The 115074-nt window shown below is 63.5% G+C and carries 103 protein-coding genes, 3 tRNA genes and 3 pseudogenes (1 of these 109 only partly in view); 45 read left to right on the top strand and 64 right to left on the bottom strand.

The features are described 5' to 3' along the window. On the top strand, positions 1-1795 hold the 3' portion of the coding sequence (gene clpA, locus FNJ84_RS15135; protein ID WP_143794054.1) for an ATP-dependent Clp protease ATP-binding subunit ClpA. The gene continues 527 nt to the left of window position 1, outside the view; only the last 1795 of its 2322 coding nucleotides appear in the window; its start codon lies beyond the left edge, outside the window; its stop codon occupies positions 1793-1795. A gap of 99 nt (positions 1796-1894) precedes the next feature. On the opposite strand, the gene FNJ84_RS15130 is transcribed toward clpA, so the two are convergent. Continuing rightward, positions 1895-2509: a LysE family translocator gene (locus tag FNJ84_RS15130; protein WP_143794053.1), complete on the bottom strand. Its 615-nt coding sequence runs from the start codon at positions 2507-2509 to the stop codon at positions 1895-1897. Between the two features lie 182 nt (positions 2510-2691). Here FNJ84_RS15130 and FNJ84_RS15125 point away from each other — a divergent pair, with 182 nt between their 5' ends. From FNJ84_RS15125 to FNJ84_RS15115, 3 genes are all read left to right on the top strand, one after another. After that, positions 2692-3735 carry an endonuclease/exonuclease/phosphatase family protein gene (locus tag FNJ84_RS15125; RefSeq protein ID WP_143794052.1) on the top strand — a complete coding sequence of 348 codons (1044 nt, stop codon included), beginning with the start codon at positions 2692-2694 and terminating at the stop codon, positions 3733-3735. A 67-nt stretch (positions 3736-3802) separates the two neighbouring features. Continuing rightward, positions 3803-4897 (top strand): histidinol-phosphate transaminase, encoded by a 1095-nt coding sequence (gene hisC, locus FNJ84_RS15120; protein WP_143794050.1) that lies wholly within the window; start codon positions 3803-3805, stop codon positions 4895-4897. After that, positions 4894-5835, top strand: coding sequence for a prephenate/arogenate dehydrogenase family protein (locus FNJ84_RS15115; protein ID WP_143794049.1), 942 nt, complete (start codon positions 4894-4896; stop codon positions 5833-5835). The genes hisC and FNJ84_RS15115 overlap by 4 nt, the downstream gene beginning before the upstream one ends. Here FNJ84_RS15115 and FNJ84_RS15110 read toward each other — a convergent pair. After that, the gene (locus FNJ84_RS15110; RefSeq protein ID WP_185968553.1) at positions 5815-6957 is read right to left on the bottom strand and encodes a DUF2125 domain-containing protein; all 1143 of its coding nucleotides are present in this window, start codon (positions 6955-6957) and stop codon (positions 5815-5817) included. The two genes, FNJ84_RS15115 and FNJ84_RS15110, sit on opposite strands and share 21 nt — an antisense overlap. A gap of 107 nt (positions 6958-7064) precedes the next feature. Here FNJ84_RS15110 and FNJ84_RS15105 point away from each other — a divergent pair, with 107 nt between their 5' ends. From FNJ84_RS15105 to FNJ84_RS15085, 5 genes are all read left to right on the top strand, one after another. Further along, positions 7065-7631: a gamma-glutamylcyclotransferase gene (locus FNJ84_RS15105; protein WP_143794046.1), complete on the top strand. Its 567-nt coding sequence runs from the start codon at positions 7065-7067 to the stop codon at positions 7629-7631. An 87-nt stretch (positions 7632-7718) separates the two neighbouring features. Then, positions 7719-9137, top strand: coding sequence for a hypothetical protein (locus tag FNJ84_RS15100; RefSeq protein WP_255471228.1), 1419 nt, complete (start codon positions 7719-7721; stop codon positions 9135-9137). Between the two features lie 3 nt (positions 9138-9140). Continuing rightward, positions 9141-10901: a peptidoglycan -binding protein gene (locus FNJ84_RS15095; RefSeq protein WP_143794045.1), complete on the top strand. Its 1761-nt coding sequence runs from the start codon at positions 9141-9143 to the stop codon at positions 10899-10901. Between the two features lie 52 nt (positions 10902-10953). Beyond that, a complete protein-coding gene (locus FNJ84_RS15090) occupies positions 10954-11379 on the top strand; it encodes a DUF1489 family protein (RefSeq protein ID WP_143794043.1) in 426 nt (141 codons plus the stop codon). Between the two features lie 105 nt (positions 11380-11484). Next, positions 11485-12132, top strand: a complete 648-nt coding sequence (locus FNJ84_RS15085; protein ID WP_143794042.1) for an isochorismatase family protein — start codon at positions 11485-11487, stop codon at positions 12130-12132. Between the two features lie 17 nt (positions 12133-12149). On the opposite strand, the gene FNJ84_RS15080 is transcribed toward FNJ84_RS15085, so the two are convergent. Next, positions 12150-13244, bottom strand: a complete 1095-nt coding sequence (locus FNJ84_RS15080) for an AbrB family transcriptional regulator (protein WP_185968552.1) — start codon at positions 13242-13244, stop codon at positions 12150-12152. Between the two features lie 251 nt (positions 13245-13495). Between FNJ84_RS15080 and FNJ84_RS22040 the strand changes: the two genes are divergently transcribed. Next, on the top strand, positions 13496-13708 hold the full coding sequence (locus FNJ84_RS22040) for a hypothetical protein (protein ID WP_185968551.1): 213 nt from the start codon (positions 13496-13498) through the stop codon (positions 13706-13708). A gap of 12 nt (positions 13709-13720) precedes the next feature. Here FNJ84_RS22040 and FNJ84_RS22595 read toward each other — a convergent pair whose 3' ends face one another. From FNJ84_RS22595 to FNJ84_RS22230, 8 genes and pseudogenes are all read right to left on the bottom strand, one after another. Next, positions 13721-14254: an FAD-dependent oxidoreductase gene (locus FNJ84_RS22595; RefSeq protein WP_363323851.1), complete on the bottom strand. Its 534-nt coding sequence runs from the start codon at positions 14252-14254 to the stop codon at positions 13721-13723. Positions 14255-14329: 75 nt separating this feature from the next. Next, positions 14330-14841, bottom strand: a pseudogene (locus FNJ84_RS15065) (amino acid ABC transporter ATP-binding protein). Continuing rightward, positions 14828-15172 carry an ABC transporter permease subunit gene (locus FNJ84_RS15060; RefSeq protein WP_143794038.1) on the bottom strand — a complete coding sequence of 115 codons (345 nt, stop codon included), beginning with the start codon at positions 15170-15172 and terminating at the stop codon, positions 14828-14830. Before FNJ84_RS15060 ends, FNJ84_RS15065 begins: the two are co-directional and overlap by 14 nt. A gap of 274 nt (positions 15173-15446) precedes the next feature. Further along, positions 15447-15830 (bottom strand): hypothetical protein, encoded by a 384-nt coding sequence (locus tag FNJ84_RS15055; RefSeq protein WP_143794036.1) that lies wholly within the window; start codon positions 15828-15830, stop codon positions 15447-15449. Continuing rightward, positions 15823-16410, bottom strand: coding sequence for a hypothetical protein (locus FNJ84_RS15050; RefSeq protein WP_143794034.1), 588 nt, complete (start codon positions 16408-16410; stop codon positions 15823-15825). Before FNJ84_RS15050 ends, FNJ84_RS15055 begins: the two co-directional genes overlap by 8 nt. A gap of 192 nt (positions 16411-16602) precedes the next feature. Continuing rightward, complete coding sequence (locus tag FNJ84_RS15045) at positions 16603-17805, bottom strand: pyridoxal phosphate-dependent aminotransferase (RefSeq protein ID WP_221931991.1); 1203 nt, start codon at positions 17803-17805, stop codon at positions 16603-16605. Positions 17806-17907: 102 nt separating this feature from the next. Further along, positions 17908-18549, bottom strand: coding sequence for an RraA family protein (locus FNJ84_RS15040; RefSeq protein ID WP_143794032.1), 642 nt, complete (start codon positions 18547-18549; stop codon positions 17908-17910). After that, positions 18546-19007 (bottom strand): annotated as a pseudogene (locus FNJ84_RS22230) (RraA family protein). The gene FNJ84_RS15040 and the pseudogene FNJ84_RS22230 overlap by 4 nt, the downstream one beginning before the upstream one ends. A 494-nt stretch (positions 19008-19501) precedes the next feature. Between FNJ84_RS22230 and FNJ84_RS15030 the strand changes: the two are divergent. Then, positions 19502-19575, top strand: a tRNA-Gly gene (locus FNJ84_RS15030). Positions 19576-19594: 19 nt separating this feature from the next. Here the strand turns inward: FNJ84_RS15030 and FNJ84_RS15025 are convergent. Further along, positions 19595-20335: a FadR/GntR family transcriptional regulator gene (locus tag FNJ84_RS15025; protein ID WP_143794031.1), complete on the bottom strand. Its 741-nt coding sequence runs from the start codon at positions 20333-20335 to the stop codon at positions 19595-19597. Positions 20336-20689: 354 nt separating this feature from the next. Between FNJ84_RS15025 and kdgD the strand changes: the two genes are divergently transcribed. The 4 genes from kdgD to FNJ84_RS15005 all read left to right on the top strand — a co-directional run bounded on the left by kdgD (position 20690) and on the right by FNJ84_RS15005 (position 23433). Further along, the gene (kdgD, locus tag FNJ84_RS15020; RefSeq protein WP_143794029.1) at positions 20690-21595 is read left to right on the top strand and encodes a 5-dehydro-4-deoxyglucarate dehydratase; all 906 of its coding nucleotides are present in this window, start codon (positions 20690-20692) and stop codon (positions 21593-21595) included. A 194-nt stretch (positions 21596-21789) separates the two neighbouring features. Next, positions 21790-22545, top strand: a complete 756-nt coding sequence (locus FNJ84_RS15015) for a sulfite exporter TauE/SafE family protein (protein ID WP_143794027.1) — start codon at positions 21790-21792, stop codon at positions 22543-22545. A 3-nt stretch (positions 22546-22548) separates the two neighbouring features. Next, entirely contained in the window at positions 22549-22896 is a 348-nt protein-coding gene (locus tag FNJ84_RS15010) for a RidA family protein (RefSeq protein WP_143794026.1), read from the top strand. Positions 22897-22992: 96 nt separating this feature from the next. Further along, a complete protein-coding gene (locus FNJ84_RS15005) occupies positions 22993-23433 on the top strand; it encodes a DUF2059 domain-containing protein (RefSeq protein WP_185968550.1) in 441 nt (146 codons plus the stop codon). On the opposite strand, the gene lpxB is transcribed toward FNJ84_RS15005, so the two are convergent. From lpxB to FNJ84_RS14965, 8 genes are all read right to left on the bottom strand, one after another. After that, positions 23387-24568, bottom strand: coding sequence for a lipid-A-disaccharide synthase (lpxB, locus tag FNJ84_RS15000; RefSeq protein ID WP_143794022.1), 1182 nt, complete (start codon positions 24566-24568; stop codon positions 23387-23389). The two genes, FNJ84_RS15005 and lpxB, sit on opposite strands and share 47 nt — an antisense overlap. Before the next feature lie 79 nt (positions 24569-24647). Further along, positions 24648-25448 (bottom strand): LpxI family protein, encoded by an 801-nt coding sequence (locus tag FNJ84_RS14995; RefSeq protein ID WP_143794020.1) that lies wholly within the window; start codon positions 25446-25448, stop codon positions 24648-24650. Continuing rightward, entirely contained in the window at positions 25445-26233 is a 789-nt protein-coding gene (lpxA, locus tag FNJ84_RS14990) for an acyl-ACP--UDP-N-acetylglucosamine O-acyltransferase (RefSeq protein ID WP_143794018.1), read from the bottom strand. Before lpxA ends, FNJ84_RS14995 begins: the two co-directional genes overlap by 4 nt. After that, entirely contained in the window at positions 26226-26705 is a 480-nt protein-coding gene (fabZ, locus tag FNJ84_RS14985; RefSeq protein ID WP_143794016.1) for a 3-hydroxyacyl-ACP dehydratase FabZ, read from the bottom strand. Before fabZ ends, lpxA begins: the two co-directional genes overlap by 8 nt. A 57-nt stretch (positions 26706-26762) precedes the next feature. Beyond that, positions 26763-28862, bottom strand: coding sequence for a hypothetical protein (locus FNJ84_RS14980; protein ID WP_143794014.1), 2100 nt, complete (start codon positions 28860-28862; stop codon positions 26763-26765). Then, positions 28859-31678: a DUF4159 domain-containing protein gene (locus FNJ84_RS14975; protein WP_143794012.1), complete on the bottom strand. Its 2820-nt coding sequence runs from the start codon at positions 31676-31678 to the stop codon at positions 28859-28861. Before FNJ84_RS14975 ends, FNJ84_RS14980 begins: the two co-directional genes overlap by 4 nt. Continuing rightward, positions 31678-32547: a DUF58 domain-containing protein gene (locus tag FNJ84_RS14970; protein ID WP_255471226.1), complete on the bottom strand. Its 870-nt coding sequence runs from the start codon at positions 32545-32547 to the stop codon at positions 31678-31680. The genes FNJ84_RS14975 and FNJ84_RS14970 overlap by 1 nt, the downstream gene beginning before the upstream one ends. Beyond that, positions 32544-33566 carry a MoxR family ATPase gene (locus FNJ84_RS14965; RefSeq protein WP_143794011.1) on the bottom strand — a complete coding sequence of 341 codons (1023 nt, stop codon included), beginning with the start codon at positions 33564-33566 and terminating at the stop codon, positions 32544-32546. The genes FNJ84_RS14970 and FNJ84_RS14965 overlap by 4 nt, the downstream gene beginning before the upstream one ends. A gap of 63 nt (positions 33567-33629) precedes the next feature. Here FNJ84_RS14965 and FNJ84_RS14960 point away from each other — a divergent pair, with 63 nt between their 5' ends. Then, positions 33630-34175 (top strand): DUF1285 domain-containing protein, encoded by a 546-nt coding sequence (locus FNJ84_RS14960; RefSeq protein ID WP_143794009.1) that lies wholly within the window; start codon positions 33630-33632, stop codon positions 34173-34175. Positions 34176-34199: 24 nt separating this feature from the next. Further along, positions 34200-34955, top strand: a complete 756-nt coding sequence (locus FNJ84_RS14955) for a hydroxypyruvate isomerase family protein (protein WP_143794007.1) — start codon at positions 34200-34202, stop codon at positions 34953-34955. Positions 34956-35405: 450 nt separating this feature from the next. Here the strand turns inward: FNJ84_RS14955 and FNJ84_RS14950 are convergent, their stop codons facing one another. After that, positions 35406-36074 carry a calcium-binding protein gene (locus tag FNJ84_RS14950; protein ID WP_185968549.1) on the bottom strand — a complete coding sequence of 223 codons (669 nt, stop codon included), beginning with the start codon at positions 36072-36074 and terminating at the stop codon, positions 35406-35408. A gap of 131 nt (positions 36075-36205) precedes the next feature. On the opposite strand from FNJ84_RS14950, the gene typA reads away from it, so the two are divergent. Next, positions 36206-38026, top strand: a complete 1821-nt coding sequence (gene typA, locus FNJ84_RS14945; RefSeq protein WP_143794005.1) for a translational GTPase TypA — start codon at positions 36206-36208, stop codon at positions 38024-38026. Between the two features lie 224 nt (positions 38027-38250). Continuing rightward, positions 38251-38862 (top strand): TetR-like C-terminal domain-containing protein, encoded by a 612-nt coding sequence (locus FNJ84_RS14940; RefSeq protein WP_185968548.1) that lies wholly within the window; start codon positions 38251-38253, stop codon positions 38860-38862. 8 nt (positions 38863-38870) lie between these two features. Here FNJ84_RS14940 and purU read toward each other — a convergent pair whose 3' ends face one another. From purU to FNJ84_RS14910, 6 genes are all read right to left on the bottom strand, one after another. After that, positions 38871-39755, bottom strand: a complete 885-nt coding sequence (purU, locus tag FNJ84_RS14935) for a formyltetrahydrofolate deformylase (protein ID WP_143794003.1) — start codon at positions 39753-39755, stop codon at positions 38871-38873. An 89-nt stretch (positions 39756-39844) separates the two neighbouring features. Continuing rightward, positions 39845-40168: a 2Fe-2S iron-sulfur cluster-binding protein gene (locus FNJ84_RS14930; protein WP_143794214.1), complete on the bottom strand. Its 324-nt coding sequence runs from the start codon at positions 40166-40168 to the stop codon at positions 39845-39847. 123 nt (positions 40169-40291) lie between these two features. Next, positions 40292-41830: a Do family serine endopeptidase gene (locus FNJ84_RS14925; RefSeq protein ID WP_255471225.1), complete on the bottom strand. Its 1539-nt coding sequence runs from the start codon at positions 41828-41830 to the stop codon at positions 40292-40294. Between the two features lie 192 nt (positions 41831-42022). Continuing rightward, a complete protein-coding gene (hflC, locus tag FNJ84_RS14920; protein ID WP_185968547.1) occupies positions 42023-43213 on the bottom strand; it encodes a protease modulator HflC in 1191 nt (396 codons plus the stop codon). After that, on the bottom strand, positions 43213-44442 hold the full coding sequence (gene hflK / locus FNJ84_RS14915) for an FtsH protease activity modulator HflK (protein ID WP_143794001.1): 1230 nt from the start codon (positions 44440-44442) through the stop codon (positions 43213-43215). Before hflK ends, hflC begins: the two co-directional genes overlap by 1 nt. A 136-nt stretch (positions 44443-44578) precedes the next feature. Then, the gene (locus tag FNJ84_RS14910; RefSeq protein ID WP_143794000.1) at positions 44579-45838 is read right to left on the bottom strand and encodes a glutamate-5-semialdehyde dehydrogenase; all 1260 of its coding nucleotides are present in this window, start codon (positions 45836-45838) and stop codon (positions 44579-44581) included. A gap of 96 nt (positions 45839-45934) precedes the next feature. Here FNJ84_RS14910 and FNJ84_RS14905 point away from each other — a divergent pair, with 96 nt between their 5' ends. Next, the gene (locus FNJ84_RS14905) at positions 45935-46399 is read left to right on the top strand and encodes a DUF1203 domain-containing protein (RefSeq protein WP_143793999.1); all 465 of its coding nucleotides are present in this window, start codon (positions 45935-45937) and stop codon (positions 46397-46399) included. A gap of 66 nt (positions 46400-46465) precedes the next feature. Here FNJ84_RS14905 and FNJ84_RS14900 read toward each other — a convergent pair. The 4 genes from FNJ84_RS14900 to FNJ84_RS14885 form a co-directional block, all read right to left on the bottom strand. Then, positions 46466-46540, bottom strand: a tRNA-Val gene (locus FNJ84_RS14900). Positions 46541-46640: 100 nt separating this feature from the next. Beyond that, the gene (locus FNJ84_RS14895; protein WP_143793998.1) at positions 46641-46961 is read right to left on the bottom strand and encodes an HU family DNA-binding protein; all 321 of its coding nucleotides are present in this window, start codon (positions 46959-46961) and stop codon (positions 46641-46643) included. A gap of 171 nt (positions 46962-47132) precedes the next feature. Next, the gene (gene lon, locus FNJ84_RS14890; protein ID WP_143793997.1) at positions 47133-49553 is read right to left on the bottom strand and encodes an endopeptidase La; all 2421 of its coding nucleotides are present in this window, start codon (positions 49551-49553) and stop codon (positions 47133-47135) included. Positions 49554-49752: 199 nt separating this feature from the next. Continuing rightward, positions 49753-51108, bottom strand: a complete 1356-nt coding sequence (locus tag FNJ84_RS14885; RefSeq protein WP_143793996.1) for an ATP-binding protein — start codon at positions 51106-51108, stop codon at positions 49753-49755. A gap of 34 nt (positions 51109-51142) precedes the next feature. On the opposite strand from FNJ84_RS14885, the gene FNJ84_RS14880 reads away from it, so the two are divergent. From FNJ84_RS14880 to FNJ84_RS14855, 6 genes are all read left to right on the top strand, one after another. Continuing rightward, positions 51143-52069 (top strand): MBL fold metallo-hydrolase, encoded by a 927-nt coding sequence (locus FNJ84_RS14880; protein ID WP_255471224.1) that lies wholly within the window; start codon positions 51143-51145, stop codon positions 52067-52069. Between the two features lie 59 nt (positions 52070-52128). Further along, positions 52129-52203 (top strand) — tRNA-Asn (locus tag FNJ84_RS14875). Positions 52204-52337: 134 nt separating this feature from the next. Continuing rightward, positions 52338-54275, top strand: a complete 1938-nt coding sequence (locus FNJ84_RS14870; RefSeq protein ID WP_143793995.1) for a site-specific integrase — start codon at positions 52338-52340, stop codon at positions 54273-54275. Next, complete coding sequence (locus FNJ84_RS14865; RefSeq protein WP_143793994.1) at positions 54260-54529, top strand: hypothetical protein; 270 nt, start codon at positions 54260-54262, stop codon at positions 54527-54529. Before FNJ84_RS14870 ends, FNJ84_RS14865 begins: the two co-directional genes overlap by 16 nt. A gap of 396 nt (positions 54530-54925) precedes the next feature. Continuing rightward, on the top strand, positions 54926-55144 hold the full coding sequence (locus FNJ84_RS14860; RefSeq protein WP_143793993.1) for a hypothetical protein: 219 nt from the start codon (positions 54926-54928) through the stop codon (positions 55142-55144). After that, positions 55144-57084, top strand: coding sequence for a hypothetical protein (locus FNJ84_RS14855; protein WP_221931988.1), 1941 nt, complete (start codon positions 55144-55146; stop codon positions 57082-57084). The genes FNJ84_RS14860 and FNJ84_RS14855 overlap by 1 nt, the downstream gene beginning before the upstream one ends. A 6-nt stretch (positions 57085-57090) precedes the next feature. Here the strand turns inward: FNJ84_RS14855 and FNJ84_RS14850 are convergent, their stop codons facing one another. The 3 genes from FNJ84_RS14850 to FNJ84_RS14840 form a co-directional block, all read right to left on the bottom strand. Beyond that, on the bottom strand, positions 57091-58482 hold the full coding sequence (locus FNJ84_RS14850) for a hypothetical protein (RefSeq protein ID WP_143793991.1): 1392 nt from the start codon (positions 58480-58482) through the stop codon (positions 57091-57093). Positions 58483-58642: 160 nt separating this feature from the next. After that, complete coding sequence (locus FNJ84_RS14845; protein ID WP_143793990.1) at positions 58643-59122, bottom strand: hypothetical protein; 480 nt, start codon at positions 59120-59122, stop codon at positions 58643-58645. A gap of 54 nt (positions 59123-59176) precedes the next feature. Then, positions 59177-59482, bottom strand: a complete 306-nt coding sequence (locus tag FNJ84_RS14840; protein ID WP_143793989.1) for a hypothetical protein — start codon at positions 59480-59482, stop codon at positions 59177-59179. Between the two features lie 81 nt (positions 59483-59563). On the opposite strand from FNJ84_RS14840, the gene FNJ84_RS14835 reads away from it, so the two are divergent. Then, complete coding sequence (locus tag FNJ84_RS14835; protein ID WP_255471223.1) at positions 59564-59824, top strand: helix-turn-helix domain-containing protein; 261 nt, start codon at positions 59564-59566, stop codon at positions 59822-59824. Between the two features lie 122 nt (positions 59825-59946). Here the strand turns inward: FNJ84_RS14835 and FNJ84_RS14830 are convergent, their stop codons facing one another. Then, entirely contained in the window at positions 59947-60390 is a 444-nt protein-coding gene (locus tag FNJ84_RS14830; protein WP_143793988.1) for a hypothetical protein, read from the bottom strand. Between the two features lie 137 nt (positions 60391-60527). Here FNJ84_RS14830 and FNJ84_RS22035 point away from each other — a divergent pair, with 137 nt between their 5' ends. Both FNJ84_RS22035 and FNJ84_RS14820 read left to right on the top strand, forming a co-directional pair. Then, positions 60528-60728: a helix-turn-helix domain-containing protein gene (locus FNJ84_RS22035; RefSeq protein ID WP_185968546.1), complete on the top strand. Its 201-nt coding sequence runs from the start codon at positions 60528-60530 to the stop codon at positions 60726-60728. An 890-nt stretch (positions 60729-61618) separates the two neighbouring features. Then, complete coding sequence (locus FNJ84_RS14820) at positions 61619-62317, top strand: thermonuclease family protein (protein ID WP_114350990.1); 699 nt, start codon at positions 61619-61621, stop codon at positions 62315-62317. 76 nt (positions 62318-62393) lie between these two features. Here the strand turns inward: FNJ84_RS14820 and FNJ84_RS14815 are convergent, their stop codons facing one another. The 5 genes from FNJ84_RS14815 to FNJ84_RS22405 all read right to left on the bottom strand — a co-directional run bounded on the left by FNJ84_RS14815 (position 62394) and on the right by FNJ84_RS22405 (position 67487). Continuing rightward, positions 62394-63266: a helix-turn-helix transcriptional regulator gene (locus FNJ84_RS14815; RefSeq protein ID WP_221931987.1), complete on the bottom strand. Its 873-nt coding sequence runs from the start codon at positions 63264-63266 to the stop codon at positions 62394-62396. Between the two features lie 521 nt (positions 63267-63787). Further along, positions 63788-64327, bottom strand: coding sequence for a ferritin-like domain-containing protein (locus tag FNJ84_RS14810; protein WP_143793986.1), 540 nt, complete (start codon positions 64325-64327; stop codon positions 63788-63790). Between the two features lie 42 nt (positions 64328-64369). Then, the gene (locus FNJ84_RS14805) at positions 64370-66430 is read right to left on the bottom strand and encodes a catalase (RefSeq protein WP_143793985.1); all 2061 of its coding nucleotides are present in this window, start codon (positions 66428-66430) and stop codon (positions 64370-64372) included. Positions 66431-66529: 99 nt separating this feature from the next. Then, positions 66530-66946, bottom strand: coding sequence for an FAD-binding oxidoreductase (locus tag FNJ84_RS22410; RefSeq protein ID WP_143793984.1), 417 nt, complete (start codon positions 66944-66946; stop codon positions 66530-66532). Between the two features lie 34 nt (positions 66947-66980). Continuing rightward, positions 66981-67487, bottom strand: a complete 507-nt coding sequence (locus FNJ84_RS22405; RefSeq protein WP_143793983.1) for a DUF1772 domain-containing protein — start codon at positions 67485-67487, stop codon at positions 66981-66983. Positions 67488-67570: 83 nt separating this feature from the next. Between FNJ84_RS22405 and FNJ84_RS14790 the strand changes: the two genes are divergently transcribed. Further along, positions 67571-68188, top strand: coding sequence for a TetR/AcrR family transcriptional regulator (locus tag FNJ84_RS14790; protein ID WP_143793982.1), 618 nt, complete (start codon positions 67571-67573; stop codon positions 68186-68188). Between the two features lie 401 nt (positions 68189-68589). Here the strand turns inward: FNJ84_RS14790 and FNJ84_RS14785 are convergent, their stop codons facing one another. The 7 genes from FNJ84_RS14785 to FNJ84_RS14755 form a co-directional block, all read right to left on the bottom strand. After that, complete coding sequence (locus tag FNJ84_RS14785) at positions 68590-69789, bottom strand: IS91 family transposase (protein ID WP_143793981.1); 1200 nt, start codon at positions 69787-69789, stop codon at positions 68590-68592. A gap of 12 nt (positions 69790-69801) precedes the next feature. Further along, positions 69802-70689: a site-specific integrase gene (locus FNJ84_RS14780; protein ID WP_028720870.1), complete on the bottom strand. Its 888-nt coding sequence runs from the start codon at positions 70687-70689 to the stop codon at positions 69802-69804. A 129-nt stretch (positions 70690-70818) separates the two neighbouring features. Further along, the gene (locus FNJ84_RS14775) at positions 70819-71751 is read right to left on the bottom strand and encodes a hypothetical protein (protein ID WP_143793980.1); all 933 of its coding nucleotides are present in this window, start codon (positions 71749-71751) and stop codon (positions 70819-70821) included. 783 nt (positions 71752-72534) lie between these two features. Continuing rightward, positions 72535-75513 carry a CapA family protein gene (locus tag FNJ84_RS14770; RefSeq protein WP_143793979.1) on the bottom strand — a complete coding sequence of 993 codons (2979 nt, stop codon included), beginning with the start codon at positions 75511-75513 and terminating at the stop codon, positions 72535-72537. A 31-nt stretch (positions 75514-75544) separates the two neighbouring features. Beyond that, on the bottom strand, positions 75545-76882 hold the full coding sequence (locus FNJ84_RS14765) for an HlyD family type I secretion periplasmic adaptor subunit (protein ID WP_143793978.1): 1338 nt from the start codon (positions 76880-76882) through the stop codon (positions 75545-75547). Then, a complete protein-coding gene (locus FNJ84_RS14760) occupies positions 76879-78588 on the bottom strand; it encodes a type I secretion system permease/ATPase (RefSeq protein ID WP_143793977.1) in 1710 nt (569 codons plus the stop codon). Before FNJ84_RS14760 ends, FNJ84_RS14765 begins: the two co-directional genes overlap by 4 nt. A gap of 64 nt (positions 78589-78652) precedes the next feature. Further along, positions 78653-80284 carry a transposase gene (locus tag FNJ84_RS14755; RefSeq protein WP_143793976.1) on the bottom strand — a complete coding sequence of 544 codons (1632 nt, stop codon included), beginning with the start codon at positions 80282-80284 and terminating at the stop codon, positions 78653-78655. A 478-nt stretch (positions 80285-80762) separates the two neighbouring features. Between FNJ84_RS14755 and FNJ84_RS14750 the strand changes: the two genes are divergently transcribed. After that, on the top strand, positions 80763-82688 hold the full coding sequence (locus tag FNJ84_RS14750) for an ATP-grasp domain-containing protein (RefSeq protein WP_185968545.1): 1926 nt from the start codon (positions 80763-80765) through the stop codon (positions 82686-82688). A gap of 14 nt (positions 82689-82702) precedes the next feature. On the opposite strand, the gene FNJ84_RS14745 is transcribed toward FNJ84_RS14750, so the two are convergent. Both FNJ84_RS14745 and FNJ84_RS14740 read right to left on the bottom strand, forming a co-directional pair. After that, the gene (locus FNJ84_RS14745) at positions 82703-83557 is read right to left on the bottom strand and encodes an alpha/beta hydrolase (RefSeq protein WP_143793974.1); all 855 of its coding nucleotides are present in this window, start codon (positions 83555-83557) and stop codon (positions 82703-82705) included. 55 nt (positions 83558-83612) lie between these two features. Next, on the bottom strand, positions 83613-84407 hold the full coding sequence (locus FNJ84_RS14740; RefSeq protein ID WP_185968544.1) for an alpha/beta fold hydrolase: 795 nt from the start codon (positions 84405-84407) through the stop codon (positions 83613-83615). A gap of 508 nt (positions 84408-84915) precedes the next feature. Between FNJ84_RS14740 and FNJ84_RS14735 the strand changes: the two genes are divergently transcribed. From FNJ84_RS14735 to FNJ84_RS14725, 3 genes are all read left to right on the top strand, one after another. Then, complete coding sequence (locus FNJ84_RS14735; RefSeq protein ID WP_143793972.1) at positions 84916-85116, top strand: hypothetical protein; 201 nt, start codon at positions 84916-84918, stop codon at positions 85114-85116. Between the two features lie 95 nt (positions 85117-85211). Then, complete coding sequence (locus FNJ84_RS14730; protein ID WP_143793971.1) at positions 85212-86054, top strand: hypothetical protein; 843 nt, start codon at positions 85212-85214, stop codon at positions 86052-86054. A 130-nt stretch (positions 86055-86184) separates the two neighbouring features. Beyond that, positions 86185-87534 (top strand): LPD7 domain-containing protein, encoded by a 1350-nt coding sequence (locus FNJ84_RS14725; protein WP_143793970.1) that lies wholly within the window; start codon positions 86185-86187, stop codon positions 87532-87534. A gap of 34 nt (positions 87535-87568) precedes the next feature. Here FNJ84_RS14725 and FNJ84_RS14720 read toward each other — a convergent pair whose 3' ends face one another. The 3 genes from FNJ84_RS14720 to FNJ84_RS14710 all read right to left on the bottom strand — a co-directional run bounded on the left by FNJ84_RS14720 (position 87569) and on the right by FNJ84_RS14710 (position 94111). Then, a complete protein-coding gene (locus tag FNJ84_RS14720; protein WP_143793969.1) occupies positions 87569-88441 on the bottom strand; it encodes a helix-turn-helix transcriptional regulator in 873 nt (290 codons plus the stop codon). Positions 88442-88920: 479 nt separating this feature from the next. Next, entirely contained in the window at positions 88921-93273 is a 4353-nt protein-coding gene (locus FNJ84_RS14715) for a hypothetical protein (protein ID WP_221931986.1), read from the bottom strand. A 307-nt stretch (positions 93274-93580) separates the two neighbouring features. Beyond that, positions 93581-94111: a tyrosine-type recombinase/integrase gene (locus FNJ84_RS14710; RefSeq protein ID WP_143793967.1), complete on the bottom strand. Its 531-nt coding sequence runs from the start codon at positions 94109-94111 to the stop codon at positions 93581-93583. 34 nt (positions 94112-94145) lie between these two features. Here FNJ84_RS14710 and FNJ84_RS14705 point away from each other — a divergent pair, with 34 nt between their 5' ends. Genes FNJ84_RS14705 through FNJ84_RS14695 form a run of 3 tightly spaced genes read left to right on the top strand, consistent with a single transcriptional unit; the run spans position 94146 to position 96547 of the window. Then, positions 94146-94571 (top strand): transposase, encoded by a 426-nt coding sequence (locus tag FNJ84_RS14705; protein ID WP_255471222.1) that lies wholly within the window; start codon positions 94146-94148, stop codon positions 94569-94571. Then, the gene (gene tnpB / locus FNJ84_RS14700) at positions 94568-94921 is read left to right on the top strand and encodes an IS66 family insertion sequence element accessory protein TnpB (RefSeq protein ID WP_185968543.1); all 354 of its coding nucleotides are present in this window, start codon (positions 94568-94570) and stop codon (positions 94919-94921) included. Before FNJ84_RS14705 ends, tnpB begins: the two co-directional genes overlap by 4 nt. A 54-nt stretch (positions 94922-94975) precedes the next feature. Continuing rightward, the gene (locus FNJ84_RS14695; protein WP_143793965.1) at positions 94976-96547 is read left to right on the top strand and encodes an IS66 family transposase; all 1572 of its coding nucleotides are present in this window, start codon (positions 94976-94978) and stop codon (positions 96545-96547) included. Between the two features lie 30 nt (positions 96548-96577). Here FNJ84_RS14695 and FNJ84_RS14690 read toward each other — a convergent pair. The 5 genes and pseudogenes from FNJ84_RS14690 to FNJ84_RS14670 all read right to left on the bottom strand — a co-directional run. Beyond that, positions 96578-96736 (bottom strand): annotated as a pseudogene (locus FNJ84_RS14690) (integrase); the annotation flags it as partial. Positions 96737-96809: 73 nt separating this feature from the next. After that, positions 96810-97142 carry a type II toxin-antitoxin system RelE/ParE family toxin gene (locus FNJ84_RS14685; protein ID WP_143793964.1) on the bottom strand — a complete coding sequence of 111 codons (333 nt, stop codon included), beginning with the start codon at positions 97140-97142 and terminating at the stop codon, positions 96810-96812. Further along, positions 97142-97417, bottom strand: a complete 276-nt coding sequence (locus tag FNJ84_RS14680; RefSeq protein WP_143793963.1) for a hypothetical protein — start codon at positions 97415-97417, stop codon at positions 97142-97144. Before FNJ84_RS14680 ends, FNJ84_RS14685 begins: the two co-directional genes overlap by 1 nt. A 197-nt stretch (positions 97418-97614) precedes the next feature. Further along, on the bottom strand, positions 97615-98058 hold the full coding sequence (locus FNJ84_RS14675) for a hypothetical protein (RefSeq protein WP_143793962.1): 444 nt from the start codon (positions 98056-98058) through the stop codon (positions 97615-97617). Next, a complete protein-coding gene (locus FNJ84_RS14670; protein ID WP_143793961.1) occupies positions 98055-98420 on the bottom strand; it encodes a lysozyme inhibitor LprI family protein in 366 nt (121 codons plus the stop codon). Before FNJ84_RS14670 ends, FNJ84_RS14675 begins: the two co-directional genes overlap by 4 nt. 71 nt (positions 98421-98491) lie before the next feature. Here FNJ84_RS14670 and FNJ84_RS14665 point away from each other — a divergent pair. Further along, positions 98492-99639, top strand: a protein-coding gene (locus FNJ84_RS14665) for an IS3 family transposase (RefSeq protein WP_143793960.1) whose coding sequence is annotated in 2 segments (ribosomal slippage) — positions 98492-98750 and positions 98750-99639 — 1149 coding nt in all. Because the reading frame shifts where the segments join, the coding sequence is not laid out codon by codon here. A 125-nt stretch (positions 99640-99764) separates the two neighbouring features. Here the strand turns inward: FNJ84_RS14665 and FNJ84_RS14660 are convergent. From FNJ84_RS14660 to FNJ84_RS14645, 4 genes are read right to left on the bottom strand one after another with little or no spacing between them, the layout of a single operon-like run. Then, positions 99765-100220, bottom strand: a complete 456-nt coding sequence (locus FNJ84_RS14660) for a CYTH domain-containing protein (RefSeq protein ID WP_143793959.1) — start codon at positions 100218-100220, stop codon at positions 99765-99767. Continuing rightward, positions 100217-100966 (bottom strand): ParA family protein, encoded by a 750-nt coding sequence (locus FNJ84_RS14655; RefSeq protein ID WP_143793958.1) that lies wholly within the window; start codon positions 100964-100966, stop codon positions 100217-100219. Before FNJ84_RS14655 ends, FNJ84_RS14660 begins: the two co-directional genes overlap by 4 nt. Further along, entirely contained in the window at positions 100966-102483 is a 1518-nt protein-coding gene (locus tag FNJ84_RS14650; RefSeq protein WP_143793957.1) for a CHAD domain-containing protein, read from the bottom strand. The genes FNJ84_RS14655 and FNJ84_RS14650 overlap by 1 nt, the downstream gene beginning before the upstream one ends. Beyond that, on the bottom strand, positions 102480-102650 hold the full coding sequence (locus tag FNJ84_RS14645; protein WP_143793956.1) for a CopG family transcriptional regulator: 171 nt from the start codon (positions 102648-102650) through the stop codon (positions 102480-102482). Before FNJ84_RS14645 ends, FNJ84_RS14650 begins: the two co-directional genes overlap by 4 nt. A gap of 218 nt (positions 102651-102868) precedes the next feature. On the opposite strand from FNJ84_RS14645, the gene FNJ84_RS14640 reads away from it, so the two are divergent. Both FNJ84_RS14640 and FNJ84_RS14635 read left to right on the top strand, forming a co-directional pair. Continuing rightward, complete coding sequence (locus FNJ84_RS14640) at positions 102869-103129, top strand: CYTH domain-containing protein (RefSeq protein WP_143793955.1); 261 nt, start codon at positions 102869-102871, stop codon at positions 103127-103129. After that, complete coding sequence (locus FNJ84_RS14635; RefSeq protein WP_143793954.1) at positions 103126-103479, top strand: hypothetical protein; 354 nt, start codon at positions 103126-103128, stop codon at positions 103477-103479. Before FNJ84_RS14640 ends, FNJ84_RS14635 begins: the two co-directional genes overlap by 4 nt. 212 nt (positions 103480-103691) lie before the next feature. Here FNJ84_RS14635 and FNJ84_RS14630 read toward each other — a convergent pair whose 3' ends face one another. The 3 genes from FNJ84_RS14630 to pstS all read right to left on the bottom strand — a co-directional run bounded on the left by FNJ84_RS14630 (position 103692) and on the right by pstS (position 107069). Next, a complete protein-coding gene (locus FNJ84_RS14630; protein ID WP_143793953.1) occupies positions 103692-103964 on the bottom strand; it encodes an amphi-Trp domain-containing protein in 273 nt (90 codons plus the stop codon). A gap of 209 nt (positions 103965-104173) precedes the next feature. Beyond that, positions 104174-105907 (bottom strand): Na/Pi cotransporter family protein, encoded by a 1734-nt coding sequence (locus FNJ84_RS14625; RefSeq protein ID WP_143793952.1) that lies wholly within the window; start codon positions 105905-105907, stop codon positions 104174-104176. A 34-nt stretch (positions 105908-105941) separates the two neighbouring features. Continuing rightward, positions 105942-107069 (bottom strand): phosphate ABC transporter substrate-binding protein PstS, encoded by a 1128-nt coding sequence (gene pstS / locus FNJ84_RS14620; RefSeq protein ID WP_143793951.1) that lies wholly within the window; start codon positions 107067-107069, stop codon positions 105942-105944. A 231-nt stretch (positions 107070-107300) separates the two neighbouring features. Between pstS and FNJ84_RS14615 the strand changes: the two genes are divergently transcribed. From FNJ84_RS14615 to FNJ84_RS22030, 5 genes are read left to right on the top strand one after another with little or no spacing between them, the layout of a single operon-like run. Continuing rightward, complete coding sequence (locus FNJ84_RS14615) at positions 107301-108320, top strand: magnesium and cobalt transport protein CorA (RefSeq protein ID WP_143793950.1); 1020 nt, start codon at positions 107301-107303, stop codon at positions 108318-108320. 20 nt (positions 108321-108340) lie between these two features. Then, positions 108341-110338 carry an SDR family oxidoreductase gene (locus FNJ84_RS14610; RefSeq protein ID WP_221931985.1) on the top strand — a complete coding sequence of 666 codons (1998 nt, stop codon included), beginning with the start codon at positions 108341-108343 and terminating at the stop codon, positions 110336-110338. Position 110339: 1 nt separating this feature from the next. Beyond that, the gene (locus tag FNJ84_RS14605; protein WP_143793949.1) at positions 110340-111719 is read left to right on the top strand and encodes a bifunctional enoyl-CoA hydratase/phosphate acetyltransferase; all 1380 of its coding nucleotides are present in this window, start codon (positions 110340-110342) and stop codon (positions 111717-111719) included. 8 nt (positions 111720-111727) lie between these two features. Beyond that, entirely contained in the window at positions 111728-112921 is a 1194-nt protein-coding gene (locus tag FNJ84_RS14600; RefSeq protein ID WP_143793948.1) for an acetate/propionate family kinase, read from the top strand. Continuing rightward, positions 112918-114948 carry a 3-oxoacid CoA-transferase subunit A gene (locus FNJ84_RS22030; protein ID WP_185968542.1) on the top strand — a complete coding sequence of 677 codons (2031 nt, stop codon included), beginning with the start codon at positions 112918-112920 and terminating at the stop codon, positions 114946-114948. The genes FNJ84_RS14600 and FNJ84_RS22030 overlap by 4 nt, the downstream gene beginning before the upstream one ends. The last annotated feature ends 126 nt before the right edge of the window (positions 114949-115074 follow it).

The following is a 115074-nucleotide window of genomic DNA, read 5'->3' as shown; positions in this document are numbered from 1 at the left end:
AACGGCGCTGGCCAAATACTGCGTCGACCTGAACGCAAAGTCGAAAAAGGGTGATGTCGACCCGCTGATCGGTCGCGAATCCGAGGTCGAGCGCTGTATCCAGGTGCTGTGCCGCCGCCGCAAGAACAACCCGCTGCTGGTGGGTGATCCCGGCGTGGGCAAGACCGCCATCGCCGAAGGACTGGCCAAGAAGATCGTCGAGGGTGACACCCCCGAGGTTCTGTCGGGCGCCACGATCTTTTCGCTGGATATGGGGGCGCTGCTGGCCGGCACCCGCTATCGCGGCGATTTCGAGGAACGGCTGAAGGCCGTGGTCAAGGAACTGGAAAACCACCCTGACGCGATTCTGTTCATCGACGAGATCCATACCGTGATCGGCGCCGGGGCGACTTCGGGCGGGGCGATGGATGCCAGCAACCTGCTGAAACCGGCGCTGGCCGGCGGCAAGCTGCGCTGCATGGGGTCGACCACCTATAAGGAATATCGCCAGCATTTCGAAAAGGACCGGGCGTTGTCGCGGCGGTTCCAGAAGATCGACGTGAACGAGCCTTCGGTGCCCGACAGCATCAAGATTCTGATGGGCCTGAAGCCGCATTTCGAACAGCACCACGAGCTGCGCTATACAAACGAGGCGATCAAGACCGCCGTTGAACTGGCACATCGCTATATCAACGACCGCAAGCTGCCCGACAGCGCCATCGACGTCATCGACGAGGCCGGTGCCGCGCAGCATCTGGTCGCCGAAAGCAAGCGTCGCAAGACCATCGGCCCCAAGGAGATCGAGGCCGTGGTGGCCAAGATCGCCCGCATCCCGCCGAAAAACGTCAGCAAGGACGATGCCGAGGTGCTGCGCGATCTGAACGTGTCGCTGAAGCGTGTGGTCTTTGGCCAGGACGACGCCATCGAGGCGCTGGCCAGCGCCATCAAGCTGGCCCGTGCCGGCCTGCGCGAACCTGAAAAGCCCATCGGCAACTATCTGTTCGCCGGCCCCACCGGCGTCGGCAAGACCGAGGTTGCCAAGCAGCTTGCCAATACGCTCGGCGTCGAGCTGCTGCGTTTCGACATGTCGGAATACATGGAGAAGCATGCGGTCAGCCGGCTGATCGGCGCGCCTCCGGGCTATGTCGGCTTTGATCAGGGCGGGCTGCTGACCGATGGTGTCGACCAGCATCCGCACAGCGTACTGCTGCTGGACGAGATCGAGAAGGCGCATCCGGATGTCTATAATATCCTGTTGCAGGTCATGGATCACGGCAAGCTGACCGACCATAACGGCCGGCAGGTGGATTTCCGCAACGTCATCCTGATCATGACCACGAATGCCGGCGCGTCCGATCAGGCCAAGGCCGCCATCGGCTTCGGCCGCGAACGGCGCGAGGGCGAGGATGTCGAGGCGATCGAACGCACCTTCACGCCGGAATTCCGCAACCGTCTGGATGCGGTGGTCAGCTTTGCGCCGCTGCCGCGCGAGGTCATCGTGCAGGTGGTCGAGAAGTTCGTGTTGCAGCTGGAAGCGCAGCTGATGGATCGCAACGTCCATATCGAACTGACCGATGACGCCGCGAACTGGCTGGCCGAAAAAGGCTATGACGACAAGATGGGCGCGCGTCCCCTGGGTCGCGTGATCCAGGAAAACATCAAGAAGCCGCTGGCCGAGGAACTGCTGTTCGGTCGGCTAACGAAAGGTGGCGTCGTCAAGGTCAAGCTGGGCGATGACAAGCTGGTCTTTGACATCACCGGCCCCGAGGCACCGCGCATCGGAAAATCCAAGCCGCCACTGCTGACGGCTGACTGAGAAGGCCCGGAAATCGAACGATTGCGCCCCTGCCAGAACCATCTGGCAGGGGCGTTTTACATCTGGCCATCATGATCGCCAGCCTTGCCACGCCGGCATTCAGCGGGTCGCCGCCATGACGACGCTGCCGCCCAACAGACATGAACCGGCGGCATATCCCATTCTTCTGCGCGCCCTCGGGCTTTGGACTCGGGCACTGATCTTCACCGCCAGCAATGCATAGGCGCCCAGCACCGTAGCGACCACGACGGTGGAACTTGCCATCAGGATCAGAAATTGCGGAAGCTGCGGTGCCGTCGGCTCGACGAACTGGGCGAGGAATGCCATGTAGAACATGATGGCCTTGGGGTTCAGCACGCCAGTCAGGAACCCCGCGCCGAAGCTGCCCCGCCGGGCATCTGAGGCCTGAACCTCGACCACCGTCAGCTTCCGGGCCGCGCTGATCTGCGCCATCCCCAGATAGGCCATATAGGCCACCCCGGCCCATTTCAGCACCATGAAGGCAAGGCTGGATGACGCCAGAACAAGGCCAAGCCCCAGATAAGACGCGCTCATGACGATCACACCACCGGCAAGATCGCCGGCGATGCAGGCAATGGCGGCCCTGGCGCCACGCGACAGCGTCTGCCCGACCACCATGAAAACACTCGGGCCGGGGATGACCGAAATCACGGCATAGGCGATCACATAGGCAATCCAATTTTCAAACGGCATTCATACCCCACTGCCTTGTTCTCTGCCAATCAAGGCGCGTTCATCCCCGAAAGGCAAGCATGCCGCAGAACATGGCCGGGGATTTGCACCGAACGGATGCACGGCCAATCGACAGCCCGCCCGGCATGGGTTATTCTGCGGATAACCGCGCCCGCCCTGCCCTGTATCAAGGATGATCTGTCATGGCCCGCCGCGATATCTCTTTTGCCTCGTTCAACCTGCTGAACCTGCAATTGCCCGGCCGCCCGGTCTATACCGACCGCGACGGCTGGCCCGAGGATGTCTATCTGCGAAAGATCGACTATACCGCGCGGATGCTGGCCCGGCTGGATGCCGATGTTCTGGGCTTTCAGGAACTTTGGGCGCCCGAGGCACTGCAACAGGCATTGGATCAGGCCGGCATGGGCGAAAGCCATGTGCTTGTTGCGCCACCCGGTCATGCCGGCGACAAAATCGTCTGTGCGGGCGCCGTGCGAGGCGAGATGCTGGTCGGTCTGCCGGAATGGATCACCGATTTCCCGCCCGAGCTGGTCTTGCGTTCGACCGGGGACGACCCGCAGCAGCCGACCATTGCCGTGGGTCTGCGCGGCTTTTCGCGCCCGGTCCTGCACATGCGGGTGCAACCCGATCCCTCGACCCCGGTGATCGAGGTCTTTGTCTGCCACTTCAAGTCCCGCCGCCCCACCGAGGTCTGGCGCGAGCGCGACTGGTATGACCGCGACACCCACAGCCCCCATGCCAATGCCATCGGCTATGCGTTGTCGACGATCCGCCGCACGGCCGAGGCCGCAGCCCTGCGTGTGCTGATCACCCGCATCACCAAAGGCAGCCATGTGCCGGTTGTGGTGATCGGGGACATGAATGACGGCAAGGATTCCAACACGCTGAACCTGCTGACGGAACAGCCGCGCTATCTGACGACACTGTCGCGCGGCGGCGGCGACAATGCGCTGTATACGGCGCAGGTCTTGCAGGAATACCGGTCCGTCCGCGATGTCTATTACACCCATATCTATCAGGACATGCATGACAGCCTGGACCACATCCTTGTCAGCGAACAGTTCTATGACAATTCGCGTGACCGGCTGTGGCGATTCGACGATATGCTGGTGCTGAACGACCACCTGAACTGGGACGATCACAAGATCAGCGGCAGCAATGACCACGGGCTGATCGTGGCGCGGTTCCGCTGGCAGCCACCCAGCCCGTCAATGCCCTTCGCCTGAGATCCGGCCCACCTTCCCTTGCCCCGCCACCCCGGCTATGAGGGCAGCAACACAAGGGGATACGGGCATGGCAGGGATAGAGGCGCAGCCGGGCATCATGGAGATCGCGCTGTACGTCAGTGGCGAAAGCAGGCTGGCGGGGCGCGACGACGTGCTGAAACTGTCGGCCAATGAAAATCCCTATGGATGCAGCCCGGCCGCGACGGCGGCCTTTCAGGCGGCGGCAGCCGATCTGCACCGCTATCCCGCGACCGATCATGCGCCGCTGCGCCGCGCCATCGGCGAGGTGCATGGGCTGGATCCCGACCGCATCATCTGTGGCGTCGGATCCGACGAGGTGCTGCAATTCGTGGCCCAGGCCTTTGCCGGGCCGGGTGATCAGGTCATCACCACGCGGCACGGGTTTGCCATGTATCCCATCCTCGCCCATGCGGTCGGCGCGACCCCCGTGACCGTGGATGAGAAGGACCGGCGCATCGACGTGGATGCCATCCTTGCGGCGGTGAATGACCGCACGCGGCTGGTCTTTCTGGCCAATCCCGCCAATCCCACCGGCACCATGCTGACCGACACCGAGCTGCGCCGCCTGATCGAGGGCCTGCCGCAGACCTGCCTGCTGGTCCATGACGGCGCCTATATGGAATTTGCCCGACCCGGCTACCGCGATGCGGGGCTGGTCGATGATTATCCGAATGTGGTGATGACGCGGACCTTCTCGAAGATCCACGGGCTTGGCGGGCTGCGCATTGGCTGGGGCTATGCCCGGCGTCAGGTGATCGACGTGCTGAACCGTATCCGCCAGCCCTTCAACCTGTCCAACGCGCAGATGGCCGCCGCCGAGGCCGCCATCCGTGACACCGATTTCACCGCCCGATGCGCGGCCGAAAACGACCGCTGGCGGCGCTGGATGCGCGACCAACTGGTGCAGATGGGGCTGGACTGCGACGAAAGCCACGCCAATTTTCTGCTGCTGCGCCTTGCCGGCAGCGAACAGGCGCGCGCCTGCGATGCGGCGCTGCGCGAGGCCGGTATTATCGTGCGTCCGGTCGCCAGCTATGATCTGCCCGAGGGGTTGCGGATCACCGTAGGCGACGAAGCCGGATGCCGCCGGGTCATCGCCGCCATCAGCGATTTCATGGCCACGCAAAGGGGATCGGAATGAGTGTGATCTACGACCGTGTCGCCCTGATCGGGCTGGGGCTGATCGCGGGTTCGATGGCCCATGCGATGCGCGCCTATGGTCTGGCCGGCCACGTCGCGGGCTATGCCCGCAGCGCCGAGACCCGTGATACGGCGCGCCGCATCAACCTGTGCGACAGCATCCATGACAGCCCCGCCGATGCGGTGGCCGGCGCCGATCTGGTCGTGCTGGCAGTGCCGGTCAGCGCCATGGGCGCGGTGGCCGAACAGATCGCGCCCTATCTGAAGCCCGGCGCCACGGTCACCGATGTCGGTTCGGTCAAACGATCGGTGATTCAGGCGGTTGCCCCGCATATTCCCGATGGCGTGCATTTCATTCCGGGTCACCCGCTGGCCGGAACCGAGCATTCAGGGCCTCTGTCGGGTTTCGCCAGCCTGTTTCAGAATCGCTGGTGGCTGCTGACCCCGACACCGGGAACCGACCCCGCCGCGCTGGACCGGTTGCAGCGGCTGATCCGGGGCATGGGTGCCAATACCGAGGATATGGAGGCCGGCCATCACGACCTTGTCCTGGCCGTGACCAGCCATGTGCCCCACCTGATCGCCTATACCATGGTGGGCGTGGCTGACCATTTGCGGCGGGTGACCGAAAGCGAGGTCATCAAATATTCCGCAGCCGGTTTTCGCGACTTCACCCGGATCGCGGCCAGCGACCCGACCATGTGGCGCGATGTCTTTCTGGAAAACACCGATGCGACGCTGGATATCCTCGGCCGCTTTACCGAGGAGCTGTTTGTACTGCAACGCGCCATCCGCATGGGCGACGGTCAGCATCTGCACGACTATTTCACCCGCACCCGCGCCATTCGTCGCGGCATTATCCAGGCCGGCCAGGATACCGAGGCCCCCGATTTCGGCCGCAGCAGTCCGGCCCCGGTTTCACCCTCTGCCAAGGATTGATGCCGTGGCCCGATCCGGCCCGCGTCGCTGTGCCTGGTCGCCCAGCAACTGCGGCGCTGACCCGATAGGAATATTGCCCAGAAAGACCTGACCGTCGCGCAGGATGATCGGCAGGCGCATTTCATCGGCAGCCGGCTCTGGAAAGAGAAAGCCGGTGGCCAGCCGCATCGTCGTGCCGTTCGCCGCCCGGTTGCTTGTTTCAGCCGGGGCTTCGGGATTCAGCGGCATCTGCGACAGATTGCGCAGCACCGCCCCGCCCAGCATCACGCCGGAAGGCGGGATCATCCCCGCATCGGCCGCCGCTTGCAGCCAGCCATCGGCATCGGCCGTATACAATGCCAGCCGCCCGCTTGCCCGGCCCTGATCGTCGGGCCTGACCTCGCCCACAAGCCGGGCGCGCAAATCGCCCATGCTCAGGCTCAGCCCGCGTGTGTTGAACCCGATGGGCTGTGGCTGCCCCCCTTGGGGCGCCCCGGCCCGCGGCGGCGCGGTCAGCCACAGCCGCAGATCGCCCTGAACCGCCAGATCGCCCGGCAAAACCGGCGCGGGCAGGCCAAGCATCGCCAGCGCAGCCGGATCCAGGCGATCCAACCGCAGCACGACATCATAGGCGGCACCAGCCGCACGCGGCGCATCATGGCCCAACCCGACCAGATCGACCCTGCCCGACAGCCCCTCGACCGCCGGTTGCCCCGCCACCGTGATCTGCCCGGCCGCGATGGCGGCACGGCTGATCGCCATGTCATTGGCCGGCGACACGCGCATCATCACCTGCGCCCCCGCCAGTCCCAGATCAACCGGGGCGCCGTCATTCAACACCAGAACCGCCTGTTCGGGCAGGGTCGCGTGAACCGCGTTCGGCGCCATCGGAGGCACCCAAATATCGACCCATGGCAGCGACAGATCCGCCGGCATGCCGGACAGATGGCCGCTGTATTCGACCTGCTCGGCCCGCAGCCCGATCCGCCCCATCTCGCGCAGCGGCGCGATACTGCCCGCCGACATATCCTCGCGCTGCCCGATCAGCGCCGAGGCGCGGCCGGTCAGCCAGCTTTCCCCCCCCAGCCATACGCCGCCCAATATCCCGGCAACCAGCAGCACAAGCAGCAGCAGAAAACGCATCGAAACCCCTGTTTGCGCGCACGAATACGACATCGCAACCGCACGCCTCTTGAGAACCGCAGGCATGGTGGCCTAACTTGAGCGCAGAAGAAAGGACATCGCGAAGAATGTCATCACTTTGCTGGGTCTTCGGCTATGGCTCGCTGATGTGGGATCCCGGTTTCCATGTCGTCGAATCGGCCACCGCACGGCTGGAGGGCTTTGCCCGCAGCTTCTGCCTGCGCTCGACCCGGTATCGGGGCACGACCGAATCCCCCGGACTTGTGCTGGGGCTGGACGAGGATCCGCAGGCCCATTGCACCGGCATCGCCCTGCGCTTCCCCGAGACCGAGCGGGATCAGGTTCTGGCCTATCTGCGCCAAAGGGAACTGGTCACCCATGCCTATCGCGAGGCGGTGCTGCCGGTGACCCTGTCCGATGGGCGCCGCGTCGAGGCACTGACCTATGTGATGCGCCGCGATCATGCGCAATATGCGGGCGGGCTGCCACCCCGCGAACAGGCGCAGATCATCTCGGATGCGCATGGGCAGAACGGGCCGAATGCCGATTACCTGTTCAATACCACGCGCCACCTGGCCCAGATCGGGCTGCCCGATGCCATGCTGGACGCCCTGTCCGAGGATGTCCGCCGGCTGATCGAAGAACGCAACCGCAGCAGCGGCGATCAGTCCTGACCGGGTCGATTCAGCCCGCTTGGCAAGTCGAAAACCCGCCCCTACACTCGACCGAGATCACGACAGGAAAACAACGGGGCAAAGCAGTTGACCGAACCGACATCCGAGCCGTTGCAGCCCGATCGCAGCCCTGACGACCGCGAACCGGGGGGCGCGCGCCGGCGGATCACGGCGAATCGGGCACAGGCCCTTGGCCCGACGGTCAAACCGCAATTCTCGCAGCCGGTGCGCCAAAGCTTTCTGATGCTGGCCGTTCTGGCGCTGGTGATTGCGGGTGCCTGGTTCGCCTATGGCCGCATCCTGCCGATCTTTGCCGCAAACCGCTTTCTGAACGGGCTGATCCTGGGCGTCTTTGTGCTGGGCGTGCTGGCCTGTTTCTGGCAGGTGGCCCAATTGGTCAAATCGGTCAGCTGGATCGAGCGTTTTGCCGCCCATCGCCGGCAAAGCCTCAACCTGGGGCAGACGCTGGCCGATGATGCCCCGCCCGCCACCGCGGCATTGGACGAGGCCCCGCGCCTGCTGGCGCCGCTTGCCGGACTGCTGGGCACGCGTGATGCGACGGGGGGTGTCATCTCGACCAGTGCGGGACGCTCGATCCTGGATTCAGTCGCCACGCGGATCGACGAGGCCCGCGACATCACGCGCTATCTGGCCAATCTGCTGATCTTCCTTGGCCTTCTGGGCACCTTCTACGGATTGGCCACCACGGTTCCGGCCGTGGTCGACACCATCCGCGCCCTTGCCCCGCAAGAGGGCGAAACCGGTGTCGAAGTCTTTGACAAGCTGATGGGCGGGCTAGAGGCCCAACTGGGCGGCATGGGCATCGCCTTTTCATCCTCGCTGCTGGGTCTGGCCGGGTCGCTGGTCGTGGGTCTGCTGGAACTGTTCGTGACCCATGGTCAGAACCGCTTTTATCGCGAGCTGGAAGAATGGATGTCGGGCTTTACCCGCATCTCGCTGGCCGGCGGTGATGGCGAGGCCGTCGATCAGGCGGCCATCGCCGGCTTCCTTGACCAGATGGCGGGCCAGATGCACCGGCTACAACAGTTCCATGCCGAACGCGACATCCAGCGCGACCAGGCATCCGCCCATGCCGATGAACGCGTCGTGGTCATGGCCGAGGCGGTCGAGGCGCTGCTGCGCCAGGTCGAGGCGGAACGCGAATCCACCCTCGCCCGTGCCGCCTCGCTGACCAGCGGGCTGAACCGGCTGGTTGACGGGCAGGATCGGCTGGTGGCGCAGGGCGAGGCAATGGCGCGACTGCCCCAGACCCCACCGCCTGCCCCTGCCCCTGCCCCCGATCACGGCCCCGAACTGGCGCGGATCGAGTCCGCACTGCACCGCATCGCCGACGATCTGAATGCCGGGCGCGAGGAGATGCTGGTCGAGCTGCGCTCGGATCTGCTGGTCCTGACCCGTGCGGTCAGGGCCGCGCGCTTTGGCGACCCGTTCCGCGACGATCAATTGCCGTCGCTGCGCGGCCATCACACGCCGGATCAGGGCTAGGCCATGTCGCTGCATCGCGCATCGTCCAACCGGTTTTCCTCGACCATCTGGCCGGGATTCGTCGATGCGATGACGGCGCTGCTGATGGTGCTGATGTTCGTGCTGACGATCTTCATGATCGTGCAATCGGTGCTGCGCGAACAGATCACCGACAAGGACACGCTGATTGCCGATCAGAAACAGCAGCTTGGCACGCAGGGACAGCAGTTGTCGGCGCAGGAACAGCGGCTTGGCGATCTGGGTCAGCAGGTGGCGCAACTGGCCGGCGCATTGACGCAGGCCGATGACGAAAGCGCCGCAATGTCGCGCCAACTGGCCGAGGAACAGGCCCGGCGGCAGGCGCTGACCGCGGATCTGGCCGAAACTCAGGCCGAGGCGCGTGAACGGGCCGCGCGGATCACCCGGTTGAATGCGGATCTTGAGGCCCGGCAGCAGCAATTGCAGCAGCAGGCGCAGCAATTGGACCAGTCGGCCAGCCGCATCACCGATTTCGAGGCCGAGGTGGCGGCCCTGCTGGCTGCCCGCGAACGCGCCGATGCCGAGGCCACAAGCCGCGAGGCAGCCTTGCAGGACCAGCTTGCCACTGCGCAGCGACAGTCATCGGCGGCGGAACTGGCGGTGGCTGCGGCGCGCGCCGAAATCGACGCACAGGCCGAACAGGCAAGACTGGCGGCGGCCCGCCGGGATGCGCTTCAGGCACTGATCGCCGATCTGCGCAGCCGCAATTCGGGCAGCGAGGCCGGGCAGGCGCAGTTGCAATCCGACCTGACGGCGGCGCAATCCGCCCTGTCGCAGGCCGAGGCGGCGCAACTGGCCGAGGCCGAGGCGGCGCAGGCGCTGCGCGACCGGTTGCAGGGTGCCGACAGCGAATTGACCGCCATGACACTTGCGCTGGAGGAAAGCCGCAAGCAGGCCGAGAAAACACTGACCCTGCTCGCCGCGGCCGAGGCGGCGCGGGACCGCCTGACCGCCGAGGCCGGCGACACCGCCACCGAGGCGCAGCAACAGGCGGCGCTTCTGGCAACGGCGCGGCAGCAATTGGCCGATCAGGAAAGACTGTCCGACGAGGGCCAGCGCCGGGTGGCGCTGCTGAATGAACAGGTGGCCTCGCTGACAGGGCAGCTTGGGCGGCTGCAACTGGCGCTGGACAGCGCCGGCAGCGATCAGCAGGCGGCGGAATTGCGCGTGGCCGAACTGGGGCAACAGCTGAACGCGGCGCTGCTGCGCACGGCCGAGGAACGTCAGGCACGGCTGGCGCTGGAACAAGAGGCACGCGAAAAGGCCGAGGCCGAGGCCGCCGATCTGGCCCGCTATCGGTCGGAATTCTTCGGCCGGCTGTCACAGATCCTGCAAGGCCGCCAGGGGGTCGAGGTGGTGGGCGACCGCTTTGTCTTTTCCTCCGAGGTGCTGTTTCAGCCGGGCGAGGCCGTGCTGTCGCAGGCCGGTCGCGACCAGATCCGCAGCGTGGCCGAGATGCTGGAAGGCATCGCCGACGAGATCCCGCCCGAGATCGACTGGATCATCCGCGTCGACGGCCATACCGACAACCTGCCCCTGTCCGGCACCGGGCGCTATCGCGACAACTGGGAACTCAGCCAGGCACGGGCGCTGGCCGTGGTCCGCTATCTGATCGGCGATCTGGGCTTTCCGCAGGATCGCGTCGCCGCCACCGGCTTTGCCGATACCCGCCCGGTCGCAGCAGGCGACACGCCCGAGGCACGGGCGCTGAACCGCCGGATCGAGTTGAAGCTGACGGAACGCTAGACCGCCGCGTCGTGGCTTGCGGGCGGATGCGGCGGCTTTTATCTATCAGGGCATGAGTCCCGCACCCCTGAACCTGATGAAGCTATGCGTCGGCGCCGATGCACCAGAGGATCTGGTCGCATGGCAGAAGATGCGCTTTGGCGATCAGCCTGCCGTTCATGTCACCCGGATGTGGCCCAAGCGCGAACAGGAATTGCTGGATGGCGGGTCGCTTTACTGGGTGTTCAAGGGCGTGATGCAGGCGCGTCAACGGCTGATCGGGCTGGAAGAGCGGATCGGCGAGGACGGAATCCGCCGCTGCGCCCTGATGCTTGAGCCCGACCTGGTGCGCGTGGCGGCCGTTCCCCGCCGCCCCTTTCAAGGCTGGCGCTATCTGAAAGGCAGCGAGGCGCCGGTCGACCTGCCTCGCGGCAAGACCGATGAACAGCCGTTGCCGCCCGAACTGGCCGCCCGGCTGGCCGATATGGGGCTGTTGTAGACGGGCGGAACTTTGCCCGGATGCCGTCCGTTCAGGCTTAGTCGCCATCGCGGCGCAAGGCGCTACAAGTGCGATGTCACCGATCATCCCCGAAGGAGCAAACCGATGCCCAAGACCACCCCGGAACCGATCCGCGATCCCAAGACCGACCACCTGCTGACGCCGGAAAACTGTATCCTCGTGTTGATCGACTATCAGCCCGAGCAGTATCGCACGATCACCTCATCGACCCGCGACGAGATCGACCTGAACGTGGTTGCGCTGTGCCGGCTGGCCAAGGCTTATGAGGTGCCGGTCGTCGTCTCGACCGTTGGTGTCGACATGGGCGTGAATACCGGCACCGCAAAGGTGATCATGGATGAGTTGCCCGGCGTGGCCGAAATCGACCGCAGCGGCGTAAATGCCTGGGAGGACGAGGAATTTCGGCAGGCCATTCAGGCCAGCGGCCGGCGCAAGGTCGTCATTGCCGGATTGTGGACGGAAGTATGCCTGACCTTCCCGACACTGGACATGCTGGCCGAGGGCTTCGAGGTCTATCCGGTCGCCGATGCGGTGGGCGGCATCTCGCCCGTGGCACATGATCGGGCCTTCCAGCGGATGATTCAGGCCGGGGCCCATCCGGTGACCGCGATCCAGTTCGGGTCGGAACTGATGCGGAACTGGGCGCGCGATGGTTCGGACCGGTTCCGCAAGGTGCTGCAATGGTATTTCCCCACGCGGTTCCAGCTGCTGAAAGAGGGCAAGATCGGCTGATCCGTATCCCTTTCCTTTCAGTCCCGGCGCGGCGGGTTCAGCACCCGCCCCGCCACCAGCCGCGCGAAGGCCACCGACAACACGATCCGCAAGACGTGATGGGCGGTGACAAAGACCACACCGATTTCCAGTGACAAGGCGATCAGCGACATCTCGGCGATGCCGCCCGGTGCAAAGGCCAGAAACACCGCCTGCACCGGCTGCTGCTGCACCGCCTGCAAGCCCCAGGCAACCAGCGCCGCCGCGACCAGCACCAGCCCGGTATTCGTGACAGACAGATGCAGCGCCGCCTTCAACTCGGATCGTTGCATGCCGGCAAAGCGGACACCAAGCGACCCGCCCACGATCAGTTGCGTCAACGCCATCAGCCAGCCCGGTGGCGCACCCTGAACCAGCCCGGCCAGATGCAGCAGCCCCGATACAAGGATCGGCCCGGTGATCAGCGCGGCGGGCAGCCGGATCAGCAGCCCGGCCATCACACCCAGGGCCCCCGCACCCAGCAGCGACAGCAATTGCCAGGCTCCATGTGCCTGCCCGCCGCCGATGACCGCACCGCTGGCCGAGCCGACCGCATGACCGGTCAGCAGCGTGAAGCCAAGCGGGACAAAGACGATCACCAGTATCAGCCGCAGGAATTGCAGCATCGTCAGCACCCGCACATCGGCGCCGCGCTGCACGCCCATCTCGACCGCCTCGATCAGCCCGCCGGGTATGGTGCCGTAAAAGGCCGTCACCGGATCGACCCGGCCATCCCGCAGCGTCAGCCGATAGCACAGGAAATGCACCGCCGGGATGAACAGGCACAGCGCCAGCAGCGATGGCCACCAACCGGCCGCCTGATCCAGGATCTCGGGCGTGAAGCTGGCCCCGATCGACACGCCGATCACTGGAATGAACCCCGAGCGCAGCTTGGGCCAGATCTGCACCGGATGCCCCAAAGGGCGCCAGCCGATCAGCGCGGCCCCGGCGACAGCCAGCAGCGACCCCAGCAGCCAGCCAAGCGGCAAGCCGATCCGGCTGGCCAGCCAGCCGCCGACCGCAGCCAGCAGCAGCGTCAGCAGAATGGTCGGGTTATGAAAGCCCTGCGGCAGGGCGATGCGCGGGAATGACATGTCAACCGTTTGGCATCGTCGCAACGGCCCTGCAAGTCCGAGGGTCCAATCCCGATCCCGCTGGCCGTTCCGTCCCGGCCAGCTTTTGCGCTTATGTCCTGCCCTGGACCGATTGATGTCGCAGTCAAAAATATGGCCAACGACCAAAGCCTTGCGGACCATTATCCAGACGGATCTGCGTCACGCGCTTTGGCATCACCGATCTGCTACCGGTTTTCAGACGGCTCCATAACAGCCTGAAACTGGGTGTCGTGCATGACCTCGACCACGGATCGGCCCTGCCTGAAACCGGCGATCATGGCTGCTTTCCGCTTCATCAGGCGCTCGGCAATTTCCAGAACTTCCGCGATCCTGCCTGCGGGCGTCGCGACAACGCCATATCGGTCAGCGATGACATAGTCGCCGATGCACACCGTGAGGCCGCCGAACCTGACCGGTTCGCCGAAGCTTTTCTGGATCAGTAAAGCTGGCGAAGATCATGCGGAGCCTGGGGCCTGACAAGTGCGGCGCCTGTCGTCAGGCGCACGCCGCATGTCATGGGTGACAGAACGACGCCATGTTCGGCAAGCAGCATCGGACGGGCCGGAACGACTGGGGCATCGAAATGTGCATGATAGCCGCGCTTGGCCACCAGCGGCCGGGACCAGCGACAGCGCATCCCCGATCAGTATCCCCCCGCCCCGCGCCTGAAACAGCGCAGCATAGGCTTTCGTCAGTCCGCCGGGATCCGTCACGGTCCAGCTATCGGTCCGATGCACGGCACCGGCCGGTCGATTTGTCAGCGCAGGCTCTGCGGCCATGGTTTGCGCCCCGTCCAGGATCCAACTGCGAACACCAAAGGTTGCGGCCCGACGCTCGGCCTCGGCGATGGCGGCCTCGAACTTGCGGGGATCCTGAAACAGGTGAAAATATCCGTCTCGATGCACCAGCGCCGTCGCACCAGCCTGCTTAACAAGCGTGACGGAATGCCCGCGCGCCTGCAAAGCAAGTGCCGAGGCAACGCCAACCATTCCGGCACCCAAGACCATGATTTCACGCATGGGACCCCACCCCTTCAGGCGCCGTGCAAAGGCGGCTTTCTGGCATCAGTGTCCCAGGATCTGACTCAGAAACAGCTTTGTCCGCCCATGTTGCGGATTGCCGAAGAACTCGTCTGGCGCGTTCTGCTCGACGATCTGGCCCTGATCCATGAAGATCACCCGGTTTGCGACCTGACGCGCAAAGCCCATCTCGTGGGTAACGCAAACCATGATCATCCCATCCTCGGCCAGGCCGACCATCGTATCCAGAACCTCTTTGATCATCTCGGGTTCCAAAGCCGATGTCGGCTCGTCAAACAGCATGATCCTTGGCTGCATGCAAAGCGACCGGGCGATTGCGACGCGCTGTTGCTGGCCGCCTGACAGCTGAATCGGATCAGCGTCGATTTGCCCGATCCAGAAGGGCCTGCGACAACGATGCGTTCACCGCGAGCGACGGTCAGGTTGATGTCGCGCAGAACCCGAGAACTGCCATACCACCTGTCCACATGCTCTAGGCGGATTGCCGTTTCTTTCACTGTAAACTCCTGTGCCAGTCCGTGTTCAGCTACGTTCATAGAGGGTCGAGACCCGCGACAGCGAGAAGCACAGGGCCCACATCACCATTGCGACGAAAAGATATCCTTCCAATGCAAAGCGCCCCCATTCCGGGTTGTGCAGGCTTTGCTGGACGACCCCCAAAAGGTCGAACATGCCAACGATAAGAACCAGCGTCGTATCCTTCAGCACCGCGATCAGGATATTGACGATGTTGGGCAGTGCGATGCGAAGCGCCTGCGGGATCAGGATCAGGTCGCAGGTCCGCCATGTCGAGATACCCAGTGCCGTTGCGGCCTCGGCCTGTCCTTTCGGAAGCGCCTGGATGCCGGCCCGGATCGCTTCGGCCATATAGGCCAATAATACATCGAAAAGGCGACCAGCACCGAAACCAGTCTTTCGGGTTCGAAGCCGCAGGGCAAGAACAGCGGCATAAGCGAGATCGCGACGAACAGCACCATGACCAGGGGCACTGCCCGCCAGGACTCGATGTATCAACGCGCGACATATCGAAAGGCGCGACGTTGTGACATTCTGGCAAAAGCCAGGGGAATGCCGATGAGAAGCGAGAAGATGATGGCCGTGAAAGCGATCGTCGCCGTCAGCAGGGCGCCGCCCCAAGCCCTCAGCGGCACAGGTTCCAGGCCCAGGTCCCCCTCTTCAGGATCACGGCAGCGACCAGCCAGGCAAGGCTTGCCGCGACAAGCACGGTCCGATAGCCGAGCCTGTGGCGCAACGTCACCATCGCAGCGATCAGGACCAGCATGGCCACTGCCACGAATTTGGGCCGCCACAGTTCGCCTGCCGGATAGTCGCCGTAGACGAGACGTTGCCACCAGATCCCGATATAGGCCCAGCATGCGCCTGTTTCATCGCGGGCATTTGCGCTGGACGGCGACCAGATTGCACGGATGGTTGCCCAGATAATGGTGTCGTGAAACAGCCAGATGAGGAACAGGAAGAACCCCAGGCGCAGAACCGTCGATCTGGTCGGGGACAGGTTACCCATGGGATTTTCCAATCTGGTAGCGGCGCTCGATCAGTCCGAACAGTCCTACGATCAGCAGGTTCAGGCTGAAGAAGGCCGCGACCAGCACGATTGCGACTTCCAATGCCTGACCTGTTGCGTTCAGCGTGGTGTTGGCGATCTGAAGAAGTTCGGGATAGGCGATCGCAGAGCCAAGCGCGCTTGCCCTGACCAGCGTAAGGTAGACATTGGCAAGTGGTGGGCTGTTCCTGAAAAGCTCGACATACAAAGTTCCGATATCAGAGAATACGGGCAAGCGTGACCATCGGGCCACGCCCATGGCCATGCCGATCAGTGTCGCACCCCCGATCGCGATCAGGGATACCAGACAGGTGTTGATGAACGCCGTGAGAAATGCGTAGCCGTAGGTCGACGCCGCGTCGAAGCCGGTCAGCGAGAAACTGATATCGAATCCCGCCGGAGCCCCGAGAAACCCTATCCCCGAACCAATACCAAGCCGGTCGAGATTGGATCGCAGATTAGATCCAAGGAAGGCCACCAATACCGCGATGGCCAACACAAAGGCGCTTTGCACGAGAGTGTCACGTTTACACATTTTCATGTCGCTGTTCCGACCGCGTCAGTGCCAGGGCGCCGCAAGCAGAAGTCCGCCCTGGTTTTACAGCGCGTTTGGCCCGCGCGAGATGGCCAACGGGCTGTCCTTCCCCAGATTTCGGTCGAACAGTTCGGCATGGTTGCCCACAGCGACAATCGCCTTCAGTCCGAAATCGGCACCCAGACCCAGTTTTTCGCCTTAATTGGTCTCGGCACCCAGCAGGCGGCGGATCTTGGGATTATCGCTGGATGCGGCCATATCGGCGGCATTTTCGGACGTCACGCCAAGCTCTTCGGCATCCACAAGCGCCCAGAACGTCCAGCGGACGACACCTTCCCATCGACTGTCATTCTGACGAACGGCCAGCGCCAGCGGTGATTTGGCAATCACTTCATCCAGGATCACGTGCGCCTCTGGGTTCTTCAACTTCAACCGATCACCCGCCACGTCCTCATCCGTTTCCAGCCCCCGCCCCTTTCCACTGGTCCGCCCCAGCAGGCCGGCACAATTGACGAAGGCATAGAAGGCGCCTTCCGGCCTGGGACAGCTTAAACCGGGTATGGCGTTGATCCGGTCAACGATGAGGTTGCGCCGTCGCTCGAACACGGCACGCGACCGGTCGATGAAATCGCGCGGCCCCTGAAGGGCGGGAACCGCCGCGTGCTGCGACACTGAACATGCAGCCGAGGTCTGCTGTCCCTGAAGCTTGGACATCGCCGCCAGAAGCCATTTGGGACGGCTGCCAAAGCCGATGCGCCAGCCGGTCATCGCATATGCTTTCGACACGCCATTCATGGTCAGCGTTCGTTCTGCAAGATCGGGCGCGGCCTGCGCGAGCGTGGCGAAGGTCAGCCCGTCGAAGATCAGATGTTCGTAGATGTCGTCCGACAGGATCAGCACCCGTGGATGGCGGCGCAGCACCTCGGCAAGCGCGTCGAGATCCTGGCGGGCATAGACGGCGCACGTTGGGTTTGAAGGCGAATTCAGAATAAGCCATCGGGTCTTTGGGGTGATTGCCCGCTCCAGCAGATCGGGCATCAGCTTGAACCCTGCGGCCTCGTCACAGGGCAACACCACCGGTGTCGCGCCGCAAAGGGAAACGATCTCGGGATAGCTGACCCAATACGGGGCCGGCATGATGACCTCATCGCCCTCGTTCAAGGTGGCGGCCAGCGCGTTGAAGATCACCTGTTTGCCGCCGGTGCAGTTGATCGTATCCCCGGCCTCGACAGCCAGCCCATTCTCGCGGCGAAACTTGTCGGCGACCGCAAGGCGAAGCTGCTGCATCCCGGGCACGTGGGTATAGCGTGTATGCCCATCCCGGATCGCCCGAACAGCCGCATCGCAGATATGTTCCGGCGTGTCGAAATCGGGTTCGCCCGCGCCAAGCGAAATGATCAAAGCCCCCGGCAGCCAAAAGCTCTGCAACCCGGTCCATGACCCGATAGGTCGCCGACGGTTTTGCCGCGGCCAGAAACCGATTGAGAGTTTGCACGTCGCGGTTCAAATCTTGTCCCTCCGGGCGGCCAGGCCCAGCAGATCGACGGTGGTGGCGCCGGTGCGCGGCATCTCGATCATCTCAAGTTCCTTTTCGAAGCGGGCATGCGCCTTGCCGATGACATCTGCGACTGTCCCGGCAGGCAGTATCAGCACGCCGTCCTCGTCCCCCATCACAAGATCTCCGGCTGCCACAGGCACATCGCAAAAGATCATCGGCCGGCCAAGCGCCGGAACCCGAGCCTTGCCGGTGCCACGCATCGACACGCCGCGCGCGAAAACCGGGAAGCCGCGGTCACGCAAGGCCCCGTTGTCCCGCACGCTGCCGTTGATCACAAGGCCCATGATACCGCGCTGCGCGGCGGCGACAGTCAGGACCTCGCCCCAATAACCAGCGGGGAATCCGCCTGCCTCAACCACCAGGACGCTGCCTGCCGGCGCCTTTTCCAACGCCAGATGCAGGGCCAGATTGTCCTGCGGGGCGCAGGCCAGCCGATAGGCGGACGCAGCCACGGTGGCCCCTTGCCAGACGGGCCGGATGCCGGGATCTATCGAACAGGCGATGCCGCTGGCCTCATAGACTGTCGATGTCCCAAGCTTCGACGCCTGCGCAAGAAGCGCCTGCGGTAATGGTGCGGCAGCGGTCATTGAGACTTCCTTTGAAGCTTGTGATACCCCAGTTCGGCGCAGGCCTGGGTCAGGGTCTTGCCGGACTGGATCGCCTGTCGGAACTGGCTCTCGATATCATCAATGCCGCGGGCGATGCCGGCGATCTCTGCCGCACGGGCACGCGGCACGACAACCACGCCATTGGCATCGGCAACGATGATGTCACGGGGAACCACCCGCACGCGGCCCAATGAAACCACCCGGTTGACAGATACGATTTCGACCCGATCCTGGCCCGTGCGCATGAAGCGACCGCGCGTAAACATCGGATAGCCCTGGCCAAGCGCGACCGAGACATCGCGACAGCCCCCGTCGATCACCGTTGCCGCAAGTTTATTCTAGATCGCGTATTGGGTCATGATGTCGCCCCAGACCGTACAGTCCGTCCGCACGCCGTTGTCGATGACGACAACGTCACCTTCGGCGATCTCTTCCATGAAATCTCCGACCGTTCCGGGGGGGATTGGCTGCGGGGACATATTTCACCGTGAAGGCGGGCCCGACGACGGTGCCATCACAATTGTCCAGGGGCATCACCCCCTCGCTCTGGCCCGAGATACCCAATTTGTCCAAGGCGTCTGATACCGATGGTGTATCAAGGCCCTGGAAAAGGGCCACGAGATGTTGGTCTTCTTTGGTCACGGGGAATTTCCTTGTCTGTCGAACTATCGGCACATTGCGTTGGATCCGCCGGCAGGGCGGGTGCCAGGGCCAGGCTCGACGGCAAATGTGCAGGATTGTTGGCGGCAGAGAAAATTCAAAGTCGGGAAACTCGCGATATGGAAAAGGAATTGCGCAAGACGACCATCCGGCACGACACGGCGCGCCGGGCCGGGTTCGCTGTCGGACCGTGGCAAGCAGGCCGACGCGGCATTCTGGCGGCGGTTTGCGCTTGAAGTCACCGCACCGAATAGGTAATCAGGTCGACGTTGCGGGTGTATCTCAATGGTAGAGAAGCAGCTTCCCAAGCTGATGACGAGGGTTCGATTCCCTTCACCCGCTCCATCTTCTTCCCAGATTGCAGTCAGCGGCGCAAAGCGCGCAGATATTCACGATAACGCGCCTGGCTGTTTTTCAGATGCCGGCGCATGGCCTGCCGCGCGGCGGTTTCGTCGCCATCCTGGATCGCCTTCAGAATGGCCTCGTGTTCGGCATCCAGCACGCGGGCATATTCCGGCGCCACCAGCGGATCGGCGCCGGCATTGGCGGCGCGGCGCGGAATCAGCGTGGTGCCCAGAAGGCGCAGCAGCTCGCTGAAACGCGGATTGTTCGATGCGTCGGCAATGGCCAGGTGAAAGGCAAAATCGGCATCGGCGGTCGGCTGCCCCTCGGCCGCAAGCCGGCGCAGCCGGTCAAAGGCATCGACGATCACTTCCTCTTGCGCGGGCGATCGGCGCAGCGCGGCCAGACCCGCCGCATCGCCCTCGACCGCGGCGCGCAGCTCTAGCATCTCGATCAGCGACGACACCCGCGCCAGATCCAGATCGGCGAAGGGCAGCGCCGGCGTGACGGGCGGTTCCAGCACGAACACCCCTGCCCCCTGACGCGGCTCGACCAGACCATCCGATCGCAGTGCGGCAATTGCCTCGCGCACGACTGTCCGGCTGACCCCGAATTCACGGGTCAGCTGCGCCTCGGATGGCAGCCGGTCGCCGGGGGCAAACTGGCCATCCGCGATCCTAGCGCGCAGCGAATCCTGCACCCGCACCACCAGCGTCGGACGCTGTTGCGCCTGATCGGATATTTCCGTCGTCGGTCTCGCCATATCCTCGCCCTGCTGCATCCCACGGTAACGCGGCAGATATCGTCGGCCTCGGGTCATCTGACAAGCATATATCTCGTGATCGGCGGATATCGGCAAAGGCCGGCCCCTTTCCCTGCCGTGATCCGGAAACAGATCACGGCACAACATATCTCATGCGACAGGCACAAAGATCAGCCGGGACATGCCGGAAAGCCGCCACGCAGGCGTTGCCGCCTGATAGCAATGGTTGCGCCATCACCTGACCGGACAAGAAAGGTGATGGCAACATATATCACCACAACTTATATGACAAATATTGACATATTCGCAAAATTCATCATATATATTGCTGACCCCAACACCGAAGGATACCCGATGGACCCGATTCAGCTGAAAACCACCCTTGGCTCTGGCCTGCTGTCCTTCCCCGTTACCCCCTTTGACACCGAAGGTCGGTTTGCGCCCGAACCCTATCGCGCGCATGTCGAATGGCTGGCCAGCTATAAGGCGCCGGTGCTGTTTGCGGCCGGTGGCACGGGCGAGTTCTTTTCCCTGACACCCGCCGAGATCCCCGGCATCGTCGCCGCCGCGAAAGACGTGGCCGGCGACACCGCCATCGTCTCGGGCTGCGGCTATGGCACGGAAATGGCGGTCGAGATCGCACGCTCGGTCGAGAAGGTCGGTGCCGATGGCATTCTGCTGCTGCCCCATTATCTGATCGACGCACCACAGGAAGGGCTGTACCGCCACATCAAACAGGTCTGCCAATCGGTCGGCTTCGGCGTCATGGTCTATAACCGCGACAATGCGGTGTTGCAGGCCGATACACTGGCGCGGCTATGCGACGAATGCCCCAATCTGATCGGCTTCAAGGATGGGACCGGCGATATCGGCCTGGTGCGGCAGATCACCGCAAAGATGGGCGACCGGCTGACCTATCTGGGCGGGATGCCCACCGCGGAACTGTTCGCCGAGGCCTATCTGGGCGCGGGCTTCACCACCTATTCCTCGGCCGTGTTCAATTTCGTTCCCGGCCTCGCGACCGAATTCTACAACTCGTTGCGCGCCGGCGACCGCGCCAATTGCGAGCGCATCCTGCTGGAATTTTTCTATCCCTTCATGGCGATCCGCAACCGCGCCAAGGGCTATGCTGTCTCGGCCGTCAAGGCGGGTGTGCGATTGCAGGGCTTCGATGCGGGTGCGGTCCGCCCGCCGCTAAGCGATCTGACTGGCGTGGAACAGGAAATGCTGGCCGACCTGATCGCGCCTTATCGCCGCTAGACGCGGCGATTCCGCCCCGGCGCCCATGGCGCCGGCGGCACGGCACGGCTGTTCCTTGCCGGCGTTCGACGCAGCGGCCGCCGGGACTCGACACCCGATCCGATTTCGGCCAAGACAAGGCAAACCGGGCAGCGATCGCGCGGCCTAAGACCGCCACCGCCGGCCGCCGGCACCGCTCTGCCCGAAAGCTTAGCATGATCGAGCTTCTGATCCTTTTCACCGCCGGGCTGATCGGCGGCGTGATGAACGCAGTCGCGGGCGGGGGCACCTTCGTCACGTTTCCGGCGCTGGTCTTTGCCGGCATTCCGCCCGTTGCCGCCAATGCCACGGCGACGGTTGCCGCCCTGCCCGGCTATCTGGCCGCCGCGATCAGTTTCCGCCAAGAAATCCTGACGGTCGAGCGCCACCAGCTGATCCGCCTGACGCTGTGGACGATTCTCGGCTCGGCCATCGGGTCGGTGCTTTTGCTGGTCAGCTCGAATGCCGCGTTTTCGGTGCTTGTGCCGTTTCTGCTTCTGGCGGCCACGGTGATCTTTCTCAAGGGCGGGATGATCCGGGATTTCTGCGCCAAACATGCCCGCGACGTGGCGCCCTTCGGGCTGGGCACGCTGATGCCGGTCGCGATCTATGGCGGCTATTTCAACGGCGGGCTGGGGATCATCCTGCTGGCGCTGTTCGCGCTGTGGGGGATGACCAACCTGAACCAGATGAACGGGCTGAAAAGCTGGCTCAGCTTTGGCGTGTCACTGATCAGCTTTGCGATCTTTGCCATTGGTGGCAAAGTGGTCTGGGGTCCAGGGGCGATCATGGCGCTTGGCACCATCGCCGGCGGGCTGCTGGGCGCGCCTGTCTCGCGCCGCATTCCGATGAGCGGGCTGCGGGCACTGATTGCGGCGATCGGCTTTGGCATGACGGCAATCTTCTTTCTGCGCTTATTCAACGGAGACTAAGACATGAGCGATATCAAACGGATCGAAACCGGCCAACGGATGAGCCAGGCCGTCGTCCATGGCGGCGTGGCCTATCTGGCCGGCCAGGTCGGTGCGCCGGGCAAATCGGTGGCGGCCCAGACCCAGGCCATTCTGGCCCAGATCGACACGCTGCTGAAAAAGGCCGGCAGCGACAAGACGCGGGTGCTCTATGCACAGATCTGGCTGGCCGACATGGCCGATTTCGCCGAGATGAACGCCGTCTGGGATGAATGGGTGCCGGCCGGTCACGCCCCCGCCCGCGCCACGGGCGAGGCCAAGCTGGCCACCCCCGACTACAAGGTCGAGATCATCATCACCGCCGCCCAGTAAGGTCGGCATTCCAATGGTCGTCCCATCCGGGGCGACCTCATTCAAGCACAGAGGTTCAGCATGTTTAGCAAGTTCACCCTTACGACCGCCCTCGTCATGACGCTTTTTACCACCGGGATCGCCGCCGCCGAGACGCGCGAAGAACGCCTTGCCGTGGCAACCGAATACAACGATGCCGCGCTGGCCGACACGGATATGGACGCGATGATCCGCACCATGTGGGAACCCCTGGTCGCGCAGTTCGCACCCACCGCGACCGACGATCAGAAAACCCAGATCCACGCGCTGTATGTTGAAACCTTCGAACCGCGCATGACGGATCTGATGAAGAAACAGCCCGAGGTGATGGCCGACATCTTCACGCTGGACGAATTGCAGGACCTGAAGGACTTCTACGCCACGCCCTCGGGCCGGGCGGTGATGCAGAAACTGCCGCAGGTGATGCAGGCGATCCAGCCTGAAATCATGGTCATGGTCCAGGAAACCCTGCCTACGATCGTTCCGAAGGTTCAGGAAATTCTGGCGCCTGCCCAATAGCCCGCAGAACCGAGCGCGCCGCGCGAAGGCCCGGCGCCTCACCCCCCTTGCCCAGACGATCCATGGTCAGATCCATCGCATCGAACTGGGCCTTGCGGGCGGCCATATCCTCCAGCGCGGTCAGCAGGGCATCCGACAGCGGACCCGGCTGACAGCGTGATCCCAGAAATTCGGGCACCGCGCGCGTCTCGCTGACCAGATTGACCAGCGTGACCGTATCGGTGCGCAACAGCATCCCGACGATCAGCCGCGATAGCGGCGCCATGTCATAGCCGATCACCATCGGCACCCGATTGGCCGCCAATTCCAGACTGACTGTCCCCGAAGCCGCCAGCGCCAGATCGGCCGCGGCAAAGGCCGCCAGCTTTTCCTGCGGATCCTCGACCACCACCGGCGCCGAGGGCCAACGCCGCGCCATATCCCGCACCAGCGCGGCCACGCCCGGCACCGTCGGCACCACCACGCGAATCTCTGGCACGCGGTCGCGCAACCGCATCAGCGCCTCGTCAAAGCGCCCGCCAAGCCGCGTCACCTCGCCCTTGCGCGACCCCGGCAGGCACAACACCACCGGCGCATCGGCGCTGATGTCATGGGCCGCACGAAAGGCATTGGCCTCGTCGGCATTGGCAACAGGCTCGGACACGACAGGATGGCCGACGAAATCGCAGGTCATGCCCGCGGCCTGCATCAGCGGCGGCTCGAATGGCAGGATGGCCAGCACGTGATCAATCACCTCGGCCATCTTCAGGGCGCGACCGGGACGCCAGGCCCAGACCGAGGGCGCAACATAGTGGATCGTCCGCAGATCCGGGTTCAGCGCCCGAGCCTCGCGCGCGACGCGCAGGCAGAAATCCGGGCTGTCGATCCCGATCAGCGCATCGGGCGCCGCCTCGGCCACGGCCTGCGCCGTCTCGCTGATGCGGCGCTTCAGATGACGGTATTTCGGCAGCACCTCAAGAATGCCCATGACAGACAGCTCATCCATCGGAAAGCGGCTGTCCAGCCCCGCAGCCGTCATCCGCGGCCCACCAATGCCTTCAAACACGATGTCATCCCGCAAGTCGCGCAGACCGGCCATCAAAGCCCCGCCAAGCGCATCGCCCGATGCCTCGCCCGCGATCAGAAACAGCTTCATGCCACAACTCCACCTTCAACGGCCCAGATGGACATCTGCCTGAAGAAGACGCCCCTTTCTTCTTCATTTAAATATGCGATCAACCGGCGCGCGACCACAGAAACAGATTTGCCGCCCTTGCGCGACCAATGGTTTCCTCGCGATCCAGCAGGATCACACTGCCCGCTTCCCAGGCAATGCCCGCCAGACCGGCAGCCGCCGCCTGATCCACCGTATCGGGCCCGATCGTGGGCAGGTCGATGCGCCGATCCTGCCCCGGCTTCGGCGCCTTGTAGAACACCCCTTTTGCACCCCGAGGATTCGGCCGCAACCCCTTGTGAAGTGCAGAAAAATCCAGCATGGCGGCAGTTCCCGGCAAGGTCTCGACCGCAAGACAAAGCCCCTGCGCAACAACGCATCCCTGACCCAGATCCAGCGGACCAAGCGCCTTGACGATCTGCGCGGCGCGCGCCGTATCTGCCTGATCGGCCTCGGAGATCTGGCCGGTCAAAACCCCCTCACCTGGGATTAGATTTGGCGCTATTTCATTTACACTACAAATGGATAGGCCGGATTCCTCGAATATTTCAAGGACCGTTCGCAACGCCGCGTCATCGCCGGACTGCATCGCCGCCAGAATGCGCGGAACCATTCGGGCGGTCATCGGGTCGAACGCCTCGGGTTCCAGCCGGGGACGGCGGACGGCACCGGCAAAGATCACCCGCTGGACGCCCTCGTCGGACAGATGGTCCAGAAAGGGAACCAGCCGCTCCAGCCGGAAGGTCCGGGCCGGGATTGCGGGGGGAAAGCCCTCCAGCGCAAAGATCAGCGCATCGGGCAGATGGGCGGCAATGGCGGGGGCAAGCTCGCCCTCGCCGGCGATGATGGCGGTTTTGGTCATGCGTCTCGCGGGGTCAGGAAACTGCGATCCGAGGGGCCGAGGATGAAATCCAGCACCTCGCGCTCCATCGCCGAGACCTCGCCGGCGGCGCGAGCACGGGCGCCATCGCGGAACGATCCGTGGGACAAGCCGCCCAGCATCTCGCGCAGGGCGGCAATCTCGGCGCGGCTGGCGCCGCGGCGCTTAAGTCCGACGAGGTTCAGCCCGTCCAGATGGCCGCGCGGCCCCTGCACCAGGCCATAGGGAATCACATCGGCGGTCACCATGGTCACCGCACCGATCATCGCGCCTCGCCCGATGCGCACGAATTGATGCACGCCCGACAGCCCGCCGACGATCACGTCGTCGCCCAGCACGCAATGGCCGGCGACCGATGCGTTATTGACCAGGATGACACGATCCCCGATCTGGCAGTCATGGGCGACATGGCAACCGGCCATGAACAGCCCGTCATCACCCACGCGGGTCAGGCCACCGCCGCCCTCGGTTCCGGGGTTCATGGTCACATATTCGCGGATGCGGTTGCGGGCGCCGATATCCAGCCTGGCCCGTTCGCCCTTGAATTTCAGATCCTGCGGAATCTCTCCGATCGAGGCGAAGGGAAAGATCACGGTTCCCTCGCCGACCGAGGTTTCGCCGGTCACGACCACATGGGATTTCAGCGTGACACCATCGGCCAGCCGCACCTGAGGCCCGACCACGCAAAACGCGCCAATCTGGCAGCCAGCGCCAATCTGGGCGCCCGGCTCGATCACGGCCGAAGGGTGGATCTGCGCGTCAGCCATCCGTTTTCAGGTCCATCATGGCGGTAAATTCGGCCTGCGCGGCCACCTGGCCATCGACCATGCCCTTGCCTTCGAACTTCCAGATCTTGCCGCCGGCGCGCTTGACCGTGACATGCAATTCCAGCACATCGCCCGGCACCACCATGCGGCGGAACTTGCAAGCGTCGATGCCCATGAAATAGGTCAGCAGCGGCTTGTCGATGACGTCAAGGCTGATCCCCACCACCACGGCCGAGGTCTGGGCCATCGCCTCGACGATGGTCACGCCGGGCATGATGGGCTGTGACGGGAAATGGCCCTGAAAATGCGGCTCGTTGCTGGTCACGTTCTTGATGCCCACCGCACTTTCGAACGGCACGATATCGCGCACCTTGTCGATGAACAGAAAGGGATAGCGGTGCGGGATGATCCGCTTGATCAGGGCCAGATCGGCCTCGGTATGGGGGGCGGGGTTGCGGGGGGCATCAGCCATGATCTGTCCTTCCGACGTTTCTGATCGGGTTAGCAACGGGGGGCGGACTTGGCAAGCTTATCGCGCAGCCGCACGCCGGCCCTCGGACAGCCAGCCAGCAAGGATCAGCCCCGCAATCAGCCCCAGCCAGACCCAACCGGGCAGCAATGGCCTGCGAGAAAGCCCGGTCACGGTCGCCGCCTCGCGCGGGGTGATCGCGATCCATTCGCCGCTGACGCCACGGCCATTGGCGTTGCGCCCCGGCGCGACGGTCCGCAGATCGGGAATGCCATCCGACAGACGCAGAACAGCGCCTCCTGTCTCTTGCGACAGGGGGCCCAGACGCGCCTCGCTGGCCACGGTTTCCTCGAACTCTTTCGGCGCAGCCGGGCCCAGCACGATGACGCGCGTGATCTCGCCATCACTCAGCCGGTAAAGACCAAGCTGCGACGCCTGCCAGTCGGCCGAAAAGCGGCCGGGGCCGGTTTCGGCAAGCTCGATCCGGCTTTCGGTGCCATCGGGCGCGGTGATGGTGACGGGTCCTGTCTCGGCGGCCATGGTGCGGCGGGTGATGCGCAGCCCCTGACCCGGCAATTGTTCGGCCAGCAGCGCCTCTTCCTCAAGATCGGGTTCCTTCATCGACCAATGGGCGATGCGGCGCAGCAGTTCCAGCTGCGGCCCGCCCCCTTCGAAGCCACGCCCCCACAGCCAGACCTGATCGCTGGTCAGCATGGCCACGCGCCCCTCGTCGACCCGATCCATGATCAGCAGCGGGCGATCGCCCTCGCCGGTCATCACCACCTCGCCACGGTCAGGCAAGACCTCGGCCATGCGCAGCCAGCGGCCCCAGTCACCATCGGCCGGCTCGCCGGTATCGGCGGGCGCGCCGGGCAGGCCGGTCGTGACCGGATGGCGGCGGCCCGCATCGGTCAGCAGCGGGGTAAAGGGCTGGTCGATGATCCGCCCCGTGGGACGGGCCGGCAGGATCTCGCCCAGAGGTGACAAGTTCAGGCTTTCCACCGTCGCCATTTCCGGCCCGGCAGCGACCAGCACCGCGCCGCCCTCGCGCACATAGCGGACGATGTTGCGGAAATAATCGGGCGGCAGGATGCCCCGCACGCGATAGCGGTCAAAGATGATCAGGTCGAAATCGTCGATCCGTTCCAGAAACAGCTCGCGCGTGGGAAAGGCGATCAGCGCCAGCTGGTTCACCGGCACGCCATCGGATTTGTCGGGCGGGCGCAGGATGGTGAAATGGATCAGATCCACCGCCGCATCCGATTTCAGCAGGTTGCGCCAGGTCCGTTCGCCGGCATGCGGCTCGCCCGAGACCAGCAGCACCCGCAGCCGGTCACGCACGCCGGTGATGGTGACGGCGGCGGCATTGTTGCGGTCGGTCAGCTCGCCCTGGCCCGGTGTATCAAAGCCCAGCTGGATGACGTTCTGCCCTGCGTGATCGGGCAGGACCGGCAGTTCCAGCGACACCCCCGGCGGCACGGCATAAACCTGCTCAGGCCCGCCATCCAGACTGATGCGCAGATTGGCCGAGCTGCCGGCGACGGCGTCTGGCACCGCGCCCTGATCCTCGATCCGCAGGCGAATGCGGACCTCTTCGCCGATCAGGCCAAAGGCGGGCGCCTCTTCGATCACCAGCCGGCGATCCCAGTCATCGGGATTGCCGGTCAGCAGCGTGTGAACCGGCGCCGGCGCAGATGCGGGGATCATCGGCACATCATGGGTCTGGCCATCGGTGACGGTGATGATGCCGGCGATCCGGCCCTCGGGCTCGGCGGCGATGGCGCGGGTCAGCGCCGTGCCGATCAGCGTGCCGTCAGGATCGTCGCCGACGGTGACGCGGCGCAGTTCGGTGTCGGGCAGCGCCTCGATCTGGCGGGTCAGCGCGTCAATCGCCGCATCGGTCTGATCCGCACGGCCCGGCAGGTCCTGGCTGGCGCTGCGATCATCCAGCAGGATGACAATATCCGACAGCCCAGCCCTCGCGCCGATTTCCAATGCAGGCCCCGCCAGCGCCGCGGCGGCGGCCAGCCCGGCAAGCCCGCGCCACGCCCAGCCACGCAGGCCCCGCCACAACGCGAAACCGGCGACCAGCAGCGCCAGCCCGGCCAGCGCGGCAATCACCCACCAGGGCAGCATCGGATCAAAACGCAGCCCCGTCACGGCATCACCTCTTCGCTGCGCAGCCGTTCCAGCAGCGCCGGCACATGCACCTGATCGGATTTGTAATTCCCGGTCAGCACATACATGATCAGGTTGATGCCAAAGCGGAACGCCATCTCGCGCTGTTCCTCGCCCTCGTATCCACGGCCGACGGGAAAACGCGGCATGCCGCTGTCATCGACGGCCCAGGCCTCGGCCCAGCTGTTCGCCCCGATCACCACGGGCGTCACTCCGTCATTCAGGTTGCGGAAGGGCACGCCCTCGGTGGCCTCGGCCCCGGCGGGCGGGGCCTCGACCCAGACCGGGCGACCCTGCCAGCGGCCCGGAAAATCCTCCAGCAGATAGAAGGCGCGGGTCAGGACGTGATCTTCAGGCACCGGCGACAAGGGCGGGATTTCCAGCGGCGCGGCAAGCCCTTGCAGGCTTGCGCCCATATCCGGGCCGCCCAGCCCCGCCAGGTCGCCATCGCGGGTGTCAAACAGGATCAGCCCGCCCGAACGCAGAAAATGGTTCAGCCGCATATAGGCCAGGGGCGAAGGCACCGGCTGGCCATCGGTGACCGGCCAGTAAAGGAAGGTCAGCATCGACAGATCGTCGCTGTCCAGATCGACGGCCACGGGTTCGCCCGGCTCGACCGAGCTGCGATAGAACAGCGCCCGCGACAGGCCCTGAAGCCCCTGACGCGAGATCTCGTCGACCTCGGCATCGCCGGTGACGACATAGGCCAGCGCAACCTCGTTCGCGGCGCGCAGCAGTTCGGGGTTCAGCACTTCGGCGGCGTCCTGCGCGCGTGCACTGCCTGGCGACAGCGCAAACAGCAGCGCCACCAGCAGCCCGGCAGCAGCCGTCCCCCCCGCCGCCGTCCCCGCCGCCGCCGCCGCCCTGCCGGGCCGCGCCCTGCCCCTCATCAGCAGCGCGGAACACAGTGCATCCAGTGCCAGCAGCAGCGCCGCCACGGCGATCAGCCAGCCGGTCAGATCGCGGCCCGGCGCATCGGCGGCGCTTTCGACAAAGGCCCCTGGCCAATCGGCCCGGATCAGCGGCGTGCCAGCATTCAGCGCCAGCCGCCGTTCGCCCGCGGCATAGATGCCCGCAGGTTGGCCCGGCCCCGGACCAAGCGCCAGCTGATCGGCCGCAACCGGGGCCAGATCGCCCGCGCCCTCCGCCAGGCCAAAGCCGTCCAGCACCTGCTCGGGCATCCAGAAGGGCTGTTCGCGATCCTGTGCGGGCTGTTCGGTCGGGTTGCTGACGCGGGCGGATGCGACAAGCCGATCCAGCATCTGCACGAACAGACCCGAGATCGGCAGGTTCGACCAATCGGCATTGGCGGTGACATGGAACAGCACCACCTGCCCCTGACCGACAGGCGCGCGGGTGATCAGCGGCGTATTGTCAGACAGCGAGGCGATTGTGCGCGCCGCCAGATCTGGCGCGGGCTGCGCCATCAGTTGCGCGCGAATGGCGACCTCGTCAGGCGCGGTCAGGCCGGTAAACACCCCATCGGCAGCAAAGGCCGCCAGCCCGCGCGGATCGCCCCAGCTTAGCGCGCCGCCGATATCGCGCCCGCCGGGGCGCAGGCGCACCGGCAACAGCGGTTCATCCGGCAGGGTCTCATAGGCGGCCATTCGCGGGCCGGCAAAACGGATCAGCAGCCCACCTTCATCGACCCATTCGGCCAGTTCCGGGGTTTCATCCTGCAACAGTTGATCGGCCATGATGATGACATCGGGCGCGGTATCCAGCACATCGCCCAAGCCCCCTTCGACCAGGTCGGTGGTCGGCGCCAATGCCCGGCGCAGGTAATGCAGCGGAGACAGCAATTGCTGCCCCTCGGCCGCACTGTCGGCATCGCCGACCAGTCCGACCTTGCGCCGCCTGACGCGATCATCGGCCAGCACGACCGCACCGGCATGGTTCTGTCCCTCGATCTGGAAGCGGGTGATGCGGTTGCGCAGTTCCGGCGGCAGGTCGATGGCAACCGGACGGGTGCGGATACCGGCGTCGGCCGCGCCCTCGGTGGCATCGCCGGGCGTCAGCCGGGCCAGTTCGCGCGGGGTGCCCTGCGGGTCTGGACCGATCGCCAGAATGGCGGGCGCCTGATCGTCCAGCGTGTGCAAGGTCAATGAGGGGGTATCGTCAGAATGCAGGGTCAGCGCCATCAGGGGCTGGGCGGGCGGCACCACCGTCACCGGCCCGCGCGCGGTCAGCTGCGCCAGCCAATCGGCGCGGTTTTCGCTGTCCAGCCCATCGGCAATCCACAGCGTATTCAGCCGGCCCTCGGGCTGGTCGGCCAGCGTCTCGGCCAGGTCCTCGGGCAGGCGGCTGGACCAGGCAACCGGCGCGGCCGCCCGCAGCCGGGCCAGCAGGTCCGATGCCGGGCTGAAGACCAACGGCCCGGTCTGTCGCCCATCTGTCAGAAGCAGCGCGGCCGGGCGCCCATCGCCCGATGCGTCTTGCAGCGCGCGTTCGGCACGGGCCTGACGCCCGGCCCAGCCCGGCGCCGCCGCCCAGCCCGCATCCAGCACCACCAGCAAGGGGCCCGGCTCGGCCGCGCGCTGGACGGGTTTCCAGACCGGGCCGGCAAAGGCCAGGATCAGCAGCGCCATGGCCAGCAGCCGCAAAAGCAACAGCCACCAGGGCGTGCGCCGCGCCACCGGCACCGGATCGCGCAACCCCAGCAACAGCGCGACGCCCGGAAACTGCTGCAAGCGCGGCGCCGGCGGCATGGCCCGCAGGATGATCCACAGGATCGGCAGCGCGGCCAGCGCGGCAAGGATCCAGGGCGTGACAAAGCCCAGGGGGCCGAGTATCAGCATCAGCCCCCCAAGACCTGATAAAGCCACATCAGCGCATGCGAGGGCGCGGCGGCCGTGTCATGCGTGCCGAAATGCCAGCCCGCGCCCTGTGCCCCATGGCGCAACAGATCGCGCCGTTCGGCCAGCCGGGCCAGATAGGCCGCCCGCAGCCCGCCCGCATCGCGCGTATCATGGCTGACCCGCCCGCTGAGCGAACGAAACAGCACCGCGCCATCAAAGGGGAAAACCTCTTCGTCGGGATCCAGCACCTGCAACAGCGCCCCCTTGACCCCAAGGGCAGAGGCCCGCGCCAGATAATCCGTAACCCAGGCCGGATCGCCCAGAAAATCCGCGATCAGCACGACCCGCTGATTGGGGCGCAGCGCCTCTAGCGGGGGTTCGTCGGCATCAGCGCCGCTGTCGGCCTGCAAGGCCAGCGACTGCGCCAGCCGGTCGGCCTGCAACCGGCCCGAGCGTGGCGGCTGGCCCGCCAGCGCCACCCGTTCGCCCCCGCGCAGCAGGACCATGCCAAGCGCCATGGCCAGCAGCCGCGCGCGGTCACGTTTGGTCGGGCGGTCGGTTCCCCCGCGATAGGCCATACCCTGCCCCGCGCTGGCCCAGATCACCGCCGATTGCGCTGTCTGCGCCTCGCGGTCACGGACGAATTGCGCGTCCGAACGCGCGCTGCGCCGCCAGTCGATGCTGCGCGCCGTATCGCCTGATGCCGCCGGGCGATACTGCCAGAAATCCTCGCCCGGTCCGGCGCGGCGCAGCCCATGGGCGCCCGGCGCGATCATCGCCGCCAGACGTTCGGCCGACAGCACCAGCGCCGGCAGGCCGCCGGCCTCGGTCTCGGCCCTTGCGCGCAGATCGGCGGGGGAAAAGCTCACGCCGCCCTCGTCTGACCCATGCGCTCATCCAGCAGCCGCGCGATGGTGCCATCAACGGTTTCGCCACGGGCACGCGCGCCAAAGGACAGGGCCATCCGGTGCCGCATGACCGGGGCGGCCAGGGCCTCGACATCTTCCATCGTCGGCGCAAAGCGACCGTTCAGCACCGCCCGCGCCCGCGTCACCAGCATCAGCGCCTGCGCAGCGCGCGGTCCCGGCCCCCAGATCAGGCTGTCACCGACCCAGGGCGAGGCCTCGGGCGCGCCGGGGCGGGCGGCGCGGACCAGCGACAGAATCGCCTCGACCACGCTTTCGCCCACTGGCATCTGCCGGACCAGCCGCTGCGCCGCAATCAGCCCCTCGGCGTCAAAGGTGGCATGGGCCGTCCCAAGTTCCACCCCGGTCGTGGCCAGCAGAATGTCGCGTTCGGTGTCGCGGTCGGGATAATCGACGTCGATCTGCAACAGGAAACGGTCCAGCTGCGCCTCGGGCAGCGGATAGGTGCCTTCCTGTTCGATCGGGTTCTGGGTGGCCAGAACGTGGAATGGCCGGCCAAGCGGGCGGTGCTGGCCGCCAATGGTGACCTCATGTTCCTGCATCGCCTGAAGCAGCGCCGATTGCGTGCGCGGGCTGGCGCGGTTGATCTCATCTGCCATCAGAAGCTGGGTAAAGACCGGCCCCTCGATAAAGCGGAACTCGCGCCGGCCATCGGCGGTCATGTCCAGCACCTCGGATCCCAGAATATCGGCCGGCATCAGATCGGGCGTGAACTGGATGCGCTGCGTATCCAGCCCCAGAACCGTGCCGAGCGTTTCGACCAGCATGGTCTTGCCCAGCCCCGGCTGCCCCACCAGCAGCGCATGGCCGCCTGACAGGATCGCGGCCAGCACCTGCTCGACCACGGCATGCTGGCCGACGAATCGCCTTTCGATGCTGGCGCGGGCGCGTTCCAGCGAGGAACCAAGTGCCTCGACCTGCGCCACCAGCCTGTCAGTGACCTGATTTTCGTCCGAACCCATGACAACGCCCCGTTTCTGCTTTAGACCAACCATAGATACTTGAAGCTGGGGCGACCATATCGAATGGCTGACACGACTGACAATCGCGTGAGTGCGGAAGGCATTGCCGAAGCCGCAAGCAAGGCCGGCAAGAAGGGCCTGCCGCCCGTGCACCTGTGGAACCCGCCCTTTTGCGGCGATCTGGACATGCGCATCGCCGCCGATGGCACCTGGTTCTATCAGGGCACGCCCATCGGCCGGCCCGCCATGGCGCGGCTTTTCTCGACCGTGCTGAAGCGCGAAGGCGACAAGCATTTCCTTGTCACCCCGGTCGAAAAGGTCGGCATTCAGGTGGATGACGCGCCTTTCGTGGCCGTCGATGCCGAAATCCTGCCTGACCGGATCACCTTCACCACCAATGTCGGCGATCAGGTCATTGCCGATGCGGACAATCCGATCATCCTGCGCGGCGACGGCACCGAGCCGCGTCCCTATGTTCATGTCCGCCGTGGGCTGGAAGCGCTGATCGACCGCAAGACCTTTTACCGGCTGGCCGCCGCCGCCGACGAAGGACCAGAGGGCCGCAGCGGAGTCCGCTCATCGGGGATGTTCTTTCCGCTAGAGCCATGAGTTGACGTCCGTTAACATGGGGAAATGCTTAGATTCGCCGCCAACCTGACCTCGCTTTTCACCGAATTGCCGATGCTGCAACGGGTCACCGCAGCGCGGCAGGCGGGATTTGACGGCATCGAGGTGCTTTTCCCCTATGATCTGGCGGTGAAGGACCTGGTCCGCGCCTGCCGCATCAACGACCTGACCTTTGTGCTGATGAACGCGCCGCCGCCGAACTGGACTGGCGGGCCACGCGGATTCGCGGCCGATCCGGCGCTGTCGGACAGGTTTCGCCGAGATTTCGACCGCTCGATCCGCTTTGCCGCCGAACTGGGTGTGCGGCATGTGCATATCATGGCGGGCGTGGCCGAAGGCCCGGCAGCACATGCGGCCTTTGTCGAGAACCTGACCTGGGCAGCCGCCCGTGCCCCTGACACCAGCCTGACGATCGAGCCGCAGAATACCCAGGACATGCCAGGTTATTTCCTGTCCGATTTCGATCAGGCCGCCGCAATCCTGGCCGAGGTGGGCACGCCCAATCTGGGCCTTCAAATGGACATCTATCACGCCCATCGCATCACCGGCGACGTGCTGGCCTGCTGGAAGCGGCATCGCGGGCAGATCCGCCATGTGCAGATCGCCGGCTATCCCCAGCGGCACGAGCCCGACGGGGGCGAGATCGACCTGCCAGGCTTTCTGGCCGCGCTGTCCGCCGATGGCTATGCCGGCTGGATCGGCGCGGAATACACACCCGCCACCACCACCGAGGCAGGACTGGGCTGGCTGGGCCATGGTTGAGCCGGTGATGGCTGGCTTGCGCCCGGCCGATCCGCATCACTGCCGCACAGCCGGGACGATTCGGCGGAACCCCACACCGTTTTGTTCGTTGCTTCCTCAGATCGGGATGATCAGCCCCAGAGGCCAGAGCATTCCGCAACGAAACGGAGAAAGCAGATGAATTCCATCATTTATCTTGTCGGTCTGGTCGTCGTCGTCCTGGCTGTCATTTCACTGGTCACCTGACCATTTCCCAGCCCGTCGGCCCCGCCGACAGGCCCATTGACACAAGGGCGCCGCGCATGAACTCGATCATCTACATCGTCGGCCTGGTGGTTATCGTCCTGCTGATCCTGTCCGTTCTGGGACTGCGATAGCGCGATATTGCCACGGTCGATCATCGGTGCGCGCGCGGATTTCCCCCTGCGCGCGCACCATGTTTTTTATGAATCAGTGCTGTTCTGAACCCGATCAGCCTTCCAGGCTGAGCCACTGGTCAATCCGGCCCAGATGGTCAACGCCAACCAGCGTCACGCTGTCGCTGGCCGAGAAGCTCAGCACCAGATTGCCATCGACCACCTCGGCATTCGCGACCGCCTGCTTACAGGTCTCGACGCTACCCAGATAGACCAGCTGGTCGAACGTGACGCCGAAATCGGTCACCACATCCTGACCATTGCGGAACTGGAACGCGTCGGCCCCGCCACCGCCGGTCAGCGTGTCATTGCCCCAGGCACCGGGCAGCACCTCGCTGCCCGCACCACCGCGCAGCCAGGCGCCATTGGTGCCATCGCGCTCGTAGATATAGACGTATTCAATGCTGCGGATCGTATCCAGGCCCTGCCCGGTATCCTGCGGACCGGTTTCCATCAGGTCGACCCGGATAGGTGCGCGATGGGCGTTCAGCACCAGAATATCCCGGCCAAGCCCGCCCGCGATCAGGTCATCGCCGTCGTCATTGTAAATCGTATCTTCGCCGCGACCGCCATCCAGGGTGTCGTTGCCCGTTCCGCCCTCGATCTCGTCCGGGCCGCCATAGCCGAAAATCTTGTCATTCCCGGTATAGCCACGCATGGTATCGCCACTGCTGGTTCCGCACAAAACGTCGTTCGTGAACTCTTTGCCGTTGAATGCCGCCACTCTGCGCTTCACTCGTCAGGTATTGTAAAAAGAGAGTTTGCCGTGGGGTGCCGCCGCATACCTGTCAATTCACGCTGGTGTTTCCCGGTCCGTTTCGCTAGGGCACCCGCGCAGAGTGAAGGACGCGCCCCATGGATATCCGCAATATCGCCATCATCGCCCATGTCGACCATGGCAAGACCACGCTGGTGGACGAGCTGCTGAAGCAGTCCGGCGCCTTCCGCGAAAATCAGGCGACTGCCGAACGCATGATGGACAGCAATGACATCGAACGCGAACGCGGCATCACCATTCTGGCCAAGGCCACTTCGGTCGAATGGAAAGGCACCCGCATCAATATCGTCGACACGCCCGGCCACGCCGATTTCGGCGGCGAGGTGGAACGCATCCTGTCGATGGTCGATGGCGTCTGCCTGCTGGTCGATGCCGCCGAAGGCCCGATGCCGCAGACCAAGTTCGTGACCTCGAAGGCACTGGCGCTTGGGCTGCGCCCCATCGTGGTGCTGAACAAGGTCGACAAACCGGCGGCCGAACCCGACGACGCGCTGAACGATGTCTTTGACCTGTTCGCCAATCTGGGCGCGACTGATGAACAGCTGGATTTCCCCCATCTCTATGCCTCGGGCATAGGCGGTTGGGCCGACGAGACGCTGGACGGCCCGCGCAAGGATATGTCGGCGCTGTTCGACATGGTGTTGCGCCATGTCCAGCCGCCCAAGCAGATCGCCCGCCAGGGCGAACCGTTCCAGATGCTGGCCACCACGCTTGGCGCCGACAACTTCCTGGGCCGTCTGCTGACCGGCCGGGTCGAGGCAGGCCGCGCCAAGGCCGGCGACACGCTGAAGGCGCTGTCTCGCGATGGCGAGCGGATCGAGCAGTTCCGCATCTCCAAGGTGCTGGCCTTCCGCGGGCTGAACCAGCAGCCCATCGACGAGGCTGTTGCCGGTGACATCGTCACCATCGCCGGCATGGCCAAGGCCACCGTTGCCGACACGCTGGCCGCGCCCGATGTAAACACCGCCCTGCCCGCCCAGCCCATCGACCCGCCCACCATCAGCGTGACCTTTGGCATCAATGACAGCCCGCTTGCCGGTCAGGACGGCAAGAAGGTGCAATCGCGCGTCATCCGCGAACGCCTGATGAAAGAGGCCGAATCCAACGTCGCCATCAAGGTCGAGGATACGCCGGGCGGCGATGCCTTCATCGTCTCGGGCCGGGGCGAATTGCAGATGGGTGTGTTGATCGAGAACATGCGCCGCGAGGGATACGAGCTGTCGATCAGCCGCCCCCGCGTGATCTTCCAGGAGGAAGATGGCGAGCGGATGGAACCGATCGAGGAAGTCATCATCGACGTGGATGACGAATATACCGGCGTTGTCATCGAAAAGCTGACCGGCGACCGCAAGGGTGACATGGTCGACATGCGCCCGGCCGGCGTCGGCAAGACGCGGATCGTTGCCCATGTGCCGTCGCGCGGGCTGATCGGCTATCATGGCGAGTTCATGACCGACACGCGCGGCAATGGCGTGTTGAACCGTATTTTCCATGGTTGGGCGCCTTACAAGGGCGCGATTCAGGGTCGCCGTCAGGGCGTGCTGATCAGCATGGAGAACGGCGTTTCCGTCGCTTATGCGCTGTGGAACCTGGAAGAACGCGGCAAGATGTTCATCGGCGCGCAGGAACAGATCTATACCGGCATGATCATCGGCGAACACTCGCGCGACAACGATCTGGAAGTGAACCCGCTGAAGGGTAAGAAGCTGACCAACGTTCGCGCCTCGGGCACGGACGAGGCCGTGCGCCTGACCCCCCCGGTTCGCATGTCGCTGGAAGAGGCCATCGCCTATATCGACGATGATGAACTGGTCGAGGTCACGCCCAAGAACATCCGGCTGCGCAAGCGCTTCCTTGACCCGCATGAGCGCAAGCGTCAGTCACGCGCTGATTCTTGATCCGTAAGTCCAGGGTTTGTCGACAACGGTTTGAAAAGCATCAAAAGTCTGCGGGAATATGCAATCTTTGATTGCACAATCAGGCATATGCCGCCCTGCATGATTGAAAACGCGCAATTACGCGCTTTTTGGTCGTTTTTCATTCCGCGTTCACCGGCCTTGGTGCTACGCTTGAGCTTACGATGACACATGCCGGATCACATCCTGACCGCCACAAGTCTGGCTTGCACGACAGCGTCTCTCAGGCGCTGTTGGAACTGATTGCGGAACATCGTCCGTCATTCCCCGATCTCGGCCAGATCGCCGATCGCGCCGGCCAGGATGAACAGGCCGTGCGCGAGGTTTTCGGCTCGGTCCAGGATATTCTGGATACCCTGGCCGAGCAGGGGCTGATCAAGCTGTTCGACAATTGCCTGCGCACCGTCACCCGCGCCCCGCATGACGATCCGGTTGCGCAGTTTGGAGCGCTCGGCAGTGCTTATCTGGATTGGGCCTTTGAAAACCCCGATCAGTTCCGGCTGCTGCAACATGCCAAACTGGTCGATCTGGAAGGGAATGAGCGGCTGGCCCGTTACATCCGGTCGATGCATGACCTGATGATCCGGCTGCTGAACGCGGCCAAGGAAAAGGGGCAAATCCCCGATGACGCGGACAACACCGCAATCCTGATCGCGGGACGCTGCCTGCTGTTTGGTCTGGCGCGCATGGCGCTGGACGGCAACATGACCGAATGGCATGCGGGATTGACCGGATACCAGGCCGCCCATCGCGTATTCGAGAACTATATGGAAACCATGGCCGTGGCCAATGTCAGGCTGACCGCGCGAAGCGCTTAGGGCTGTTTTCAGCCCATCCGCTCGCTGGCATAGCCGCCGGGGCTGGCAGGGAACACGACCGTCTTGCCCCCGTTCAGGAACACCCGGTGATGGATATGGGCATGGATCGCCCGCGCCAGCACCTGCGCCTCGACATCGCGGCCAAGCGTCACATAATCGGCAGCCGATTGTGCATGCGTCACCCGCACCGTGTCCTGTTCGATGATCGGGCCCTCATCCAGATCGGCCGTCACATAATGCGCGGTCGCGCCGATTAGCTTTACCCCGCGTTCGAACGCCTGCTTGTAAGGGTTCGCACCCTTGAAGCTGGGCAGGAAGCTGTGATGGATATTGATGATCCGCCCCGACATCTTCTGGCACAGCGCATCCGACAGAACCTGCATATAGCGCGCCAGAACGACCAGATCGGCGCCCGTCTCGTCCACGATTTCCAGCAGACGCGCCTCGGCCTGAGGCTTGTTTTCCGGGGTCACGCGGACGTGGTGGAACGGCAGGTCATGGTTCACCACCACCTTCTGATAGGTCATGTGGTTGCTGACCACGCCGACGATATCCACCGGCAGCGCGCCGATCTGCCAGCGATACAGCAGGTCGTTCAGGCAATGTCCGAAATTCGACACCATCAGCAGAACCCGCGCCCGGACCGAAGGATCATGGATCGCCCAGTCCATTCCCATCGTATCGGCGACGGGGGCAAAGCCGCTGCGCAGGGTTGCCGCATCAACGCCCTGTTCCGACCGGAAACTGACCCGCATGAAGAACATGCCATTGGCCATGTCATCGAACTGCGCCGAGTCGGTGATGTTGCAGCCATTCTCGGCCAGGAAATTCGCAATCGCGGCAACGATGCCACGGCGCGAGTGGCAGGTGACGGTCAGGACAAGTTCAGACATCAGGGCTTTCTCCGGTCGTTCAAGGCCAGTTAACGCGCTCGGACCAAACCGCCCGGACAACAGGCGACATTTCCGGACGAAAGGCGACCTCAGATCTGGCGCTCGGGCATCTGCACAACCAGCCCATCCAGTTCATCGGTCACTTTCAGCTGGCAGGTCAGCCGCGACCGCGCCGGATCGGGCTCGTAGGCGAAATCCAGCATGTCCTGTTCCATCGGGTCAATGGCAGGCAGCCTGTCCACCCAGGCGGGGTCGACATAGACGTGGCAGGTCGAACAGGCGCAGGCGCCGCCGCAATCGGCCTCGATGCCGGGGATGCCATTGTCGCGCGCCCCTTCCATCACGGTCATGCCGGTCTTGACCTCGACCTCGTGGGTCGTGCCGTTATGCTCGATATAGGTGATCTTGGCCATGTCGCTATCCTCACTGTCGCAGGCGAGATAAGCCATTCCCCCGGCGTTGAAAAGGGCAGGAAAAACCCGCCCTTTCATCTTGCTTCGATTATCGCGCCGGGCGTTTGCCCGGCCGTTGCGCCCTCAGCTGTCCTGAATCGGCAGCGCCACGAAACGAGGCTCGCCAGCGCGGCGGATCAGCAGCAGGATCGACTTGCGCCCGGCCTCGCGGGCCGTATCGACTTGCGCTTCCAGATCCGACAGCGACGCCAGCGGTTGCTGCCCCGCCTCGACGATCACATCGCCGACGGCCAGCCCCTTTTCGGCGGCGACGCCCTCGGCATCGACCTCGCGCACGACCAGGCCATTCAGGTCGGCCGCAACGCCCAGTTCGGCAGCGACCTCGGGCGTGAGGGGCGACAGCGTCATGCCCAGCACCAGACCCTCGCTTTGATCGCTGCCCGTGGTAACCGAGCTTGCACCCTGGCCTTCGGCCAGTTCGCGCCGGCCAAGCGTGACCTGCATGGTCATCTGCTCGCCATCGCGCAGCACCAGCACATCGACAGGCTCGCCCGCGGGGGAATCGGCCACGCGGCGCACCAACTCGCCCGAATCCTCGACCTTGCCGCCGGCGAATTCGGTGATCACATCACCCGCCTCAAGACCGGCAGCCTTGGCGGGCCCGTCCATCACCTCGGTGATCATCGCGCCGCCATCCTGGTCGATACCCAGGGCCTCGGCCATGTCGGGCGTGACGTCCTGGATGGTCACACCCAGCCAACCGCGCCGGGTTTCGCCAAATTCCTGCAACTGGTCGACGACCTTGGCGACCACGTTGGACGCCATCGAGAAACCGATCCCGATCGAGCCGCCATTGGGCGACAGGATCGCGGTGTTCACGCCGATCACCCGGCCCTGCATGTCAAACAGCGGGCCGCCCGAATTGCCGCGGTTGATGGCAGCATCGGTTTGCAGATAGTCGTCATAGGTGCCGGCCAATTCGCGGTTCCGCGCCGAAACGATCCCGGTCGAGGCCGAAAAGCCCTGCCCCAACGGGTTGCCCATGGCCAGAACCCAATCGCCCATCCGCGCCGTGTCGGAATCGCCGAATTCGACGAAAGGCAGCGGCTCGTCGCGCTGCACCTTCAGCAGGGCGATGTCGGTCTTGGGATCGGTTCCGATCACTTCGGCCGGCAGTTTCTCGCCCGAATAGAACTCGATCTCGATCTCGTCAGCGCCTTCGATGACGTGGTTGTTCGTGACGATGAAGCCATCCGACGAGATCACGAAGCCCGAGCCAAGCGCGTTCGAGCGCTGCGGTACGCGCGGCCCGCCATCAGGCATGCCGGGAAAGCCGAAATCGCGGAACAGGTCCGAAAACGGGCTGCCTTCGGGAAAGTTGGGGCCCTGGCCAAAGGCCGGCTGCGACACGACCGCCGTGGTGGTGATGTTCACGACGGCCGGTGCGACGCGCTCGACCAGATCGGCAAAGCTGTCGGGCATCACCTGCGAGGGCGCTTGCAGGGGCTGGTTCTGGTTGGCGGCCTCTTGCGCCTGCTGCTGCACCTCGGGCGAGATGTCCGATGGGGCGTTCTCGATCGCCTGCTGCGCGCCCGCGACGCCAAGCCCAAGGGAAACGGCAAGCGCCGAGGCGGTAAGGAATTTCCGAGAGATCGGTTTCATGCAGATGGTCCTCATCATCGTTCTACGGTTCCGGCGTGCCGCAGGCGTGACAGCGCAGGGCGTCGGAATCTGGTTGATATGAAATGGATTTAGGTATGCGTTGCAAATAAACCACGCTCTCGCAGGGTGAACTGATCGTGACTTTTGTTACGAGAAGGGCGGGTCCGCATCGCGGCCCGCCCCCTTGCAGTCTCAGTTCCCGGCCGGCGCCGGATCCGGCGCATCCGCATCCGGTTCCGCATCCGGTTGAGCAGCGGGCGGCTGCTCGCCATCCTCGGCCACCGGGGGCATCACTTCAGAGGGTGCTTCCGGTGGCGTCACCAGGCTTTCGGGCACCGGGGTCAGGGTCACGCCGGCGGATTCACCCAAGGGGTTGCCCTCGCGATCGGTGACCGTCGGCGTCACCAGTTCCTCGTCACCCGCCCCCTCGCTTACCTCGTCCTCGGCTGCGTCGCTGGTGCTATTGGGCAGCGGCACCAGAACCGGCGCGGGATTGGCCCGGTCCGATCCGTCATTGGCCAGATACTCGAAGAATTCGCTGTTGGGCTGCATCACAAAGGCGCTGTTGCGGCCCTGCAAGGCCCGTTCATAGGATTGCATCGAGCGGGTGAAGGCAAAGAACTCGGGATCGCGCCCGAAGGCGTCGGCATAGATCGCGTTCCGTGCGGCATCGGCCTCGCCGCGCACCACCTCGGCACGTTTGCGCGCCTCGGAGGTCAGTTCCACCACGGTCCGGTCGGCTGCGGCGCGGACGCGCTGTGCGGCCTCGTTACCGCGCGCGACCTCGTCAGCAGCCTCGCGTTCACGTTCCGCCCGCATCCGGGCATAGGTGGCGGCAAGGTTCTGTTCGGGCAGGTCGGTGCGGGTCAGGCGCACGTCGATGATTTCGACGCCCAGACCGGTCGAGTTGCGCCGTGCCTCGTCACGGATCTGGTTCATCAGGCTGGTGCGGTCATCCGACAGCACGTCGGTCGAGGGCACCGAACCCAGAACCTCGCGGATGGCGGCGCTGACAATCGGTTCCAGCCGGACAAGCGCGACTTCGATCCCGCCGGCACCAACGGCCTGGCGGAAGCGCACCACATCGGTGATCCGCCAGCGCGCAAAGGCGTCGACGACCAGACGGCGATCATCCAGCGGCGTGACCTCCATCGGCGTGGTTGGCAGGCCAAGGATACGGTCGTCATATTTCTCGACATTGTCGAGGAAGGGCACCTTGACGGCCAGTCCCGGCTCTTCCTTCACATCGACGACGCGACCAAGACGCAGGACCAGCGCCTTTTCGCGCTCATCCACGATGAACAGCGAGGACATGACCCCCACGCCAATGACGATCAGCGCCGGCAGAGCGATTATGGACAGAAATGATCTGCGAGCGGCCATCAGTTGCCCCCCTGATTGGTGGTCGTGGTGTTGGACGAGGTATTCGCGTCAGCCGGCCGGTCGCGGCGCAGCTGATCCAGCGGCAGATAGGGCACGACGCCCGAATTGCCGGTGGTTGCGGGATCAAGAATGACCTTGTCCACATCGCCCAGAACACGTTCCATCGTTTCCAGATACATCCGGCGACGGGTCACATCCGGCGCCTTCACATATTCCTCATAGACGCTGTTGAAGCGCGCGGCCTCACCCTCGGCGGTGTTGACGGCCTGGGCGCGATAAGCCTCGGACTGTTCCAGCAGGGCCGCAGCCTCGCCTCGGGCATTTGCCAGAACGCGGTTGGCATAGGCGTCTGCCTCTTTCTCCAGCCGGTCGCGTTCCTGCTGGGCGGCCTGCACCTCGCGGAAGGCGTCGATCACCTCGGATGGCGGGTCGGCGCGGTCAAGGTTGACGCGGACGACGCTGATCCCCGACTGATAGGCATCCAGCGTCTGTTGCACATTATCCTTCAGATCGGTGGCGATGGCGCCGCGGTCACGGTTCAGGATCGGTGCCAGCTCGCTGCGGGCGATAATGTCGCGCATGGCGGATTCGGCCACGGCGCGGATCGTGTCGCGCGGATCGGCAAGGTTGAACAGGTATTTCGCCGGATCGTTGATGTTCCAGACGACCTGATATTCCATATCCACGATGTTCTGGTCGCGGGTAAGCATCAGCCCGCTATCCATCGGCCCAGAGCCGGTGCCGATCTCGGTCACCCGTTCATCGGTGACGTTAACGACCTCGGCGCGGACCACCGGCCAGGGGGCAAAGTTCAGGCCCTCGGTTCCCACCGATACGGCGCGACCGAACAGGAACTCGACGCTTTGCTGGTTGGTCTGCACGCGGTAAAAGCTCATGAAGGCCCAGGCCGCCAGCACGCCCAGCCCGATCAACCCGATGGTCGAGCGGTTCAGGCTGAAGCTGGGGCCGCCGCGCCCACCGCCGCCGCCGCCATTGGGGCGGTTGCCGCCACGGCCACCGCCCATCAGCACGCGCAGCCGTTCCTGGCCTTTCTTCATCAGCTCTTCGATCTCGGGGATCTGCTCGCCACCCTGACCGGGACGTTCCGGGCGCTGCGGTTCCTTCGGGGGGCGCTGATCCCCCCAAGGGCGGTTCGAGGGACGTTTGCCGTCCTCGTCATCGCCGCCGTTATTGCCGCCTCCGCCGCCCCAGGGGCCCTGATTAGCCATGCATATGCCCTTTTGCCTGTTGGAATTTCATTGGGTGCAAACTGGGGTCGGGTGGCCAAATGTCAACCCTTGCCGACCCCGCGCCGGCTGTCCCGACCGCCACCGCGACCCATCGCCGCAGGTGGCAATCGGACCTTTACCGCCGGATCGCACCGTCGCCCGTCACCAGATATTTGAAGCTGGTCAATTGCTGCGCCCCCACCGGGCCGCGCGCATGCAGCTTGCCCGTCGCGATGCCGATCTCGGCCCCCATTCCGAACTCGCCACCATCGGCGAACTGGGTCGAGGCATTCCGCATCAGGATCGCGCTATCCAGCGCTGCAAAGAACCGCGCCGCAGCCGCGTCATTTTCCGTCAGGATCGATTCCGTGTGCTGGCTGCCATAGCGGCGGATATGCGCAATCGCCCCCTCGACACCATCGACGGCTTTGGCGGCGATGATCATGTCAAGAAATTCATGCCCGAAATCATCGGCTTGCGCAGGGACGGTATCGGCGATCCCGGCCAGATCGCCCTCGGCCCGCACCTCGACGCCGGCATTGATCAGCGCATGGATCAGCGCCTCGGCCTGCGGGTAGGCACGGTCGATCAGCAGGCATTCGGCCGCGCCGCAGATGCCCGTCCGCCGGGTCTTGGCGTTCAACACCACGCGCATGGCCTTTTCCGGGTCGGCATCGGCATCGACATAGACGTGACAGATCCCTTCCAGATGCGCGAAAACCGGCACCCGCGCCTCGCGGCTCACCAGACCGACCAGCCCCTTGCCGCCGCGCGGGATGATCACGTCGATCAGCCCCTGCGCCTGCAACATCGCGCTGACGGCGCCGCGGTCGCGGGTCGGCACCAGCTGGATCGCCTCGGCCGGCAAGCCCGCCGAGACCAGCCCCTGAACCATGCAGGCATGGATCGCCTGACTGGAATGCAGGCTTTCCGATCCGCCCCGCAGAATCACCGCATTTCCCGATTTCAGCGCCAGCGCGCCGGCATCGGCGGTCACATTCGGGCGGCTTTCATAGATCACGCCGATGACACCGATCGGCGTGCGCACCTGCTGGATATGCAGACCGTTCGGGCGGTCCCATTCAGAAATGACGCTGCCAACCGGGTCGGGTTGTTCGGCCACCGCGCGCAGCCCGTCAGCGATCGCGCGAATACGATCCTCGTCCAGCCGCAGCCGGTCCATCATCGCATCGCTCAGCCCCTTGTCGCGGCCGAAATCCAGATCGCGTGAATTGGCCTCCAGGATCGCTGGCACCGACTGAACCATCGCCTCGGCCGCGCCGATTAGCGCGGCATGCTTGCGTTCGGCGCTGGCCTCGCGCAGGGCCACGGCGGCATCCTGCGCCGCCCGGCCCATGCGCCCGATCAGCTGGGTCGCGTCGTCCATATCCTTCATCCCCTCGCCCCTTCGCGAATGAAACGCCCGATCCTCGCGCCCATGGCGCGGGTCCACCCGTCATATCGAACCAATCGACAAAACAGGAGTCCCGAAATGACCATCCGCTTCGTTCCGATCAAGACCGCAACCGCATGGGCGCTGCGCGACGGGCTTGATGCCTATGGCATGGCGCCGGAACGGCGCGCCCATTCCGACGGCAGCGGCACCCCCTGTCGCCATTGCCTGCGGCAGGTGCCCAAGGGCGCCCCCTATCTGATCGCGGCGCACCGGCCATTCGCCGGGCTGAATCCCTATGCCGAAACCGGCCCGATTTTTCTGTGCGCCGGCGACTGTCCTGCCGCGGGGCCGGGCTTCCCATACGAGATCCTGAAAGGCGATCACTACATCACCCGCGCCTATTCACCGGACGAGCGCATTATCTATGGTAGCGGCTCGGTGACACCAACTGATCAGATCGTCACCCGCTGCGCGGCCCTGCTGGGGCGAAGCGAAGTCGCTTTCGTTGATATCCGTTCGGCCAGCAACAACTGCTTCCTGTGCCGCGTTGTGCCGGGTTGACCGGCGGGCAACGCAGAAAAAAGGGCCGGCCTTCCGGCCGACCCCCGGGCATCGCGCCCTGAATGATGGTGGGTGATAACGGATTTGAACCGCTGACATCTTCGATGTGAACGAAGCGCTCTACCGCTGAGCTAATCACCCGGTGGCGGCTATGTAGCGGGGCCGCCCCCCCGATGCAAGAGCCTTTCAGCCAGCATTTGCCCCAGACCCTGCGGTCCATCCCCGGACGGCGGGGACGGTCCTATTCCTCGTCCTCGGCGCCGCCCGGACCACGCCGGCGAAGGCGCAGGTTGATGACTTCACCGCCATTTTGCAGCCCCTTGCGCATGCTGACCCGCGCGCGCCCGAAGGGTTGCACCACCAGCGTCTCGCCAGCCGCAAAGGCACGGCCCAACTGTTCCAGCGTCGCCTCGACTATGGGGCGCACATCACCCTTCTTTCCACCGATGGAATCGACCACACGGTCGACAAATTCACGCTTTTGCACCACACGGGCAGGCTTGGGCGCATCTTCGGCAGAGGCAGCCTTGTCCTTCCTGCCCGGTTTTGACGGTTTGGTCATCGTTGCCTACCTTTTGCCGGTCACAGTTCCGTTCGCAAGGGCAACCGACAACCTGCGGCGGTGCGGTGAATGCTGAACCATACACATACTGCCCTACAAGTCATTGTTCATCAACGCAATAATAATAAGGGGCGCCGATTGGCGCCCCTTCGGTCTTTACCCTGGGTCAGGTCAATGCGCGACGGAAGCGCCGGAATTGCCGGCCTCGTCACGTCCCGACGCCGCCCGCGCGGCCTCGGCCGCCTCTTCGGCGGCCTCGTCCCATTCGACCGGCTCGGGCATGCGCACGAGCGCGTGTTTCAGCACCTCGCGCACATTGCTGACCGGGATGATCGTCATCCCTTCCTTCACATTGGCCGGGATGTCGGCCAGGTCCTTCTCGTTATCGGCCGGGATCAGCACGGTCTTGATACCGCCCCGCAGCGCCGCCAACAGTTTTTCCTTCAGCCCGCCAATGGCCAGCGCATTGCCGCGCAAGGTCACCTCGCCCGTCATCGCCACGTCCTTGCGAACGGGGATCTGGGTCAGGACCGAAACGATCGACGTCACCATCGCCAGACCGGCAGAAGGGCCATCCTTGGGCGTGGCGCCTTCGGGAACGTGGACGTGGATGTCACGCTTCTCGAATTCCGGCGGCTTGATGCCCAGTTCCGGCGAGATCGAACGAACGAAGCTGGAAGCCGCGTCGATCGATTCCTTCATGACGTCGCCCAGTTTCCCGGTCGTCTTCATCCGGCCCTTGCCCGGCAGGCGCAGCGCCTCGATCTGCAACAGATCGCCGCCAACCTGCGTCCAGGCAAGCCCCGTGACCACGCCGACCTGATCGTCCTTTTCGGCCAGGCCATAGCGGTGCCGACGAACGCCAAGATATTCCTCAGCCTTCTCGGGCGTCACGTCGACAGACTTGACCTTGCCCTTCAGGATTTCGGTCACGGCTTTCCGGGCCAGCTTGGCGATTTCGCGTTCCAGCGACCGCACCCCGGCTTCACGGGTGTAATAGCGGATCACATGGGTCAGCGCCTCGTCCGAGACCGAGAATTCACCTTTACGCAGCCCGTTCGCCGCAATCTGCTTGGGCAGCAGGTGACGGCGCGCGATCTCGCGCTTTTCATCCTCGGTATAGCCGGCCAGCGGAATGATCTCCATCCGGTCCAAGAGCGGCCCAGGCATGTTATAGCTGTTTGCCGTGGTCACGAACATCACGTTCGACAGGTCGTATTCCACTTCAAGATAGTGGTCCACGAAGGTCGAGTTCTGTTCGGGGTCCAGCACCTCCAGCATTGCACTGGCCGGGTCGCCACGGAAATCCTGCCCCATCTTGTCGATTTCATCGAACAGGATCAGCGGGTTCGTGGTTTTGGCCTTTTTCAGCGCCTGGATGATCTTGCCGGGCATCGAGCCGATATAGGTCCGCCGGTGGCCCCGGATCTCGGATTCGTCACGCACGCCGCCAAGCGAAATGCGGATGAATTCGCGCCCCGTCGCCTTTGCCAGCGACCGGCCAAGCGAGGTTTTACCCACACCCGGAGGGCCGACAAGGCTGAGGATCGGGCCTTTCAGTTTCTGGCTGCGGTTCTGCACGGCCAGATATTCGACGATCCGCTCCTTGACCTTTTCCAGACCGTAGTGATCGGCATCAAGCACCTGCTCGGCCTTCACCAGGTCCTTCTTGGTGCGCGACTTCACGCCCCAGGGCAGGCTCAACAGCCAGTCCAGATAGTTGCGGCTGACCGTGGCCTCGGCCGACATCGGAGACATCGACTTCAGCTTTTTCAGCTCGGCATTGGCCTTGTCGCGGGCCTCTTTCGAGAACTTGGTGTTCTCGATCTTCTCTTCCAGTTCCGCGATCTCGTTCTGGCCGTCCTCGCCGTCGCCCAGTTCCTTCTGAATGGCCTTCATCTGCTCATTCAGATAGTATTCGCGCTGCGTCTTCTCCATCTGGGTCTTGACGCGCGACTTGATCTTCTTCTCGACCTGAAGAACGGACATCTCGCCCTGCATCAGGCTATAGACCTTTTCCAGCTGTTCGCCGACATCCAGCGTTTCCAGCAAGTCCTGTTTTTTCTCGATCTCGACGCCCATATGGCCGCTGACCAGATCGGCCAGCCGCGCCGGTTCGCGCGCCTCGGAAACGGCGGAAACCACCTCTTCCGGGATGTTCTTGCGGACTTTGACGTAACGCTCGAACTCTTCGGTGACGGCGCGGGTCAGCGCGGTCACGGTGTCGGCGTCGCCCGACAGCTGATCCAGCGGCTCGGCATAAGCCTCGAAATAGTCGTCATTATGGACAAACCGTGTGATGCGCACGCGACTGCGACCCTCGACCAGCACCTTGACGGTGCCATCGGGCAGCTTCAGCAATTGCAGCACATTGGCCAGAACGCCGGTGCGGTAAATGCCGTCTTCGGTCGGCTCGTCGATCGAGGCATCCTTCTGCGCGGCCAACAGGATCGGCCTGTCAGCCTCCATCACCGATTCAAGCGCCCGGACCGATTTCTCGCGCCCGACGAACAAGGGCACGATCATATGCGGAAACACCACGATGTCGCGCAACGGCAAAACCGGGTGAGTCTGGGTTTCAAATTCGTTCATGATCAGTCCTTTCAAGCCCGAGGCCGCGGACCCGTGATTGGCGACGCGCGACCCCTGCGACGCCATATTTAGTGGCCGACGCCATATCGTTCAATATGCGCCACCGCCGCGCCGGACCCAAGCGCCATTTGCATTGCATTCGCCGTATCCCGAGCTGCTGACGCGATGACATGCAGCATGCCGAAAATGATGCCAAGCGTCAGCGCGGGATAACGATTTCTGCCCGCAGGCCGCCCAGACGCGCACCGCGCCCCAGACGCAACTGCCCGCCATGGGCACGCGCCACATCCGCAGCGATCGACAGGCCAAGCCCCGCCCCCTGCCCCCGATTCTGGTTGCGCGACGGGTCCAGCCGGGTGAAGGGGCGCATTGCCTCGTCCATCCGGGCATCGGGAATGCCGGGGCCATCATCCTCGACCGCGATACGCAGGCTGCGCGGGCCAAGCGTGGCCTCGATCTCGGCGTGGTCGCCATAGCGAACGGCATTGCCGATCAGGTTGTCCAGCGCCCGTCGCAGCATGTCGGGACGAAAAGAGACGCGGCCATCCTCGGGCCCTTCCACCTCGGCCAGCCGCACCTTCTGACCCGCGCGCTGCGCATCCGCCACCAGGCCACGCAGGAAGGGCAGCGCCTCCGTCGGAATCGGCTGGCCTTCCTGCGCCTCGTCGCGCGAATAGTCCAGAAAGGCGCCGACCATCTGGGCCATCTCATCGACATCCGAGGTCATGCCGTCGATCTCGGCCTGATCGGGGGCATCGTCAGGCGACAGCATCGAAAGCCCAAGTCTAAGCCGGGTCAGCGGCGTGCGCAGGTCATGGCTGATCCCAGACAGCATCAGCTTGCGCTGTTCATTGCTGCGCTCGATCCGGTTGCGCATGTCCAGAAAGGCGGTGCCGGCGCTGCGCACCTCGGTCGCGCCCGCAGGGCGATAGGGCACGATCCGGCCCTTGCCATATTCCTCGGCCGCCCGCGCCAGCCGCCGGATCGGCCGCAGCTGATTGCGCAGAAAAACCGTCGCGATCCCCGACATCAGCAACGAGGTCGCCAGCATCAGCACCAGCAGCTGATGCGGATTCGAGGCGCTGACCCTGGCGCGATCAAAGGACAGCAGATAAGGCCCCGCCGGCCCCTTCATGGTGACATCGACCCGTTTCAGGTCGGTCGCCAGGTCGACCCCTGTGACCTGCGGCACCTGCCCCCGCAGGACCGCGATCACCTCGCGCCCCGACAGGTCGTAATAGCGCCGAGAATCGGTGTCACGCGCCGGCACCGGCAGGAGCAGCGACAGGCCAAGCGGCTCGGCCACGGTCTGATCCAGCCGCATGGCATCCTGCCCATCGCGCAGCTGCTCGACCTGCGAGGCCACAAAGGCCAGCTCTCGCGCCATGCTTGCGGTCATCTGCCGCGTCACACCTTCGAAATGGCGTTGCAGGAAGGTGACGCTGACCACCAGCATCACCGTCACCACGGGCAAGAACAGGATCAGCGCGGCCCGGCCATAGATACCGCGCGGAAACAGTCGCTTCAGCCATGTGAAATCAGGTCGGAATGCCATGGAAACCCTGCCGTTGCGCCGCTAAGCTAGCGCCATGAGCAATGATGCGAAAGCCCCGCCCAATCCCGGCGCCGCGGCAATGCCGCCGCAGCCCCATGACCTGCCAGACGGGGTCCGGCTGGTCCTTGCCCCCAATCCCTCGCCCCTGACCGGGGCAGGAACGAACAGCTTTCTGATCGGCCGTGACGAGATCGCGGTCATCGACCCCGGCCCCGACCTGCCGGCTCATCGTCAGGCAATCCTGCAAGCGGCCGCAACCGGGCGGATCACCCATATCTTCGTGACCCATGCCCATCGCGACCATTCCGAGGGCGTCGCCGCGCTGGCCGCCGAAACAGGTGCCGAAGTGCTGGCCTTTGGCGATGCCCTCGCCGGCCGCTCGCCACTGATGCAGCGGCTGGCCGAAAGCGGCGGTGCGGGCGGCGGCGAGGGGCTGGACCTGACCTTTCGTCCCCATCGCCGGCTGGCCGATGGCGAGACGGTCGCGGCCGGCGAATGGAGCCTGACGGCCCTGCACACACCCGGCCATGCCGGCAATCATCTCAGCTTTCAATGGGGGCAGACGATCTTCTGCGGCGATGTGGTGATGGGCTGGTCGACGACGCTGATTTCGCCACCCGATGGTGATCTGGCCGATTATTTCCGCAGCCTGGACCGGCTTGCCGCGGTTGCCCCTGCCAGGCTGCTGCCGGCGCATGGCCAGATGATCGCCGACCCGCAGACCCGCCTGACCGAACTGGCCCAGCACCGGCGCGCGCGCACGGCACAGATCCTGTCGGCGCTGCGCGAAGGCGGGCCATCCGACGCCGCCGGTCTTGCGGCGCGAATCTATGAGGTCGGGCCGGCGCTGCTTCCCGCCGCGACCCGCAACGTCCTTGCCCATCTGATCGCGCTGGCGGCCCTTGGCGCGGTTGGAAACGACGGCGAAACCGCATGGAACAGCCGCTTTCATGCGATGTGAAAATATTGTGGCAAACCCTCTGGACGCCCCCATTGGTGATTGCTATACGGCCCCCGTGTTCCGGCGTAGCTCAGCGGTAGAGCAGTTGACTGTTAATCAATTGGTCGTAGGTTCGATCCCTACCGCCGGAGCCAAACTCAGCTAACTCTTTGGTTTTGTTTGGATAAGCACCTCTCATAGGCTGCGGTGCATGTGTGTGTCATACATCTGACACCAGTTCGCGCCTTAGCACGCCCGTGAAATCGGCTCCTCAACGCAGGAGTTCGACATGGGCATCCAGATGCATACCTTTCGGCGCGGCGCCACCTACACGTGGCGCAAGCGTCTGCCTGCCAGCCTGGGCGGCGGGGTCTTTCAGATCAGCCTGCGCACCACCAACCCCTTGATTGGTCGGCGACTTGCCACAATCTTATGTGCTGAAAGCTGCGCGGTGGTCGATGCGATGATCCATGATGGCCTGAACAAGGACGAGGCACGCAAGCTGCTTGTGGCCGTCATCGCGCGTGAACATCACAAGATCGCGGCGCTGCGCTTGGCAGAAGCGGAAAACCCCGCCGCCGGTGCATGGGAACGGGCCAAATCCGCTGATTGGGCCATGGGCAAGGCATTGAGCTTGCTTGCGGAACGCGGCGCTTCTGGTTGCCATCTGACCGATGCGGATCGGGTTGCGATGCAGACCGAGGGGCGCAGCGATTCGGACATCAAGATGCTGGAACGCGTTCTGGATCAGGAAGCCCGGAACTATGCCGAGGATCCTCGGCAGGGTCTGAACAACCGGTCGTTCAGCATGATGCGGCATATTCTTGGCCGCGAACAGTTTTCCGCTCTGGAGCTTATCCACGGGCGGCAGATCTATTATCGCGGCCGCGGCGCGGTGCTGCTGAGTGGTTCAGAACAATCCATTTCCGAGCAGGAAACCCGCGAGGCGGCAGAGCTGGCACGATGCGATTTCGGTTCGGATCAGGACCAGCCCCCAGCTTCTCGGCAAGGCAGGGAAAACCCTACGGCTGATGACGGGGGCGCATCGCATTCAAGCTGGCCCGCACCATCGGCTGATCCATCACCGGCTGCAATTGCGACTCAGGCTGGGACTGACCAGCCCGCCTATGACCCGGCGCTCATGGCTCTGGTCGGACGGCTCATGGATGACAAGCGTCGCCAGAAAATGTCGGAGCCGATGATCACGCAGATGACGCAAAGCTTCAGGATTTTCGCCGAAGCCACCCATGTCAGCGACATCCGCTTTCTGCGTCAGGAGCATATCGCCAGATTTGTCGAGGTGATGCACAAGATGCCGGTGCATCATGGGAAATCTCCCAAGCAGCGCGACAAGCCGCTGTCCGAAATCCTGAAAAACCCGCTGAATCAGCCCGTCGGTTTGTCAGCAACGACGATCAATCGCAATCTGGGCTATCTTGGACAGCTTTTGATCAAAGGCCGCAGCGAGGGTTTCCGTAATCTGGGCGATCTTGATCCGGGCAGCCTGCGCCAACGCAAGACGAGGCGAGAACGCGACGAGCGTCCACCATTCAGCGCCGAAGACGTTCAGGCAATCTTTCGCCACCCAATCTGGCATGGTTATCGCAGCAAGGGCAAATGGCACGAGCCCGGCAATGTCGTCCTGCGTGACGGGCTTTACTGGCTGCCGATGATTGCCGCGCTCAGCGGTGCGCGACGCGGCGAGATTGCGGGGCTGAAGGCTGCGGAAATCCTGACCGTTGACGATATTCCCTGCATGATGCTTCAGATCAACGCGAACCGGGGCCTCAAGAACCTGACCTCGGCGCGCCTGGTGCCTCTGCATCCTCAGCTGCTGGAGATGGGTCTTGTGGCATGGGCGCAAGATCGAATGCTGCGCGATGGTCCGCGCGCCGATCTGTTTCCCGACATGCGCCCCCAAAAGCTGCCGCCCATCGAACAAGCGACCGGCGATGAAGAGGGCGGGAAGTTCGGCGATCAGATCAACTACCGCTTTAATAAACTGGTGGATCGCCAGATCACCACTCAGCGTGCCGAAAAGACCTTTCATTCGTTTCGCCATTACGTCGCCACCCAGCTGGGACGAATGGCGGATGTTCGCGAACAGGTCCGCAAGGATATTCTGGGCCATGCCGGAGGCTCGATGACCGAAGAGCGCTACACCGAAACCAGCCCGCCTGACCTTATGCTTGCGGCAATCTCCCGACTGCCGTGGCTGCCGTTGTGACAGAGGCTGAATTGATCGAAATCGGGGATTGCGATGAGATGGCCGACCGTATTGGTGGCGGTGTCCTGCGGCCCGGCGATTATGTGCTGATGATCAGCGATGGTCAGATTATCGGTGGGGAGCGGGTGACCGACAACACCCCGCCGGAAATGCTGCTGCCCGCGATGCAGGACTCGTATCCAGGCCACGATGCTGTTCTGGCAGAGTTCACCGCAGAGGGATTTGCGATAAGGATGCGATATCGCCGCGCCTGATGGAAATCGCGGCCAAGGGGCGGGGCTCGGCCTGCTCGCGGGATAACGGGCTGTCGTGCTAGGGGACGGGCTTGGGACACTGTCGGTATCCCGCGCAGTCGTAGCATCGCAATGGCACGCGCTCGGTTCCCACACCCTGCATCACGGGTCGCAAAAAGATCTGTTCCGATTTTCGCGGTTTTCGGTGATTCTCGCGCCGAGCGAAAGAACGTGGAAACAGAGGCTGCAACAAGAGTCCCCAAGAGCCGGGGGTAAAACAAAATCCATGATGACAGAACAATAGGATCAGACATGCCCCGCCCTAAGAAGCCCTCCGCCGATCTGGCCAAGCGCAGGGAAATATATGCCCCTCAGGCGGTCTGGGAAAAGGCCGGGACGCTTGCAAAGGCAGCGGGCATGTCCATCTCCGCATATCTGTTGCGGGACGTGATGGAGGCCCAGCAGTCCTCAGCAGTGGTTGATCTGTTGGAAGAACTTCAGGCAATGCGACGCGAACTGGCGCATGTCTCGCAGGCTCTTCAGACAGAGGGCAATCCTACCGTCATCAAGGTGCATATGGATCTGGTGACGATAGATCGCAGGCTGGTGCGTCTGGCAGAAAGTCTAGCGCTATGATGCTGACCTGGTCGCCACATTCCGGAGACAGGCCGGATACCAGTCCGAAAATCGCAGTGGATTACATGCTGAATTCGGCGGTGCGAAAGACAATCGCAGAGCAGCCCCTAAGTTTGCAGCGCGATCCGCAGCCAGAGCTTTTGCTGGGCGACAAGGATATTTTTCCGCTAGGTCTGAATGCCTTGCCATTCAAGCATCGCTACAACTTTGCCACGCTGTCTTTCCATGAGCAGGATATTTCAGTCTCCGCCTTCAATGCTGGCGACCCAGATTCACGGCAAAAAATTGCTCAGACCCTGAAGCTGTTTTTCGAAATCGCATGGGCCGGGGTTCCGGTTTCTGCCCGGATGCAGCCCCTGGTCGGCACCCACACCCATACCGGCAGGCTTGAAGTGAATATCATGATGGCGCGCGGCATTCGGAATGAAAATGGGCACTGGCGATCCTATAATGCACATTTCCCGAGAATGGGCAGTTCGGAAATCTGGGATTTCTTTACGGACTATGTGAACCTGAGGTTTCGATGGGCTGATCCGCGCGCACCTGAACGGCGAAAGCTGGTCAGACTGTCCAATAAAATCCTCAAGCAGAAGGCCGAAGCCGAAAGACTTGGAAAGCCATTTGACATCTCCGTGCCTGAGCAGACGGTGGCGTTGGCAGAGGATCTGATCAAACAAGGAGGCATCAAAGACCGCAAATATCTGATTGCCTCCATGAAGCCGGGGTTGGATACCATGGGTATCAACGTTGTGCAGTCAAGAAAGAACGACGTCGTTTTCCTTGAGAGAAGCACCCACCGAAATTGGGCGCTCTCCGGGCTGTGTTTCAGTCAGGAATTTTCGCCGGGCGCCCAGTTCATGCGGGTTTATCTACAGGAGCCGGGGGTCGATCCCGACTGGCCTGCCGCAATAAGGCGCCGCCGCCGCCAGAGGATTACCTCCTTGCGAGAACTGATTCATTCCTATGAAGAACGTGCAACGTATAATTCGCGACGTTACGGCTTTTCAAAAAGACCCGACCCAGACTTCTGGCAGATCCTGCGTCAACAACCCGGTATTGATCTGCCAATCTCCCATCCCAGAATCACAGGAGGCTATCTTGACGGATATGCTCAGCCCGCTGGAATTGAAGCTCACACAGCAGATCGAGCAGTTTCTTCATCAGCAAAACAACCGGATTCAGCATCTCGAGGATCGCGTGGCACAACTCGAGGAAGAGCGCGCCGCGCTGACGACCATGCTGAATTTATTCGACGCGCTGAAAACCCCTTTGAGCTCTTCGTAAACCTAGGGCGCCGCCTGGCGCGGATCATGTCTAACCTGCGGCGCAGGCAGGCCGGGCGAATTCTGGCAAAAGCAATGCGCGAGCATTTTTTGCAAAGATGGCAAAACATTGGCAACAGGTTGGAGACTTTGAATGACGGCACCCTCACCCCCAACAGAATGGCCAGCGCTTTTGGCCGAACTGCGCAAGCTGACGGCATTGATCGGGCCGCTACAGGCATTGCTGGCGCAGGAAGAGGCGCCGGGCCTTTCGGACCGGATCGACCTCTTTCTGGCCGAGATCACCCGGGTGGGCGATCAGGTGGAACGGGCGGCAACAGCAATGGAGGCCGAGGGCCAGAGCCGCGATCTGATGCAACAAATCACAAAGAATCTCGCCGTGCAGAAACACCAGATCGACAAGTTGCAGGGCAGGATGGCACAGATTCTGGGCGTGTTGGGCGCACCACTGGACGGCAGCGACTGACGCGCGCCGAGCTGATCTGCCGTGCCCGGCAGATCGCGCAGGACGAGGGGATCGAGGCGCCGCGCCTGTCCTTCGTGCGGGACGAAGATCAGGAGCGGCTTCGGATGGCGTTCGGCACCACGGTGATCATGGTCAACGGCGACGGCAATCTTGTGCAAGATGTCGGCGTGTCGGAGCCGGATCTGCCCTGACCACCCTCACTGCCCGATAACATAGACTACCGGCGTCCTGCCCTCTGCGCCTTCGATGGCATAGATCGCGATTTCTCTTTGGATGGCCTCGATGCCGGTGGTGTTTTTCAGCGGATCATAGGGCAAGTTGGCGGTCAGGGGCTGGCCTGCGCCTGCGGCGAAAGTCGGGACGCCGCGGCCGCCGGTGATCGGGGCTTTGCGGGCCTGGCGGATGTCTTCGCGGTCGTAGTCAGCGATGGTGGTGAGGCCGTCGAAGGCACCTGCGGCATCGCCGAGGAATGTGGTGAACGCCGCTTCCGCGCTGGTGGCGGCGGGCTGTTCGATGACGCCGTAAGCGCCGGTCAGGACATGGCTGCCGTCCTTGGGTTCAAAGATCAGCACGGCGCAGCGGTCGAACACCTCGGGGGTGTAGCAGGCGAGGCCCGGGCCAAGGCCCCTTGTGTCGACCGCGCTCGCCCCGCTTCCGTAAAGCAGGTCGGTCACGCTGATATGCTCGCCGTCCTGCGGCATCCAGCCGGCCTCGCGTTGCTGCAGATACAGCCGGAAGCCCTTGGCCGGATCATGCGCCTCGTCCTGTTGCACCGCGCCGTCCTTCCAGAAATAGGCCACGCGCTTGGCGGTGCCCCAGTTTACAAAATCGCTGCTGGCCATCACCGGCCAGAGCGGCTGCAGATGCTGTTTCGCGTCGTCCCAGCGCGTGCCAAGCGGCGGGATCCCGGCGGCGGTCAGGATGGTTTGCCGCGCCGCCTCGGTCTGTGCGGCGACGACAGCGGGATCTGCGGCGATGGCGTCGTGCGGGATGATCTGGCCGATCTCGCTGCCCGTGGTGGTGGAATAGGTGACGCGGGCGACATGGCCTTCGTAGCCGCCGCTGCGGGTCCGGGATTTGCGGATGTCGCGGATGTCGACCCGCGCCAGCAGGCTGTCCTGACCGATCTTCTGGCGCAGGGCCCGGCCTTCGTCGCGCGTCGCCGGGAACAGCGCGACGTCCTGCCAGTTGCGGAAGAACAGGCTGCGACCCATGGACAACGGCAGGCGCGAGGTCGGGGTAAAGATGCTGACCGGAAAGCCGCCGCGCGCGCTGTCGTAATCGCCAAATTCGGCGCGAATCGACAGCACCACCTCGGCCGTGGCGGGGTCGATATTGGCGCGGTCGGCCGCAAGGCGGGCCATGACCTTGGTCCGTGCCTCGTCGCGGCTGAATTCGTCGGCGGCGAGATATTCTGGGTCTTGCAGCGCCAGCGCCTCAAGGTCGGGCGCGGTGCCGTCGAGGGTTTCCAGGAAGGCGCCCCACCAGGCGGAATCGGGATCGGTATAGGTTTCGGCCAGCGACGGGGTGGCCAGCGGCGCGGCCAGGATCAGGCCGAGGCAGGTGGTCAGAGCGAGGGTCTTGAGCATGGGGGCGTCCTCCGGTAACGGGCATATAAGCGGGATGGCCGCCGCGCGGCGGCGCGGCGGGGGCTGGGGCATGGGATTGTCGGGCGGCGTGTCGTGCGCTGCGCAAGGATTGCGTTCGTCAGATGCGCGCATTGCGCATCGCGGCCCGGACGTGCCGATCCTAGCGGATCAGCGCCTCGAAGCTGGCAAAGATGCCGTTGGGCGTCGGACGATAGCCGAGGCCTCGCAGCGTCGCCTCGATGTTCCGGCCGGGATCCACGCCCGGATGGCAGGCGCGCAGATACATGTTCGCGACCAGTTCCGTCGCGCCAGAGATCTGGCCCAGGTTCAGGCCCTGATAGCCGCCGCCCTTCAGCCCAAAGGCCGGGCGGGCGGTGCTGCAAAAGAACCGCACCTCGGAGGGCGCCTCGAACTTCAGGCGCCTTTTCGGCGTATCGGGCCGGTCCGAGACCGCCTCGCGCAGCGTCACCCGGACCAGCTGGCCCGGCACCCGTGCCGAGCCCTGCCCTTCGACGCGGCGCCCGCTCTGGTCGTAATGCAGGCATTCGCCCATCTTGCAGCGGCCAAGATAGGTCTCGGCGGCGACCGGGCTGGCCAGCGCTGCCAGCGCCAGGGCAAGGAAAAAGGATTTGGGATTCATGCAAAACTCCTGCGAAAGATGTGCGAGATCAAAGGGAATTGCGGGCCGAGATCCCTACCGGAACCAGTATTCCTGGCCGCGGCTGAAGATCACGCTGCCAGACTGAAGAACCAGCCCTAGCGCGACGACGCCACAGACCACGGCGCCTTCCCAGACGCCGGTCGCCCAGAACACCACCAGGCCCGCCAGAAACAAGGCCAGTTGGCGCCGCAGCTTCGGAATCTTTTCCGGGCCGACGACGCGACCGCTGGCGATGCGGCCGACGCCGCGCTGCGCATGGCAGGCGGGGCAAGTCCGGACGCTGCGTTTGACCGGCGTGCCGCAGTGGCCACAGTCGATTGTCGGTGAGGGTTCAGGCATCGCGGGCCTCCGTCAGATCACGATTTGAATTCATAGCATTTGCGGTGTAGCATCCTTCCCGAACCATCCGGAGCACAGCCCTTGTCGATAAAACCCGCGCCCCGCACCGTCGAGCCCCTCGCCCTGGCCTTCGCCACCGTCCTGCGCCGCCGCCGTCTGGCGCAGGACCTGTCGCAAGAGGCGCTGGCGCGGCGCGCCGATGTCTCGATGCGCTTCGTCTCCCTGCTGGAGCTTGGCCGCCACATGCCGACGATCAACACCATGCAAAAGCTGGCCCGGGGGCTGGGCATGCCGCTGTCGGATCTGGTCCGCGAGGCCGAGGACGAGCCGCCGCAGGAATAGCTGGGCCGCCAGAACACCCGTGATCGTTGGCCTGCAAAGGGCAATCCTGACGCGAGGGATTGACCGCAAGTGCGGTTTCCGAGTCGGGTCGCGCTGCGCGCATTGTCCTGGCCGCGTCTCCATTAGCCCTTCTCCCGCGCCGCCAGCAGCCGCATCGCATCCGCCAACACGCCCGCCTCGAACTCGGGGCGCAGCTGCCCATCGAGTGAAAGCAGCGCGATCTTGAGGCGCAATTCCGCCAGATTGCCGGCGGGCCGCGCCGCAAGCCCGGTCTCGATATCGCGGATGCGGTGCTGGATCCGGTCCATCCCGGCCATCGCCGCACGGCCTGCGTCAGTCGTAGCAAAGCCCGCTTCGGCGGCACGATGATCGCAGGCGGCATAATCGACCCAAGCCTTTTCCAGCGCGGCCCGGGTCGTCAGGAACGCAGGATCAATCTGGTGGTCAGCACCTTCCCCGGCGACGCCAGCCTGCATCAGATCCGATAGATCCGGCAGCGACAGGCCGTCCGGTCCCTCTGCCAAAACACCATCCGGCCGGCCGTTGTCGATTTCCGGTTCCTGCATCGGCCACCCCTGAACACTGGTTGAAACTCACCGCACTATGTGAGCAATATACAGTGATATTTGCAAGAGGGGCAGCGACAATTATTTCCGGCATCAAAACACGACCCACAGATCCGCTCATTCCCTCCTTCGCCACGGTGCTACGAAGGCGGCGCGAGGCGCTGGATCTGTCGCAAGAGGCACTGGCCCGGCGCGCCGGCATCTCGACGGTCTTCGTCGGCAGGGTCGAAAGCACCCGTAATCAGCCGACGATCAACTCCATGCAGAAGCTGGCGACGGGACTGGACGCGCGGCTCTCGGACCTGATCCGCGAGGCCGAGGCGCTGGCGAAGCGGTGAAGGGTTAGACGCGGCGCAGAGCCGCAGCAGGTGCATACTGGATCATCCGGCGTCCGCGCGCGCATTCCTTCGCGGTCCCGATCGCGCAGCAAAGGTCGCCACAGGCTTGCCCGGACAATGCCGCGGCAGGCCCCCTGGATCAGCGACAGCCGCTGCGCATGGACTGCATGGCGATCCGCGTTCAGCATGATCAAAGGGTGACAAGCCTCAATTGATCAAATGAAGCTTTGATGATGAAACCTGCGGATCCGCAAAGTCGGACGCGGCCAATATGTTCATTTGATCATTGGGTGATCTGCTTCATTGCCTCATTGGGTGGAAAGCCTCATATGATCATGGTGCCAGCGACCAAGACGTTACCCCAGACTTCTATCCAGCGTGAGCAAGACGCCGGATTTGAGCTTCAGCTGTTTGGACGGGATAGGTAACCGGGTCTGGCGCGACGGGGCTATCCCGGTTCTCTCAGCATAGGCATTCACGCAACTGGTCACGACCTTGATGGCACCGCCGGGGCCGCCACAGGTTTGCCCGGCCAATGGCGCGGCAGGCTCCCTTTATCAGCGACCACTGCTGCGCAGGGACTGCGCTGCAACGCGCGTTCAGCATGATCAAATGGTGACAATCTTCATCTGATCATCTGGGGATTTGAATGCGCAACCTGCGGATCTGCTGTGATGGACACGAGCCAGAATGTTCATTTGATCATTTGGTGATCTGCCTCATAGGCTCATTTGGTGATTGTCTTCATTTGATCATGGCTCATGTGACGGCGCGGTATGGGTGACGGCCGCTCCTCTACACCAAACACCATCCGCTAAAATTCTTAATAAACAGTTCCCTCTCTGGACCTGTTGGTGCTTTGCCCGGCCCTGCCCAACGGATAGGCAGGGGTGAGCCATCCGAAACGTCTGGTGAATCCCGCCCTTGCTGCCATTACCCTTGTTCTCGCCGGTGCTTTGCCCGCCTGTTCCGGCGAAACGGTCGACCCCGATCTGCAGGGCGTGGCCTCGGTCATTGACGGCGACACCATCGAGATTCACGGCACGCGGATCCGGCTGAACGGCATCGACGCGCCGGAAAGCGGCCAGCGTTGCCAGAACGCGCGCGGCACGGCATGGCGTTGTGGCCAGCAGGCGGCGTTGGCGCTGTCAGATCGGATCGGACGACGGCAGGTCAACTGTCAGCAGACCGACACCGATCGCTATGGCCGGGTGGTGGCGGATTGCTTTGCGGGCGGCGAGAACCTGAACCGCTGGATGGTGCGCGAGGGTTGGGCGGTGGCCTACCGCCAGTATTCGACCGCCTATATCGCCGCCGAGGACGACGCCCGGACCGGCCAGCGCGGGATCTGGCAGGGCCGTTTCGACATGCCCTGGGATTGGCGTGCGGAACGTCGTAGCGGTCAGAATGTGGCACCGACAATGCAGAGGCTTTACGAATTCGCAGGACAAAACTGGTCCTGCGGCCCGCGCCGGACCTGCTCGCAGATCGGCAGCTGCGACGAGGCGCGCTGGTATCTGCAGAACTGCCCTTGGGGCGGCAAGCTTGACCGCGACAATGACGGCATCCCCTGCGAGAGTATCTGCTGAGAGATTCAGGCGGTCCGGCATCTCGGCGCGGGGTCGTTTCGCCTGCGATGGCAGCCGGATCGTCAGTTCACTGCGGCTAATCCGCCAGTCGCCTCACCGACCAGCCGCCGCTGTGCCCTTTGCGCAACCAGGCCGCGACCAGCTGAAACCCGCTTTGCGGCCAGTCCTTCGGCGTGTCGATCAGCACCAGCTCTGCAATGCCGAACCCGGCCTCATCCAGATCGCGCAGCCGCGCCCTGGTCGTCAGATTGGTCAGCGGCGCCAGCCAGACGATACTCGGCGCGATCCGCATGGCATGGCGGCTGAAATCGCGCAGCCGCGACCAGGGCGGATTGGTCATCACCCAGTCGACCGGTTCGTGCCAGTCTAGAAAATCGCGTCCCTCGGTGATCTCGCACCAATGCCGGTTAAGATGGGCGGGAAACAGGTCGTGAAACGCCCCTCGCCCTCTGGCCGGGTCCAGCACCTTGCCCGTCATCCGATCTGCGAAATGCCCGATCACCGCTGCCGCCAGCTCCGGCGGCGTCATCACCAAATCCTGCGCCGGGGTATTCGTCGCAGGCACCAGACCGCCGCGTCCCGAGGGGGCAGCGCGTAGCACCGACCTGACGCCCAGCACCGCCGCTGCCCTGACCAGCGTTGCGACCGTCGCACCCAGATCCCGCTCAAGCGCAATGATAACCGGTCGGCTGACCCCGATCCGATTGGCCAGCTGCGCCTGGCTGAACCCCCGCGCCCGCCGCCGATCAGCCAGAGCCCGCGCCGCCTGCACCCGGTCCGGCGCCCAGCCCCAGCGCAGATCCAGCACCGCCATGACCGCAACCAGCGCCCGAACACCACCCTCGCCCCGCTCGAGCGCCCGCAGCGTCGGCAGGCTGATCTTGGCTGAGGCCGCGACTGAGGCTTGCGTCAGTCCATATGTGCAACGCGTTGTGCGAAAGGTATTCATGTCAAGAATTTCTTGCTTTTATTGCGATCAAAAGGAAATGATTCATTACACCATCTGCACCGAGTCATCCCGTCGACGCCAGACGAAAAACGTTGAGAAGGGCGGAGAGCCGCCTGACGGCGGCGCAGCATACCATGGGTCTCAGGACGCAGGAGCGGACGTTCGTCGCCGCAACGGCATGACCGGTGCCGAGCCAGTCACGAAGGGCGGAGAGCGGACTTGCGGCGGCGCGGCACTGCACGTGCGGCAATTTGGGCAAGCAGACGTTCGTGCCTGGCCCAGCGAGGACCCACGATTAGCGCGAGGAAGCTGATATGGTCGGCTGCCGCCGAACGTCATACGATAGAGCGGAGTTTGCAGAAGTAAGCTTCTGCCGCTCTTCGGCACGCTGATCGACGGCCCGCAATCACCATTCTCGTCGGGTTGGTCAGGGGGGCGGCGATATGGCGAGTTCGGTCACCCGACATGAAAAGAAGCCCGCCTGCAGGGGCGGGCTTCTGGAAGTGGCTTCCGACAACCGGTTACTTCTTCGAAGCCTTGCCGGAGGCGTTGATGGCCGTCACCGCAAGCGCCGTGAGCTTGTTGTTCGCCGCCTTCTCCTCGTCGAGGATCGAGGTCAAAAGCGTATGCGCTTCCTCATTCCCCAGAACCTTGGCCCATTCGCGCAGCGTGCCATAGCGGGCGATCTCGTAATGCTCCACCGCCTGCGCGGCACCGATCAGCGCGACATCCAGCGCGTGGCCGCTGGCTTCCTCGATCAGGCCGTCAGCCTCTTTCAGAAGGCCATCCATGGCATCACATTTCTCGCCCTTGGCTTCCTTGCCGATCGACTTGAAAACGGCTTCCAGCGTCTTGATATGCCCTTTCGTTTCCTTGAGGTGATCGTCCATCGCCTTCTTCAGCTCGGCGCTGCTGACCGCCTTGGAAACCTTGGGCAGCGCCTTGGACAGCGCGTTCTCGGCCCAATAGATATCCTCCAGCGTATGTTCGAATGCGTCGTTCAGCGTCTTCCTCGGATACTCTCCTTGGTTGTGTAGACGTTGTTGAACCGGCGCCTGCAAAGTTATCTAGGCGCCTCCCGGACTGTCACGGCACTGCCGCGATCAGGCCAGATCACGAACCTTCGGCTCGCGATCCCAATAGCGCAGCTTGGCCGCCTCAGGCAGGCCGGCCAGATCGGTGACGCCCTCATCCGGCTCGACACCGGCGCGGTCCATCAGGGACTTGGCCCCGTCGGTCGCGCCGATGGCCTTGAGATGGGCGAAGGCATCCGACACGAAGGCCACAGCCGCACTGTCCTTGGCCAGCTTGGCCGCCGCCTCGGCGGTCAGGACCAGCGCCACAGCATCGAACAGCACCGAGGGCGAGCCGGCGAGCTGTCCGTCCGCCTTCATCGTGCCGCCATCCAAGCGCAGGCCGCCGACCTTGGGCGCAACGGTGAAGACGGTGCCCTTGGCGGATTCGACCGCCTTTCTCAGTGCGTCGATATCGGCCTTGCTGGACCACTCATCGAAGAGGATCGCGACCTGCCGGCCCTCCAGCGTCGCCTTCCAGTTCTTCTGGATCGACAGGGCATGCGACGGGTCCAGATCGACCGGCGCATTGAACGGCTTGGCCGGCATCGGCAGGTCCATGCCGATGCCCTTGGCGACGCGCTTGCCAAGATCGGGATGCACCACCTGAAGGTGGCTCAGCATCCGTTCGCGGATATGGTCCAGAGAGACCTTGGACAGCTCGAACACGATGGCCGAGGCAACATGCGCCTGTTCGTTCTCGGTCAGCGAGTTCCAGTACATCCGCGGCTGGCTGTAGAAATCACCGAAGCTTTCCGCGCGGATCCGCAGCTTCTCGCCCTCGACCGGCTGTTCGGCGGTGCGGAAGCCGGTGCTGACGGGGCGCGGACCGGGGTCCTCGCCCGCCTCGTTCAGGCTGTTCGGTTCGTAATTCGCGCGACCCTTCGGCACATGGGTCTGCATCAGCCCATCGCGCTGCATGTTGGCGAAGGGGCATTTCGGCGCGTTGATCGGGATCTGGTGGAAATTCGTCGTCCCCAGCCGCGACTTCTGCGTGTCGAGATAGGAGAACAGCCGGCCCTGCAAAAGCGGATCATCGGTGAAATCGATCCCCGGCACCACATTCGACGGCAGGAAGGCCGCCTGTTCAGTCTCGGCGAAGAAGTTGTCGGGATTGCGGTCCAGCACCATCCGGCCGATCACGCGCAACGGCACGACCTCCTCGGGGATGATCTTGGTGGCGTCCAGCACGTCATAGGGCAACGAATCCGCCAGTTTCTTGTCAAAGACCTGAACGGCGAAATCCCATTCCGGGTGATCGCCCCGGTCAATCGCTTCCCACAGGTCGCGGCGGTGGAAGTCGTTATCCGCGCCCTGCGTCTTGGCGGATTCATCCCAGATCAGTGATTGCGTGCCCAGCTTGGGCCGCCAGTGGAACTTGCAGAACGTTTCCTGACCCTTGTCATTCACCAGCTTGAAGGTGTGGACGCCGAAGCCCTCCATCATCCGCAAGCTGCGCGGGATGCCGCGATCCGACATCGCCCACATCAGCGTGTGGAAGGTTTCGGGCATCAGCGAGATGAAATCCCAGAAGGTGTCATGGGCCGAGGCTGCCTGCGGATAGGCGCGGTCGGCCTCCATCTTCACCGAATGGATCAGGTCGGGAAACTTGATCGCGTCCTGGATGAAAAAGACCGGGATGTTGTTGCCCACGAGATCCCAGTTGCCCTCGTCGGTATAGAACTTCACCGCAAAGCCCCGCACATCACGCGGCGTATCGACCGAGCCTGCCCCACCCGCCACGGTGGAGAAGCGGGCAAAGACCGGCGTCTTCTTGCACTTCTTGGCAAACAGACTGGCCCGGCTGAGTTCGGGGATCGGATCGGTGCATTCGAGATAGCCATGCGCCGCTGATCCGCGCGCATGCACGATGCGTTCGGGGATGCGTTCATGGTCGAAATGGAAGATCTTCTCGCGCAGCTGGAAATCTTCCAGCAGCGTCGGGCCGCGCGCCCCGGCCTTCAGGCTGTTTTCGTTATCGGAAATCGGGACGCCGAAATTTGTCGTCATCGCAGGCGTATCGCCGGTTGCGATCTGATGCAGCTCGCCCGCATTGCCCTTTTCGGATGTGAAATCTTTGTCCTCGGCCATCGACCCTGCCTTTCAGAAGTGGATTAAGCTTTGTCGGCGCGCCCATGGCGGGCTGTGCCAGCAAAACTGCCGAGGTCGCGGGCGGTTCCACCGATTATCCTATCTGAAGCCGAAAACCGTCTCATCAGGGTCGGCGCGCCCTGCGATCTTCGCGGCGATGATCTGGGCGCCGATCACCGAAAAGGTGATGCCATTGCCGCCAAAGCCAATGATCGTGTGGATGCGGGTAAAGCCGGGCACGGTGTCGATGATCGGCAAGCCGTCCTTCGTCACGCTGAAGGGCGCCGACCAGGGATAGGCCGGCTTGCCGATATCCACCCCGGTCAGTTCGCGCAGCTTTTCGGCAATGATCCTGGCCTTGCGCGCCAGCCTGGCCGGATCTGCGTTGGTGTTGGCCGCATCCTCATCCTCGCCGCCCGCGATCACCCGGCCCGCCGCATCTGTGCGAAAGTAAAGATAGGGGTCGGCCGCTTCCCAGACGATCGTGTGGCCCATCCAATCCGGCAGGTTCTTCATCGGACGCGACGCCAAGGCCCCATACCGCGCTTGTTCAACCCGCACGGTGCCGCAATTGCATCAATGCGAACCCCGTCAGCAGAAGCGCAAAACCGCTGAACACCGTGCGGATGATGTTCCAGTCCTGCCAGGGGTCCGAGTAGGCCTGCCAGATCTCCCGCGCTGCCTGAAAATTGTCCGGAATCTCCACCTCCGCCAGCGCCTCGTTCATCGGCACGTTGACCATCATCGTGAGGACGAGCCCGCCGAGCAGGTAAACGAGGGCCGCCGCGCCGAAGGCGAATGACGCCGGGCGAAGTTGCTGCTTCTGTGCCAGCAGGGCGGCGATCAACAAGACTATGGGTGTGAGAAAGAACGCCGGAAAGAATACCGCGTTGCGCACCGAAGCGTTCATCGCCTGCATGGCGGCGATGGCCACGGTCGGGTCGGCTGCGTCCAACCCCCACATGGTCGAACAGACCCAGGCAAAGAAGAACCCGAAGATCGCGCCGCTAAGCAGCAATGCAAGCAAGGCGACTGGGAGGAGCGCGTATCGGGTCATGTTCATCCTCATAAACGTATTCATGATTACGGCTTGCGTGATCCGTAATTCACGTTACGGATTCTGTCAACAAGGAGGCTCGGATGCGAGACGAAAACAGGTCGCTCCGCCAGCAGCAGATCGAAACCGCCGCTTACAGCTTGCTGGAAGAGAAGGGCTATGCCGGGACGTCCATGCTGGCGATCGCCAGGAAGGCGCGCGCCTCCAACGAGACGCTCTATAATTGGTATGGTGACAAGCAGGGGCTGTTCAAAGCCCTCGTGACCCGCAACGCCGCCGAAGTGAAATCGCTGCTGGAAAACGAACTGGCGGTAGAACAGCCCATGGCAACGCTCGAGCGCTTCGGCCCGAAACTGCTAAACCTGTTGCTGGGGGACCGTGCCATCGCCCTGAACCGCGCCGCAGCGGCGGACCCCACCGGAGAGCTGGGTGCCGTGATCTCGAAAGCTGGTCGTGAAACTGTCCTGCCCTTGTTGGTTCAGGTTCTCGAAGCGGCAAAGCGACAGGGCGACTTGTATTTCGACGAGCCTGAGGAAACCGCATTGCTATACATGAACCTGCTCGTTGGAGACCTGCAAATCCGACGAGTGATCGGCAGGGTGCCGGCACCGGAAGAGAGCTTTTGCGAGGAGCGATCGCAGCTTGCACTGGTGCGTTTGTCGCTTTTGCCTGGCACAGTGTCCAAAGGGCAAAAAACATGAGGTGACCGAGCCGAAAGACTGCACAAACCGGCCGTTGGAGCGGCCGCAGCGAAAGTTCACCTCGGTGAAGGTTTTCTGATGCGGGTCGCGGCGGAACGCTGCGTACTCGCGCGGCCACGACCCGCGTTGGAAAACCTCCCAAGGTGGAAGCCGCGGGGGCCTTGGATCAGGCTATGGGGAAAGAGCGCGGACGGTCGCGGCGGCGGCTGCATCCGGGGTGCTACGAATGGCGAGGCAGGCGCCGGATACGGTCTCAAACCCGGCTGATGATCCCGACGATGCTGCGCGTTCTGGAGATACTGGCGCCTTGAGTCGCGTTGGAAGTAAGCGAGCACGCGCTGTTCGGACCGGGTCAGCGGAGTGTAGCCGGTGCTGTCTCGTGACGGATGACGGGCGATATGTCATGCTGCCTGCTCCCTCGGTGGGGCGCGCGACATCGGTTTCTGGCCGCGCCGGAAGATCTCGATGATGCGCATGGGTCCGCCGCAACAGGGACATGGTTCGCGCAGGGTGAGTGGGATGATCTCGGTATGGGGTCCTGGCGCGGTGACCTGTTCGGGACGCTGGACGCAGAGCAAGGCGCGGATCATTCTGATGTTGGCCTTGCGGGTCGAACTGGCCAGCAGGCCATAATGCCGGATGCGATGGAAGCCATCGGGCAGGACGTGGATCAGGAAGCGGCGGATGAACTCGGGCGTGGCCAGCCGCATGACCTTTTGCCGGCCGCCGGATTTGACGCGGTAATCTTTCCAACGGAAGGCCACGGTATGGGCATCGGCACTGACCAGGCGTGCGTTCGAAATGGCGACGCGGTGCGTGTAGCGGCTCAGATAGGCCAGCACCGCCTCCGGCCCGCCGAAGGGAGGCTTGGCGTAGACCACCCATTCGGATTTGCGGAACGGGCTCAGCCAGGTGGCAAAAGCTGCATTGTCCGCGAGCCTCGCCATATCTCCGAAGAAAGTGAGCTGATCTGCGCGGTGCAAATCCATCAGCCCTTCCAGAAACAGGCGTCGAAACAGCCGTGACAGCACCCGCACATGCAGGAAGAACCCTGGTTTGCAGGCGACCCACCTGGCGCCGTCTGGCGACAGGCCACCGCCGGGGACGATCATGTGGATGTGCGGGTGGTGTGTCAGCGCCGATCCCCAGGTATGAAGGACGCTGGTCATACCCACCCGCGCGCCCATGCGCTTGGCGTCGGCCGCGATGGTCATGACGGTCTCTGCCGACGCCTTGAACAGCAGGCCATAGATCGCCTTCTTGTTCCAATAGGCGATCTGCGCGATCTCGGCCGGCATCGTGAAGACGACGTGGAAGTATTCCACCGGCAGCAGGTCCTCGGCCCGTGCCTCCATCCAGTCGCGCGCCGCCGGTCCCTGACACTTCGGGCAGTGCCGGTTTTTGCAGCTGTTATACGCGACATGCTGGTGGCCGCACTTTGTGCATCCCGCCACATGCCCGCCGAACGCCTCGGTCCGGCAGGCCTCGATGGCCGACATGACCTTGAGCTGGGAGAGGCTAACATGCCCGGCATTGGCCCGCCGCCACGTGGAACCATGGGCGCGAAAGATGTCAGCGATCTCCAACTTCGGCCGGGGCACCCCGGCGTCCGGTCACTCCAGACTTCGCTTCACCGTCTGATCCTGCAACCTGGCCAGCATCTCGTAGGGACTGACGGTATCCCGGATCGTCTTGGTTGCCACGTGGGTGTATCGGGCGGTCGTCGTCAGCTTGGCATGCCCGAGCAGCACCTGGATCACGCGCACATCGGTATTGGCCTCCAGCAGGTGCGTGGCGAAGCTATGGCGCAACGTGTGCAAGGTGGCGGGCTTCCTGACGCCGGCCATGTGCTTGGCCGAGGTGAAGGCCCGGTTCAGCTGGCGCGGTGAGATCGGGTTGATCCTGGGCTTGCCGGGAAACAGCCAGCCTTCGGGACGTGCTTCGCGCCACCAAGCACGCAGCAACTCCAGCAATCCGGGCGACAGCATGACCTTGCGGTCCTTCTGGCCCTTGCCCTGCTCGACATGGATCAGCATCCGGTCGCTGTCGATGTCGCCGATCTTGAGATTGCAGACCTCGGCGGCCCTGAGCCCTGCGCCGTAGGAGATGCTGAGCGCCGCCCGATACTTGAGCCCGGGCCCCGGCGCCGCCATCAGGATGTCGGACACCTCCTCGACGCTGAAGACTACCGGCAGCTTGCGCGGTTCGGTGCGAAACTGCATGTAGCGCTTCATCTCCTCCCGCCCGCAGGTCATGCCGAAAAAGAACCGAAGCGCCACGATGCGCGTGTTGAAAGTCGACGGCGTGACCCCGGTATCCGTCATGTGAAGCTGATAGGCGCGCAGATCCTCCGGCGTCGCCCTATCGGGTGACCGCCCGAGAAAGGCCGCGAAATCTTTGATGGCCCGGATGTGGGACTTCTGCGCCTTGTCGCCCATCCCGCGGATGCGCATGTCCTCGATCATCCGCTGGCGTAGCGGGCTTACGCTCTCCTCTGTCATGGAAGCCTCCTGTCTGATGATTGAGAAGGCCCCAATCGTCAGGCAGGATCGTCCATTCCCAAATGCACAAGAGTCAGATCAGCGCGCAACGCCCGCCACACGCGCCATTGCCGCGCGAGCGGCTTCGTCCTAGGGCAGCAAGACGCCCTTGCAGGCGATGAAGGATTGGCACAAACTCAAACGAGACGAGAAGCGATAGCGATTGGCCGAATTTCCAAGCGCGGCTGCGATCAGGCCCCATGGCATGTCCTTGTCGGAAAGGGCGCGACACCTGTCGTCCGTGACCTCCGCGGCCAGTTTATGTGCAACTGGTTGCAGATATTCGATCGGCTCTCGGTCCCAGACCGAAGCCCGCTTCGGAAGATCGTTCGAGATGTTTTCCACCGCCGCGTTGTTGGAGGAGGCGACCACCATCTCGAACCCGGTCAGTTCGGGGACAAGCCGGCGGATTTTATCGTCCTTCATCGGCAACAAGGCATCGGCCGGGCAGGCGAGACGGGCCAGGACACGGGCGCGCCGGGTGATGTTGTCGGCAACGATATCGCGCAGCAATGTTGTCTTGCCGGTTCCCGGAGGACCGTTCACCGAAAACAGGCCGTCACCGGCCAGCCGGGTGGTCGCGGCGTTGATGGCGAACTGCTGCATCAGGCTCATGGCATGCCGGGGATCGGCAAACCAGCGTCCCCGGTTCATCCGGTCCGGTGCCAGCATGTCCACGATGGTTTCCCGCCCCTGCGCCGAGAACAGGTTGCACCGGTCCTGCGGCGGCAATGGCGTGAGATATTGCCGAAGTGCGGCAGGAGTTTCGCCTGCGGAAACAGAGGCCATGGCGCGCTCCAGATCCGGGATGAAGAAGCTGTTGAGGATGCCGATGTCCTGGGTGTCTTCGCTGTCCTCCTCGTCCTTCTCCTCCATGGCGGAATCGGTCGCCCCGGCAGTCTTTCGTTGCGGAGGCGTCTTGCCGAACCTGACTTCCAGCAGGGCCGCAGGATGATGACCTGCTGGCCGGAAGCCCGACCACTGCGCCAGCAGATCCGCCAGTTCGTCGATTTCACGCGGCATCAGGCTGGTTGAAAGGTCGCCAGCGGGATCATCACCGGCGAAATCGGAACGACACGCCGCAAGATTGGTCAGCAGATCCTGAAGCTTCAGCAGTGCCGCCTGAAATGCGGCGCTGCTCAGCGCCCCCAGACCATCGGACCGGACACGCCCGATCGCCCAAGGCAGTGTCGAAACCTTGAAACTCTGGAATAGCGGTCGTCCCTCGGGGCAAAGATCAAGACTTGCCATGCAGGTCCGGCCTTTCAGATCCCCGCGCATCTCATCCTCGAATGCGTCGCCTTCCGGGATGGGGCGCAAACCATCCAGCAGGTTCCTGATGTCCGCCTTGTCGAAGACGCCCAGAAAGACCGTATAGCCCGAAACCCTCATGCCTTCCGGTGGCTTGTCATACCGAACAGGCGACATGTCATTGTAAACGCGCCATAGGGACTTTCGCCGGACGTCCGCCTGCGCCCTGCTCTCCAGGTCGAAAGGAATGAAGAATTCAAGCTTGTGCCAGAAGTCGAGAATGGCAAGCAGTCGGGCATCAGACATGGCGTTCCAGTCAACCTGCAGGATAGCCGCAGGTTCTTCACCTATGATCGCGAGGTCAAGTTCATCCGCCTGACCGGAATGAAGGCGGATCGCCGTCCTCTTGGCTGCCGTTCGCCTTCAACGGATGCCCAAGGGAGATTGCCGCTGCGTCCGCCCGCCTCTTGCCGGAGTCTGGACTGTTTCCGTTTCATGGCCATCCGGCAGGGCAGATGCTCGAAGGACTTACTTTGCTGTCCTTCGGGCAGCAGCCTAGACCGCCAACCGCATGTAGTATCCGATATTGTCGCAAGACATCTCGGGGCAGCTTGGAAGCCGCTGTCCCAGAACCTCGCGCGCTGGCGCGGCTTCCGTTTCGGTGACGAGCCTGTTCTGGAACCTGGTGACGTCGTTGTCGATCATCAGCGGATACAGATCCAGTGTCATCGGCGTCTTCAGCGTGCGGCTGAAACGAAGGGCCGCGGCGGTTCCGACCGGCGGCACCTTGATCCGGTTGAAACGGCCGGGCGTGTTCCAGACGAAGTTGCCGATGTTATAGACCACGGTCTTGCCGCCAAGAACCTCGACGGCCTGAGAGACATGGGCGCCGTGACCGATGACCATGTCGATTCCCGCATCGACAAGCTGTTGGGCGTTGCGCCGCTGGTCGGCCGTCACTTCCTCATAGTCCTTGCCCCAATGGGGATAGGCGACAAAGGTTGGGTTTCGAAGCTTCTGCCCGTGGGTCTGGATCCATTCTGCGATCTTGTCGGGTGACAACATCCCGACCCCGCCTGTCGAAGCACCTGCATACCACCGGTAGCGCGTGGCATAGCGGCGGCGATATTCGAAGCCGCCGAATACGACCAGCGTGCGGCGGGTCCGTCCGACGGTGAAACTGTGGATATGCGGCATGAGCGCATCACGGTCCGTCGCGCCGGCGCCGAAATGCTTGATCCCCGCCGCGTCCAGGTGTCGGAAGGTTTCCTCCAGCCCCTGCGCGCCGCAGTCCATGGCGTGATTGTTCGCCAGCGAGACCGCGTTGATGCCGACGGCCTGAAGCGCCTGCACCGTCCGTGCCGGATCGCACCAGCCCAGGTATTTCTTCTGGCCCTGAAGCGATTGGGATGGACGCGCAGCCAGGGGAACCTCGAGATTGCCGATCACGTGGTCGGCGCTTCCCAGCAGTGGCCGGAGGGCACGCAGCGAATATTCATGGCCGTGCACGGACAGGATCTGCTGAAGCTCGGTCATGCGCGGGTGGTGCAGATAGGATTCGCCAAACCCCATGTCGCCAAGAAACAGGGCGGTATAGCTTGTTCCTTTCGCCCGCTGCATCGGAATGACCGTTTCGCCGGGTTGAGGCACGACAGCCCAGATGCGTTCGGTGCCTTCGCTTGACAGGCCCAGCCCCGCCAGTGCGTGACGCAGTGCCTCGGGGTCGGTCGCGGGCAGGACGGTCCCCGGTGCGACCTGCTCCAGCAGGCGGGACAGCGGGGCAGTTTGCGCGTCGTCGTCGGCGTGGAACACCGCAGCGTCGATGCGCGACAGGCCCAGACCGCGCTCCAGCAGCGCACCAGGCTCGCTTATCACGACGGCTGCGTCGATCTCGCTCGCTCCGAACAGTTCGTCCGTGCGCGACATCGGGATGCTGCTGCGGCCGGGCCGCGCGGTGCCGCCGACAATGCCCAGAACCCGACCCTCGCGCTGCGCCTGCGCTTCAAGGGCAGAACACAGGGCAGTGGTCACGGCAGGGGTGCCGATCAGCGCCACGACCGGCATCCGGCCCTTGTGGTCGGCGCCCACCAACGCGGTGAAAATCTCGCTCATGATCTTGCGCCGGCGGGTCTCGGACATGAAATGCAGCTGCGAGTTGATGCCGGGCCGGCTGTTGACCTCGCAGATCGCGCCGCCGGTTTCCTGCCAATGGCGCGAAATGTCCGGTGTGATGAAATCGACGCCGCAGACGTCCAGACGTAAAGCGCGCGCCGCCTGTTCGGCGACCCGGCGGACCGAGGGATGGACCTGATCGGTCATGTCCAGCGCACCGCCGCCGCGCGAGATGTTTGATTCGCGGCGCAGCAGGACCGTGTGTCCTTCGGCGGGCACGGCCTTGGGCGTCAGACCCTGCTGGGTCAGCAGCGCGACGGCGTCGTCGTCAAGCCGGATCGTCCCCAGGACGGCCATCTTCCCTTCCAGAAAGGCTTCGCGTTCGGGGCGCCCGTTTTCGATATCGACCAGTTCCGCGACGCTGTGCTTGCCGTCGCCGACGACCTGCGCGGGCACGCGCCGGACCGCGGATTGCAGCTTGCCGTTGACGACCAGCAGGCGGGTTTCATCGCCAGGGATCAACTGCTCGATGACCACGCGTTCGGAATGCCTGACGGCGCGGGCGAACGCCCGGCGCATCTGCCCGTCGGTCTCGACTCCGATGGTGACGTCGCGGCCCATGTTGCCGTCGATCGGCTTGACCACCAGCGGATAGCCCAGGTCCTTGGCAACAGCGAGCGCGCGGCGTTCGGTCCGGGCGGTGCGCTGTGTCGCGACCGGCAGGCTCGCCTCGGACAACAGCATGTTGGTCACGGACTTGTCGCGCGACATCGCCCTGCCGATCGAACTGGTGCGCGTCGACTCCGCCCCCTTGAGGATCTCGGCGTGACGCCCAAGCCCGATCCGGGCATAGGGAGACTGGCCGAAGACATGCCAGGGAATGTCACGATCCCTTGCCAGCCGGGCCACGTGCAGGACGTCGGCCGAGGGTGTCCAGGGAAGGGTGGCGTCCAGGAATTTCTTAAGCGCTGCCAGAAGATCGCGTCCCATACGCGACCGCCCCGCACCGTTCAGCATGGATGCGACCATCGTCACGCCGAAATCTGCGGCGGCTTGGCCGATGCGCTCGTCCACCGTCTCGAAGATCGCGACGCCTTCCCGCTGGGGGCGCTGGACTGCGGCATCCGTGGCAGGGGGGCGATAGTCGCAGAACATGACCGGCCACCAGGTGTAACGCTGCGCGATGACGGCCAGGACTTCGACAACCGCCGCGGCGGGCCAAGGTTCCTTCGAGCGGCTCAGCCGCCGCCACGCGGGCAGGTCCAGCAGGCCACCTCTCAGGGTCTCAAGCGCACGTTTCAGCCGCAGGATCGCCTGGGGATCGACTGTCACGCCTGCCGCGTCGTCGATCGTGGCACGCAGGACGGCCCGACGCGCATGAACGTTGCCCGGACCGACAAATGTGCATTTGTCCGCTTGCATCAAAAACCCTCCTCGAAAATCAATATATTGTTCATCCTTCCCGCAGGCTGTTCTGCAGGAAGTGGGCGATCGGAGACAGAAGATAATCCCATGCCGTGCGATCGGACGTGCGGATCATCACTTCGGCCGCCATGCCGGCCTGGATTGCAACCGGCTGGTCCTGCAACGAGGCCGGGTCCAGTTGGACCCGCGCCTGGTAATACGACGCGCCGGTGGCCGGGTCGGTCAGGCGGTCAGCCGACACGGTTGTCACGCGCCCCTCCAGCGGGCGGTCGGTGCGCCGGTTCAGCGCCGACAGCCATACCTGCGCCGCCATGTCCGGGCGCACCTGGTCTATGTCCAGCGGGTCGATGGTTGCCAGCACGACAAGCTTGTCGCTGACCGGCACGATGTCCATCACGGTCTGGCCTGCCGCGATCACGCCGCCGACGGTATGAACCTGCAGGCCATTGACGACACCGGCTACAGGCGCACGGATTTCGCTGCGGTCAAGAATGTTTTCGGCGGTGCGAAGACGCTCGCTCAGTTCATAGTTCCTGGTGCGCACCGCCCGCAGTTCCTCGACCACCTCGGTGGCCTGGGTGTTGCGCAGGTCGGCGGTCCGCAGGCGTTCCGCCTCGATCTTCTGCTCGGCCGAAGCGATTGCCGCCTCGTATCCGGCGATCTGCCCTTCGATCTCGGCGATCGAACTTTGCAGATTCAGGCGGCGATTGTTCGAGACCAGATTCTTGGCAAGCAACTGCTCCACGATCTCGCGCTCTTCGTTAAGCAGGTCGAGCCGTGTCCGGGACGAGACGATCTGGTTTTTCAGTCCGCCGATTTCGCTTTGCAACTGCTGCTGGGTGCGATCGCCGATGGCGACCCGTTCTTCAAGAAGGCTGCGGCGAGAAGCGAATATCTCCTCCTGCCCGGCCATCGCGCGCTTGATGGCCGCGTCGCCGAAGCGGTCGGTCAACTCGGTCGGAAACTCGATGCGCTCTGCCCCGTTCTGCTCGGCGGTCAGCCGTGCGTCGATCGCAAGACCTTCGTAATACTGGCCCAGAAGCTCGTTCCGGCTGGATCTGGCGGCGGTATCGTCAAGCCGCACCAGCACCTGGCCGGCCTGCACCTGATCGCCCTCTCGCACCAGGATCTCGCCGATGATCCCGCCTTCCAGATGCTGGACGGCCCGGACGTTGGAATCAACGTTGATGACCCCCGGCGCGATGACCGCACCGGCGACGGGTGCCGTCGAGGCCCAGCCGTAAAATGCGCTTCCCGAGATCAGGATCACGGCAAAGCCGATGATCGCAAGCCGACGGCCGAACGGGCGCCGATCCTCGAGATCTGGGCGCAGCCAGGCGGGAATCGCTTGGGTCTCGACGCTCATTTGATCCTCCGGACCTTGTCGCTGCTGGCGTTGTCCGCCCTGTTGGCGGCGGTTTGCAGGTCGTGTTTGCCATCGGTGAGGGTCAGGATCTCGTCGGCCATCCGGGCAAGCTGTTCGGAATGGATCGACTGCGTGACCACCAGCGATGCCCCCCCGGCCTTGAGATCGGCCAGCGCGGCCTCCATGATCCGGCGCGAGGGGCGGTCGAGGTTGGCGACAGGCTCGTCAAGCACGATCAAACGCGGCTTGCCGTAAAAGGCGCGCGCCATTGCGATACGCTTTCGCTGACTGCCGGACAGGGCGGGATAATCCGGTCCGATCATCGTGTCATATCCTTTGGACAAATGGATCAGCGTCTCGTGGATGCCGACCAGCTTGGCCGCTGCCATGACCTCGGTCAGGTCGCCCACCTCCATCCGGGCGATGTTCTCGCGCACGGTGCCCTCGAAGATTTCGGTATGCTGGGGAAGATAGCTTATCAACCGCGCACGCAGTTCGGACGGCAGTCGCGAGATGTCGACATCGCCCAGCCTGATCTGTCCGTCCCGTGGCGTCAGCACACCGACCATCAGCCGCGACAATGTCGACTTGCCGACACCCGCGCCGCCGCTGACCAGAAGCATCCGCCCCGGCGGCAGGCGGAACGATAGCCGTCGGTACAAATCCCGGCGTTCACCGGGATAGCGGAAGCTGACGCTGTCAGCGATGATATCGTGGCCTTCGACATCCGGCAGGATCGAGATGGTGCTGACATCGGTGATCGTCAGGCGCTTGCGGATGGCGCGATAGGCGGTCAGCGTCTCTCGCAGGTTGCGCCATTTGCCAAGTGCCCGTTCAGCCAGAGTGAAGCCGAACCCGGCAAGCACACGAGCCGCGAACATGCCTCCCAGGGACAAGGTTCCCTGCACCACCAGCCAGATGCCGACCGCGATCATCGCGATCCGCAGAAGCTGGCTCAGGGTGCTCTGGATCGCCCTGAAGGTGACCTGCATGCCCCGAGACGTATTGCGCTCCTCGACCTGCGAGGTGCTGGCTGCGCGCCAGCGGTCCGCAAGCGCGTCTGCCATCGCCAGTCCGCCGACGCTTTCGCGGTTCTGTTCCGCGACGCTCAGGATCGAACCGGCCTCGCGCCCCGCATCGCCCGCAGCGCGACGGGAATCGCGCGTGACGGCGTCGGCCACGAACGAGACGATGACCAGCAGCACCAGCGCACCGAGGGACACCATCCCCAGAACGGGGTGGACAAAAAAGGTCGCCAGGAAGAACAGCGGCGCGAACACGACATCAAGCCATGACGCGAGCGAATCAGAGACGAACCCCCTCAGCTTGCTGACGTCGGAAAGTCCGCGCGTCGTATCCTGTTCGGACCGGCCATGGCGACCCTCGGACAGGCCCTGGTGCAGAATGCGGGGGGCCAGATGGACCTCGATCCAGTTGGACCACCGCACCAGCATCCGCCGGCGCACGATGTCCAGGGCAAGCCCGCAGAACACGGCGATCAGCACTGCGATGGTCAGCATGACCAGCGTTTCGATGCTGCGGCTGGCCGGCACCCGGTCCAGAACCTGCAGAAGATAAAGCGGCGTGGCGAACTTGAGCAGGTTGAAGACCGTCGTGAAAACCGCCACGGCGACCAGACCTGGCGTCGAGACAATCCACATTGCCGATATGACTGTTCCGCTTCCCGGTTTGCGGCGAGCGCTCATGTGTTATCCTACTGCTGCCTGATGTGCCGGCCTCGGGACGCAAGAGACCGGCAGCAAAACGGGATCAGGCCGAGCGGCGTTCCAGAAGCGATTCGCTCAGATCGGCCTCGCGCAGCTCGTCATCCTCGGTGGCCGTCGCCGAGGCAGGTGAACTGCGCGGAATGGGCCAAAGGCTGACCGGCGCCGACGGGGACGATATTTGAACCCCAAGAGCAGGCGGCGCCAGCGAGGCGATGGCTTCCGTGATGTCCGTTATCAGATCGCCCACACGCTGCGAACTGACCCGCGTGCGGGTCAGGCTGGACAGCAGCGCCGTCACTGCGGCAGGAAGCTCGTCCGTGTCCGTCGCAAGAATCGCTTGCAACCGGTCGGCTGGAACCTCGGCCTTGGCGATGAACTTGGGTTCATATTTCGATTTTTTCAGTCGCGGCATCTGCAAATCGATTCGACCGATTTCGGTGAACCATTCGACCAGATGAGAGCCATTGCGCCAGTCGCGACGCTTGCCGCCCTTGTTGCCGGGTCCGACGCCGCACAGATGGTCCGCTTCGGCCTGCATCACCGTCTGTGCTGCCAAAGTCAGCACTGTGCGCGCCAGCGTCGCGGCATTCGACCGCGGGCCGATGGCGCGGCCGCTGCCAAGCAGGGGAAGAAGGTTGCCAAGCGCCATTGTCCCCGGCACAACCGCACCGGCAAGGTTCCGCAGGCAGGGGTTCTTGCCGCCCGTCTGTTCCAGCCTGGCGGCGGCACGTTCCCGCACCAGCGGGATCAGTGCGCCGTCCTGAATTTCCCAGGGTGAATAGACGCGCATCCCGGTTGCCGCCTCGGCTTCGCGCACGCCAAGCGGCGCACGGCCCAACTGGCCGCTGAGACCCAGGACATGGTGACCGGCGTCCAGCAGTTCCTGCACGCCCCTGGCCGCCCCCATCGCGTCATAGGAGGCAAACATGGTGCCGACGGCAAGATCCAGGATCCTGCTGCTGCGGATCAGCTGAGACGTCTCCAACTGGTGCAGACCGTCGGCGATCTCGATCACGGCGACCTGGGCGCCCTGCGCGGCGGCGTAATTCATCAGCCGATAGGTCAGCGCCTCGATTTCCGGGATCGACACCAGATAGGTGCTGGCATAGCCGGCGTCGGTGAAATCCAGCGAAATGTCCGCGCCCGCATCGCGGACGATCCACATGTCGCCGCCGGCACCGGTGCCCGTGATCTTGAGCGCCGCAACCTTAAGTCCGACCCGCTTGAACCCGCGCACCATCGAGGTTGCTGTCAGCGTCTTGCCCGCATTCATCGACGTGCCGAGGGCCAGAACGGCGGGAAGCTCGGGAACATGCTCGGACGCCTGAACGCGGAAATCCATGACGTTCAGACGACGTCCCGATGCATCGCCGACAAGGCCAAGCGGCACGATCTGGGTCGGAGTCTTCATGCGCTGGTGGCGGGTCATCTCTCGCGATGCGATGCCGCCGGCGGCGACCAGATCGCAGGGGGACATGTCCACGGGAACGGTGGATTCGAACTGGTCGGGTGCATAACGGTTGCCGTAGCAGACCACGATCTCGTCGCCGGGGAACATCAGCGCGCGGCGGCCGTCCGTCAGTTCCAGCTTTGTGTGATTTCCGATCTGTTCGACCCGCGCCAGCACAAGATCACCAGGCTGCGGGGTGAACATGCCGGTCAGCAGCGTCTTCATTGCCGACCTTGGAACGCGACGGGTGCTGAACGCCCGCTTTGCCTTACTTGCCCGCGACGTTTTCAGGGTTTGCATGACCATGCCTTTACTCCAACACAAAAGACTGGAAGGCGTCCCAGTCAGCTACCGGGAGAGTTATTAACGAACCTTAACGAGCACCATAAGAGAATAATGGTAGAACACGCAACAGGCATGATCCTGCCGACGAGGCAAGATTCCGCTCAACATGGCCTGAAAATGCGCATAATGGCGGTGTGCCGCAACAACAAGTGATTTGTATATTATGTCTCCCTTTACCGATTTATCACATAATCTTCATGGTAATATGTTTGCGGGACTGCCCGTCGCGGTCTGTGAGGTCAGCCTGGCAGTATTAAATACAGACCTCGCCCGGATTCAGAATGTCGATTATAGCCGATTCGAGGCCGCATTTCCGAATCATCCCGGCTCTCTCACGGCGTGGCCGGATCATCAGGCGGTGCGCGCGCATCTGGATGCGGGCAACGCCCAGGCGATCCAGTTTCTTGTTGCCGCCATCATGACGCTGGAAAGCGAGCTTCGCCGCGTGATCTACAGCGTCAAGCCGGTCGATCTGTACGGGGTGGTCGGCACCGGCGCGCATGACGTGGTGATCTGGTGGGACTCGCAGCTTGGCGATCTGGCGCTCGAACTGCCCCAGGCTGCGCTGGCGGGATTGCGCGGTCTCGTTTCAGGCGACATGGCCGCCTATGACAAAGCCCGGGCCAGGCTGTTTCGCCGTGCCTCGCGCCGCCGCCTGACAGGTTCGACCGCATTGCTGCGGATGGCGGCAGAACGCCGCGGGCTGCCGGTCGAGATGATCTCTGGCCAGCACCTTGTTCTGGGCGAGGGCGCGCGGCAGCAGCATCTGTATTCCTCGCTGTCCGGGACGACCTCGTTCAGCTCGACCAAGCTGTCTCTGGACAAGCGGCACAGCAACCGGCAACTGGCGCGGCTGGCCCTGCCGGTGCCGCGGCAGATGGGTCTTGCATCGCCGGACGAGGCCGTGGCGGCCGTGGCTGAGCTGGGCGGGCAGATCGTCCTCAAGCCCCTGAGGGGCAATCAGGGGCGGGGCGTGACGGTCGGCATCACCGATGCCGAGACGGCCCGCAGCGCCTATGAGCGCGCCGACAGCGAAGGCTCGGGCGTGATCGCCGAGGAGATGGTCGCAGGCACCGATTATCGCATGATCGTCGTCGGCGGTCGTTGCGTGGGGGTGATCCACAGCACCCCGCCCGAGGTGACAGGCAACGGCCAGGACGATGTGGCAACCCTGATCGCCCGCCTGAATGCCCTGCCCGAACGGGACGACATCCGCCTGTCCCCGGTCCTGATCGACGGCCCGCTGGAACAGGAACTTGCCGCGCAGGGGCTGTCGCTCGCCGCCGTCCCGGCAGAAGGTCGCAGTGTCCGACTGCGCTCGCACGGTCATGTCGCCACCGGAGGCGTGACCTTCGACGTGACGGACGAGACCCATCCCGACAACCTGCGGCTGGCGAAACAATGTGCAGAGGCCATCGGGCTTGCCGTAGCGGGAATCGACTTCGTGACGCCCGACATCACGCGGTCCTGGCGCGAGACAGGGGGCAAGGTGCTCGAGGTGAACGCGCGTCCGGGACTGGGCATGCACCATTGGCCAAGCCACGGCACCCCGCGGGATGTGTCGGGTTCCATCATCGACCATCTTTATCCCTCGCCGGACGCGGCGTTTCTTCCCACCCTGCTGTTCGCGGGCGACCGCTTTACGGATGCCGGGGCACAGGTCGCCGCCCGGCTGTTTGGCGAATCGGGTTTCGTCACCGGCGCGGCGCTGAAGAAAGGTGCGTTCATTGACGGCCGCCCGGTCGACGTGCAGGGACATCGAAACAGCCGGGGTGCCGCGCAGCTTCGGCGCGATCCGGTCGTGCAGGCACTGGTCGTGGCGGCCTCGCTGCGGCGGATGGTCGGCAAGGGGGCCGGGCTGCTGCGCACCGATGGCGTGGCCATGCTGCTTGAGGAAGACCAGGCCGACCCCATCGCGTCGCGCGGGATCGAGTTGCTGCTTGCTCTCAATCCCACGGGTCCCTTCGTCACCCCTGCCGGGGCATGGTTTACCGACGAGTTGCTGACCAGGCTGCCGCTACAGCGTGTCGTGCTGGTCTGCCAGAACCCCGAGGAACCGGCGGTCGCCGCGCATCTTGCTGCCGGCGGGTTGGCAACCAGCGTGATGTGGGGTGTGAAGGGTGCAATGGCAGTCTTGCAACAGCGCGGGCATATCCTGGCAGAGACGCTGGTGCCGACCCGCAGCCAGCGGCGCGAGCGTTCGATCGAGGCAGAGATCTATGCGTTCGCTTTGTTCCATGCCGCCGCCGCCGCCCGCCCGTCCGCGTATTCCGGCCCGGTCTGACCACGGCGCCCGCGTCAGCGCAGGGCGTCCACCAGGTCGTTCGACTGCAACATCCCACGACCCGAATGGCCGATGCCATCGGCCTTGACGATCCGCCAGTTGAAGGGCCAGCCGTTCCTTTCCGCCACGGCTTTCGCCATGTCATAGGTTCGCTGTCCCCGGTCCAGCCGATTGCGACCCTGGCGGTCGGGCTGCACACCGCGGGTCAGGTCCTTGCTGGTGACATCGTCTTCGCCCAGAAATATCGTGATCGGCGCAGCCAGATAGTCGCGCATCATGTCGGACGCACTGCCGGACGGGAAACCGGCGAAACCGTAGGGAGCGGCCTCGTCTTCGGTCGGCAGCACATAGGTGGACGGGTTGGCGATCACCACGCGGTCCACCTCGTCCGGCAGGTCATAGGCGGCAACGCGGGACAGGAACTGCCCCCCCGCCGAATGCCCGAACAGATAGATGTCCTGGCCCTTGCGGCCCTCATGGGCTTCGGCCCAGCGGATCAGGTCATCGACCATTCCAGTCGTCCAGTCAGACCGGGGCTTGACGCGTCCGTCATCGGCGATCCCGCCGCGATGGTAATCGGCCGAGGAGAACCGATCCTCGTCGAACAGCGGGGCGACCACCAGAAGGCAGGCTCGGTCGGCGATCTCTCGCGCAGAGTTTGCATAGGATTTTGCCCCACGCCCGTTGCCGTGAAAGACGAACAGGAAGGCAGGCTCGGCGCAGTTGCCCGGATGATAGGTATAGATCCTGATCGAGCTTCCATCAATCTCGGCCACGCTTTCCTGCAAGGTGTCCGCCTGGGCGGGCCGTGCCGCCAGCGGCGCCGCCAGGGCCAGGACAAGGAACGCTAAGGTCGGTAGGCGCGGCATGGACATCTCCGGGTGAAGGCATTGTCCTTGCAGATGGGCGGCGGATGGCGCCGCGTCAACAGTCTGCGGTCTCGGCCACAGCAAAGACGTCGGTGAACCGCTGCGGCGACAGCAGGCGCTTCGGGCTGTGGCCGATGTCGGCTTCGACGATCAGTCGCCAGTTGCACGTCCAGCCGTGCCTTTTGGCGTTGGTCCGCGCGGTCTGATAGGTAAAGAAGGCACGTTCCAGCCGATCACGACCCTGCCGCAGCGCCGCGGGGTTGCGGGTCAGAAGCGGGTCGCGTGGATCGTCGTCCTCGGAGCCGATATAAAGCGTGATCTGCCGCCGCAGGTAAGCTTTCAGCATCTGACGCGCCGTCTCGGGATCGTCCACGAGTCCGGTCATTCCGTAAGGCACCCGTTCGCCCTGGGGGGGAAGACCCAGCAGAGGCAGGACATGGCTTGACGGACTGGCGATGACAATCGACACGACACCCGGCAAACGCTCGAACGCGGCCACGCGCGACAGATACTGCGCCCCTGCCGAGAACCCCACAAGATACACCGGAATCCCGCTAAACTCGCATCGCGAGGCGCCCCATTCGATGATCCGGGGCACAAAGCGCGTGGTCCATTCGGAAGGCGGTCGCGGATGCTGCCGACGGTCCACAAGATTGCCGCGATGATAGCTGCTGGGTGGAAAGCGCCGTGCGTCGAAATGCGGCGCGATCACCATCAATGCCCGTTCATCGGCCAGCGCCATGGCAGAACGGCAATAGTCGGCGGCGTTACGGCTGTTCCCATGCAGGACCACCAGCAGTCCTTCGATCTTGCGTGACGGCTTGTAGACGTGAAGTGTCAGCCCGTCCAACTTGGACCGGACAATTTTGTTGTTGGAAGAACGCTTGGCTATAAATCACCTGTGGCACAAATTCGAGACCATTAGGTAGGATCACAGGCAGGCTGCGTCAACGAAGGGGGATTCATCCGCTTAAGCCGTGATCCCTCGGCCTCACAGCCAGGCCGGAGCCAGGATCCCATGTCCGAAGCGCGCCGAGATGAGGTTTCCACCCCATTCACGACACGGCTTGGGCCTGCATGCCTTGCGACAACCCAGATCGACTCACCGGCGACAATCGTTGCCAGGTTGGTCGCGCGCATCAGGGCAACGGTCCAGCAGCACAGGTTCTGGTCGGCCAGTTGGTCGCGATGAGCGGGGGCACCACAAGGGCTGGAAGGACAGCCAGCACAAAAGACCAAAAGGCAGGCCGCCTGTCCTAGGCCAGTCAGGCATCTGTCTAGTCCATGGGGCCAATTGAACGCGGCGGTGCCTTGCGCGAACCTGCTCCAGTCTGGCCGTGAATCAGGAGGATGAACCGGTGAAGCAAGACGACCAAGAACTGAACGCGCTGTCGGAGGCGGATTGCGACCGTGTCTCGGGCGGCCGTATTCTGACGACGATGGCGGTGGGCGAAGAGGATGGCGGGTGCCGCGGGCCGATCTTCACGACTCTCGCGATGGGCGAGGAAGATCCCCGTGAACGGCAGGGCGTTCCGCTGGACGCAGGCCTGCATCTCTGACACCTCCGACGGGCGCGCGCCTTTGACGGGGTGCGCGCCCGCACCTTTTCCGTGCCGTGGGCGCAAGGCGTCGGCACGCCGCATGGGCGGACAGCATGATCCTGATCTTTGGCGGCAGACATGATCCCAACATCGGCGTCCTGACCGACCGGCTCGTGGCACGCGATATCCCGTTCATCGACCTGAGGATCGGGCCTGATGCCAATCCCCGGCTGCGCATTGATCTTGTCCGGCGTCGGCTTGAAGTTGACGGAGATCCGGTCAGTCCAGCCGGATGCTTTCTGCGCCATGATGTCTTCCTGTATCCGACCGAGGATGTCGTCGGCGCGTCCGCCGCCGCGCTCAACTGGTATCAGGCGGTGCGCGGCTGGGTGGTCAGCCAGCCTTGGATCCGGGTCTTCAACCGCCTGTATCCCTTGCGCGAAACAAACAAGATCGGGAACATGCTGGACGCCAGCGCCTGTGGTCTTGGGATCCCCCCAACCGTCATTGACAGCCACCCGGTCGATCCGCAAAGCCTGCCGGGTCCCCACATCCAGAAACCCGTGGCGGGGGGCGAATACACCGTGCCGGTCGGCGCGAACCCTGTGATGGCCGAATATCCTCGGTTCATCCAGCGACGGCTGGACCGGCCAGAAACGCGGATCTACCGCATTGCGACGCGGCTGCTGGCGTTCAGGCTGGAATCGCCAGACCTTGATTACAGGCAAAGTCGGAACGTCACCCTGACGCAGGTCGAGGTTCCCCAGCCGGAAGGCGCGGCGTTGACACGGCTGTGCAACAGGCTGGGACTGGATTTCGCGGCCGCCGATTTCATGACCGATGCCGATGGATCGCTGGTTTTCCTCGAGGTCAATTCGCAGCCGATGTTCGCGGCCTTCGACCGCGTTGCCGACGGCGCGCTCTGCAATGCGATCATCGACCATCTTTCCGAATAGACCCTGCCTTGCCGCCGGGGATGACGGGGGTGTCCCCAGCGGCGTGGCCTGTCAGTTCGCCGAATAGACGGCGCGTCGCGGCCCGGACGGCAGCTCCTCGATCTTGCCCAAGCCGCACTGGATGCGGCGCGTGGCGCGTTCGATCAACCCCAGGCCGCCGGAAAAGGTAGGCATCGCGCTCTGGGAGGCGTTCCGCGACAGCTGGAACCATCGCCATGGCTGGGCCGACCCGCTGGCGCCGGAACGCCATCGCCACCTGAAGCTGCCGGGATCGGTGATCAGCAGCCCGGCGCGAGATATCGAGGGCAATCCCATCTTCGACATCCGCGAGGAACTGGACATGGCCGTCGGCATGGAGATCGAGCGCGGTCGCATTGCCAGCCGCAACGACGTTCTGGCCTGGCTGGAGGCTCAGGGCCACCGGATCAAGCGCAAGGGCAAGAATTACATCTCGGTCGAATGCCTGCTGCCTCCCGAACGCGGCGGCCTCCGAAACGCGCCCAACCGCTATGCCAAGGCGATCCGGCTGTGCGGCGATCTGTTCGATCAGCGCTTCACCTCGCCCGCCTGGCTGGAGGAATGCGGCTGGAATGATGGCGGCCTGCCACCCCAACGGCGCGACATGCGCGGCGCGGCAGCGACGCTGGACCGGCTGCGCGCATTGCGGGCGGCGCATCATCGCGAACGGCTTGGCTGGCCGGAGGAAGCGCCGGATCCCGAACCCGACGCGGAGGATGAGATCGAAGGGACGACCTGCGCCTGGTCGCCTCCCCTTCCTACGCTAGGTCGCCAACCAGACACCCGCACCAAGCCCCGGCGCCCGAGTTTCGACGAGGCCCGCCTGCCCGAGGATCTGATCGCAAAGCTGCGCTTCGTCGATTATCGCAAGCGCCGGATCTGGCTGCAGGACGGATCCTCGGTCGAGGATCAGGAGATCCGGCTGAAAGCCCACAGCCGCAGCCATGACACCATCCGCCTGATGATCGCCCAGGCGCAGCTGAAGCGCTGGTCCGGCATCTCGGTCCGCGGTGACGCGGCCTTCCTGCGCAATGCGACGCGGCTGGCCTTCGCCGCCGGGATCGAAATCGCCGGGCGCAGCGAGGATATGGACAGGATCGTTCAGGCGGAGTTGAAGCTGCTGCGCGCCAAGCAGGATGCGGCGAAAGACGCGGACGCGGACATGGTGCCCGATGCCCGCGACGGCGCAGAGCCGCCGGTGCCAGACGAGGGCGCATCCAAGGTCGATGCCGACCAGCCGCTGCCCTGGTTCGAGGACGAAACGGACTGGGACGACTTTCGCGCGAAATTGGCCCTCAAGGCCAAACCTAGGCGCATCCCCGAAGCCGAAGCCGAAGCCGAAGCCGAAGCCGAAGCCGAAGCCGAAGCCGAAGAGTTCCTGTATACCCTCCGGTTTGATGTCAACGCGGATGATGACGCCCTGCAGGACGATACACCCGATGAAGGCATGTCGGGTCCATGATCGCATCCCCGGGCGATGTCGCCCGGCTAACGGTCTAACCGGCCAGCCGCCTCACCGACCAGCCGCCGCTGTGCCCTTTGCGCAACCATGCCGCGACCAGTTGAAAGCCGCTCTGCGGCCAGTCCTTCGGCGTGTCGATCAGCACCAGCTCGGCAATGCCGAACCCGGCCTCGTCGAGATCTCGCAGCCGCGCCCTGGTCGTCAGATTGGTCAGCGGCGCCAGCCAGACGATGTTCGGCGCGATCCGCATGGCATGGCGGCTGAAATCGCGCAGCCGCGACCAGGGCGGATTGGTCATCACCCAGTCGACGGGATCTTGCCAGTCCAGGAAATCGCGGTTCTCGGTGATCTCGCACCAATCCCGCGCCAGATGGTGCGGGAAGCGGTCGTAAAACGCCCCCTGCCCTCTGGACGGATCCAGCACCATGCCCGTCATCCGCCCGGCGAAATGCCCGATCACCGCTGTCGCCAGCTCCGGCGGCGTCATGACCAGATCCTGCGCTGGCGCATTTGTCGCAGGCACCAGACCACCGCGTCCCGAGGGAGCCGCACGTAGCACCGACCTGACGCCAAGCACCGCCGCCGCCCTGACCAGCGTCGCGACCGTCGCGCCCAGATCTCGTTCGAGCGCAATGACAACCGGTCGGCTGACCCCGATCCGATCGGCCAGTTGCGCCTGGCTCAGCCCTCGCGCCCGCCGCCGATCAGCCAAAGCCCGCGCCGCCTGCACCCGGTCCGGCGCCCAGCCCCAGCGCAGATCCAGCACCGCCATCACCGCGGCCAACGCCCGCACACCACCCTCACCCCGCTCAAGCGCCCGCAGCGTCGGCAGGCTGATCCCGGCCGAGGCTGCGACTGAGGCTTGTGTCAGTCCACACGAGCGACGCGTTGCGCGCAAGGTGTTCATGTCAAGAATTATTTGTTTTCATTGCGGTCAAAAGGAAATGATTCATGACACTATCTGCACCGAATAATCCCGTCGAGGCCAGAGGGAAAGCGTCGAAAAGGGCGGGAAGCTGCCTGACGGCAGCGCAGCATGGCATCTGCAGCAAACCTGGGAAAGCGGCCGTTCACACACTCCGCGGCATCATGCCTCCCCGACACCCGTAACGGGCGGAGAGCGGGCATTCGCAGTGTTGACCCAGACCGGCAGAATTGTGCAGGCAGCGGTCGCCGCACATTGGCGGGCGCGTATACCGTAGACACCAAATCGTAGGCCAAGGCTAACGTCGGCAAATTTACGATCGTCTTCGGCAAATGTAGTTCACAGCGGGCAGTCGCCCGCCGTGATCGACTAGGCCAGATTCAAAAGGGCGATGCGGAGGGCAAAGGAGAAGTTAGCCCTCACAGTCTCAATCTCATCGCTCAGTTCCAACGTTCGAGTATTTAGCTCTGAACAAGCTTCGGATCCCAACCAATCAACCCGTCATAGGAAAACGAAATGAATGCAGAAATTCGCTTCCCTTCGTCATCTTTTGACAGTCGGTCAAGCGGAGTGATCTTGGCAAAAAGGTTGAATCCCAGATCGAGGTTGGCGAACTGCGGCCCCAGGTAACCTCGAAAAATGCCCTCCACGCGCACTAGTTGGGCTTCTAGTTTCGCGAGGTCTGCTGGCTTTGCCCCTTTGATCATGGAAGGCGGGTCTATATCTAAGTCGTTCTTGAAATGTGCCAGCCTGAAGCTTTTTCCAGCCCTTTCAAGCCAATCGTAGGACCACGACCGGCTTCCGTAAGGTCGGTTGTTCTGGCAAACTTGGTTCCAGCGGATGACTTCAGTCGCCAGTGATTCTCGCGAGCCTTGGGAGCTCAGGAAACGTAAGACGTATAGAGCAAACAGGTAGTATGCCGGCTCAACGGAGTTTGGACTAATGCCATGCCAATCGATCAGCCGTTGAGTCGCGACTGTTTCGTCGAACGTGTTCAGGTTGCGATACGCTGAGAACCAACGTCGAATGTCCCCATCGCGAACCCCTTTTTGATTAATATTCTTTTCCATCATTAACGCAACTGTACGAAGATCACTTTGGTTCATTGATCGCCATTTGTGCTTCGCACGCGCGATCATCGCGGCACACAATGCGCGACGCACGTCAAGGTCTTCGTGACGAACCGCCAATGCCCTAAGGTCCGAAACCACCCTATCTGTGTTACCGTAGACATTGTGCCATTCGGCGATGGTTTTTTCGGCGCGGATTGATATCCTCGGCCGATTTCTCAATAGATCGATACTCTCTTCTGCAAGAGAGAGAGCATCCATGTAGAAGCCTGAAGGACGCGTAGTCAGGAAGGTCGAGAAATTATTAACACCGGAAAGATGCATCGATCGCCGAAGTAGAATCGAGATCGTCTGAATGGTCGCAACCAAACCATGCTCATTCGATGTCTTGATCCGTGTAGACCGCTCGAACCGCATGATCGCTTCAGAAAAGTCGGCCTGAACTGCATTTTCTACTGCGGACATAGGAATGTGCTGTTGGATTGCTTCATTAAGGATCTGCTCCATGCGGATCCGATGGGCCATTCCTGCGACATGAATCAGTGTAGCATCACTTTCCGCGTCCGGTAGTAGTTCAGCGAACTTTGCTTTCTGCACCGCTTCATCAATATCCTTGGGGTCCTCGTACATCAAATGGCGAGCAAAGTGCGCGCTATAATGTGGCTCTCTCGGCCAGATTCTTATAATTTGCTCAAAGAGCTTTCGGGCTAGTTGCGCATTTCCGATTTCATTGACTAGCTGGGAAAACCTCCGGCTTCCGATCCCACCAACGGATATGTCAACGTCTGCAAGGATCGCACTCTCGGTATCGCGTGTGATGAACAATGACTGAACCATTCTCTGGACTCTGTCCGAAGCGTTGTTCCGAAGTCTATGGAGGTGAGATAAAAGAGTGGTTGAAAAACGTAAAATATCCGCATGCCACCGATCCTCATTTCTGGCAAGCCTTGCCAGCACCTCCCTTGCCAAGAGCGAATGAGAGACACGGATGTGGCTGCCCGTTCGCAGCAAGAACAGTGAATCATCTTCAACAGGAGCCACCCCTTCATTCAGAATATCGCATAGCTCATCGAATTCTGCCTCAGGAAACCCCTCGCTGTAGTAGTAGCTGACAAGAGATAGGTCGGCCAAAAGTTCCATTGCCGCATCGCTTTTAGCTCTATTAACTACATCTTCAACTAATTTCTGGACACCTAGAAAACCCTCTCCGAATGCCGTCAAGCCGAAAAAGAACGGGCTTTTTTGTTCGTCAGGTGTCTGCTGGCTTGCGAGCTTCCGAAGTTGGATCTGCCTAATGGGCTCTTCTACTTGCTCAAGATATGCGGTCAGGAACTTGCTGGTTTCCTCATCGTTGAGCCTACCGGACAGAACGCCGTCGGAATCGCTCTTCTTGATGGATCGAGAAACAGCCAAGAACACTGCCCTAGTGTTGTCTTCTCGAAGTTGCTGAAGGAGGCCCTCGCGCTCGCTCTCTGTGACAATGGACGTCTCCATTACCACCAATACCGGTAGCGAGCAAAATTGAAACACATCCCTCAGATGCGAAGATGTATCACGGCTGATTTGGTCCAAAATGACAGTTGGCACGCGCTCCATGAAACTCCAAGCAAGTCGTCGAGCGAGCGTGGTTCCACCTGAACTGGGCTCATGAAACAGGTTGACAGTGCGGTTGCTTGAAGCTTCGAGTCCTTCTTGGATCTTCGCGCTATAAGCGTCAAACGCGGCTTCCCTCGGCACGTCGAGTTGTTGCGCCAGCTCGGCCCATTCAATCGGCATACCACGGCGGAAATCGATACCGAACGAACGACCTTGCGGAAAGCTTTGAGCCTTTGCGGGGTAGAGCAAGGTTAGATCCCGAGCGATACGAGAAAGCAGATTGGCAGGAGCTGGAACCAGACCCACTGATCCGGCATTTCGCCGTGGAAGTAGAGCATCGCCGACCGCCCGAGGAGAGGCGGCGCGATTGCTAACAAGGTCTGAAATTATCGTGTCCAAAGGAAGTTGTGATATTTCAACTCCTTCAATCTTGAAAAATTCAGGTCGGTCGGAAGCGACGCTAATAGGTGCAAGCGTTTCCTGGAACGCCATATCCATGCTCTCAATCACCATCCGAGTAATGTCTTGGGACAGGCCATTGGCGAGAACTAGGCAATGAACATCATTTGGCGAATGCAGCCTGGCAATTTCGTCCAGCAAATGGTCGAGATCACGCTTGTATGCTCTCCGCCAGTCGGTCGTGGAAGCAGTAGGAGCGACACCAGAAATGTCCTTCCGCCCGTTAGCGAAATACCAAATGCACCCGCGCTGTAGAATTTTTAGATCCGGTGTCTGTTGACCAGGCCAGCACTGACGGGGCACTCTGGAGTTCGCCTGCTGCTCGCCTTCGGTCGGGGCCAACGTTCGGAAATCGACCACCAAAGACCAAGGCGCGCTCGCGATATCTGGAGGCACCGTATCGAGTTCAGCACCCAGAATGAGGATGTTGAAGCCGGAATTGTCAAATCGCAGAGTAAGCTCGGATGATAGAGGCTCAGGACTTGGAGTTTGTATCGGGTTATTCGGCCAAGGGATCGCCGTATCGCGGGGAAACAAGCCCGTCACTTCTTTGCCAATCATGTCGAAGAGTTGTTTGAGGAAGACTGCTGCCCAAACAAAGCTCAGGCTGTACTGCGAAGCAGTAAGTCCACCCGAACCGCTGCCGCCACGAGGAAGCTTGTGCAGAAAAGCCAAGCCGGCTCCAACCTGCGCTAGAGTCATCTGCAGCTTAAGATCATCCTGCCGATCCGGGTACTGTTCGAAGGCGAGGTCGGTAGTAGTCTTCCGGGCAGTCAAAATGTCTTGGAGCCAACCCCGCTCGCCGGGATCAATTTGGGCCACTTCCTTCTCTTCGGCTAACGCCTCGGCCAACTTGTGCCAGCGTGCCAATCCAAGGCCGTCGAAGGTTCGCAGAAGGGTTGCGAGCTCCAAATAAGCATGGTCGAAAAACACGAATCCACTAGATTGGTAGGTTGCGAAATCGATGAGATTTATGTCTTGCACAATGCCATTCTCACCGGCTTTTACAAACAAATTTTGACTATGACAGTCTCCATGTGTTGGGCCAAAGAGCGGTCGGATCACCGTTCGAGTCGGATCGGATTTGGCGAAGGCAACCGGATTCGGCAAAACTTTCCCATGAAGAATGAACAGAGATTCATCAACTATATCCGGAGAAATAAATTCCGAAGTATGCGCGCGAATTCGCCCCCCCTGATCAACAGATAGCTTGTACCCCAAAAGGGCTGTGATCGCTTCACCGATCGTCTGTTGGTCGCCAAAGGTAAATGAGGCCGGTGTCCAAGATACTTTTGAAAACTCCGTATAGGCAGAACGAAACAGCTTGTGATCAGTAACCAGTGGTCGCCACATAATGCGGGACTGGCCAGCCAATTTGATCAACATACAATAATGGCTGTCCGCTTCTAGGCTCAATGCAAGCTGAGGAAGTTTTCCTGAAAATGCTCCATCGGCGATAGCTTTCCTGTGTCGTTTGCCCTCCCCATCCCATTCAGTCGGAAGAACGTCGACTTTCAAGATGTGTATTCCATCTAGGGCGCCTGTACATTCCACTATGGCCACGAAAGCGCCGGACTTCCCCATCGTCAAAGGCTCACGAATCGTGACACCGGTTTTATGCTGCTCTCGAATGATCGATAGAAAATTCTCAACTAAAGACGGATCTTTAATGATCATTTTGGCCTTCATGACTATCTGAGTTGATACATTGTGTCGCGCCCAACTATCGAAAGCAATGCCCTGCTTGTGTCCTCTAGCGTTAGCTCTGACCATCCATGCGAATGTCCGTCTCCGCAGCTAGTACTTCGCGTTTCGCAACTGTGGCGACCACCAACTTCCCTCGATCGACCGACCGCTCCATCCCTCATCGCGGACGCTCTGCAGCTCGAGATGCTGCTCCCCATGTCGAATGGCCGCTTCTGGGAATGCCGCCGCGCAGCATCGGCGAGGCTCGGCCGTCCGCAAAGGGCCGCCCTTGTCAAGGCGACCCCTCGCTTCAGATTTCTACGGCTTCAGCGATTGCGAGCGCGTCTTCCAGTTCGACGCCGAGATATCGCACCGTGCTGTCCATCTTGGTGTGACCGAGCAACAATTGCACGGCGCGGAGATTGCCGGTCTTGCGGTAGATCTGCGCGACCTTGGTCCGGCGCATCGTATGGGTGCCATAGGAAGTCGGCTCCAACCCTATCGATGTGACCCAATCGCGGACCAGCCGGGCATACTGACGGGTCGAGATGTGCAGCCTCTCGTGGAAGCGGCCCGGCCACAGATGTTCCGATCCGATCATCAGCGGGTTATCGAGCCAGGCCACAATCGATTTGCGCGTTCCCTCGGTGATCTCGAAGCGAACCGGTTTCCGGGTCTTGCTCTGGATGATCGAGGCCCGCTCCTTGACCTGGCCGGCCGCGTAAACATCAGCAACCTTGAGCCTCACGAGATCACAGCCCCGCAATTTGCTGTCGATGGCGAGGTTGAACGTAAGCGGTTCGCCAGCCCCGTGGTTTCGGCCTGATGCTGTATCGGGCATGCCGTCCTGCAACTGAGTTTGCGGGAGGCTTGCCGTGGAGCACCAAAACGAGCACCGGATGGAGGTGCGTGGGTCGAAGGGAGTTTCGCGGATCGAGATCCTTGATGGTCCGACCGGGCGGCGGCGATGGCCGGATGATCTCAAGGCGCGGATTGTGGCCGAGAGTTTTCAGCCTGGCGCGCGGGTCTGCGATGTTGCGGCGAAGTATGGGTTGATTGCCCGGCACCTTTCGGGATGGCGTGGTCAGGCGCGCAAAGGGGAACTGGTGGTGCCGGTCGATGTGGCCCCGACCTTCGTGCCGCTGGTGATCGAGCCATTGGCTGATGCTGCTGCGGCTGCCGCGTCGGCCGATACGGGCGTGATCAGGGTCGAGATCTGTGGGGCCGTTCTGCATGTGATGCCGGATTGCAGTCCAGACCGCGCGGCGGCCTTGGCGGCGGCGCTGAGGAAGGTGCTGTGATCTTTCCGGATCAGGCCGTCCGGATCGTGATTGCAACCAAGCCTGTGGACTTCCGCAAGGGACATGACGGGCTGGCGGCCATGGCGCATGCCGAGCTGGGTTTTGCGCCCAGGGCTGGGGTGATGGTTGTCTTCAGGTCCAAACGTGGCGACAGGATCAAGGTTCTGTTCTGGGACGGCAGTGGGATCGTGATGATCTACAAGCGGCTGGAACAGGGCGGCTTTGCCTGGCCAAAGGTTGGCGACGGGGTCATGCGGCTGTCGCGGGTGCAGTTCGAGGCGCTGTTTGCAGGGCTTGACTGGCGCCGCATCCATGCGCCCAGACCGACGCATCCCCCCGCGACAGAATGACTCGGATCGCCTTGCAAATATGGGCAATCGTGGGGGCACGCGGTATAAATCGCCATGTCTGCACCCGCCGAGCTCCCCTTTGATCTGGACAGCCTTCCGCCCGCCGTGCGTGAGGCGTTTGCGGCCATGCAGGCCAAGGTCGCAGTGCTTGAGGCGCAGACCGAACGTCAGGATTACCTCATCGCCGAGCTGCGCCATGCGCTTTATGGCAAGCGGTCCGAGCAACTGCTGCCCCCCGATGCGCGTCAACTGGCTTTTGAGGATCTGGAAACGGTGGTCGCCGAAGCCGAGGCCGCGCGGGATGCGCTGGTCGAACGCAACGCCGATGGCAAGACAAGACGCCTCGCGGCCAATCGCAACCTTGGCCATCTGCCAGACCACCTGCCGCGCATCGAGCAGGTGATAGAACCCCCGCAGAAGATCTGTTCCTGCGGCTGCACCGATATGGTGAAGATTGGCGAAGACCGCGCGGAACGGCTCGACATCGTTCCCGCCCGCTTCCAGGTGATCGTCACCGTTCGCCCCCGCTACGCCTGTCGCCGTTGCGACGCGGGTGTTGTGCAGGCGGACACGCCCAACTGGCTGATCGAAGGCGGGCTGCCGACCGAGGGCACGCTCGCCCATGTCGCGGTCTCCAAATATGCCGACCACTTGCCGCTTTATCGCCAGTGCCAGATCTATGGACGGGGCGGTGTGGAGCTGGACCGCTCCACCTTGGCAAGCTGGTGTGGCGTGGCGGCTTATCATCTGGCTCCGGTCGTCGACCGCATGCTGGTCCACCTCAAACGATCCGGCCGCCTGTTCATGGACGAGACCCGGGCGCCGGTGCTCGACCCCAAGGCGGGCAAGACCAAAACCGGCTACCTCTGGGCGGTGACCCGCGATGATCGTGGGTGGGGTGGCGGCGATCCGCCCGCCGTCGTCTTCTCCTATGCGCCCGGTCGTCATGGCCGCCATGCGATGGACATCCTGACGGGCTTCGAGGGCATTCTGCAGGTCGACGGTTACACCGGCTATGACGCCCTGGCCGAACCAAAGCGCGTGGGCGGCACGCCGCTGACGCTGGCCTATTGCTGGGCCCACTCCCGGCGCAAGCTGCATGACATCTATCAAAAGGACGGCTCCGAGATCGCCGCCGAAGGCCTGCGCCGCATCGCCCAGATCTACAAGATCGAAGCCACCGTCCGGGGCCGCTCACCCGAGGAGCGCCTCGCCGCCCGCCAAGCGCAATCCGCGCCGCTGATTGCCGACTTCCGCCTTTGGCTGACCCACCAGCGCAGTCGGATCTCCACCAAATCCCGCCTTGGCGAGAAGCTCGGCTATATCCATCGGCACTGGGATGGCCTGCAAATCTTCCTGACCGACGGCCGCGTCGAGATGGACACCAACCCGGTCGAAAACACCATCCGGCCCATAACCCTCAATCGCAAAAACGCACTCTTCGCCGGTCATGATGAGGGCGGCCGAACCTGGGCCCGCATGGCCTCACTCATTGAGACCTGCAAACTGAACGCGGTCGATCCCTACGCCTACCTGCGCGCAACACTGACCGCCATCGCCAACGGCCACCCCGTGTCGCGCATCGACGACCTCATGCCTTGGGCCTTCCAAAAGCCGTCAACCTGAAACACAGACGGGGTTCGCGCACCGCTTACGGTTGAACAGCGCCAGGTCGCGGACATTGGTGGCGATTTCGAGCCGGACCCTGATCGCCCAGACATGCTTTGGCAGCAACGGTCGCTTCTGGCCGACGATGCGGCCCTTGTTCCAGGCCGGACGGCAGGCGCGTATTGCGGGCAAGTTGTCGGTGGTCATGACACATCCTCCGATCCGCCGCGCGCCACCCATCGTCAGCATCTTGCCGACAAGCCAGCCTATCACAGGACGCCTATTCCGAGAACGTGTTCCGGGTCGGCGCCAACGTCATCCAGTCCCGCCCTCCGAATGCCGCGAGGGCGAGATAGATCCGTCCTGCCGCAAGATCCGGCCGGAACACGATCGTCAGGCGGTGCCCGGCGCCACCATGGCGCACCAGCCACCCATCAAGCGCTCCGCCAAGACGGACGCCGGATGCAGGATTGTCTTTGATCGCTTCCAGCATTGCGTCGACCTCGTCCAGCCTTCGCAGAGCAGCGTTGACGTCGCCTTGGGTTACGTTGACGATATGGTCGACGATGCCGATCAGATCCCGTTCGAAAAACGGGTGCCGAACAAAGCGCATCAGATTTTGCGTGCCATCGCCGCCAGATGGGCCCGCGCCCCTGCTGTGACCTTTGAGGCATCCCCAATCGGTTCCCACTGATCGAGCGGCAATGCCAAGCGGCGCACCAGTTCCGCCTCAAGAACCAGCCTTTCGCGCTCTCGCCCTGCCTTGGCCTTTACCAGCTCCCCCGAAACCGCCGCGCTCACGTTGGGATACTCGCCGGCCTCTACCAGCTCTTTTGCAAAGGCAAAGGCTATATCGGTAAAGCTGACGGACTGCTTTTGAACGCTCATCATGGCCCCTCGGTGCTCCAATGGAATACCGCGAGGCGAATGGTTTGGCAAGGGCGGCTTGAGAGCATCATGCCAAAGTGGGCACACCGCACCGCCGAAAGCTCCACTTCCCTCAAATCAGCGGATGGCAATGCTGCGAGACGGATCAATGACCGGTTCGACGAATGCCGCAGCGCGGCGTCGTGACGTCACGAAAGTCAGGAATGGGCCGAGTGCGCGGGCACGGAGGCTGCTGCGCCCCGTCCCGTCGCCGGCGCCGGCCGATCGACGCGAAGAGCCCAATTTCCAAATGCCGCGCTTCGAGTGAATGTCCGCTTCCGTGGACAATGCCACATGGCCGACTTTTGCGCGCCGTTAGGTTCTCCTCGGAAGAGGAAGCCCATTAGATCACTGCCTGAATACCGGAAGTGAGTGAATGCTTCGGAGACGCGCTGCGGATACGAATCCTCAGAATCCGTTTCCATGCATTTCAATTCAGCGATGACATGATCGTCCGGGAAATAGTAATCGGCGTTCAGCGCCATGTCCGGCTGATCCGGAACGAGATCTCGCACCAGCTTGCCATTCCTAAAGGTCGGCACAAACTTGTTAAATTCAGGCTCTATGTCGATGAACGTCGGCCGCCAGACTGCTCCGGTCATTGCTGACTTTGCTCATCGTAGATCCGTTGGAGTTCAGCCGTTCTGGTAGTAACCAAAGTTTCCACCTCGCCATGATAGACCATTGGCCGCATCGACCCGCGGTGATACGCCTCTGCCGCGAACTCCGCCTGTCTCTTCGCGTATTCTTCCCAGGCCGCTTGGGCCACCGGCAGCACTGCCTTCTGCTCATCCGTTATAAATTCGGCAATCTCGATCTGCCGAAGGATCCGGTTCATCTGGACGCGCGCTACTTCCGCCCGATCCGCCGCATCCTCATTGAGTTCGAGCTGAGTCTGATAAGCCACTATCTTCTCCACCTGCGTTTCCACGAACGCGTTCTGCTGACTTCTCAGCACAGCCATGAAATGTTTGGCCTGCTGCCGGTTTCGTGGACACGAAGATAAGATCGTGACCAAGGAAACGGAGATCGGACATGGTAAGACGGAAGTTCACGAAGGAGTTCAAGTTTGAGGCTGTGAAGCTGGTGACGGAGCGTGGCGTTGCGGTGGCGCAGGCAGCCCGGGATCTGGATCTGGCTGAGAGCGTGCTGCGACGTTGGATGCGGGAGGCCGCAGCGGCCCCTGTCACGGCGTTTCCCGGCAATGGCCAGCAGCGTGCCGAGCTGGCAGAGATCGCAGTCCTGAAGAAAGAGGTCGCCAAGCTCAAGGCGGAGCGTGACATCCTAAAAAAAGCCGCGGCATTCTTCGCGAGGGAAGCGACTTGAGGTTCGCCTTCATCACGAAGCACCGCCATATCTGGCCGGTCAGCTGGCTGTGCGAGGTTCTGGAGGTTTCGCGTTCGGGCTTCCATGCATGGCTGAACCGCCCTCTCAGCGACCGAGCGATCCTTGATGCGAAGCTCGTCACGGCCATCGACACGAGTTTCAAGGCCAGCGACCGGACCTATGGCGCCCGCCGTGTCTGGCATGACGTCCTTGAAGAGGGTCTGATCTGCGGCCTTCATCGGATCGAGCGGTTGATGCGCCAGAACGCATTGAAAGCACGCCCAAAACGGCGCAGAAAGCCCCAGGACGACGGCGAGCGCTCGGTGATCGCCGACAACGTCCTTGATCGTGATTTCGAGGCGGATCGCCCGAACCAGAAGTGGCTGGCCGATTTCACCTACATCTGGACCGCCCAGGGCTGGCTCTATGTCGCTGTTGTCCTGGACCTGTTCTCCCGCCGCGTGGTCGGCTGGTCGATGAAGGCCGAGAGGGATGCCACGCTGGTCATGGATGCCCTGATGATGGCCGTCTGGCGCCGCGGCAAGGCGGACGCGCTGCTGCATCACTCGGACCAGGGCTCCCAATACACAAGCGAGCAGTTCCAGCGCCTGCTGGCCGACAACGGCATCACCTGTTCCATGAGCCGGGCCGGGAATGTCTGGGACAATTCGGCCATGGAGAGCTTCTTTTCGTCGCTGAAAATCGAACGGACCAACCGCAAGGTCTATCGGACCCGCGACGAAGCCCGTGCCGACGTGTTTGACTACATCGAGCTCTTCTACAACCCGCGCAGGCGGCACTCGAAGCTCGGCTACATCAGCCCCATGGAATTCGAGGCCCGCGCTATGCTAGCTTAACTTGATGTCCACGAAACCGGCAGCAGGCCACAAACCGAAGTTCTGACAGATAAAGAACGACGTTCTTAGCGCAGGACTAAATCAGCAACCTGCTAGACCTGATCACCCGCTCCCGACACTCCCGCTCAGGGCCTGAAAAGTGCGAGCGCTCTGTTCTTGAAGCGCTTATCCTCGGTCACTTCCTTGCCGAACCATGACGGCGGGAGGAAAGATAGGGCGACTTCTTCCGAGGGGAACTCCACCTCGACCAACATCAATGGCGCAAGATCTCCGGAAAAGACGTCCAGTTCGAATGGCTGCCCGCCTGGCAAGGTTCCGCGATGGCGTGTTTTCTCGACGCGCCGGCCTTTGGTCGCGGGCCAGAGCATGTCGAACTCTGCGGAGCCGATGGTGATCTCTCGCTCGTCGCGGATCAGGCCACCATCCGATTTCAGCGTCAGCGAATGATCGTCGCCCTCGCGCCGCAGCCGGATCTCGACGGAATCCGTGGCTGTGGTCAGGTAGCCCTGCAGGATGGGCCAGGCAGACAACCCCTGCGGCACCGGACCATCGACCAGGAATTTGCGCTCGATCTCTTTCATGCCTTCACCCGTTCCTCGATCTCGTCGAACAGGGCCTGATAGGCCCTGCCGGCCCTGCTGGCCGGGGCGGTTGCAAGGACCGGAGCGCGGGTCAGTCCCATGCGCTCGACCTCGGAGGCAAAGGGAATCGTCGCCCGCGTGAAACGCCCGGGATACGCCGCCGTCATCTCGGCGATCGTCTCGCCATGCAGGCTCTTGATGTTCTGCACCATGGAAAAGAACGCGTGGATCCTGGTCTCGGGCAGGCCGGAAGCTTGGAAGAACTCCAGCAATTGCTCGAAGGTGCGTCGCGACAGCGTGGTCGGGATCACCGGCACGACCACCGCATCCGCCGCCTGGAATACGTTTTCCGACAGCATCGAAATGTTCGGCGGACAGTCCAGCACCACAACGTCATAGTCAGCCTTGACCGCCTTCAGCGCCTTTTTCAGGCGCGACTGGCCGTTCTTCATCCGCGACAGGAACACGTCGAAATCGCGAAAGCTCATATTCGCGGGCAGGATGTCGAGATTGTCGTAGTCGCTGCCGCGGATCGCCTTGGCGAAGCGCTCGTCATCCTCGAAGAACTGCGCATCGACCAGCTTCTTCGAGGGCTTCACGCGGAAATAGAATCCCGATGCGCCTTGGGGATCGAGGTCGCACAGCAAGGTCCGGCGCCCCGATGCGGCAAAGGCATAGGCCAGGTTCACCGCCGTCGCGGTCTTGCCCACGCCGCCCTTGTTGGAATAGCAGGCGATGATCTGCATCAGGAACCCTTTCCTTCGTGGAACAATCTGCGGATGGTTCGCTGCATCCTGTCGCTGTTGAAGCGCGCGAAGGCTGCCACGATCTTCTCGCGCTCTCCGAGCTGTTTCTGATGCAGCACGACGATCAGCGCACCGACGCTCTGGGCGATGTCAAGCTTGTGCGGCGCGTCGCCAAGATCGTCCATAAAAGCCTGCAGCTTGGTCTGCTGCACCGCGTAATCGTTGAACAGGCCCAGCGAGTCCTGAAGATCCTTCAGCGGCTCGAGAACATCCTTGAGATCGCGCCGCGGGAAAACCGGACCGAAGAATTCCATCAAGTAACGCAGCTTCTTGCATTCGATCCGCAGCCTGTGCACCTCGTCATCCGGTGTCTCGGCGGTCATGCCGGCCGCGATGCGGCGGATCCGGCGATATCGCTTCCAGATCAGTTCACAGGCCAGATCGAAGGAGGCGCGGCTGGCATTCTGACCGGCCAGCAGCTTGCGCCGCTTGGCAAACAGCTTGGTCAGGGCCTTGATTTCCTTTTGATAGCCCTTGCTGCGCAGATGGGCGGCCAGCCTGGCATGCTCTGCCGCTCGCCGGTCGCGAAGCCGGGCGAACATCCTGTCCAGCCCGGCATGCATTCGCTCCGGAACGAGATCGCAAAAGCCCTGCTGGGCCAGCAGATAGACGTCGAGATCGCGCAGTGGTCCGGTCGGCGCCATCAGTGCAGAGAAGCGCAACTTCAACTCTGCCGTCTGCTCCAGGTCGTAGACGCCCTTGAACAGGCTCAGTACCGAGCGGATCTTGCGCAGGGCGACCCGATGGTCATGCAGGAATTCGGTATCGAGATCCGCGATGATGCCTTGCTCATTGGCGCGGGCGACAGGCAGATAGCCGTCGATCAGGTCGTTGGCCGCGTCGAAAGCGGTTTCCTCGCGCCCTACCTCGATCCTGGGCTTTGCCACATAGCCGGTGTTGGCGGGATCGATCATCCGGTAAAGATTACCGGCCCCGAGCGGCGTTCCCCCGCAGTCGCGGACATGTGCGACCAGATCGTGCAGGGCCCGGTCATAGCCGCGCAGCCCCTGCGGTGTCACCAGGATCACCGCATTGCCATCGGTCGGCCGCAATTCCAGCAATTCAGCCCGCGCGCGGGTCTTGCCCTCGTCATCGATCAGCGCCAGCCGGCCGGATCGGGCCATGCCCGCGGCAACCGGCAGCAGCGCACGCAGCGGAGACAGGCCGGCCAGCGCGGCCTTGACCGGGCCTTCGGCGAATTCCGCGACAAAGCGGGCCTGGGGCGTGGCGGGCTGGCGCAACGCTTCGCCCGTGGCCGATATCAGCTCCAGCAGGCCGCCGTCTTCCAGAAGCAGGCGCCGCGACATGCGCAGGCTTTGATCGAAACAGTCCCGGATCGCGAAGGGGCGGCTGCCCTCGGTCCATTCCAGCACCGGCTTCAGGTTCTGCACGTCCCGCTCGGCCAGGTCGCCCAGACGCGCTGCGGCGAGATAGTAGATGCCGTCGCCAGTGGTCATGCCTTCGGCTTTCGTGTTTGGTCAAGATAGTCCTCGACCAGCTTTTCGATGATCTTCTGCACGCTCGTCTCGTCTTCGATAGCGCGGATCTTCAGGGCCTTCAGCGTTTTGCCCGAGAGACGCAGAGAGGTGTTCTTCCTGCCCTCGTCCTTGGATTTCTTGGCCATATCGTGGTCCCGCTTTCATGACGTCTTGATGTCATATAATTCTTGACATGACAAACGGATAGCGGACCGGCCCTTCCGTGACAGGTTTCAGCCGGCCTGTGTCGTCCAAACGCGGGTTCCCTTGCGGCGATCATCTTCGGCCCGACCGTTGCTGTCATTCAACCGCGACAAACGACGCGTCATATGAACGCGGACAGACCCGGAGTTAGGTGCGCAAGATGCCGACAGAGATCGAACGGAAATTTCTTCTGGCCAACGAGGACTGGAGAGCGGCGATTTCCCGCTCCACACGGCTTCGGGACGGGATCCTTGCCTTCTACGACGGGCGCAAGATCCGCATTCGCTTCAATGACGAGAAGGCGACGCTGACGGTGAAGGGGCCGCGAAAGGGGCTGGTCCGGGACGAGTTCGAATACGAAATCCCGGCATCCGATGGCCTGGCCTGGCCCTGCTGGAGCGGCATTGCAAGGGTGAGGTGATCGATAAAACCCGGCACCACATTTTCGTCGGTGGGCGGGAATGGGTCGTCGACGAATATCACGGGCTGCTGGAAGGCGTCGTCCTCGCCGAGATCGAATTGCCAAGCGAGGACACCCACTTCGAACTGCCGGCATGGGTTGCGGCGGAGGTGACCGGGGCCGAGAAATACCGCAAGGTCAATTTGGTCAAGGCCCGGAAGAAGAAGCAAGCCGACAGGATGCGCCGGGCCCGGCAACGCGAGACGAAGATGCAGCATCTGGCCGAGCAATCTGCGGACGATCAAGGATGCCCTCGGCTGGACCGGCAAAAGAACGGCCCCCTCCCGCTGTCCGAACATCACGGCATCTGAGGCGAATTGGTTTCGCGGCGGTGAAGCCCAGCCCAGTATAGTCATGACCGGCTTCGCCCGATCATCTTGACGCGAAGGAGGGAAAGATCACGCTCGACCGGCACATCGTGGAAAGCCAGACCGAGGCGAATTCCGGCGCCACGTCTTCGTGAAATGCCCGGCAAGACAAGCCTGTTCTGCCGGGCAACGGGGTCGGGGCCGCCGGTTACGCCTCAGGCCTCGTTCTCGTCAGAGGATTCTTCGTCCTTATCTTCATCATCCTCTTCGTCGTATTCGCCCCATGCCAGCTGGAACTCCAGTTCCTCGCGGCCATCCTCGCGCTCGTGCTCGATCGAGAAGATGGCGTCCGCGGGGATCCGAACAGTTTCGCCTTCGATCTCGATTTCGAAGCTGCCGTTCTGTTCCAGCGAATCCGCCAGACGGCGCAATTCGGCGATGAAGGCGGAAAGGTCGAGGGTCTTCTCGACGTCACGGTCGTCTTTCATCTCATGGCCCTTTCTGGTTGAGAATCAGATACACCCATCAAAGCTGCCAATTGTGGCGCATACGCGTCAGTTCGATGCCGATGCGACGAAACGGCGCAACGCCCTGCGCGCCATCAGTCGGATCGAGGGCCACCGCAATGCTGAAAGGCCCGCGCATCGTCGCGCGGGCCCGATGTGGTTGCCGCCCGTGGGGAAACGGGCGGGTCCGGTCACTCGGCCGGAACCGGGGCCGGGCCGTCCGCTGCCGGCGAGGGCGTCGCGGCCGGGGGCGTTCCCACCGGGGCGGCGGGACGATGCATGATGGCGCTGCGATCGACCGAGGCTCGCTCGGCCCGGATGCGCTCGATCAGGCCTTCGGCCCGCTCGATCGAGCCCAACAGGGCGATCAGCGCACCTTTTTCGCCCGCGCCGACATCGCGGCGTTGCAGGGCCTTCCAGCGCAACTCCTCGACCCCCGGAACGGTGCTGTGGCCGGCGGGCATCCGGGGATGGACGCCGGGGGCGAACAGCACCGTGTTCATCGCCTGATCCAGCCGCTCCAGCCCCAGGCCCAGCACCTCGCAGGCGGCCGCGGAGAAGGGTTCGCGCTTTACCCGCCGCGCGATCTGGTAGAGCGATTCCGACAGCGCCGAGGTAAAGTCCACCTCCTCGATCAGCGATGCCACCAGGTCCAGCTGGTCGCGCGACAGGCCGTCCTGGAACAGCTGCGCCGAGAACGAGCGGATCTCGCGGCTGAGCTGGTCGGTGGCGGCATGGTGTTCGACCGGATCCTTGGGCGCGTTCTTCTTATCGCGCGCGATGTCCAGAAACACCGCCCCGGCCTGCAACTGGCGTTGCGCCTCTTGCTGGACGGCGGGCAGGGCGGCGTTGAAATCAGCGATCAGGCGGCGGTCCAGATAGCGCGGGACCGAGTAATCCTCGACATCCTCGTCCTGGGTCCGGCCGACGCGCGACAGCACGCGGTCGAAGGTGTTCACGAAGGGGAACAGGATCAGCACGTTGAAGATGTTGAAGACGATCGAGAAGACACCGATCACGATCGGAACGCCCGGATAGGTGTCGTGGCCGTCGACCATCACCGGCGCGCCGGGATCGATGCCCCAGAAGCCCAGCGCGGACCTGAGCAGCCAGATCGCCGGGAAGAACAGCAGCAGCACCACCGAGACGCCGATGAAGTTGAAGGCGATATGGGCATAGGCCGCGCGCTTGGCGTTCTTGGACAGGTTCAGCGAGGCCAGCCACGAGGTGATCGTGGTGCCAAGATCCGCGCCCACAGCGAAGGCGACGGCGGTTTCCCAGGACAGGATGCCCGAGGCGCCCAGGCCCATGACGATGCCGATGGTGGCCGAGGAGGAGTGGATCAGCGCCGTGATCAGCGCCGCGATCAGCACGCAGGCGATGACGCCCGTGAAGGTGCTGGCGTCCAGCGACTGGATCAGTTCCAGCACCTCGGGCATCTTGCGCAGCGGCTTCAGGCCGCCGGTCATCAGGTTCAGGCCGTAGAAGATCAGCGAGAACCCCATCGAGGCCAGCGCGATGTTGCGCCATCTGTCCGATTTCGCAAAGCAATAGACGGTCGCGAAGATGCCGCCGAAGAACAGCCCCAACGGCCCCAGCGGCAGCGCGATCAGCCCGTTGCCCAGCGTCGTGCCGATATTGGCGCCCATGATGACCGAGATGGCCGAGCGCAGGCCCAGCACGCCGGCATTGACCAGGCCCACGGTCATCACCGTCATCGCGGTCGAGGACTGGATGATCCCGGTGATGATGGTGCCCGCCATGACGCCCTTGACCGGGGTGCCGGCCATCTTGGCCAGCCATTCGCGCATCTTGTTGACGGACAGCGCCTGAATGCCGCTTGCCATGAATTCGAGGCCGAGCAGGAAGATGCCCAGCCCTCCGATCACCGGAACGATGATTTCCTTGAACAGATCAACTTCCACGTTATCACCTTTGCGTAGGACGCCATGCGCCCGGTCAGGAGTTCTTGTCGGACCCGGCGGCCGACCAATAGCTTTCGACTTCCGTCACGACCTCGTTGGGAAGCGGGACATAGCCAAGCGCATCGGCCTGACGCGGGGCCTGCGCGTAGAAATAGCGAAAGAAGGCCAGCGCCCGGTCCTTCTGCCGGCCATCCTTGCGCATGACGACATAGACGGTCGCGGTCATCGGCCAGCCTTGCATGGCCGAGGCCGCCTCGACCGGCTGGCCCGGCTGGCCCGGCTTCCAGCCCGCCACGGTGGCGGCGGCGCGGATGGTCTGGGGTTTGGGGCTGACCACCTCGCCAGAGCCGTTCACCAGCCTGACGATGGTCAGCCCGGCGCGGCCGGCCTGGCCGCTCTCGGCATAGCCGATGGCGCCGGGCACGGACTTGACGGCCTCGATGATGCCGCGGCTGCCCTTGGCGCCCTCGCCCACAGGCCAGTGCGGCTGCGCGGTCTGTCCGGCGGTCCAGGTGGGCGACTGCGCCAGATAGCCGGTAAAGGTCCAGGTGGTCCCCGACCCGTCGCTGCGATGACGCACGGCGATGGTCTGATCGGGCAGGGCCACGCCGGGATTGAGGGCGGCGATGGCGGGATCGGACCAGGTGGTGATCTCGCCCCGATAGATGGCCGAAAGCAGGTCCGCATTCAGCGTCAGCCCGGCGTCGCCCAGGTCCAGGTTCACCACCGGCGCCGCCGCGCCGAGAATCAGCGGGAACTGAAGCCGCCCTTCGGCCGCCAGATCCTGGGGTGATACCGGCACCTCGGTGACGGCGAAGGTCACTGTCGGATCCTCCAGCCGCATCAGCCCGCCGACCGAGCCGACGGGATCGTAATCCAGCGCGCCGGACCCCCCGACCCAGTCGTTGCTTTCGCCCTCTTGGGCCACGACATCCACCCGATCGGCGACAAGATAGCCTTGATAGGCGGTCGAAACCTTTTGCAGGATCGGATCCACCAGCGTGGACCCCGCCCCGACTAGCCGGCCTTCGACATTGCTTCCCGCGACCGCGAAGATCAGGAACCCGATGCCTAGGACCGCAAGCGCCGATGCGGCGATGCGCCGCCCAAGGCTCCATTTCGGTGTGACGACTTCAACTCCGTCCGATCCCGATGCGAGCATCCGGCGGCCTCCACGATGATTACGCACTTTTCCGTGAATGCCTATCGCCCGAGCACGACCACTTTATGACGAATCGCCCCCCGCGACCGCCTAGGCGGCCGCGCCGGTGCCGACCATGCAATGCGGCATATTCTCGCGGTCATCAGCATTTTACATCGCCCGTGGAAAGGATGGCGCGCGGGCGCAGGTTGCCGACCCGACATACCTGCGCAGAATTCGCCGAAGGAAGCCATGGCCATCATTTCCGCATACCTTTATCGAGAAGGCGTCTGCACGGCCGAGGTATCGCTGGACGAAGCGCCTCCGCCCGCCCGGCCAGGTGATTTCGTTTGGGTCGGGTTGTTCGAGCCGGCCGAGCAGGAATTGCGCGCCCTGCAGGCCAGCTATGGCCTGCATCCGCTGGCGGTCGAGGACGCGCTGAAGGCGCACGAGCAGCCCAAGGTCGAAATCTTCGGCGATCAGCTTTTCGTCGTTGCGCGGACGGCACAGCTCGAGGGTGATCGGATCGCCTACGGGGAAACCGCGATCTTCGTCGGGCACAATCATATCATCACGGTCCGCCACGGTTCGGCCCGCGCCCATACTGAGCTGCGTGCGCAACTGGAATCCGCACCTGGGCTGCTGCGCCACGGCGTCGATTACGTTTTGCACGCGCTTCTGGATTTCATCGTCGATGGTTACGACCCGATCATCGAGGAAATCGAGGAAGAGGTTCTGCTGATGGAGAAGCGGACCATCGATACCTCGCTGACCCGGGACGAGGTCATCCGCCTGTTCTCGCTGCGCCGCCAGACCGTCCGCTTCCAGCGCGTGCTGCGCCCCATGATTGAGGTGGTCAGCCGGCTGGTGCATCTGAGCCTTCCCTATCTTGATCCCGAGGTTAGCCCGTATTTCCGCGACGTTCTGGATCACTTGCGCCGCACCCAGAGCACAGCCGAAAGCCTGCGCGACATCCTGACCTCGGTTTTCGAGGTCAGCAACCTTCTGGAACAGCAAAGACAAGTCACCATCACCCGCCAACTGGCCGCCTGGGCCGCGATTCTCGCCATGCCGACAGCCATCGCAGGCATTTATGGGATGAACTTCGCCAATATGCCTGAACTCGAGACTCGTTTCGGCTATTACGTCGTGCTGATCGTGATTGCCGCGGCCTTTACCTGCGCTTCAAGATCGCCCGATGGCTGTAGGAGGGGCACAGCGCGATTGCGGCCGGCGCTGTCACAAGCCTGTTGTGGCCCGTCGCCTAGATGAGGGCGACTCGGAGGTTCGCGATGTTTTCTCTGGCCAACAAGAAGGTTCTGGTTGTCGGCATCGCCAACCGCGATTCGATCGCCTGGGGCTGTGCCCGCGCCTTCCGCGCCCAGGGGGCGGACCTGGCCGTGACCTGGCTGAACGCCAAGGCCGAGCCCTTCGTCCGGCCCCTGGCCGAGGAACTGGAGGCCCAGATCGCCATGCCGCTCGATGTCGGCCAGCCCGGCCAGACCGAGGCGGTGTTCCAGGTCATTGCCGACCGCTGGGGGCGCCTCGACACGCTGCTGCATTCCATCGCCTTTTCGCCCAAGGCCGACCTGCACGGCCGGGTGGTCGATTGTTCCGCCGAAGGCTTCGGGCTGGCGATGGACATCTCGGTCCATTCCTTCCTGCGCATGATCCGGCTGGCCGAGCCGCTGATGGGCGCGGGCGGCTGCTGCCTGTCGGTGTCCTTCTTCGGTGCCTCGCGCGTGGTCAAGGGCGACAAGACGTTCCTGGAGTTCGAGAAGTGGTGGGGCGGCTTCTTCATGCTGACCGAGCCCGAGATCAAATGGATCGTCGAGCAGCTTTTCATCGGCAACCGCCTGTCCAAGAACGAGGCCCGGATCGAGCCGGGCCGCCCGGTCGATCTGAAGGCGATCCGCGCGCCGATCATCGTCTTCGCCAGCCATGGCGACAACATCACCCCGCCGCAGCAGGCCCTGAACTGGATCGCCGAGACCTATGCCGATGTGCAGGAAATCCGCATTCGCGGCCAGCGTATCGTCTATATGGTCCATGACCAGGTCGGCCATCTGGGCATCTTCGTGTCCTCGCAGATCGCGCGCCGGGAACATGCCGAGGTCGCCTCGCCCCTGGAAACCATCGAGGCGCTGGCGCCCGGCCTTTACGAGATGCGCATCGAGGACGTGACCGAGCGCGACGGCAAGAAGATCTCCACCGTCAGCTTCGCCGAACGCAGCCTGGACGATATCCGCGCGCTGGATGACGGCTTTGCCGACGAACGCCCCTTCGCCGCCGTGGCCCGCGCGTCCGAGGTGCAGGCGCAGGTCTATGACGCGGTGCTGCGCCCCTGGGTCAAGGCCGCCGTCACCCCCACCGGGGCCGAGATCAGCCGCGCCCTGCATCCCAAGCGCGTGGAACGCGCGCTCGCATCGTCGCGCAACCCGGTGATGACCAAGGTCGCCAGGGCGGCGGAAACGGTGCGCGAAAACCGCCGCAAGGCCGCGCCCGACAACCCCTTCCTGGCCGCCGAGCAGCTTTGGGTGGACGGGGTCGAACAGGCGATCGACCTTTACCGCGACACCCGCGACATGGTCTATGAACTGGCCTTCTACAGCATGTGGTCGACGCCCTGGGCGCGGGTTTTCGGCCGCACCCACGAAGCGCGCCGCACGCTGAAGAACAACGACGAATTGCGCGGCCTGCCCGAGGTCGCCTCGGCGCCGTGCAACATCGACCGGGGCGGCTTTGCCGAGGCGGTGATCCGCATGCTGGTCATGCTGGCCGACAACCGCAAGGGCGTGCGCCGCGACCGGCTGGAGCGGTCCTCGCGCGTGCTGACCCAGGACGAGCCGTTCCGTTCGCTGGGGGCCGAACGGCGCGCCCATATCATCCACGAACAGACCCTGATCGCCACCTATGAACCCGAACAGGCGCTGGAGACGCTGCCGCAACTGCTGGCCGACCCGGCCGAGCGCGAACTGGCGCTGAAGGTGGTGCGCTATATCCCCGGCTCGACCGAGGAGATGTCGCCGGAAACCCAGCAACTGCTGCAACGCTTCCATGAAATCCTGGGGCAGCCGCATTTCCTGGGCGACGTGGCCGAGGATCCGCTGCAAGACGTGGCTTTCCCGGCCCCGCCCGCTGCCCTGCCCAAGCCCGAAGCGGCTGCGGAACAGGCGGCAACGGAACAGGCCCCCAGCGAACAGGCCCCGGTCGCCGAGGCCGCCGGCACCACCGCCCGCCGCGCCACCCGCCGTCCGCGCCCGACGGCCGCCCCCCGCGACGGGGCGTGACATGCATCTGGTGAACCGCACCTTCGACGAATTGCAGCCCGGCGACAGCGCCGAGCTGCGCCGGCTGATCACGCCCGACGACCTTTACGTCTTTGCGGCGGCATCGGGGAACTACAACCCGATGCATCTGCCCTCGACCGATCTGGACGGCGACGGACGCCCCGAGGATACCGCGCCGGGCATGTTCGTCGCCTCGCTGATCTCGGCGGTGCTGGGCACGCTTCTGCCCGGGCCCGGCACGCTTTACCGCCGGCAGGAGCTGGATTTCCACGACCGCGCCCATGCCGGCGACGAATTGCTGTGCCGCGTGTCGGTCACCGGCAAGGCCGATGGCGTGGTCAGCCTGGAAACCCGCGTGACGCGGGTCACGGACGGCGCCCTGATCGTCAGCGGTGCGGCCCAGGTCATCGCGCCGACGCAAAAGTTCGACATCGACGACATCGAGGTGCCGGGGCTTGTCGTCCAGCGCCACCGCCATTTCGAGGCGCTGGTCGAACGCGCCCGCGCCCTGCCGCCGCTGCCGGTGGCGGTGGTCTGCCCCGACGACGCCAATTCGCTGGGCGGCGCGGTGCTGGCCGCGCGCGAGGGCATCGTCACCCCCATCCTGATCGGGCGCGCCGACGCGATCCGCGCGGCGGCGCAGGTGACCGGGGCCGACATCTCGGGCTTCGCGTTGATCGACGTGGCGAGCGACCAGGCCGCGGCCGCCACCGCCTGCGCACTGGTCCACGAGGGCCGCGCCAGGGCAGTGATGAAGGGGCACCTGCATACCGACGACCTGCTGAAGCCGATGCTGGACAAGGCCGCCGGCCTGCGCGTCGGCCGCCGCTTCACCCATGTCTTCGTGATGGACGTGCCCGGCCGGCCCGAGCCGGTCATGGTCACCGATGCCGCGATCAATATCGCTCCCGATCTGGTGACCAAGGTGGACATCACCCAGAACGCCATCGACCTGGCCCGCGCCATCGGCATGGAGCCGCGCGTCGGCGTTCTGTCGGCGGTCGAGACGGTGAACCCCGCGATCCAGTCCTCGATCGACGCGGCGCTGCTCTCGAAGATGGCGGAGCGCGGCCAGATCACCGGCGGGCTGGTCGACGGGCCGCTGGCGATGGACAATGCCGTCGATCCCAGCGCCGCGCGCACCAAGGGGCTGAAGGGCGGCGTCGCAGGCCTTGCCAACATCCTGGTCGTGCCCGGCATCGACGCCGGCAACATGCTGGCCAAGCAGCTGGCCTTCATCAGCCATGCCGAGGGCGCCGGGCTGGTCCTTGGCGCGCGGGTGCCGGTGATCCTGAACTCGCGCTCGGACAGCCCGATGTCGCGGTTGGCCTCCTGCGCGGTGGCGGCCCTGCACCACGCCCATGCAGAAGAACGCAAATGAGGGATTCCATGGACCAGAATGCCGGTTTCCTGGCGCTGAACGCGGGGTCGTCCTCGCTCAAGGTGGCGCTGTTCCCGGCCACGGGCGACGAGCCCCTGGTGACCGGACAGGCCGAACGCATCGGCCCCGAGGGCACGATGAAGCTCAGGGATGCCGAGGGCAATGCGCTGCCCCTGGCCGAGGGCGACCTGACCAGCCACGCAGGCGCGCTGGCCGTCGTGATCGCCACGGTCAAGCAGGCCTTTCCCGACCTGACCATGGCCGCCGTCGGCCACCGCGTCGTGCACGGCGGCCTGGACTTTTCGCAACCCGTGCTGGTCGATGAGGACATCCTGCGCAAGCTGTCCGAGCTTGAGCCGTTCGCGCCCCTGCACCAGCCCCACAACATCGCCGGGATCCGCGCCGCCATGGCGGCCTTCCCCGGCGTGCCGCAGGTCGCCTGCTTCGACACCGCATTCCATCGCGGCCAGCCGTTCGTGAACGACACTTTCGCGATCCCGCACCGCTATTACGAGGCGGGCGTGCGCCGCTATGGCTTCCACGGCCTCAGCTATGACTATGTGACGGGCGAACTGGAACGCATCGCGCCGCATCTGATGGCGGGGCGCGTGGTCGTGGCGCATCTGGGCAATGGCGCGTCGATGTGCGCGATCTACAAGGGCAAGTCGGTCGCCTCGTCCATGGGTTTTTCTGCGCTGGACGGGCTGCCGATGGGCACGCGCTGCGGCCAGATCGACCCCGGCGTGCTGCTTTACATGCTGGACCGCGAGGGGATGGACACCGCCCAGATCCGGCAGGTTCTTTACAATGAATCCGGCCTGCTGGGTCTGTCGGGGGGACTGTCGAACGACATGCGCACGCTGGAGGCGGCCGACAACGCCGCCAGCCACCGCGCCATCGACTATTTCGTGTTCCGCGTGCAGCGCGAACTGGGCGCTCTGGCGGCGGTCATGGGCGGGGTCGATGCGCTGGTCTTTTGCGGCGGCATCGGCGAGAACAGCCGCGTCATCCGCCGCCGCGTCTGCGAACGACTGGGTTGGATGGGGATCGAGATCGACCACGGCCGCAACGCCGAGAACGCGACCATCCTGTCGTCCGAGTTCTCTCGCACCACGGTGATGATCGTGAACACGCGCGAGGATCTGGTCATCGCCCGCGCCGCCCGCGCCGCCGCCGGCATCACCGAAGGAACCCGGGCATGAAGGGCGCGCTGAAACCGGATGCCGCCGCCGAAATGATCCCTGATGGCGCCAGCCTGCTGATCGGCGGCTTCATGGCCGTCGGCACGCCCGAACGCCTGATCGATGCGCTGGTCACGCGCGGCGCGCGCGATCTGACCGTGATCGCCAATGACAGCGCCATGCCCGGCAAGGGGATCGGCAAGCTGATCTCGGCCGGGGCGGTCAGCCGTGTCGTCGCCTCGCATATCGGCCTGAACCCGGAAACCCAGGCCAAGATGATCTCGGGCGAGATCGAATGCGAACTGGTCCCGCAAGGCACGCTGGTCGAGCGGATCCGTGCCGGCGGCGTCGGTCTTGGCGGGGTGCTGACCCCGACCGGCATCGGCACCGAGGTCGAGGACGGCAAGCAGCGGATCGAGGTCGAGGGCCGGACCTTTCTGGTCGAACCGCCGATCAAGGCCGATTTCGCCCTGCTGGGTGCCTGGCAGGCCGATTATGTCGGCAATCTCTACTATCTGCTGACCGCCTGGATAAAGCGCGCCACTGCGCCGATCCCGATCTCGGGCAATGCCTGGCTGATCCACCAGACCTGCGCCGCCCTGCCCTTTCAACACCGCTATGCCTCTGGCGTCATCGCCTTTGACGCGGGCGATATCGACATTACCGCCTGGACCGGGGGCGACCTGGCCCTGCGCGGCATGACCGATGCGCTGATGCGCGATTTCGAGGACACGGCCTTTGCCGGCATCCCCGACGAGCATCGCCCCGAGGTGCTGTGGAATGCACATACCGACAAGGGGCGGCTCGAGCTGAACTTTCTCTTCGCCCGCGTGGTGATGGACAGTGAGGGGCGGCTGAAAGCCATCAACCCCAGGCCGCCGGAAAAGGTCGGCATCGCGATCTGGGAGGCGTTTCGTGACAGCTGGAACCATCGGCATGGCTGGGCCGACCCGCTGGCGCCGGAACGCCATCGCCACCTGAAGCTGCCGGGATCGGTGATCAGCAGCCCGGCGCGCGATATCGAGGGCAATCCGGTCTTCGATATCCGCGAGGAACTGGACATGGCCGTCGGCATGGAGATCGAGCGCGGCCGCATTGCCAGCCGCAACGACGTTCTGGCTTGGCTGGAGGCTCAGGGCCACCGGATCAATCGCAAGGGCGAGGATTACATCTCGGTCGAACGCCTGCTGCCTCCCGAACGCGGCGGCCCCCGAAACGCGCCCAACCGCTATGCCAAGGCGATCCGGCTGTGCGGCGATCTGTTCGATCAGCGCTTCACCTCGCCCGCCTGGCTGGACGAATGCGGCTGGAACGATGGCGGCCTGCCGCCGCAACGGCGCGACATGCGCGGCGCAGCAGCGACGCTGGATCGGCTGCGTGCATTGCGGGCGGCGCATCATCGCGAACGGCTCGGCTGGCCGGAGGAAAGGCTGGATCCCGAACCCGAAGCGGAGGACGAGATCGAAGGGCTGACCTGCGCCTGGTCGCCGCCCCCTCTCATGCCGGGTCGCCCGCATGACACCCGGACGAAACCCCGGTCGCCGAGTTTCGACGAGACCCGCCTGCCCGAGGATCTGATCGCAAAGCTGCGCTTCGTCGACTACCGCAAGCGCCGGATCTGGCTGCAGGACGGATCCTCGGTCGAGGATCAGGAGATCCGGCTGAAAGCCCACAGCCGCAGCCATAACACCATTCGCCTGATGATTGCACAGGCGCAACTGAAGCGCTGGTCCGGCATCTCGGTGCGCGGTGACGCGGGGTTTCTGCGCGATGCGACGCGGCTGGCCTTCGCCGCCGGGATCGAGATCGCCGGGCGGGATGACGACTTGGACAGGATCGTGCAGGCGGAGTTGAAGCTGCTGCGTAGGAGGCACGATGCGGCAAAGGACGCGGAAGCCACCGTGGCGCCCCATGCCCGCGACGGCGCAGAGCGCCCGGTGCCTGACGAGGGCGCATCCAAGGTCGATGCCGACCAGCCGCTACCCTGGTTCGAGGAGGAAACGGACTGGGACGACGTTCGCGCGAAATTGGCCCTAACAGGCCGCTGAAATAGTCGGCTCTCGACGTGGTTTGCAGAACATGATTCATCACCGACAAGAAGACGGCGGAGGTGATCATGCGGGGCACGGACGAGACGGGCGGATCGCTGTTCAGCTATGTCGATCTTGAGAACC

It is taken from the genome of Paracoccus sp. M683 (assembly GCF_007096355.1).
Classification (GTDB): domain Bacteria; phylum Pseudomonadota; class Alphaproteobacteria; order Rhodobacterales; family Rhodobacteraceae; genus Paracoccus.
Note: the sequence above shows the minus strand (reverse complement) of the source record. Positions and strands in the feature narration are given on the sequence as shown.

Bases quoted from the DNA above. Each gene is read 5' to 3' on its own strand.
- FNJ84_RS15130 (WP_143794053.1), bottom strand. From the start codon at position 2,509: ATGCCGTTTGAAAATTGGATTGCCTATGTGATCGCCTATGCCGTGATT.
- FNJ84_RS15125 (WP_143794052.1), top strand. From the start codon at position 2,692: ATGGCCCGCCGCGATATCTCTTTTGCCTCGTTCAACCTGCTGAACCTG.
- hisC (WP_143794050.1), top strand. From the start codon at position 3,803: ATGGCAGGGATAGAGGCGCAGCCGGGCATCATGGAGATCGCGCTGTAC.
- FNJ84_RS15115 (WP_143794049.1), top strand. From the start codon at position 4,894: ATGAGTGTGATCTACGACCGTGTCGCCCTGATCGGGCTGGGGCTGATC.
- FNJ84_RS15110 (WP_185968553.1), bottom strand. From the start codon at position 6,957: ATGCGTTTTCTGCTGCTGCTTGTGCTGCTGGTTGCCGGGATATTGGGC.
- FNJ84_RS15105 (WP_143794046.1), top strand. From the start codon at position 7,065: ATGTCATCACTTTGCTGGGTCTTCGGCTATGGCTCGCTGATGTGGGAT.
- FNJ84_RS15095 (WP_143794045.1), top strand. From the start codon at position 9,141: ATGTCGCTGCATCGCGCATCGTCCAACCGGTTTTCCTCGACCATCTGG.
- FNJ84_RS15090 (WP_143794043.1), top strand. From the start codon at position 10,954: ATGAGTCCCGCACCCCTGAACCTGATGAAGCTATGCGTCGGCGCCGAT.
- FNJ84_RS15085 (WP_143794042.1), top strand. From the start codon at position 11,485: ATGCCCAAGACCACCCCGGAACCGATCCGCGATCCCAAGACCGACCAC.
- FNJ84_RS15080 (WP_185968552.1), bottom strand. From the start codon at position 13,244: ATGTCATTCCCGCGCATCGCCCTGCCGCAGGGCTTTCATAACCCGACC.
- FNJ84_RS22595 (WP_363323851.1), bottom strand. From the start codon at position 14,254: ATGGTTGGCGTTGCCTCGGCACTTGCTTTGCAGGCGCGCGGGCATTCC.
- FNJ84_RS15060 (WP_143794038.1), bottom strand. From the start codon at position 15,172: ATGGCCGAAGCGATCCGGGCCGGCATCCAGGCGCTTCCGAAAGGACAG.
- FNJ84_RS15055 (WP_143794036.1), bottom strand. From the start codon at position 15,830: ATGGGTAACCTGTCCCCGACCAGATCGACGGTTCTGCGCCTGGGGTTC.
- FNJ84_RS15050 (WP_143794034.1), bottom strand. From the start codon at position 16,410: ATGAAAATGTGTAAACGTGACACTCTCGTGCAAAGCGCCTTTGTGTTG.
- FNJ84_RS15040 (WP_143794032.1), bottom strand. From the start codon at position 18,549: ATGACCGCTGCCGCACCATTACCGCAGGCGCTTCTTGCGCAGGCGTCG.
- FNJ84_RS15025 (WP_143794031.1), bottom strand. From the start codon at position 20,335: ATGGCGAGACCGACGACGGAAATATCCGATCAGGCGCAACAGCGTCCG.
- kdgD (WP_143794029.1), top strand. From the start codon at position 20,690: ATGGACCCGATTCAGCTGAAAACCACCCTTGGCTCTGGCCTGCTGTCC.
- FNJ84_RS15015 (WP_143794027.1), top strand. From the start codon at position 21,790: ATGATCGAGCTTCTGATCCTTTTCACCGCCGGGCTGATCGGCGGCGTG.
- FNJ84_RS15010 (WP_143794026.1), top strand. From the start codon at position 22,549: ATGAGCGATATCAAACGGATCGAAACCGGCCAACGGATGAGCCAGGCC.
- FNJ84_RS15005 (WP_185968550.1), top strand. From the start codon at position 22,993: ATGACGCTTTTTACCACCGGGATCGCCGCCGCCGAGACGCGCGAAGAA.
- lpxB (WP_143794022.1), bottom strand. From the start codon at position 24,568: ATGAAGCTGTTTCTGATCGCGGGCGAGGCATCGGGCGATGCGCTTGGC.
- FNJ84_RS14995 (WP_143794020.1), bottom strand. From the start codon at position 25,448: ATGACCAAAACCGCCATCATCGCCGGCGAGGGCGAGCTTGCCCCCGCC.
- lpxA (WP_143794018.1), bottom strand. From the start codon at position 26,233: ATGGCTGACGCGCAGATCCACCCTTCGGCCGTGATCGAGCCGGGCGCC.
- fabZ (WP_143794016.1), bottom strand. From the start codon at position 26,705: ATGGCTGATGCCCCCCGCAACCCCGCCCCCCATACCGAGGCCGATCTG.
- FNJ84_RS14975 (WP_143794012.1), bottom strand. From the start codon at position 31,678: ATGCTGATACTCGGCCCCCTGGGCTTTGTCACGCCCTGGATCCTTGCC.
- FNJ84_RS14965 (WP_143794011.1), bottom strand. From the start codon at position 33,566: ATGGGTTCGGACGAAAATCAGGTCACTGACAGGCTGGTGGCGCAGGTC.
- FNJ84_RS14960 (WP_143794009.1), top strand. From the start codon at position 33,630: ATGGCTGACACGACTGACAATCGCGTGAGTGCGGAAGGCATTGCCGAA.
- FNJ84_RS14955 (WP_143794007.1), top strand. From the start codon at position 34,200: ATGCTTAGATTCGCCGCCAACCTGACCTCGCTTTTCACCGAATTGCCG.
- typA (WP_143794005.1), top strand. From the start codon at position 36,206: ATGGATATCCGCAATATCGCCATCATCGCCCATGTCGACCATGGCAAG.
- purU (WP_143794003.1), bottom strand. From the start codon at position 39,755: ATGTCTGAACTTGTCCTGACCGTCACCTGCCACTCGCGCCGTGGCATC.
- FNJ84_RS14930 (WP_143794214.1), bottom strand. From the start codon at position 40,168: ATGGCCAAGATCACCTATATCGAGCATAACGGCACGACCCACGAGGTC.
- FNJ84_RS14925 (WP_255471225.1), bottom strand. From the start codon at position 41,830: ATGAAACCGATCTCTCGGAAATTCCTTACCGCCTCGGCGCTTGCCGTT.
- hflC (WP_185968547.1), bottom strand. From the start codon at position 43,213: ATGGCCGCTCGCAGATCATTTCTGTCCATAATCGCTCTGCCGGCGCTG.
- hflK (WP_143794001.1), bottom strand. From the start codon at position 44,442: ATGGCTAATCAGGGCCCCTGGGGCGGCGGAGGCGGCAATAACGGCGGC.
- FNJ84_RS14910 (WP_143794000.1), bottom strand. From the start codon at position 45,838: ATGAAGGATATGGACGACGCGACCCAGCTGATCGGGCGCATGGGCCGG.
- FNJ84_RS14905 (WP_143793999.1), top strand. From the start codon at position 45,935: ATGACCATCCGCTTCGTTCCGATCAAGACCGCAACCGCATGGGCGCTG.
- FNJ84_RS14895 (WP_143793998.1), bottom strand. From the start codon at position 46,961: ATGACCAAACCGTCAAAACCGGGCAGGAAGGACAAGGCTGCCTCTGCC.
- lon (WP_143793997.1), bottom strand. From the start codon at position 49,553: ATGAACGAATTTGAAACCCAGACTCACCCGGTTTTGCCGTTGCGCGAC.
- FNJ84_RS14885 (WP_143793996.1), bottom strand. From the start codon at position 51,108: ATGGCATTCCGACCTGATTTCACATGGCTGAAGCGACTGTTTCCGCGC.
- FNJ84_RS14880 (WP_255471224.1), top strand. From the start codon at position 51,143: ATGAGCAATGATGCGAAAGCCCCGCCCAATCCCGGCGCCGCGGCAATG.
- FNJ84_RS14870 (WP_143793995.1), top strand. From the start codon at position 52,338: ATGGGCATCCAGATGCATACCTTTCGGCGCGGCGCCACCTACACGTGG.
- FNJ84_RS14860 (WP_143793993.1), top strand. From the start codon at position 54,926: ATGTCCATCTCCGCATATCTGTTGCGGGACGTGATGGAGGCCCAGCAG.
- FNJ84_RS14855 (WP_221931988.1), top strand. From the start codon at position 55,144: ATGCTGACCTGGTCGCCACATTCCGGAGACAGGCCGGATACCAGTCCG.
- FNJ84_RS14850 (WP_143793991.1), bottom strand. From the start codon at position 58,482: ATGCTCAAGACCCTCGCTCTGACCACCTGCCTCGGCCTGATCCTGGCC.
- FNJ84_RS14845 (WP_143793990.1), bottom strand. From the start codon at position 59,122: ATGAATCCCAAATCCTTTTTCCTTGCCCTGGCGCTGGCAGCGCTGGCC.
- FNJ84_RS14840 (WP_143793989.1), bottom strand. From the start codon at position 59,482: ATGCCTGAACCCTCACCGACAATCGACTGTGGCCACTGCGGCACGCCG.
- FNJ84_RS14830 (WP_143793988.1), bottom strand. From the start codon at position 60,390: ATGCAGGAACCGGAAATCGACAACGGCCGGCCGGATGGTGTTTTGGCA.
- FNJ84_RS14815 (WP_221931987.1), bottom strand. From the start codon at position 63,266: ATGAATACCTTTCGCACAACGCGTTGCACATATGGACTGACGCAAGCC.
- FNJ84_RS14805 (WP_143793985.1), bottom strand. From the start codon at position 66,430: ATGGCCGAGGACAAAGATTTCACATCCGAAAAGGGCAATGCGGGCGAG.
- FNJ84_RS22410 (WP_143793984.1), bottom strand. From the start codon at position 66,946: ATGAAGAACCTGCCGGATTGGATGGGCCACACGATCGTCTGGGAAGCG.
- FNJ84_RS22405 (WP_143793983.1), bottom strand. From the start codon at position 67,487: ATGACCCGATACGCGCTCCTCCCAGTCGCCTTGCTTGCATTGCTGCTT.
- FNJ84_RS14790 (WP_143793982.1), top strand. From the start codon at position 67,571: ATGCGAGACGAAAACAGGTCGCTCCGCCAGCAGCAGATCGAAACCGCC.
- FNJ84_RS14780 (WP_028720870.1), bottom strand. From the start codon at position 70,689: ATGACAGAGGAGAGCGTAAGCCCGCTACGCCAGCGGATGATCGAGGAC.
- FNJ84_RS14775 (WP_143793980.1), bottom strand. From the start codon at position 71,751: ATGCCGCGTGAAATCGACGAACTGGCGGATCTGCTGGCGCAGTGGTCG.
- FNJ84_RS14770 (WP_143793979.1), bottom strand. From the start codon at position 75,513: ATGCAAGCGGACAAATGCACATTTGTCGGTCCGGGCAACGTTCATGCG.
- FNJ84_RS14765 (WP_143793978.1), bottom strand. From the start codon at position 76,882: ATGAGCGTCGAGACCCAAGCGATTCCCGCCTGGCTGCGCCCAGATCTC.
- FNJ84_RS14760 (WP_143793977.1), bottom strand. From the start codon at position 78,588: ATGAGCGCTCGCCGCAAACCGGGAAGCGGAACAGTCATATCGGCAATG.
- FNJ84_RS14755 (WP_143793976.1), bottom strand. From the start codon at position 80,284: ATGAAGACGCTGCTGACCGGCATGTTCACCCCGCAGCCTGGTGATCTT.
- FNJ84_RS14745 (WP_143793974.1), bottom strand. From the start codon at position 83,557: ATGCCGCGCCTACCGACCTTAGCGTTCCTTGTCCTGGCCCTGGCGGCG.
- FNJ84_RS14730 (WP_143793971.1), top strand. From the start codon at position 85,212: ATGATCCTGATCTTTGGCGGCAGACATGATCCCAACATCGGCGTCCTG.
- FNJ84_RS14720 (WP_143793969.1), bottom strand. From the start codon at position 88,441: ATGAACACCTTGCGCGCAACGCGTCGCTCGTGTGGACTGACACAAGCC.
- FNJ84_RS14715 (WP_221931986.1), bottom strand. From the start codon at position 93,273: ATGAAGGCCAAAATGATCATTAAAGATCCGTCTTTAGTTGAGAATTTT.
- FNJ84_RS14710 (WP_143793967.1), bottom strand. From the start codon at position 94,111: ATGCCCGATACAGCATCAGGCCGAAACCACGGGGCTGGCGAACCGCTT.
- FNJ84_RS14695 (WP_143793965.1), top strand. From the start codon at position 94,976: ATGTCTGCACCCGCCGAGCTCCCCTTTGATCTGGACAGCCTTCCGCCC.
- FNJ84_RS14685 (WP_143793964.1), bottom strand. From the start codon at position 97,142: ATGCGCTTTGTTCGGCACCCGTTTTTCGAACGGGATCTGATCGGCATC.
- FNJ84_RS14680 (WP_143793963.1), bottom strand. From the start codon at position 97,417: ATGAGCGTTCAAAAGCAGTCCGTCAGCTTTACCGATATAGCCTTTGCC.
- FNJ84_RS14675 (WP_143793962.1), bottom strand. From the start codon at position 98,058: ATGACCGGAGCAGTCTGGCGGCCGACGTTCATCGACATAGAGCCTGAA.
- FNJ84_RS14670 (WP_143793961.1), bottom strand. From the start codon at position 98,420: ATGGCTGTGCTGAGAAGTCAGCAGAACGCGTTCGTGGAAACGCAGGTG.
- FNJ84_RS14660 (WP_143793959.1), bottom strand. From the start codon at position 100,220: ATGAAAGAGATCGAGCGCAAATTCCTGGTCGATGGTCCGGTGCCGCAG.
- FNJ84_RS14655 (WP_143793958.1), bottom strand. From the start codon at position 100,966: ATGCAGATCATCGCCTGCTATTCCAACAAGGGCGGCGTGGGCAAGACC.
- FNJ84_RS14650 (WP_143793957.1), bottom strand. From the start codon at position 102,483: ATGACCACTGGCGACGGCATCTACTATCTCGCCGCAGCGCGTCTGGGC.
- FNJ84_RS14645 (WP_143793956.1), bottom strand. From the start codon at position 102,650: ATGGCCAAGAAATCCAAGGACGAGGGCAGGAAGAACACCTCTCTGCGT.
- FNJ84_RS14640 (WP_143793955.1), top strand. From the start codon at position 102,869: ATGCCGACAGAGATCGAACGGAAATTTCTTCTGGCCAACGAGGACTGG.
- FNJ84_RS14630 (WP_143793953.1), bottom strand. From the start codon at position 103,964: ATGAAAGACGACCGTGACGTCGAGAAGACCCTCGACCTTTCCGCCTTC.
- pstS (WP_143793951.1), bottom strand. From the start codon at position 107,069: ATGCTCGCATCGGGATCGGACGGAGTTGAAGTCGTCACACCGAAATGG.
- FNJ84_RS14615 (WP_143793950.1), top strand. From the start codon at position 107,301: ATGGCCATCATTTCCGCATACCTTTATCGAGAAGGCGTCTGCACGGCC.
- FNJ84_RS14610 (WP_221931985.1), top strand. From the start codon at position 108,341: ATGTTTTCTCTGGCCAACAAGAAGGTTCTGGTTGTCGGCATCGCCAAC.
- FNJ84_RS14605 (WP_143793949.1), top strand. From the start codon at position 110,340: ATGCATCTGGTGAACCGCACCTTCGACGAATTGCAGCCCGGCGACAGC.
- FNJ84_RS14600 (WP_143793948.1), top strand. From the start codon at position 111,728: ATGGACCAGAATGCCGGTTTCCTGGCGCTGAACGCGGGGTCGTCCTCG.
- FNJ84_RS22030 (WP_185968542.1), top strand. From the start codon at position 112,918: ATGAAGGGCGCGCTGAAACCGGATGCCGCCGCCGAAATGATCCCTGAT.